The organism is Vibrio sp. Makdt (genome assembly GCF_027587015.1).
Lineage (GTDB): Bacteria > Pseudomonadota > Gammaproteobacteria > Enterobacterales > Vibrionaceae > Vibrio > Vibrio chagasii_B.
In genome coordinates this window covers 288,358-403,700 of sequence record NZ_JAPPTH010000002.1, presented here as the reverse complement: position 1 = coordinate 403,700, position 115,343 = coordinate 288,358, and the positions used below count along the sequence as shown (strand labels likewise).

The 115,343-nt window shown below is 44.8% G+C and carries 80 protein-coding genes and 3 pseudogenes (1 of these 83 running past the window's edge); 39 read left to right on the top strand and 44 right to left on the bottom strand.

The genetic code is table 11. The features are described from left to right. Window positions 1-21: 21 nt before the first annotated feature. Both OH460_RS03935 and OH460_RS03930 read right to left on the bottom strand, forming a co-directional pair. Entirely contained in the window at window positions 22-987 is a 966-nt protein-coding gene (locus tag OH460_RS03935; protein ID WP_269995268.1) for a LacI family DNA-binding transcriptional regulator, read from the bottom strand. Between the two features lie 152 nt (window positions 988-1,139). Then, on the bottom strand, window positions 1,140-1,889 hold the full coding sequence (locus OH460_RS03930; protein ID WP_269995267.1) for an HpcH/HpaI aldolase family protein: 750 nt from the start codon (window positions 1,887-1,889) through the stop codon (window positions 1,140-1,142). Window positions 1,890-2,231: 342 nt separating this feature from the next. On the opposite strand from OH460_RS03930, the gene hisD reads away from it, so the two are divergent. From hisD to OH460_RS03910, 4 genes are read left to right on the top strand one after another with little or no spacing between them, the layout of a single operon-like run. Then, entirely contained in the window at window positions 2,232-3,524 is a 1,293-nt protein-coding gene (gene hisD, locus OH460_RS03925; RefSeq protein WP_061031088.1) for a histidinol dehydrogenase, read from the top strand. A gap of 1 nt (window position 3,525) precedes the next feature. Continuing rightward, window positions 3,526-4,257 (top strand): SDR family NAD(P)-dependent oxidoreductase, encoded by a 732-nt coding sequence (locus OH460_RS03920; protein ID WP_269995264.1) that lies wholly within the window; start codon window positions 3,526-3,528, stop codon window positions 4,255-4,257. Window positions 4,258-4,274: 17 nt separating this feature from the next. Beyond that, on the top strand, window positions 4,275-5,279 hold the full coding sequence (locus OH460_RS03915) for a cupin domain-containing protein (RefSeq protein ID WP_128164026.1): 1,005 nt from the start codon (window positions 4,275-4,277) through the stop codon (window positions 5,277-5,279). A gap of 2 nt (window positions 5,280-5,281) precedes the next feature. Continuing rightward, a complete protein-coding gene (locus OH460_RS03910) occupies window positions 5,282-5,995 on the top strand; it encodes an alpha/beta fold hydrolase (RefSeq protein WP_443088673.1) in 714 nt (237 codons plus the stop codon). Window positions 5,996-6,132: 137 nt separating this feature from the next. On the opposite strand, the gene OH460_RS03905 is transcribed toward OH460_RS03910, so the two are convergent. Then, the gene (locus OH460_RS03905; RefSeq protein ID WP_269995259.1) at window positions 6,133-7,020 is read right to left on the bottom strand and encodes a LysR family transcriptional regulator; all 888 of its coding nucleotides are present in this window, start codon (window positions 7,018-7,020) and stop codon (window positions 6,133-6,135) included. 107 nt (window positions 7,021-7,127) lie between these two features. Between OH460_RS03905 and OH460_RS03900 the strand changes: the two genes are divergently transcribed. Beyond that, a complete protein-coding gene (locus OH460_RS03900) occupies window positions 7,128-8,090 on the top strand; it encodes a nitrilase family protein (protein ID WP_269995258.1) in 963 nt (320 codons plus the stop codon). 155 nt (window positions 8,091-8,245) lie between these two features. On the opposite strand, the gene OH460_RS03895 is transcribed toward OH460_RS03900, so the two are convergent. From OH460_RS03895 to OH460_RS03850, 10 genes are all read right to left on the bottom strand, one after another. After that, complete coding sequence (locus OH460_RS03895; protein ID WP_269995256.1) at window positions 8,246-8,689, bottom strand: F0F1 ATP synthase subunit epsilon; 444 nt, start codon at window positions 8,687-8,689, stop codon at window positions 8,246-8,248. A 14-nt stretch (window positions 8,690-8,703) separates the two neighbouring features. Then, on the bottom strand, window positions 8,704-10,089 hold the full coding sequence (gene atpD, locus OH460_RS03890) for a F0F1 ATP synthase subunit beta (RefSeq protein WP_269995254.1): 1,386 nt from the start codon (window positions 10,087-10,089) through the stop codon (window positions 8,704-8,706). A 42-nt stretch (window positions 10,090-10,131) separates the two neighbouring features. After that, complete coding sequence (gene atpG / locus OH460_RS03885; RefSeq protein ID WP_269995252.1) at window positions 10,132-11,001, bottom strand: F0F1 ATP synthase subunit gamma; 870 nt, start codon at window positions 10,999-11,001, stop codon at window positions 10,132-10,134. A gap of 46 nt (window positions 11,002-11,047) precedes the next feature. After that, window positions 11,048-12,589: a F0F1 ATP synthase subunit alpha gene (gene atpA / locus OH460_RS03880; RefSeq protein ID WP_239940094.1), complete on the bottom strand. Its 1,542-nt coding sequence runs from the start codon at window positions 12,587-12,589 to the stop codon at window positions 11,048-11,050. Between the two features lie 4 nt (window positions 12,590-12,593). After that, the gene (locus OH460_RS03875) at window positions 12,594-13,148 is read right to left on the bottom strand and encodes a F0F1 ATP synthase subunit delta (RefSeq protein WP_269995248.1); all 555 of its coding nucleotides are present in this window, start codon (window positions 13,146-13,148) and stop codon (window positions 12,594-12,596) included. Window positions 13,149-13,159: 11 nt separating this feature from the next. Further along, window positions 13,160-13,630: a F0F1 ATP synthase subunit B gene (locus OH460_RS03870; protein ID WP_004741166.1), complete on the bottom strand. Its 471-nt coding sequence runs from the start codon at window positions 13,628-13,630 to the stop codon at window positions 13,160-13,162. Window positions 13,631-13,685: 55 nt separating this feature from the next. Next, complete coding sequence (gene atpE, locus OH460_RS03865) at window positions 13,686-13,922, bottom strand: F0F1 ATP synthase subunit C (RefSeq protein WP_004730405.1); 237 nt, start codon at window positions 13,920-13,922, stop codon at window positions 13,686-13,688. Between the two features lie 46 nt (window positions 13,923-13,968). After that, complete coding sequence (gene atpB, locus OH460_RS03860) at window positions 13,969-14,739, bottom strand: F0F1 ATP synthase subunit A (RefSeq protein WP_017060838.1); 771 nt, start codon at window positions 14,737-14,739, stop codon at window positions 13,969-13,971. 1 nt (window position 14,740) lies between these two features. Beyond that, the gene (locus OH460_RS03855; protein ID WP_004741168.1) at window positions 14,741-15,142 is read right to left on the bottom strand and encodes a hypothetical protein; all 402 of its coding nucleotides are present in this window, start codon (window positions 15,140-15,142) and stop codon (window positions 14,741-14,743) included. 756 nt (window positions 15,143-15,898) lie between these two features. Next, window positions 15,899-16,783: a LysR family transcriptional regulator gene (locus OH460_RS03850; protein ID WP_008217077.1), complete on the bottom strand. Its 885-nt coding sequence runs from the start codon at window positions 16,781-16,783 to the stop codon at window positions 15,899-15,901. Window positions 16,784-16,940: 157 nt separating this feature from the next. On the opposite strand from OH460_RS03850, the gene OH460_RS03845 reads away from it, so the two are divergent. The 7 genes and pseudogenes from OH460_RS03845 (at window position 16,941) to OH460_RS03815 (ending at window position 26,470) form a co-directional block, all read left to right on the top strand. Next, window positions 16,941-17,339 (top strand): RidA family protein, encoded by a 399-nt coding sequence (locus OH460_RS03845; protein WP_004741170.1) that lies wholly within the window; start codon window positions 16,941-16,943, stop codon window positions 17,337-17,339. A 187-nt stretch (window positions 17,340-17,526) separates the two neighbouring features. Further along, window positions 17,527-18,987, top strand: coding sequence for an aldehyde dehydrogenase family protein (locus OH460_RS03840; protein WP_269995218.1), 1,461 nt, complete (start codon window positions 17,527-17,529; stop codon window positions 18,985-18,987). A gap of 209 nt (window positions 18,988-19,196) precedes the next feature. Beyond that, on the top strand, window positions 19,197-20,192 hold the full coding sequence (locus OH460_RS03835) for a membrane dipeptidase (protein ID WP_269995216.1): 996 nt from the start codon (window positions 19,197-19,199) through the stop codon (window positions 20,190-20,192). Window positions 20,193-20,424: 232 nt separating this feature from the next. Further along, window positions 20,425-22,032 carry a BCCT family transporter gene (locus OH460_RS03830; RefSeq protein WP_269995214.1) on the top strand — a complete coding sequence of 536 codons (1,608 nt, stop codon included), beginning with the start codon at window positions 20,425-20,427 and terminating at the stop codon, window positions 22,030-22,032. Between the two features lie 265 nt (window positions 22,033-22,297). Beyond that, a pseudogene (locus tag OH460_RS03825) lies at window positions 22,298-24,102 on the top strand (hypothetical protein). Further along, complete coding sequence (locus tag OH460_RS03820; protein ID WP_048608575.1) at window positions 24,099-24,836, top strand: DUF3726 domain-containing protein; 738 nt, start codon at window positions 24,099-24,101, stop codon at window positions 24,834-24,836. Before OH460_RS03825 ends, OH460_RS03820 begins: the two are co-directional and overlap by 4 nt. A 341-nt stretch (window positions 24,837-25,177) precedes the next feature. Beyond that, a complete protein-coding gene (locus OH460_RS03815) occupies window positions 25,178-26,470 on the top strand; it encodes an alpha/beta fold hydrolase (RefSeq protein ID WP_269995211.1) in 1,293 nt (430 codons plus the stop codon). Between the two features lie 139 nt (window positions 26,471-26,609). Here the strand turns inward: OH460_RS03815 and OH460_RS03810 are convergent, their stop codons facing one another. From OH460_RS03810 to OH460_RS03785, 6 genes are all read right to left on the bottom strand, one after another. Continuing rightward, entirely contained in the window at window positions 26,610-26,792 is a 183-nt protein-coding gene (locus OH460_RS03810; protein WP_004741177.1) for a hypothetical protein, read from the bottom strand. A 277-nt stretch (window positions 26,793-27,069) separates the two neighbouring features. Continuing rightward, complete coding sequence (locus OH460_RS03805; protein WP_061031074.1) at window positions 27,070-27,297, bottom strand: PAS factor family protein; 228 nt, start codon at window positions 27,295-27,297, stop codon at window positions 27,070-27,072. Window positions 27,298-27,514: 217 nt separating this feature from the next. Further along, window positions 27,515-29,671, bottom strand: a complete 2,157-nt coding sequence (locus tag OH460_RS03800; RefSeq protein ID WP_269995206.1) for a cytochrome c — start codon at window positions 29,669-29,671, stop codon at window positions 27,515-27,517. Then, the gene (locus OH460_RS03795; protein ID WP_171761743.1) at window positions 29,668-30,279 is read right to left on the bottom strand and encodes a cbb3-type cytochrome c oxidase subunit II; all 612 of its coding nucleotides are present in this window, start codon (window positions 30,277-30,279) and stop codon (window positions 29,668-29,670) included. Before OH460_RS03795 ends, OH460_RS03800 begins: the two co-directional genes overlap by 4 nt. A 1-nt stretch (window position 30,280) precedes the next feature. Further along, on the bottom strand, window positions 30,281-31,705 hold the full coding sequence (gene ccoN / locus OH460_RS03790) for a cytochrome-c oxidase, cbb3-type subunit I (RefSeq protein WP_269995203.1): 1,425 nt from the start codon (window positions 31,703-31,705) through the stop codon (window positions 30,281-30,283). Between the two features lie 59 nt (window positions 31,706-31,764). Next, a complete protein-coding gene (locus OH460_RS03785) occupies window positions 31,765-32,133 on the bottom strand; it encodes a c-type cytochrome (RefSeq protein ID WP_269995201.1) in 369 nt (122 codons plus the stop codon). A gap of 384 nt (window positions 32,134-32,517) precedes the next feature. On the opposite strand from OH460_RS03785, the gene OH460_RS03780 reads away from it, so the two are divergent. Continuing rightward, window positions 32,518-32,973 carry a hypothetical protein gene (locus OH460_RS03780; RefSeq protein ID WP_269995198.1) on the top strand — a complete coding sequence of 152 codons (456 nt, stop codon included), beginning with the start codon at window positions 32,518-32,520 and terminating at the stop codon, window positions 32,971-32,973. Window positions 32,974-32,982: 9 nt separating this feature from the next. Beyond that, window positions 32,983-34,008 (top strand): diguanylate cyclase domain-containing protein, encoded by a 1,026-nt coding sequence (locus tag OH460_RS03775; protein WP_269995196.1) that lies wholly within the window; start codon window positions 32,983-32,985, stop codon window positions 34,006-34,008. Between the two features lie 272 nt (window positions 34,009-34,280). Here the strand turns inward: OH460_RS03775 and OH460_RS03770 are convergent, their stop codons facing one another. Together OH460_RS03770 and OH460_RS03765 are read right to left on the bottom strand one after the other, a co-directional pair. Next, the gene (locus OH460_RS03770) at window positions 34,281-36,716 is read right to left on the bottom strand and encodes a putative bifunctional diguanylate cyclase/phosphodiesterase (RefSeq protein ID WP_269995194.1); all 2,436 of its coding nucleotides are present in this window, start codon (window positions 36,714-36,716) and stop codon (window positions 34,281-34,283) included. Between the two features lie 3 nt (window positions 36,717-36,719). Then, a complete protein-coding gene (locus OH460_RS03765; protein ID WP_269995192.1) occupies window positions 36,720-37,751 on the bottom strand; it encodes an ABC transporter substrate-binding protein in 1,032 nt (343 codons plus the stop codon). Window positions 37,752-38,168: 417 nt separating this feature from the next. Between OH460_RS03765 and OH460_RS03760 the strand changes: the two genes are divergently transcribed. From OH460_RS03760 to OH460_RS03735, 6 genes are all read left to right on the top strand, one after another. After that, window positions 38,169-38,966: a PhzF family phenazine biosynthesis protein gene (locus tag OH460_RS03760; protein WP_269995190.1), complete on the top strand. Its 798-nt coding sequence runs from the start codon at window positions 38,169-38,171 to the stop codon at window positions 38,964-38,966. Between the two features lie 182 nt (window positions 38,967-39,148). Continuing rightward, window positions 39,149-39,652, top strand: coding sequence for a YgjV family protein (locus OH460_RS03755; protein ID WP_269995188.1), 504 nt, complete (start codon window positions 39,149-39,151; stop codon window positions 39,650-39,652). A 49-nt stretch (window positions 39,653-39,701) separates the two neighbouring features. Then, on the top strand, window positions 39,702-40,016 hold the full coding sequence (locus OH460_RS03750) for a cupin domain-containing protein (RefSeq protein ID WP_269995186.1): 315 nt from the start codon (window positions 39,702-39,704) through the stop codon (window positions 40,014-40,016). 25 nt (window positions 40,017-40,041) lie between these two features. Further along, complete coding sequence (locus OH460_RS03745; RefSeq protein WP_269995184.1) at window positions 40,042-40,260, top strand: DUF7661 family protein; 219 nt, start codon at window positions 40,042-40,044, stop codon at window positions 40,258-40,260. Window positions 40,261-40,363: 103 nt separating this feature from the next. After that, window positions 40,364-40,834 carry a GNAT family N-acetyltransferase gene (locus tag OH460_RS03740; RefSeq protein WP_269995182.1) on the top strand — a complete coding sequence of 157 codons (471 nt, stop codon included), beginning with the start codon at window positions 40,364-40,366 and terminating at the stop codon, window positions 40,832-40,834. Between the two features lie 498 nt (window positions 40,835-41,332). Further along, window positions 41,333-41,629 carry a hypothetical protein gene (locus tag OH460_RS03735; RefSeq protein WP_269995179.1) on the top strand — a complete coding sequence of 99 codons (297 nt, stop codon included), beginning with the start codon at window positions 41,333-41,335 and terminating at the stop codon, window positions 41,627-41,629. A 112-nt stretch (window positions 41,630-41,741) separates the two neighbouring features. On the opposite strand, the gene OH460_RS03730 is transcribed toward OH460_RS03735, so the two are convergent. Then, window positions 41,742-42,239, bottom strand: coding sequence for a fasciclin domain-containing protein (locus OH460_RS03730; protein WP_269995177.1), 498 nt, complete (start codon window positions 42,237-42,239; stop codon window positions 41,742-41,744). 203 nt (window positions 42,240-42,442) lie between these two features. Here OH460_RS03730 and OH460_RS03725 point away from each other — a divergent pair, with 203 nt between their 5' ends. Together OH460_RS03725 and OH460_RS03720 are read left to right on the top strand one after the other, a co-directional pair. Beyond that, on the top strand, window positions 42,443-43,435 hold the full coding sequence (locus OH460_RS03725) for a DUF2860 family protein (RefSeq protein ID WP_269995175.1): 993 nt from the start codon (window positions 42,443-42,445) through the stop codon (window positions 43,433-43,435). A 141-nt stretch (window positions 43,436-43,576) separates the two neighbouring features. Next, window positions 43,577-44,077, top strand: a complete 501-nt coding sequence (locus OH460_RS03720; protein WP_269995173.1) for a GNAT family N-acetyltransferase — start codon at window positions 43,577-43,579, stop codon at window positions 44,075-44,077. A 209-nt stretch (window positions 44,078-44,286) separates the two neighbouring features. On the opposite strand, the pseudogene OH460_RS03715 reads toward OH460_RS03720, so the two are convergent. Beyond that, window positions 44,287-45,067: pseudogene (locus OH460_RS03715) on the bottom strand (response regulator transcription factor). A gap of 414 nt (window positions 45,068-45,481) precedes the next feature. On the opposite strand from OH460_RS03715, the gene OH460_RS03710 reads away from it, so the two are divergent. Both OH460_RS03710 and OH460_RS03705 read left to right on the top strand, forming a co-directional pair. Continuing rightward, window positions 45,482-46,198: a Crp/Fnr family transcriptional regulator gene (locus OH460_RS03710; RefSeq protein WP_269995171.1), complete on the top strand. Its 717-nt coding sequence runs from the start codon at window positions 45,482-45,484 to the stop codon at window positions 46,196-46,198. A 154-nt stretch (window positions 46,199-46,352) separates the two neighbouring features. Then, window positions 46,353-46,511, top strand: a complete 159-nt coding sequence (locus tag OH460_RS03705) for a hypothetical protein (RefSeq protein ID WP_269995169.1) — start codon at window positions 46,353-46,355, stop codon at window positions 46,509-46,511. Window positions 46,512-46,624: 113 nt separating this feature from the next. Here OH460_RS03705 and OH460_RS03700 read toward each other — a convergent pair whose 3' ends face one another. The 5 genes from OH460_RS03700 to OH460_RS03680 form a co-directional block, all read right to left on the bottom strand. Then, window positions 46,625-47,281: a DUF2057 family protein gene (locus tag OH460_RS03700; protein WP_061031054.1), complete on the bottom strand. Its 657-nt coding sequence runs from the start codon at window positions 47,279-47,281 to the stop codon at window positions 46,625-46,627. A 106-nt stretch (window positions 47,282-47,387) separates the two neighbouring features. Beyond that, the gene (locus tag OH460_RS03695; protein ID WP_269995166.1) at window positions 47,388-47,807 is read right to left on the bottom strand and encodes a hypothetical protein; all 420 of its coding nucleotides are present in this window, start codon (window positions 47,805-47,807) and stop codon (window positions 47,388-47,390) included. Between the two features lie 12 nt (window positions 47,808-47,819). Next, complete coding sequence (locus OH460_RS03690; protein ID WP_269995164.1) at window positions 47,820-50,207, bottom strand: ATP-binding protein; 2,388 nt, start codon at window positions 50,205-50,207, stop codon at window positions 47,820-47,822. After that, window positions 50,200-51,276: a cytochrome-c peroxidase gene (locus OH460_RS03685; protein ID WP_269995162.1), complete on the bottom strand. Its 1,077-nt coding sequence runs from the start codon at window positions 51,274-51,276 to the stop codon at window positions 50,200-50,202. Before OH460_RS03685 ends, OH460_RS03690 begins: the two co-directional genes overlap by 8 nt. A gap of 261 nt (window positions 51,277-51,537) precedes the next feature. After that, on the bottom strand, window positions 51,538-53,100 hold the full coding sequence (locus tag OH460_RS03680; RefSeq protein WP_269995160.1) for an arylsulfatase: 1,563 nt from the start codon (window positions 53,098-53,100) through the stop codon (window positions 51,538-51,540). A 346-nt stretch (window positions 53,101-53,446) separates the two neighbouring features. Between OH460_RS03680 and OH460_RS03675 the strand changes: the two genes are divergently transcribed. The 9 genes from OH460_RS03675 (at window position 53,447) to OH460_RS03635 (ending at window position 65,362) form a co-directional block, all read left to right on the top strand. Continuing rightward, on the top strand, window positions 53,447-54,994 hold the full coding sequence (locus tag OH460_RS03675; RefSeq protein WP_061031049.1) for an arylsulfatase: 1,548 nt from the start codon (window positions 53,447-53,449) through the stop codon (window positions 54,992-54,994). A 190-nt stretch (window positions 54,995-55,184) separates the two neighbouring features. Continuing rightward, the gene (locus tag OH460_RS03670; protein ID WP_269995157.1) at window positions 55,185-57,569 is read left to right on the top strand and encodes a multiheme c-type cytochrome; all 2,385 of its coding nucleotides are present in this window, start codon (window positions 55,185-55,187) and stop codon (window positions 57,567-57,569) included. 128 nt (window positions 57,570-57,697) lie between these two features. Further along, a complete protein-coding gene (locus OH460_RS03665; protein ID WP_008217013.1) occupies window positions 57,698-58,681 on the top strand; it encodes an AAA family ATPase in 984 nt (327 codons plus the stop codon). A 12-nt stretch (window positions 58,682-58,693) separates the two neighbouring features. Continuing rightward, window positions 58,694-59,656 (top strand): DUF58 domain-containing protein, encoded by a 963-nt coding sequence (locus OH460_RS03660; protein ID WP_116870733.1) that lies wholly within the window; start codon window positions 58,694-58,696, stop codon window positions 59,654-59,656. Further along, window positions 59,657-60,196, top strand: a complete 540-nt coding sequence (locus OH460_RS03655) for a DUF4381 domain-containing protein (RefSeq protein WP_269995153.1) — start codon at window positions 59,657-59,659, stop codon at window positions 60,194-60,196. It begins immediately after the preceding gene. Then, on the top strand, window positions 60,189-61,262 hold the full coding sequence (locus OH460_RS03650) for a vWA domain-containing protein (protein WP_269995151.1): 1,074 nt from the start codon (window positions 60,189-60,191) through the stop codon (window positions 61,260-61,262). The genes OH460_RS03655 and OH460_RS03650 overlap by 8 nt, the downstream gene beginning before the upstream one ends. Beyond that, on the top strand, window positions 61,255-62,946 hold the full coding sequence (locus OH460_RS03645; RefSeq protein ID WP_269995150.1) for a VWA domain-containing protein: 1,692 nt from the start codon (window positions 61,255-61,257) through the stop codon (window positions 62,944-62,946). Before OH460_RS03650 ends, OH460_RS03645 begins: the two co-directional genes overlap by 8 nt. An 86-nt stretch (window positions 62,947-63,032) precedes the next feature. Further along, window positions 63,033-64,313, top strand: a complete 1,281-nt coding sequence (locus OH460_RS03640; RefSeq protein ID WP_269995355.1) for a BatD family protein — start codon at window positions 63,033-63,035, stop codon at window positions 64,311-64,313. Window positions 64,314-64,456: 143 nt separating this feature from the next. Next, window positions 64,457-65,362: a LysR family transcriptional regulator gene (locus tag OH460_RS03635; RefSeq protein WP_269995148.1), complete on the top strand. Its 906-nt coding sequence runs from the start codon at window positions 64,457-64,459 to the stop codon at window positions 65,360-65,362. Between the two features lie 95 nt (window positions 65,363-65,457). Here the strand turns inward: OH460_RS03635 and OH460_RS03630 are convergent, their stop codons facing one another. Together OH460_RS03630 and OH460_RS03625 are read right to left on the bottom strand one after the other, a co-directional pair. Further along, window positions 65,458-67,935, bottom strand: a complete 2,478-nt coding sequence (locus tag OH460_RS03630) for an EAL domain-containing protein (protein ID WP_269995145.1) — start codon at window positions 67,933-67,935, stop codon at window positions 65,458-65,460. Further along, window positions 67,932-69,050, bottom strand: coding sequence for a substrate-binding domain-containing protein (locus OH460_RS03625; RefSeq protein ID WP_269995143.1), 1,119 nt, complete (start codon window positions 69,048-69,050; stop codon window positions 67,932-67,934). The genes OH460_RS03630 and OH460_RS03625 overlap by 4 nt, the downstream gene beginning before the upstream one ends. An 82-nt stretch (window positions 69,051-69,132) precedes the next feature. On the opposite strand from OH460_RS03625, the gene OH460_RS03620 reads away from it, so the two are divergent. After that, window positions 69,133-70,227, top strand: coding sequence for a substrate-binding domain-containing protein (locus tag OH460_RS03620; RefSeq protein WP_269995141.1), 1,095 nt, complete (start codon window positions 69,133-69,135; stop codon window positions 70,225-70,227). A gap of 114 nt (window positions 70,228-70,341) precedes the next feature. Here OH460_RS03620 and OH460_RS03615 read toward each other — a convergent pair whose 3' ends face one another. Together OH460_RS03615 and OH460_RS03610 are read right to left on the bottom strand one after the other, a co-directional pair. Beyond that, the gene (locus OH460_RS03615) at window positions 70,342-72,024 is read right to left on the bottom strand and encodes an alkaline phosphatase family protein (RefSeq protein ID WP_269995139.1); all 1,683 of its coding nucleotides are present in this window, start codon (window positions 72,022-72,024) and stop codon (window positions 70,342-70,344) included. Between the two features lie 80 nt (window positions 72,025-72,104). Further along, on the bottom strand, window positions 72,105-72,893 hold the full coding sequence (locus OH460_RS03610) for a formylglycine-generating enzyme family protein (protein WP_105058118.1): 789 nt from the start codon (window positions 72,891-72,893) through the stop codon (window positions 72,105-72,107). Between the two features lie 137 nt (window positions 72,894-73,030). Here OH460_RS03610 and OH460_RS03605 point away from each other — a divergent pair, with 137 nt between their 5' ends. Together OH460_RS03605 and OH460_RS03600 are read left to right on the top strand one after the other, a co-directional pair. After that, window positions 73,031-74,362 carry an anaerobic sulfatase maturase gene (locus OH460_RS03605; protein ID WP_269995136.1) on the top strand — a complete coding sequence of 444 codons (1,332 nt, stop codon included), beginning with the start codon at window positions 73,031-73,033 and terminating at the stop codon, window positions 74,360-74,362. Between the two features lie 76 nt (window positions 74,363-74,438). Then, on the top strand, window positions 74,439-75,497 hold the full coding sequence (locus OH460_RS03600) for a hypothetical protein (protein WP_269995134.1): 1,059 nt from the start codon (window positions 74,439-74,441) through the stop codon (window positions 75,495-75,497). A gap of 179 nt (window positions 75,498-75,676) precedes the next feature. Here the strand turns inward: OH460_RS03600 and ggt are convergent, their stop codons facing one another. The 11 genes from ggt to OH460_RS03545 form a co-directional block, all read right to left on the bottom strand. Further along, window positions 75,677-77,407: a gamma-glutamyltransferase gene (gene ggt, locus OH460_RS03595; RefSeq protein ID WP_269995132.1), complete on the bottom strand. Its 1,731-nt coding sequence runs from the start codon at window positions 77,405-77,407 to the stop codon at window positions 75,677-75,679. Between the two features lie 261 nt (window positions 77,408-77,668). After that, window positions 77,669-78,733: a porin gene (locus OH460_RS03590; RefSeq protein ID WP_269995130.1), complete on the bottom strand. Its 1,065-nt coding sequence runs from the start codon at window positions 78,731-78,733 to the stop codon at window positions 77,669-77,671. 1 nt (window position 78,734) lies between these two features. Next, the gene (locus OH460_RS03585; protein ID WP_269995128.1) at window positions 78,735-79,211 is read right to left on the bottom strand and encodes a hypothetical protein; all 477 of its coding nucleotides are present in this window, start codon (window positions 79,209-79,211) and stop codon (window positions 78,735-78,737) included. A 9-nt stretch (window positions 79,212-79,220) separates the two neighbouring features. Further along, complete coding sequence (locus OH460_RS03580) at window positions 79,221-82,433, bottom strand: response regulator (RefSeq protein WP_269995126.1); 3,213 nt, start codon at window positions 82,431-82,433, stop codon at window positions 79,221-79,223. Between the two features lie 214 nt (window positions 82,434-82,647). Continuing rightward, window positions 82,648-83,022, bottom strand: coding sequence for a hypothetical protein (locus tag OH460_RS03575; RefSeq protein ID WP_269995124.1), 375 nt, complete (start codon window positions 83,020-83,022; stop codon window positions 82,648-82,650). A gap of 108 nt (window positions 83,023-83,130) precedes the next feature. Continuing rightward, entirely contained in the window at window positions 83,131-85,269 is a 2,139-nt protein-coding gene (locus tag OH460_RS03570) for an ATP-binding cassette domain-containing protein (protein WP_269995122.1), read from the bottom strand. Further along, complete coding sequence (locus OH460_RS03565) at window positions 85,266-86,852, bottom strand: ABC transporter transmembrane domain-containing protein (RefSeq protein WP_128164138.1); 1,587 nt, start codon at window positions 86,850-86,852, stop codon at window positions 85,266-85,268. The genes OH460_RS03570 and OH460_RS03565 overlap by 4 nt, the downstream gene beginning before the upstream one ends. Then, entirely contained in the window at window positions 86,842-88,266 is a 1,425-nt protein-coding gene (locus OH460_RS03560; RefSeq protein WP_269995119.1) for a TolC family protein, read from the bottom strand. The genes OH460_RS03565 and OH460_RS03560 overlap by 11 nt, the downstream gene beginning before the upstream one ends. Beyond that, the gene (locus OH460_RS03555; protein ID WP_269995117.1) at window positions 88,241-90,472 is read right to left on the bottom strand and encodes an ATP-binding response regulator; all 2,232 of its coding nucleotides are present in this window, start codon (window positions 90,470-90,472) and stop codon (window positions 88,241-88,243) included. Before OH460_RS03555 ends, OH460_RS03560 begins: the two co-directional genes overlap by 26 nt. A gap of 3 nt (window positions 90,473-90,475) precedes the next feature. Next, window positions 90,476-91,825 carry an HlyD family type I secretion periplasmic adaptor subunit gene (locus OH460_RS03550; protein ID WP_269995115.1) on the bottom strand — a complete coding sequence of 450 codons (1,350 nt, stop codon included), beginning with the start codon at window positions 91,823-91,825 and terminating at the stop codon, window positions 90,476-90,478. Window positions 91,826-91,828: 3 nt separating this feature from the next. Next, window positions 91,829-92,191, bottom strand: a complete 363-nt coding sequence (locus OH460_RS03545) for a hypothetical protein (protein ID WP_269995114.1) — start codon at window positions 92,189-92,191, stop codon at window positions 91,829-91,831. Window positions 92,192-92,375: 184 nt separating this feature from the next. Here OH460_RS03545 and OH460_RS27405 point away from each other — a divergent pair. From OH460_RS27405 to OH460_RS03535, 3 genes and pseudogenes are all read left to right on the top strand, one after another. Next, a pseudogene (locus OH460_RS27405) lies at window positions 92,376-93,572 on the top strand (cadherin-like domain-containing protein); the annotation flags it as partial. A 9-nt stretch (window positions 93,573-93,581) separates the two neighbouring features. Next, a complete protein-coding gene (locus OH460_RS03540) occupies window positions 93,582-114,467 on the top strand; it encodes a tandem-95 repeat protein (protein WP_443088672.1) in 20,886 nt (6,961 codons plus the stop codon). A 194-nt stretch (window positions 114,468-114,661) separates the two neighbouring features. Then, complete coding sequence (locus OH460_RS03535) at window positions 114,662-115,015, top strand: hypothetical protein (RefSeq protein ID WP_105058132.1); 354 nt, start codon at window positions 114,662-114,664, stop codon at window positions 115,013-115,015. 100 nt (window positions 115,016-115,115) lie between these two features. Here the strand turns inward: OH460_RS03535 and OH460_RS03530 are convergent, their stop codons facing one another. Next, window positions 115,116-115,343, bottom strand: the end of a protein-coding gene (locus OH460_RS03530) for a sigma-70 family RNA polymerase sigma factor (protein WP_269995109.1). It continues 669 nt past the right edge of the window; 228 of the gene's 897 nt are visible here — the last part of the coding sequence; the start codon falls outside the window, past its right edge; it ends in the stop codon at window positions 115,116-115,118.

The window sequence follows — 115,343 nt, the reverse complement described above, 5'->3', positions numbered from 1 at the left end:
TATTAAAGGGGAGAAAGCTGGCTAAGAGCCTTTGGCTGTACTTCCTCGCTCAATAATGGTGCCAGATTCAAGCAGGTATTCGCCTTTAGCGTCCACGTTATCGTTGATGCGCTGCATTAAGTCTTCGACAGCTCTTTGCACGATTTTATCGGTAGGCTGAGCAATAGTAGTGAGGTCATAGCTTGGCCAAGAGGCCATTGGGATATCATCGACTCCCATCACTGCAAAGTCTTGAGGAATATGGCATCCGAGCTTTCTAAGACCGTCCATAACACCCATAGCTAGGATATCATTGGCACAGAACACAGCATCTGGCTTGGATGTATGCTCCATTAACTCTTTAGCGGCTTCTAATCCCGCTTCAAAACTGTATTTTGCATTGATGAAGATAGGTGAAGCGGCTTCACGAGTTTTTGCGGTTTCAGAGAAGCCAAGCCAACGTTTGTCACTGGTCATTGAGCCAGCATCACCACTGACATAAGCCAGTTGTTGGTAGCCCTTATCCAGAAAATAATCCGCCGCTTGCGTGCCAGCTCGTTGGTTATCTAGGCCAGCGCTGTTCGCATTAATGCTTTCTGTATAACGGTTGATAAGGCTTAAGTGAACGCCAAACTTTTCACATTGTGCGAATGCTCGGGAAGTAAGACGGCTGGTGGCAATGATTAAGCCATCAACCTGATATTCAATCGCGCGTGAAATGGCAAGATCCAAGTCGTCTTTATCGATAGGGCAAAGGACAACTTGGCCGCCGCGCTTTTGAATTTCCATCGCGAGAGCACGAGATTGCAAGTCGTACATTGGGTTTGATTCGCTATCAAGTGCGATAGCCACTAACCCTGAACGATTGGAAATAAGGCTGCGGGCGATCGCATTTGGCGTATAGCCAAGCTTGGTCGCGGCATCCATAACCATTTTACGCTTCTTCTCACTAATGCTCGCTGTCGGACTGAATGCCCGAGAAACAGTAGACTGAGAAACGCCAAGCATTTTGGCAACATCAATAGAGGTAACTTTCGCTTTTATGGTGAATCTCCTTATATCGCGATAAATCCAAGCGCTACCTTGATTAGGTCAACAGACTCTAATGAGCAAGGTTTGATAATTACAATACGTGTAACATTTGAAATCACAAAGAAAAATTATGATTTCATGACGGCTTGCTCATTTCGAAAGCCATCAATGATCATTTTGTGTTCAGAACCGACGCAAAAGAAGTTAACGCCGAGCTCTTTCCAGTGACGAGCCGCTTGAGCATTCGCGACAAACATACCAACGGGCTTGTTAACCTGTTGAGCTGCTTTGATTATTTTTATGCTCGCTTCTCGCACGCATTCATCATTCACACTTTCAGCACCGTAAGACACGGCCAAATCTACTTGGCCAATGAACAGGGCATCAATGCCTTCCACTTTTGCGATTGATTCAGCATTTACCACACCTTCTGGGTCTTCAATTTGCGCAATCACTACCGTGTTGTTCTGGCTGTCTTTCAAGTGACTTGCCATTGGTTTGGTTGCGTATTTTGCTGCGCGACTTGAGCCAGCATAACCTCGACCACCTTCACCATAATGGGACATCTTCACCAGTTTTTCTGCTTGCTCGGCGCTGCATACGTGAGGGATCTGGATTCCTGTCGCACCGCAATCTAACGCATTCAAAATGGTCGACGGCTGGCTATCTTGAACTCGAACCACGCAAGGGAGTTGATTAGCGCGAGCAGCAAGAATACAGCTATCCAGTGTCGATCTATCAAAAGGGGCGTGTTCCGCGTCTAGCACAATGAAAGGGAGTTCCGCCAACGCAAGCACTTCAATGATGTGTGGGTGAGGGGTTTTAACAAAAGTTCCAAGTAGCTCGGTGTTGCTTAGTGTGTTCTTAAAGTTATCCATTACTTTCTATTCTCCATTACTTTTTTGTTCGCTTTTGCAAAGGTATGCAAAACTTAACATGTGTTGTTGTAAAAAAAGAGTAAAAACAATGTGATCAATGCAACATAAATTGATTGTATTTTAATCCATTAGGTATCGTATCTGACCGTTTTGAAATGATTTTTATCTTTAAAACAATGAGTTGCATTTAATTTTTTAAGTCGAGAAATGAATTTGCCAAGTGTTAAAAAAATGTTTATGTTTATTTTGCATTCGTATCCAAAAGTATACAAAACAAAAAATAAACTCTGTTAAAACTACACATAAGCAAACACTAGGCATACGCCACAAGGAGAATTAAGCATGGCTCGCATTCTAAAACACGGCATCACTGAAGAAGCATCAGCATCAAACAACGCGCAAGTACGTCAAACGGTTGAGAACATTCTTTCTGACATCGAAAAGAAAGGTGACAGTGCAGTACGTGAGCTTTCAGAAAAATTTGATAACTGGTCTCCGGAGCAGTTTCGCTTAACAGATGACCAAATTCAGGCATGTGTGGACGCATTGGACGAATCGACTAAGCACGACATTGAATTTGCACAAACACAGGTTCGTAACTTCGCTCAGATCCAACGTGACTCAATGCATGATGTAGAAGTAGAGACCATGCCGGGTGTTGTACTGGGCCACAAAAACGTGCCAGTAAACAGTGTTGGTTGTTACATCCCAGGTGGTAAGTACCCATTGGTTGCATCAGCGCACATGAGTGTTCTTACTGCGAAAGTGGCTGGTGTGAAGCGTGTGATTGCTTGTGCTCCTCCTTTTAACGGTCAACCAAATGTGGCGATTGTTGCGGCAATGGCGATGGCTGGTGCGGATGAGATTTACTGTTTTGGCGGCGTACAAGCGGTAGGTGCAATGGCACTTGGTACAGAAACGATTGCTCCAGTAGATATGATCGTTGGCCCTGGTAATGCATTTGTTGCAGAGGCAAAACGTCAGTTGTTTGGTCGTGTTGGTATCGACTTGTTTGCTGGCCCAACAGAGACGCTTGTGATTGCAGACGAAGAGGGATGTGACCCTGAATTAGCGGCTGCGGACTTACTTGGTCAAGCTGAGCACGGTTACAACTCTCCAGCTGTACTGCTAACGAATAGCGAAACTTTTGCAGAAGAGACAGTAAAAGAGATTGAGCGTCAGCTAACGATCCTTCCTACTGCTGAAGTCGCTGGTAAGGCATGGGAAAACTACGGTCAGGTTATTGTTTGTGATAGCTACGAAGAGATGGTTGAAGTAGCAGATGACATTGCTTCTGAACACGTACAAGTAATGACAAAAGATCCTAAGTACTTCCTAGACAACATGACTAACTACGGTGCATTGTTCTTAGGTCGTGAGACGAACGTTTCTTATGGCGATAAGTGTATCGGTACTAACCATACACTGCCAACAAACAAAGCAGCACGCTACACCGGCGGTCTATGGGTTGGTAAATTCATTAAAACATGTACTTACCAGCGCGTAACTGAAGCGGCTTCACTAAAAGTCGGTGAGTACTGTTCACGTCTATGTGCACTAGAAGGTTTCGCTGGTCACAAAGAGCAAGCAGATATTCGTGTACGTCGCTACAAAGAAAAATCGGTAGAGGCATAACATGACAAAACTCGCCTTAGTTACAGGCGGCAGTGGCGGCATCGGTGCCGCCATATGTCACAAATTAGCGCAATCTGGCTATCGCGTTGTGTTTACCTACAACAGTAATGAGGTTGCAGCTCAACAGATCTTGGACAGCTTACAAGGTTCAGGTCATGCCATGTATCAACTGAATGTTGAAGACAGCTCTGCGATTGGCGCATTAGCAGACCAAGTTAAAGAGTCGTCGAATTCATTAGACTTGCTAGTGAACTGCGCTGGTATGACGAAGTTTGTCGCGCACAATGATTTGGCGTCTTTGAATGATGAGTTGATAGACAAGATCTTCCGCGTCAATGTTCGAGCTCCATTTGCGATGGTTCGCGCGTTTGAGCCATTACTTCGCAGCGCCAAGGGTTGCGTAGTGAACATCACTTCGATTGCAGCACAAACCGCAATGGGTAGCAACGTGGCGTATTGTGCAAGTAAATCAGCGGTTGAAAACATGACACGTTCATTAGGCCGTGCTTTATCTCCAGATATCCGAGTACTCGCTGTTGCTCCTGGCTTAGTGGATACCGAATTTGTCAAAGGGTTAGATGATGAATGGCGCAATGCACAAGAGCAGTCGACACCGCTGAAACGATTAGCGAGTGACGAAGAAGTTGCCAACGCCGTTTATGCAGCTGCAGAGCTACTGACATTTTCAACCGGTAATACCATCGCTGTCGATGGCGGAAGACCGCTAGGTTAGGTAAGAAGGAATTTAGAATGACCCTACAAAATACAATAAATAACAATCTCGTTCGTTACATGGAGCTTATCCCAGGCACGAGTGCTTTCATTGATGCACGTACTCCGGGAAGCGACCTAAAAGACAACTTCTGTATCATTGGTGCTGGTGTGGCTGAAAGCAGCCGTCAGCATGTTCATATTCGTGAAACAGCAGGCTTTAACATTGGTGCAGCAGGTCAGCCACCAGGCATTAAGAACTCTCTGCACTCTCATCATACTGCTGAACTATTTGTGGTCTTCAAAGGCCAGTTTAGATTCTACTGGGGTAACGAAGGTGAACACGAAGCGGTATTGTCGCACGGCGATGTTATCTCGATCCCTACGAACCTGTTCCGAGGTTTCGAGGTTGTAGGGCGTGATTACGGCTTTATGTACTCTGTGTTAGGTGGTGACAACTCTGGCGGTGGCGTGGTTTGGCACCCAAGCGTGATTACAGACAGCCAAGGCTACGGTTTATACCTAAAGGCAGACGGCACGCTGGTTGATACCATAGACGGTGATGCAGTGCCTAGTGAGTCTGAATTGATGCCACTACTAACGGATGAAGAGCTGAGCAAATTCGATACCTACACCGCCGAGCAGATGATGCCTTTCGTCGCATTGAAGAAGGATTACCGAGAAATCTCAGGTGACTTTGACAAGCCTGGCGTTAAACAGTTTGCATTAACGGGACACCCATCTGCGAGCTACGACTTCCAAGTTAAGAGTGTGGATGACGTGAGTATCATGGCTTACGAGTTAACGGAAGGGGCGAGTATTCCTGTTCACCAACGTGATGAAAAGCAGGTGTTGATTAACTTTGAAGGCGATACTTTGCTTAACCTGGTGAAAGATGGCGAACAAGCACAGTTGGTGTTGACTACTGGCGACGTGTTTAGTGTACCAGCAGGCGCATCGTACAGCCTTGAGAACCTAAGAGGAACGAGCTTCACCTACGTGGTATTGGGTTCTGACCAACCACAAACACTGCAGGGCAATTAATGATGAAACCAGAAGTACCACTGCTATGGTTACCTGGTTTGTTATGTGATGAAACGTTGTTCCAAGACGTCAACAAAGAGCTGCCCGATTGGGTGGCTCCTTTTACTTGTGACTTGGGAACCGACACATCCATGCAAGCCTTAGCGAGTAAAGTGCTAGAGAACGCCCCGGAAAGTTTCGTGCTTGGTGGCTTATCTATGGGCGGCATTCTTGCGTTTGAAGTCTTTCGACAGGCGCCACAACGAGTGAAAGGTTTGATCTTAATGGACACCAATTCTGCAGATGAAAAGCCAGAAGTGTCAGAGAAGAGAAACGCCTTGGTTGATAAAGCAAAAGCAGGGGAGTTTGAGTCAATAACGCCTGATATTCTAATGTCAGTGCTTATTCATCCGAACCAGTTGGCGAATCAAGAGCTGACTCAAAGAATCACGCAAATGGCGAACAATATTGGCGTTGAAAGGTTTGAAGCTCATGCTCAAGCATTGGCGACCCGTCCTGACGCGAGACCACTACTGGCCGATATACAGGTTCCTACATTGATCATTACAGGCAAAGATGACCTGTTATGTCCAATCGATAATCACCTATTAATGGCAAAACATATCAAGCAGGTATCGCTTCACGTCATTCCTGATTGTGGTCACTTATCGACAATGGAGCAGCCTAAGATCGTTGCGCAGCATATTCGTAGTTGGTTTGAAGCCAGTCAGCTGTGATTCTTTATAGTGAGCTGAGGAAGCCACTTTTCATGCCGTGTATGCAATATAAAGGGCAGTGCGCTTTATATTGCACTTGTCACCATTTTTGCCACTGTACTTTGCACTTTACCTAAGCACTAATAGCCATTGCTGACTTACAAGCTGCTTCCTATCTGCTTCGCCACAAACTCTACAAACCTATCCCTGAGTGGATTCTCATTCTCTCCATTCCATATCAATCCGACTGGCCAAGTGGCGTGCTCGCCCTGTAATGCAATGAATTCGACATTGGTGTTGCTTATCTGCTGAGCGCTGCTCGGTACTATGGTGAAGCCAATGTTCGCCGAGACTAACGCAAGCAAGGTAAGAATATCATCGGCTTCTTGTGTCTTGGATAGATCGAGGTTGTTCGCTAGGCAATATTGTTGGATCTGTTTGTCTAGCCCCGGGCCGCGATGTTGAGCTAGCTTTAGATAAGGCCACTTAGGTAATTCAGACAGAAGCTGATCTTTGTTTTGCGCTTGATTGAGAAGATCTTTGTGAATGGCAATCACAAGGTAATCATCGAAAAGCGTTAGGCTGTTGAGATCTGACGAATTGGGGATTCGATTGAAGCTGATATCGAGTTCGTGACTCAATAACTCATCAGTCTGCTGCTTAGAAGGGGCGTCATTTAAGGTGATGTGAACATTCGGCTGCTGTTTTTTGTACGCTGCAATCAGCTTGGGTGCTTCATGATAAGTCGAAACACCAAAGCCAATGTTTAAATGACCCTCTGTCCCATTGACCACCGAGCCAGAAAGCTGCTCAAAGGCTTGCATTGAATCGACCAAGCGTTGGGCATCTGCCAGTAACGTCTTGCCTGCGTGTGTTAACTCGGCGCCATTTCTGCCACGAGAAAACAAGCTTGTTCCAATATTGGATTCCAGTCGCTGAATCTTTTTGGTGAGTGCCGACTGAGTAATGTAGAGCGGCTCAGATGCCAAGCGATAATTGCCGGATTTAGCCAGCTGACAAAACGCCTTCAGTAAATCAAATTCCATTCCAAATGCTCATTGAACTGAGAATATCTTTCATTATATGGAATTGAAGTGATTTTTTATACTGGCTCCATAGCAAATCGGATAAAGCGAAAATTTGAGGACGAATCATGAAAAGAGACATCAAAGTAGCATCGGTCCAGTTTAACCATCATGCTGGCGACAAGGCTTACAACTTATCGGTGATTGAGCATTACGTTCAACAAGCAGCGGACAGTGGTGTCGAGATCATCAGCTTCCCGGAGATGTGTATTACTGGCTACTGGCATGTGTCTGCTTTACCGCGAGATGAGATTGAAGCGTTAGCGGAACCTGTACCGAGCGGTGAATCTACTCAAAAGCTCGTTTCGTTGGCAACGCAATTTGGAATGAGTGTTGGTGCGGGCTTGATAGAGCAGGGTGTGGATGGCGAGTTATACAACACTTATGTGTTCGCGATGCCAAATGGGGAAGTACAAAAGCATCGCAAATTGCACACCTTCGTAAGCCCAAATATGAGCAGCGGCGATCAGTACACGGTGTTTGATACGCCCCACGGTTGCAAAGTCGGTATCCTGATTTGTTGGGATAACAACTTGGTTGAGAACGTTCGAATTACCGCTTTGAAAGGAGCCGATATATTGATTGCCCCCCATCAGACGGGCGGTTGCCAATCACGTAGCCCGAACGCGATGAAGCGAATTGACCCAGAACTATGGTTTAACCGAGATGAAAACCCTGAAGCGATTCGTGCCGAGATGCAGGGTAAGAATGGATGCGAGTGGCTGATGCGTTGGCTACCGGCAAGGGCACACGACAACGGCATGTTTGTGGTGTTTAGTAATGGTGTGGGCGTTGATATGGATGAAGTCAGAACAGGCAATGCGATGATCCTAAGCCCTTATGGGGAGGTCATCACAGAGACGGACAGCGTTGATGACGACATGGTGATTGCGGATTTGAAAGCGCAAGAGCTAGAAATGTGTACCGGAAGACGTTGGATTCGTGGTCGTAAGCCAGAGTTATATCATTCACTGACACAGCCTCTTGGTCATGAACTGGACCCACACCAAGCACGTTTTGCAGAGAAATAATGTTGAGGTGCTGGTGGGTAAAGTAGGCGAATCAGGCGAGCGAATACTGAGTAGTTAGGGAAGGGGTTGAGTCTAAAGCTTTAGTTGTAGTCTCCCCACTTAAATCGTTTTTAAGTGGGGAGACTATTCACACTGAGATAAGCAATTGCCTATATTTAGTGGCGGGTTCGAGACGAAGTAAGATCCGCAGCCCGTAGTTGAGCAATCGCTTTGGCAAGTTCAAGCTGAGCTTGTGCGAAGTTAACGTCTATGTTGCCCTTATTGATGTTTTCTAGAGCAGCGTGTTTAGCTTCTTCAGCGCGAGCGCGGTCAATGTCTTTTGCGTGCAAAGCGGTATCAGCCAGCACCGTTACCACATCCGGTTGAACTTCAATCATTCCACCAGACACATAAAGTACTTCATCTTCTGCTTTTGGGTCGGTGACAAACACCGTCACGCCCGGTTTTATTTTGCTAAGAAGCGGGGAGTGACCGGGACGAATCCCGAGTTCACCATCTGCTCCAGAAACGGCTAGGGCATATGCCGGCCCTGAAAACAGCGTACCTTCCGCACTTACGATATTAAGTTGAAATGTATTGTCTGTAATTCCAATAGCCATGATGCACCTACCTGTTAGAGTGATTTCGCTTTTTTAAGCACTTCGTCGATAGAGCCACAGTACAAGAATGCTTGCTCTGGAATGTCGTCGTACTCACCATTCAATAGGCCTTTGAAGCCTCTTAGCGTTTCGCTGAGTGGTACAAACACACCTTTCTGACCGGTAAATACCTCCGCTACGTGGTAAGGTTGAGTCAAGAAACGTTCAATCTTACGAGCGCGAGATACGACCTGCTTATCTTCGGTAGAAAGCTCATCCATACCAAGAATCGCGATGATGTCTTTTAGTTCTTTGTAGCGTTGCAGCGTGGTTTGAACCGTTTGTGCAATGTCGTAGTGCTCTTGGCCTACGATCAGCGGATCCAATTGACGTGACGTTGAATCTAACGGGTCAATCGCAGGGTATAGACCCAGTGCCGCGATGTTACGAGACAGTACAACGGTCGCATCTAAGTGAGCAAAGGTGGTTGCTGGCGATGGGTCAGTCAAGTCATCCGCAGGTACGTATACCGCTTGGATAGAGGTGATAGAGCCCTGTTTTGTTGACGTGATACGTTCTTGAAGTACACCCATCTCTTCCGCTAGCGTTGGCTGGTAACCTACCGCTGAAGGCATACGACCTAACAGCGCAGATACTTCTGTCCCTGCAAGCGTGTAACGGTAGATGTTATCGATGAATAACAGTACGTCACGGCCTTCATCACGGAAGCGTTCAGCCATAGTTAGGCCAGTAAGCGCAACACGTAGGCGGTTACCCGGTGGCTCGTTCATTTGGCCGTAAACCATGGCAACCTTGTCTAGTACGCCAGCTTCTTTCATCTCGTAGTAGAAGTCATTACCTTCACGAGTACGTTCACCTACACCGGTAAATACAGACAAACCTGAGTGAGCTTTGGCGATGTTATTGATAAGCTCCATCATGTTGACGGTTTTACCTACACCGGCACCACCAAACAGACCAATTTTACCACCCTTAGCGAATGGACAGATAAGGTCGATAACCTTAACACCTGTCTCAAGCAATTCAGTGCTGTTCGCTTGCTCTTCATAAGAAGGGGCTTCGCGGTGGATCTCGTAGTTCTCTTTTTGGCCGATTTCTCCACATTCATCGATAGGTTGACCAAGCACGTTCATGATGCGGCCTAGTGTTTCTTCACCTACCGGAACCGTGATTGGAGAGCCTGTGTTTTCAACGGTTAGGCCACGACGCAAGCCGTCTGATGTACCCATCGCAATACAGCGAACAATGTTGCCGCCTAGTTGCTGTTGAACTTCTAATACCAGCGAGCTTGCTTCGTCGCTAGTGACTTTCAATGCATCATAAACGCGTGGGCTGTTATTGTCGCTAAACTCGACGTCGACCACCGCGCCGATCACTTTTACTATTTTTCCAACACTCATGTGTAATTCCTCAAATTCTATTCTGACCCGCTCTTCCTGCCCTTAGACAGCTTGAGCACCTGAGACGATTTCACTCAGTTCTTGGGTAATGGCAGCTTGTCGTGCCTTGTTGTACACCAACTGCAAATCATCGATGAGCTGACCAGCGTTGTCGGTAGCGGCTTTCATGGCTACCATTCGGGCAGCTTGCTCACAGGCGATGCTCTCAACGATGCCTTGATACACTTGAGATTCGATGTATCGGTGTAACAATTCAGAGAGTATGTCTCTTGGTGCTTGTTCATAGATGTAGTCCCAACGACGCGCTTTCTTGGCTTCACCGTCTGCCTCTGAGTCAGAAGGGTGGGGTAGAAGCTGTAAAGTCGTTGGAGCCTGAACCATGGTGTTAACGAACTGGTTGTAGACTAAGTACAAGCTGTCGATTTTGCCTTCGTCATAGTGACCAAGCATCGCGTTAACCGTACCTAAGATGTCTTCTAACTTTGGTGCGTCACCTAGGCCTGAGGTTTGTGCGATAACATTGCCGCCGCGTTGGAAAAATGAGATAGCTTTTGAACCAATTAAGGTGGTTTCTACCTCAACGCCTTTAGCACGCCATTGCTCCATTTCTTCCAGCACTTTCTTGAACAAGTTGGAGTTCAAGCCACCACATAAACCGCGGTCAGACGAAATAATGATGTAAGCCACGCGCTTGGGTTCACGCTGTTGAAGGTAAGGGTGCTGGTATTCCAGCGACCCTGATGCAACATGGGAGATAACCTTACGCATGTTTTCGGCATATGGTCGCGTCTGCGTCATGTTGTCTTGAACCTTACGCATCTTACTTGCCGCGACCATTTCCATTGCACTTGTGATTTTCTGAGTGTTACTAACACTGGCTATCTTGGTGCGAATTTCTTTAGTACTTGCCATAATCTGCTCCTATTTGTTTTTGTTTCCAGCTAACAAACCGGAGCACTTACCAAGCTTTCATCCCAACAAAACCTTCTAGAATCTCTTTAAGAGCGCTATCGATTTCGTCGTTGTAATCACCTGTCGCGTTAATCTTGTCGATCAGCGCTGGGTTTTGAGCTTTGGCGTACGCGATCAGCTCTTCTTCGAAGCGAGCTAGGTTGTTTAGCTCAACATCGACTAAGTAGCCTTTTTCAGCCGCGTAAATCACAGTAGCTTGATCTGCAACCGACATAGGGGAGTACTGCTTTTGCTTCATCAGTTCAGTCACACGCTCACCATGGTCAAGTTGCTTGCGCGTCATCTCATCTAGATCAGAAGAGAACTGAGCGAATGCCGCCAATTCACGGTATTGAGCCAGCGAAGTACGGATACCGCCAGATAGCTTCTTGATGATCTTGCACTGGGCAGCACCACCCACACGAGATACCGAGATGCCTGGGTCAACGGCTGGACGTAAGCCTGCGTTAAATAGCTGAGTCTGTAGGAAAACCTGACCATCGGTAATTGAGATTACGTTGGTTGGTACGAATGCCGATACGTCGCCTGCTTGAGTTTCAATGATAGGAAGCGCGGTTAATGAGCCTGTTTGGCCTTTTACTTCGCCGTTAGTGAACTTCTCTACATACTCTGCATTGACTCGTGCTGCGCGTTCTAGCAGGCGTGAGTGAAGGTAGAATACGTCGCCAGGGAAGGCTTCGCGGCCCGGTGGGCGTTTAAGTAGCAATGAGATTTGGCGGTAAGCGACCGCTTGTTTGGATAGATCATCGTAGATGATCAGTGCATCTTCACCACGGTCACGGAAGTATTCGCCCATGGTGCAACCCGCGTAGGGTGCTAGATATTGAAGTGCCGCTGATTCTGATGCTGATGCGACAACCACGATGGTGTTTTTAAGTGCGTCGTGCTCTTCGAGCTTGCGAACCACGTTAGCGATGGTTGATGCTTTTTGACCAATCGCCACATACACACATTTGATGCCTGAGTCTTTTTGGTTAATGATGGCATCGATTGCTAATGCTGTTTTACCTGTCTGACGGTCACCGATGATCAGTTCACGTTGACCACGACCGATAGGCACCATGGTATCTACCGCTTTGTAGCCAGTCTGAATAGGCTGGTCTACAGACTTACGTTCAATTACACCAGGGGCAATCACTTCTACTGGGTCAAGACGGTCACAACTTACGGGACCTTTACCATCAATCGGCTCACCTAGGGTATTTACTACACGGCCCAGAAGCCCGTTACCTACAGGTACTTCCAAGATACGCCCAGTGCCTTTTACTTTCATGCCTTCAGAAAGGTCAATGTAAGGACCCATTACCACCGCACCAACAGAGTGGGTGTCTAGGTTAAGTGCAAGTGCGTATTTGCCGCCAGGTAGTTCAATCATCTCGCCTTGCATCACATCTGCAAGTCCGTTGATGGTGATGATGCCATCACGAACCGATACGATAGTGCCTTCGTTGCGAGCTTCAGTGCTCACGTTAAATTGCGAGATTCGTTCTCTAATTAGATCACTAATTTCATTTGAATTTAATTGCATTTTATTACCTACTCGCGTGAAGTTGATTAGCTAATCGGCTTATTGATGTGTTCAATGAACCATCGATAACGGTTTCACCCGCCTTGATGACAATCCCACCGACCAGTGAGTCGTCAATCACCTGTTCTAATTCAACCTGACGCTCTAATTTCTTCTCAAGTGCAGCCGTTAACGAGATAACTTGACCTGATGTAAGGCATTCTGAGCTGGTGACAGTGACAGGAATTACACGTTCATGTTCGTCCTTCAGCTCGCTGAACAAGCTAAACAAGTCTTTTACGACGGAAAGGCGACCATTCTCAGCCAACACTCGAATTAGGTTGATAACGTGTTCATCAACCAACCCTTGGCAAACGTGAATGATGAGATTGGCGAGCTGTTCAGTTTGTTGGGCGCTTGCCCCTTCTGCTGAGATAATCTGATCAGCGATCGCTTCTTCTTCCGTTACTGCCACAAGAATCGAAAGCATCGAGTGCCACTCTTGTAACTTGTTTTCACCCAAAGCAAAGTCGAATGAGGCTTTGGCGTAGGGATGAGCAATATTGGTGTAATCTGACATACTGCCTCCGCTTACAGTTCGCTAATGAGTTGATCAACTAACGCTCGGTTCGTTTCTGAATCTAGGTTTTTGTTGATCAGTTTCTGTGCACTTTGAATAACAGCGTCTGCCATGTCTGCCTGAAGTTCACGACGTAACTTTTGACGCTCACTTTCTAGTTCGGCTCTGCCTTGCTCTAAGATGCGAGCTTTTTCTTGCTCGGCTTCTTCGTGCGCTAAGCTGATGATTTCATTGCGGCGTTTTTTGCCTTGTTCAATCAGTTCAGTGACGTTGCGTTTTGCATCTTCGACAAGTTGTGCGCCATTGGATTTTGCTAGTTCTAGCTCTTTCGCTGCATTCTCTGAATGGCGTAAACCATCAGCAATTTCTTTTTGGCGCTCGTCTAACATTGCGGTGAGAGGGGGCCATACATATTTCATGCATAGCCAAACAAAAATCACGAATGAGATTGCTTGCCCGAACATGCTTGCATTTAAGTTCATACCTTCCTCGCTAAATCTTGATTAATTACAAATCGATCTTTTCAAAGCTTTTTGATTAAGCCACGGCGAAGATGATGTATAGACCGATACCAACACCGATCATTGGTACTGCATCCACAAGACCCATCATGATGAAGAATTGAGTACGAAGCATTGGAGTAAGATCCGGTTGACGAGCAACACCTTCAAGGTATTTACCTGCCAAGTTACCAATACCTGACGCTGCACCTGCTGCACCTAAACCAATCAGTAATGCACCTGCTACATATAAAACTGCGCTTACGATATCCATTTGTATCTCCGATAAATAATTTGTTAGTTAAATTTTTAGTTATTAATTAGTGGTGTTCTTCTGTTGCCATACCTAAATAAACAACGGTCAGTACCATAAATATAAATGCTTGCAAGAATACGATTAATATGTGGAATAGTGCCCAAGGAACACTCAGTGCCCATTGCATCCACCATGGCATTAATGCGATCAGAATAAATATCATCTCACCTGCATACATGTTTCCAAATAATCGTAAGCCTAGTGATATAGGTTTTGAAATTAATGTTATTAATTCAAGAACTAAGTTAACAGGGTATAAAAGAGGGTTATCAAATGGCTGCGTAGTAAGCTCTTTGATAAAGCCTTTCAATCCTTTATTTTTAAATGTATAAGTCAACAGTAAGATAAATACACCGAGTGCCATCGACATTGGAATATTTACGTCCGCCGTTGGTAGATCTCTAAAGTGTTCTAGACCCATTGCACGACTTAATGCTGGTATGAAATCTATTGGTAATAAATCGACCGCGTTCATTAACAACACCCAAACAAAAGTGGTTAATGCCAGTGGCCCTATTAATTTATCCTCCGCTTGAAAAATCTCTTTTACTAGGTTGTTTACAAAATCAAATATCAGTTCGATAAAACATTGAAATCGACCTGGAACACCGCTGGTGCCCTTAGTCACTACGTATCGAAAAGCTCCAATAAACAGTAAACCCGTAATCCAAGATACCAACATCGAGTCGATGTTGAACGCCCAGAAACCATCACCTGTAGTTAAGAAGGTTAAGTGATGCTCTATGTATTCGTGAGCGGTAGTTACTTGATCCATACTACACGTACTCCGATCTTGTAGAGGCAGTAATAAATGGTGTTAAGAAGTACCCAACCATAGTGAGAATATATGCGTATAATATTACTGGGTTATCCAATTTGAAAAACTGGAATGCCAAGATAAACATTAAGAACGTATAAGTTATTTTCACGACACGACTCATTTGCATTAAGTCACGTAAACTATAATTAGGGTTCTTGCGCACCTTTAGGCTTGCATATATAAAACCAAACAGCGGAGGTAGCATCGCAATAACAATGCCCAAAGCCGATGATTCCATATCTACTTTATTACCAAAAAACACTTCATATAAAACTACACCGACGGCTAATACTATTTGGCAGAGAACAACTCTTTTAGCAGCAACAAGAATGTCACCACTTATTCCGTTAAGCCTCATAATAAAACCTTATATTTAACAGTGTAAGCTCATATAAAACACAGTTTGAATATGTCTTGCTACTCGCATTTACTTGTTAATAAAACTTTGCTTGTTAACAAAGATATAATCTTGCTGGTTTTATATCTCCTGACGAAATAGAACGGTATAAACTAATTCGCTCTCGTTTCGACAAAATATAAACTACGCCTAAAATTATGTGATCAAAACGACAAATATCGACATCAATAATTCCATTTTTGAAATAGGTGCTTTTCATTTATGAAAGTAATAATTCTGTCACTTTAATCATGAATATTTCAGATGCTTTATTGATAACTTGAAGTATTAAGAATTGCCTGAATAATTCAGAGTCACGTTAAGTTGGGTTAAGGTAGTTAATCTATATTTTTCATGCACTTAAAGGTTATTTACATAAGGGTAAGAGTTGGGTGCTAGATGTGTGATTTCATCACTATTTCGTTATTTATAACGAGCAGCGTGCGTTTATTAACGCAGAAATATATATTTTTTATCTATTACTCATGAAGCGTGGAAAAACTGTGTCACATCAATGGTTATCCACGTTTTTTTACTCATCGAGATATTTATGACCGGTTAGATTGGAAGGTGAGGGGAAGAATTGAGAGTGTTAAAACCGTTTTTATGACGTTTAAACCTTACTTCAGAGCCCTTTGATTGTGGTTGATCAGACCAGATAAAGCGTATTCTGCAGTAACAAATGGCAGTAACGCACTGCCACTTGTTAAATTTTGCTTATGGCGCTTCATAGCTCAGATATTGAATACATAAATCATGAAAAGCTTGCGCTTGGGGTGAGATAGTACGGTCAGACAGTCGGAATATTCCAATTTGACGCTGTAACGGCGGGTCGATCAAAGGAATCCACACTAGACGCGTTTCATTGGTTGGGAAAGCAAGCTTAGGCAGTGTTGTTACCCCAATGCCTAATTCCAACACAGAAAATAGAGAAGTGATGTTTTCTACCGAATACAGGGCTTGCTCGCTGAGCATACGTGCAGGTGTTGGATCGAGTAGGGTACAAGTCCCGTTGCGAATGAACGGCTGTTTTAACAAAGTTTGCCATTCTATGCCCTCGGGTTGAGCGGCAATTGGGTTATCCTTTAAGCAGACCACACCGATAGGATCGGAAAGAAGTGGAGTGAAGTCGATACTCTCTTCTTCTAAATGGGAAGTATTGCCTAGAGCGACATCCACTTCTCCAGAAAGTAACCTTGCTTCTACACCTGCCGCATTATCATCAATCAGGCTCACCTCAACGTTTGGGTATTGCTCACAAAAGGCCCCTAAAACACTAGGGATTAATTTGGCTGCCACCGAAGGCACGCTCGCTATTCGAACTCTTCCTTGTTGCCCAGCCGCCGCTGCACGCAAGTCATTGTCTAATGCTTTGTAAACATTCAAAAATTGGATGATTTTTGGTAGGCATATTTCACCGAAAGGTGTCAGCGTAGATTTATTGCCTGTTTCAAACAGTGGCTGACCGAGTATTTTCTCAAGCTCTTTTATCGAAGTAGACAGTGCCGCCTGAGAGCGATTAGCTCGGTGAGAAGCAGCTCGAAACCCACCTTCTTCGACGACTAAAACAAAATGTTTTAATTGTTGTAGCTTAATACTCATGACTTCGATCCCTCTCTAGCCCTTGCTATACCTTACTTTTTGCAAGGTGATAGATTTTACTTATCAAATGCACAAAATTTACCGTTAGATTTATCAGGCGTCAAGGTGCAGTATTTAACCATCTTGAAACATAGTTGTTACAAAGTTGGATGGAATCGTGAACGCACAAACTAAAAAACACCCAGTAAAAACCGCTCTTTTTGCTTCAAAAGCACCACTAGAGTGGGCAATCGTTAACAACGGCACTCTATACACGGCTCAGATTCCAATTGATGAGACGGGCGCAGTAGTAGAAGGCGGTATTGAAGCGCAAACGCGTCAGACTTTTAACAACCTTGTTCATACCTTGGAGTGTGCAGGCGAATCGATGGATTCTGTGCTGCAGGTTCTGATCTACGTGACTGACCGTGAGTACCTGAAAACGGTAAACAGCGTATACGGAGAATACTTCAATGCACCTTATCCAAACCGTGCAGCAGTCGTTGTTGCAGGGCTAGCTAGAGAAGAGATGTTGGTTGAGTTCGTGGTTTATGCATCGGCGTCTCAACCTGAATAAATGGACTGTGAACTGAGGCAATTTGCCAATCAAAGCTGTTTGTCTATGCAGATCTTTATTGATACAAGCGAATGGTTTTACGTCTAGATACAAAATTAATACTTATTCTCTATATAAATTAACAATTTATTAATTAATCCGATGGTTGCCAGACTCAACCGCAACCTAACGTTACAAGGACAGAATGATGACTCACTTACAGAATGTTCAAGCAGAAAACGCACTATATATTGGCGGCGAATGGCAAGCGGGTGTAAACACCGTTGCGAACATTAACCCATCAGACATTTCTGAAAACATTGGCAACTTTGCACAAGCAAGTGCAGAGCAAGTTCAACAAGCGATTTCAGCGGCGAAGCACGCTCAACCAGAGTGGGAAAAAACGCCAATTGAACGCAAGCAAGCGGTTCTTCAAGCGATTGGTGACGAGCTAATTGCCCGTTGTGATGAACTAGGCACGCTTCTTTCTCGTGAAGAAGGTAAGCCTTTTGCTGAAGGTCGTGGTGAGATTTACCGTGCTGGTCAGTTCTTCCAATACTTTGCGGCTGAAGTGCTTCGCCAAATTGGCGATAACGCAGACTCAGTGCGCCCTGGCGTTTCTGTTGAAGTGACTCGTGAAGCGGTAGGTGTTATCGGCATTATTTCTCCTTGGAACTTCCCGACAGCAACAGCAGCTTGGAAGATTGCTCCAGCGCTTGCTTTTGGTAACAGCGTTATCTGGAAACCAGCAAACCTAACACCAGCAAGTGCGGTTGCGCTTACTGAGATCATCCACCGCCAAGGTATCCCTGCAGGCACGTTCAACCTTGTTCTTGGTAGCGGTTCAACGGTTGGTGATGCACTGATCAACTCTAAAGAAGTAAACGGTGTCAGCTTTACCGGTTCTGTTGATACAGGTCGTAAAGTAGCAGCAGCTACCGCGCCAAACTTCGTTCGTTGCCAATTGGAAATGGGCAGTAAGAACGCGCTGGTTATTGCTGATGATGCAGATATTCAAACCGCAGTTGAAGCGACCATTGCCGGCTCTTTCTCTGGCGCAGGTCAAAAATGTACAGCGTCTTCTCGTCTTGTGGTTATGGATAGCGTTCATGACCAGTACGTTGAAGCACTGATTAAACGTATGAGCGAGCTGAAAGTGGGTCACGCATTAGAGGAAGGCGTTTTCATGGGCCCAGTTGTTGACGGAAACCAGCTTGAAGCAAACCTAGGTTGGGTTGAGAAAGCGCGTCAAAGTGGCGGTGAGCTAGCATTCGGCGGCGAACGCTTGAGCATGCAACACGAAGGTTTCTATATGTCTCCAACGTTGTTCTTGAACACTAAGAACGATTGGGAAGTGAACCAAGAGGAAGTGTTCGCACCAATGGCAAGCGTGATTCGAGTGGCTGACTTGGACGAAGCGATTGCAACAACTAACGATACTCGCTTTGGCCTAACTGGCGGCATCATCACTCAAAGCCTACGTACGAGCGCACTGTTCAAACAACAAGCTCAAACTGGTTGTGTGATGGTTAACCTACCAACCGCTGGTACCGACTACCACGTACCGTTTGGCGGTCGTAAAGAGTCTAGCTTCGGTCCTCGTGAGCAAGGTCAATACGCAAAAGAGTTCTACACAGTAGTGAAGACGGCTTACCAGCGTCCTTACTAATCTGCTTTCTATATAAGAATTGGATAGCTGAAGATATTAAGTCCCTAGTTATCCAGCTATCGAATTGGCCTGATTCTCAGAGTCAGGTCAACATTCAAACCTAATAAGAAATAACAGTAGATAAGTGATTTAACCCATTTTTGAAAACATGTTACTTGAGCGTGTTTTCAAAACCGAGCTAGAACACTGAGCTTTCAATAGGAGTGGTTATGTACCAGCAACGGATTGTTATAGATGGATTGCAATACTGCAATTGGAACAGAGAATATTTCCAAACACTAAAGGCGAGCGGCATTACAGCAGTTCACGCTACCGCGGTTTACCACGAGACAGCTCGTGAAACCTTATCTCGCTTTGCAGAGTGGAACTTAAGATTCGAGCAGAATGCAGACATTATCATGCCGATTCATTCAATGGCGGATGTTGAAACTGCAAAAGCGACCGGCAAAGTCGGCATTTTCCTTGGTGCTCAAAACTGTTCTCCAATCGATGATGAGATTGGTCTTATCGAAGTGATGCGCAAGCAAGGTCTTTTGATCATGCAGCTTACTTACAACAACCAGAGCTTATTGGCGACGGGTTGTTACGAGAAGAACGACACCGGTATTACTCGCTTTGGCAAACAAGCCATCGAAGAGATGAACCGAGTGGGCATGATCATCGATATGTCTCACAGTGCAGAACGTTCAACACTTGAGGCGATTGACTTGTCTTCTCGCCCTATTTGTATCAGCCACGCGAACCCGACGTTTGCTCATGATGCACTGCGCAACAAATCAAACGATGTGATTAAAGCACTCACCGCTCGTGGTGGTTTAATCGGATTCAGCTTATACCCATTCCACCTACCAAACGGTAGCCAATGTACCTTGGAAGACTTCTGCCAGATGGTTGCGACTACCGCTGACATGGTGGGCGTTGAACATCTGGGTATTGGTAGTGACCTGTGTTTAAACCAGCCTCAAGCCGTTCTTGAATGGATGAGAAATGGTCGTTGGTCTAAAGCGATGGACTACGGTGAAGGCTCTGCAAGTAATTCTGGTTGGCCTGACGCTCTGCCTTGGTTCTGCGGTAGCTCAGGTATGGAAAACATATATAACGGATTGATGCGTCACGGCTTTAGCGAGTCTGAAGCAGGGCAAGTCTTAGGAGAAAACTGGTTTAACTTTTTGAAAGATGGCTTAGAGCCTCAAAGCCAAAGTTAAGCTGCGCTTCTTACTAATAAGCATCTAACGAGCAGTCTGCTAAACACGTTCACTTAGCGAGAACTGCTTCAATCAAATTCACTATTTAAAAGGAACAACGGTCTATTTCGCAACGCGGTAACCCAAACATGGATTAGCCTGCCCAACACAAAAAATAATAGGGCAGGTGTTAAATACACCCTTGTAGTCATCATTTTTATGACAGCTGCAAAGAAACCTCTGGAGTCAGAGTATGTCTGATTTAACCAATAGCGTGAAATCTCCAAGCTTAAATGCGGGTCAAGCACACACAGCAAGTAATGCAACAAGCAACACCAACCAGTCTGAATCTACCTCAGACAAATTAGGGTTATCCAACCCGGCACTTTGGTACAGCGGCGGTTTTATCGCTCTGTTCGTGACATTAGCCCTATTTGATGGCGAACTGCTATCAACTCTGGTTAACACGGGCTTTGCGTGGTCGGTAAAAGTATTCGGTCCTTACTGGCAAATGCTTCTTCTTCTGACCTTTCTTATTGGTCTTGGCCTAGCGGCAGGGCGAACAGGTAAGGTTATCCTTGGCGGCATCGCGAAACCTGAAATGGACGGTTTTCGCTGGATGGCGATCATCTTCTGTACGTTACTTGCAGGTGGCGGCGTATTTTGGGCTGCAGCAGAGCCAATTGCTCACTACGTGAGTCCACCACCATTGTACGGTGCACAAGAAAACGCACAGCAAGGTGCAGTGAACGCTTTATCACAATCTTTCATGCACTGGGGTTTCCTAGCATGGGCAATCGTAGGCAGCTTAACGTCTATTGTGGTTATGCACCTTCACTATGACAAAGGCTTGCCGCTTAAACCTCGTATTTTGCTTTACCCAGTATTGGGCGAGCGCGCACTGAAAGGTCACACCGGCGCTTTGATTGATGCATGTTGTATTGTCGCTGTAGCGGCGGGCACCATTGGTCCTATCGGGTTCTTGGGCTTGCAAGTGAGTTACGCACTGAACGCACTGTTTGAGATTCCAGATGGCTTCACAACGCAGCTTATCATCATCTTGTTCGCTATCGTTCTTTACACAATGTCGGCACTCAGCGGTCTAAATCGCGGAATGCAAATGCTAAGCCGTTACAACGTGATTCTGGCAATGGCATTGATGGTTTACATCCTGATCTTCGGCCCTACAAACTTTATCTTTAATGGCTACATTCAAGGTGTAGGCAGCATGATCGATAACTTCATCCCAATGGCGACATACCGTGGTGACGAAGGTTGGTTGAGCTGGTGGACCGTGTTCTTCTGGGGTTGGTTCTTAGGTTACGGGCCAATGATGGCAATCTTCATCGCACGTATCTCACGCGGCCGTAGTATTCGCCAATTGGTTTCAACCATCAGCTTAGTTGCACCGTTTGTTACTTGTTTTTGGTTCACGATTGTTGGTGGCTCTGGTCTTGCGTTCGAAATCGCAGATCCAGGCAGCGTAAGTAAAGCGTTTGAAGGCTTTAACTTACCAGGCGCTCTACTAGCGGTAACTCAGCAGCTTCCAATGCCGATGCTTATCTCTATCTTGTTCCTGATCTTAACCACGATTTTCATCGTAACGACTGGCGACTCAATGACTTACACCATAAGTGTTGTGATCAGTGGTGAGACAGAACCGAATGCAATAATCCGTACTTTCTGGGGCGTGATGATGGGCGTAACGGCGTTGATTCTGATTTCTCTAGGCTCTGGTGGTATTTCAGCGCTGCAATCTTTCATCGTAATCACAGCGGTTCCGGTGTCCTTAATCTTACTGCCATCGCTTTGGAATGCGCCTCAAATCGCAATCAAGATGGCGAAAGAACAAGGTTTGTAGAAAGCAGAGTTTGTAGAAGAGCAGGATCTGTAAAGAAACTGTAGAGGTAACGCTATCTAAAAATTAAAGAGAAGCAAGGTATCAGCCTTTGAAATAAGGCTGATACCAGATTCCGAAAGGAAGAGAAAACCCGTACTGGTGAAGATACATCGGACGGCAACTATTTAGGTCAAGAGATCTAGTCAGGACAAATAATAAGGGGCGAGTTCACTTGCCTCAAAAAAACGTGAAAGCTAACCAACATACTGTCGCAACAATGCTTCAAATGACGGCAACGATCGGTTCTGAATGGCTAGCAAAACCCTTATAACTACAAAGGTGGTGAGCAAAATGGATGCACATCGTTCTACCTACACTGAATCAGCACTACGTGACGCAACGGTCGTTATGGCACCGGAAAGACTGGGTGCTATGCACCAAACACGCATCAGCTTCGTGAGAACTCTGATTCGTAAAATGGCGCAACAGCAATGGAAAGTGACTAAACATGAGTGGCAATTAGACCCTCAAGGGTATGGTCATGCTATCTATAAGCTACAGACGCCAAACCATGTTTATCATTTGGTTGTGTTCTGCGATGAGATTGCAGACGACGAACGAAATGACCGTGTAATTGCTGAAAAGTGGGACGTAACATTTGCTCTGGTTCTTGGTGATGTGGATGTTGCTCTACTTGAGAGACTTCGTGCGAATGTACCGCTACAAGAAGCAGGCCGTAATCCTAATAATGTGCTTGTTCTGGCACGCGCCAACAAAAGTGTGCGTGTGTTTGAACACATAGTGAGCCACTTGGCTAAAGGGGTTCAACCAACGCCAAAAGAGTTAGCGGAAGTTGGTTATATCCTGAGAACGACTGCGGTTTATGGCAATGGTAAGTTCGGTATTGCTGACTTCAAAATTCTAGAGAAGAACCCAGATTTCAATCAGTCGTTTAGCGCTCAAATGTGTGCTGTATACATGCTGCGTGAATTTAGTCTCGACTGGGTTCATTTCCTAGCAGAGCAACAAGGCGGTGAACAAGCGATTACCTTGCACAGAGGCTTACAACGCTATCTAGGTGTGGGTAATGCTACTGGTTTAGGCATGGCGCCATACCTGATTAACCACCCAAGTATTGTCGACCAATGGATGACAACCCGTGAACATGCATTAGCTGACGTGTTGGCTAATCACACGGATACGGCGTTGATCAAGCCACTACGTACATTAGTTAAAAAAGCGATTTGTCATTTAGAACAAGTCGTTACCATCAATGAACATCAGCAAGAGCTGAACAAAGCTGCTGTGGATGAGTTGAAACACGCAGAGCAATCGTTAGAAGTGTCTGTCAGCCAATATGATACATGGGCGCAGTTAGTTGAACAATCTAAGCACATGAGTATGGAAGCCCAAGAAATCCTTATCTCATGCTTGATGGAATTGTACCCAGAATTAGTGGACGCCCATCAGGAGCAGATGAATTGTAGTGAAACACTGTCACTTCCTAGCGGTAAGAAAATACAAGATCTGTTGGTGATCTTAGAAGAGAAGTACCGCTGGGCGATCACGACCGACTTTACCAAAGCAGAGAACAACTACTGGTTCTGGTATCGCTCTCAGGACAAAGAAGAGCCAAGACTCGGTGTTCGAGGCGAGGAACTAGGCGAAGAGCGCGAACTGCCGTTGGATATCGGCCGTCAAGCTTACCGTCTGTACCATGCTTTATTGCAATTCGCGCCAGAGCTTTCATTGGCTGAGTTCCTTGTTAAACAACCGCAACATCGTGCCATTGCACGCCGTGTGTGGACGCTAGGTAACAAGGCGATGGGCGACATTCAAATGAATGTGCTACATCAAGACTCGCCACCAATGCACTTGCTGCGTTGTAAGCTAGCGATGTTTGGTGCGACTAAGTTTGATCCTCGCTCAGATCGTTGGGTTCGAGTGACGTTTTTCCAAGGTGCACCACTACTTGATGAAATTCATCAGGACGAATGGGTGTTCCCAGTCTTACCAAGTGAAGCGGAGATCGCTGACTCAAATAAAGTTCCTACACATATCAACGCTCAACATGGAGGTAAATCGTTATGATCGTTTCTCACAATGAACTGGTAGCGGCCGTTAATAAAGCCTTTCTGGGTATGCGTCGTACATGTGGTGAAGCCGATGTGATAGCGAACATGGTGGCAGATTTACAAATGGTTGGCTTGGATGGTGTTCGTCATTTTAACAACGCGAGCAACTTTATGGGGCTAGAAGATGATTGCCCTGTAGACATCCAAGTGACAAGCGACAACACAGTTGAAGTGGACCTGCACAAGGCGAGCTTAGCGTGTCATCTTCCTGTGGTTATGGATTACGCCATTGAAAAAATGGTCGGCAAAAAGACACTGAAAATCGAGCTAAACAACTGCCATAACCGTTGGTTAGCGTACAGTGAGCTTGTAAAACTGGCAGCGAAAGGCATCGCGTGTACCGCGCGTTGGGATAACGGCTCAAACCCTAAGAGTACTTTGTATGTGCTTAACCGTGGTTGCGTTGCACCAGAACTGTTTTTATCAGATTCGCCACTGACATCGGACGAACATATCCACAATATGACCATCGAACTTTCCGTCCAGGATTTCGATATCGAACGTTTGTCAGATGGCTACCAAACACACATTGAGTCGGAAGCGCTTTTTAAAACTCAAGAGAAAGCGTGGAACGATGGCATTGAAGTTGATGAGGCAGAGTGGGGCGCGTTGAAAGAAACCGCAACGGCTATTCTTGTTGAAAGCAGCCAGCGTTCGATTCAAGGTGCAGGGGAGCTAACGACTTCATAATTTAGTGCTTAGTGCTTAGTGCATTGATAGCATTATTGATAACACACGCTACAACAGATAAAACCAAAGAGCTTAACGTATCCTCACCTCGTTAAGCTCTTTTTATTTGTGTTCTACTTTTGTTCTTCCTCTCAATAGATCACACCTTAAACTCTCTGTTTTGACACAAGTTGTTACGCGTTGAAGGTAAATTAAGCAATTAGATGAAGCACCTTCACAATCATGTTAAACAAACGGTTTCATTTACAAGCTAGTATGCGTATCTTGCTAAGTCAGGTGCCAAAGGGCGCCATTTTTATTCGTACCGATGACTTTAGAATCAGATAAAAAAGGAATGAAGCGTGCAAGCTAACTTTATTGATGGAACCACCCTGTATCGTCAGCACTCTTTCGAGTTGCCACTTGATTATCAAGCCAAAGATGGACAACAGATCCAAGTCTTCGCACGTGAGCTGGTTGATCTCGCTAAAGATGATCAAGAGCTGCCGTGGTTGATCTACTTTCAGGGCGGCCCAGGTTTTCCTTCTCCACGCGTGAGTGGTCAATCGGGTTGGCTAAAGCGTGCATTACAAAACTACCGTGTTCTGCTTCTAGACCAACGTGGTACAGGCAACAGCACGGTTATCAGCCATGAAACCTTGGCGCATTTGTCTCCAGAACAACAAGTTGAGTACTTAACGCATTTCAGAGCGGACAACATCGTTCGTGATGCGGAAGCGATTCGTGAGCAGTTCGGTGTTAAGCAATGGTCGACGATTGGCCAAAGCTTTGGTGGTTTCTGCACCCTGAGCTATTTGTCACTGTTCCCACAGAGCTTACAACGTTGTTATGTGACGGGCGGTATTCCTTCGATTGAGCGAGAAGCTGACGATGTTTATCGTGCGACTTATAAGCGTGTTGAAGACAAAAACAGAGCTTTCTTTGCTCAGTTCCCACAAGCGCAAGCGATGTGTCGTGAGATCTCTGATTACCTGCTGAACAACGACGTGAGACTGCCAAACGGTCAGGTGTTCACGGTAGAGCAATTCCAACTTATTGGCATTAACCTTGGTGGCGGTGAAGCGAACCTTCCTATGTACTTCACTCTGGAAAGTGCCTTTGTTGAAGTGAACGGTAACAGACAGCTGAGCTACAGCTTCCTAAACCAAATGCAGCAAGAGCAGGGTTACTTAACTAACCCAATTTACGCAATTCTGCATGAATCGATTTACTGCCAAGGTACAGCGTCTAACTGGTCTGCACATCGCGTTCGTGAGCAGTACCCACACTTCAACTACCAATCGGGCAGTGAGTTCTGGTTTACCGGAGAAATGGTCTACCCATGGATGTTCGACCAACTAGAAACGTTGAAGCCATTGCGTGAAGCAGCCAATCTATTAGCTGAAAAATCGGATTGGGGTACTTTGTACAACGCTGAGCAGCTGAGCAAGAATACGGTTCCGATGGCGTGTGCAGTTTACGCAGATGACATGTACGTAGAACTGGATTACAGCCGCGAAACTTTGGCTAATATTCCAAACTCAAAAGCGTGGATTACCAACGAGTATGAGCACAATGGTTTGAGAGTGGATGGTGAACGAATCGTCGATAAGCTAATGACGATGGTTGAAGCATTAGAGAATTTGCCAAAGTAATCAAGCTATCACAGTTAGAAATAAGAGACGTTAAAAATTAGAAACGTCAGAAAAAGAAAACGCTGCATCCGTGCAGCGTTTTTGTTAGGTCATCGAACTATTCGATTTAAGGAACTAGGAGGGGTAGCTCAATAAGCCATTAAGGTTGGATGACGATATCTTGATGTTCTGTTGTGGTTAAGCAGGCGCGATTTTGTTCGATAAGTTGAGCCGCGTAAGATGGAGTCACAGCTTGAATCTCGCCTTTCGAACGAATGGTCAGTGCTTCCCAAGCTTGATCACGATATTTGCCTGTCTGTGTGTATTCAATAAGTACTCTCATGATTCTTCCATCCGCTGTGTGGTTAACGTGCTACTAACATTAGCGCCATTATCGTCGTTACACACCTGTTAAAAATGGAACATAAGATTAACTAAATGAGAATGGCCGCAACTTGAAAATTTCGACAAATTGCACTTATCAGTGTTCGAGCTTATTACTCTAAATAGCTGGTCGTCGGGGGATAGAGAGCGTAGAGAATGGGCTTCGATACGGTAAATTGAAGCATAAAAAAACGCTGCACAAGGCAGCGTTTTTAAGAATTCACTTGGACGACAGATTAGCTGTTTTCTAAGCCAACAATTTTACGCGCAGACATTACTGCACTGTCTAAATCGGTCAACCTACCAGCACTTGCTGGACCAAGAACGGATGAATACAAAGCCAACTGCTTCTCAAATGATAAATCTAGATGGTTATATAGATTTTGGCGGATTTGAGCGTGTTGTTGTGGTTTCGCGCTCGATAGACCTTCCAACGTATCGTAGATGAGTGTAGTTGTATCCATATCAGTCCTTAGTAACTCATTATAAAATTTTGCGTATTATGCACTCGGTGTCATCTTTGTTCTGCGAGATTGATCGCATTATGTGCAAGTCTGCTTAATTGTGTAATCAGTTAGTTATAATTGTGTTGTAGTGGCAGGGCATTTAAAGCGAAAAAGAAAAGGAGACACTTAGGTCTCCTTTGGTCGTTTGCAATTCACTTTCTAAGTGATAGATCCGCTAGCGGATGTTGATGTTGTTATCTCTGCGGTCATACATGTCAGGTGTGGTATGTAACCCACCCGCGTAACCCGCTGCCTCTAGGGTTTCTCTCACTTCACGAACATGTTCTGCGGTGACTGGTTCTTCTCTATCACCGAGATGTAATCGGACGAAAGTGATCAGTTCGGCTAGCCTTTGATCAGACAGGACATCTTCAAAGCTCGCCATTGGCATGAAGTTTCTGTCTTTGTCGAGATACGTAGGTTGTAAGCCCCTTACCGTTACCGCAATGGTGTTGAATGGGTCACTGTGCATGATGATGCCGTTATTCAGCAGAGTAGGGGCGATAGGGTCGCGACCTTTACCATCGTCACCATGACACGCACCACAGGTTTGGCGATAAGTCGTGTAGATCTCGGCAGCGTATGACTCTTCATCAAACCCTTTCGGCTGCAACTGTACGGCATCGCTACTAATGGTGTTGTTGGTATCACCGCTCAACAAGTAGTAGGACATCGACTCGATATCTTCACGTGTCATCAAGCTCAGGCTATTTTTCACTACGTCAGCCATACCAGCGAAAGCCGTGCCTTTGTCTGAGTGACCGGTGTGTAGGAAGTCGGTGAGTGTTTTCTCATCCCAGCCGTCGATATAAAGCTCGTTTGCGGTAATATCGGGCGCATTCCAGCCATCGATTAAGTTACCTTGGAAAATGCGCTCAGGTATTAGAGCTTGTGCAATATTTCGTGGTGTGTGGCACTCAGAGCAGTGACCAAGCCCTGCAACCCAGTATTTACCTTGCTGCCACTTCTCAACGTTGTCGACTTTATCTTTGATCTCCTCTGGTACTTGATAATCGACCGGATCGGTATCCATAAACACGATATTCCAGCCAAGCAGACCTAGGCGAATGTTCGATGGAAACATCATGCTGTTGTCGTCATTGCGTCTTGGTACAGCAGTAATGGATTGCATGTACTCCCACAAATCGACCATGTCTTGATCGGTGAGGTACTGATAAGAGGTGTATGGCATAGCAGGGTACAAGTAACCATTTTTACCTTTACCATCGACTAAAGCGGCTCGGAAATCATCAAAGTCATAGGTTCCAATCCCCTCGGTTGTATGAGGGGTGATATTGGTTGAATACACGGTACCGAATGGAGTAACAAACGGCAGGCCACCAGCAAAGGGTTCGCCACCTTCTGCACTGTGACAAGCCACGCAGTCACCGGCATGCGCCAAGTATTCGCCACGTTCAACAGACTGTGAGTCCAAGCTTGCCACCCTTTGTTGTTCTGCTTCGCCCGCATGTCGGATATATGCCCCAAGTGCGAATATTTCGTTCTCACTGAGCTGGCCATCAAACGCTGGCATCAGGTTGTTCAAGCCGTAGTTGATGGTGTGTTGAATCTCTTCAATGCTGCCTCCATGGAGCCAAGTGTCATCGGAAAGATCGGGAACCCCAATCTCTGGGTTGGCAACTGTGCCATCAGCGTGGCAAGACGAACAGTATTGGACAAACAAGCTTTTACCGAGTTCGACTTTAACCTCAGGTACATCGGTATGGCGTTGGTTTAGAGACGCTAGATAGTAAGATACCTTTGCCACTTCATCTGGGCGCATGATTTCACTCCAACCCGGCATTGCGCCATTTCGCCCCTTGGCAATGGAATGGATCAACGCTTCATCGCTACCGCCATATAGCCATTCTTGGTCGATCAGGTTAGGGAAGTGTTTTTGGCCTTGACCGTTGTCGCGGTGACACGCTGCACAATGGGTCTGAAACAGAATTCTACCGCTGTTTACGATAGCTGGAACAGTTGCGAGGCCTTCTAATGTGGTTTCACTTGTTTGTGCAAACTGCTCATCTAACGTTGTGCTAGGGGAGCTAAGCTTGTCGTCGCTTTGTTGCCAATCGACTAAGCCTTCCCATTCACCAAGCCCAGGGTAGAGGACCAAATAGCCAGCAGACAGCAAGAAGGCGACAGCATAGCAGATGAACAGCAACTTGGGTGGCGGTGCGTCTTTCTCTTCAATACCATCAAAGGTGCCAATGGTGTGGTCGTGGTCCGCCTTGTGATTGCTACGCCAATATTTAACGACAACCGATACCATTAGAACAAAGAATATTAAGGTTAATATTACCGCCCATAGATTCCAGAATGTATTCATTGTGATACCTCCTGTGACGTATCTTTACCAAGGCTTTGTAGATAACGAATTAGCGCTTCGCCTTTGGTTTTTCCTCTTACTTGCAGTCTGGCATCACCAATTTCTTGATCGGTATAAGGCACGCCTAACGTACGTAAAACTTCCATCTTGTCGCCGATATCATCCCCCGATAAGGTTTGCTCAAACAGCCACGGATAGGCCGGCATGATTGAGGTTGGGACTACTTTCTGCGGCGAAATAAGATGCAGAACATGCCATTGGTCTGAATATTTTCTTCCTAGGTTTGTGAGATCTGGCCCAGTACGTTTCGAGCCCCATAGATTAGGGAACTCGTAGATATCATCCGCTTCTTGATTGGGGCGTCCGTTACGTTTCACTTCCGGGTCGAGAGGGCGCACCATCTGCGTATGACATACGTGACAGCCTTCGCTGATGTAAATGTCACGTCCTGCTAGTTCTATGGCAGTCAGTGGAACGGCTAAGCTGTTTTTCGCGATATCGTCACTGCGAACAATATTAGGCACAACCCAAACCACTAACGAAAAGGAGGCGACGGCTACGGTGGTCAAAATTAATATTACGACTGAGTGTGTAAAGTCCTTGCTCATCTTAAGCCTCCTTCGTTACGGTGTGTTTCGCTTCTGGTTTGTTAGGCATTCGTACCGTTTTGTACAGGTTCAGTGCCATTAAGAACAAACCAAGCACAAATAGGGCACCGCCAAAGAAGCGTAGGAATAGCCACGGAGCTTTGAAATTCATAGCTTCAACGAAGCTATAGACAAGCTCACCGTTTTCATTTTGAGTGAGCCACATGAAGCCCTCACCAACACCCGCCACCCAAAGGGCGATAGCGTAGATAGCAACACCAGCGTGTGCCAACCAGAAGTGCCATTTAATAAGCCGTGGTGACCAGAGTTCGGTTTTTCCCCATAAGCGTGGAATGAAGTAGTAGAAGACTGCTATCCCCGACATACCCACCCAACCAAGTGCGCCGGAGTGCACGTGACCGATGATCCATTCGGTATTGTGCGCCACCATGTTGAACCAGCGAATCGCAAGCAGTGGACCTTCGAATGTAGCTAAGCAGTAGTAGAGAATGGCCGAAAAGAAGAATAAAAGAATGTAATCGGACTTAAGTTTCTCTTTGTTTTGTAGAAGCGTCATCGCACTGTTGAATGCGCCCGCCCATGATGGCAGCCAGAGAATCAGTGACATTACAATACCGATGTTTTGAACCCATACCGGAACGGATGAGTAAATCAGGTGGTGTGTACCTGCCCATGTGTAGAAACCAACCAAACCCCAGAAATGAATTACTGATAGTCGGTAAGAGTAGATAGGACGTTCTGCCGCTTTGGGAATGAAGTAGTAGTTCATTCCAATAACCCCCGCCGTTAACAAGAAGCCTACCGCATTATGTCCCCACCACCATTGGACGATGGCGTCTTGTGCTCCAGCGAAGACCGAATAAGACTTCATGGCAGAAACGGGCATCGCAAGATTGTTTACGATGAAGATCATTGCAATCACAATGATGAACGCAGCGAAGAACCAATTCGCTACGAAAATATGGTCGACTTTTCGTTTAGCAATAGTCCCAAAGAACAACACAGCGTAGAGCACCCACACCAACACGATAAGTAGGTCGATAGGCCATTCTAGCTCTGCGTACTCTTTTGATGTGGTGTAGCCAGCTGGCAGCGATATGAGCGCCAATAGCAAGATAAGCTGCCAACCCCAAAACACCATCCATGACAGGCTTTTGTTGAACAGTTCGCAATGTCCCGTTCTCTGGGCAATGTACAGTGATGTCCCCATCAGGATATTAACGACGAACCCGTAAATCACACCGGACGTATGTAGTGGACGCAGCCGACCAAACTGAAAGTACTGAGAGTCAAAGTTTAGTACCGGCCAATACAATTGCGCGGCGAGAATCACGCCGATAATCATACCTAGAATGGCCCAGATTAAGGAGGCAATAATAAAGTATTTCACGACCTTAATACTGTACTGGGTTGTCACTTGTTCCATAACAAGGCTCCTTGCCTAAAGTTTCAATGGCTGACTTATTTTTAATCTGTGGATGATCTTCAATCGCTAGATGTGGTTGAATCGCTACCGACCATTGAATAGAAATACGAAATATCTCGTATATCTTGATCTGAAAGCGTGTCGGCCTGTTGTTGCATTAGAACCGCCAAACCACTCGTTCTTTCTCTCGTTTGATAATCTTTAAGTGAAGAGATGAGATACCCCATTTTTTGACCTCGAAGATTAGGGTACGGATCTTGTGTTGAAATGCCGTCAACGCCATGGCAGGTCATGCATACTTTTGCTTTTTGCTTACCTAACTCAAATTGTTCTTGATTAACTTCAGCAGAAACAGGAAACATGACCAGCGTCATTACTAAGGCAGTAAGTGTCGCCGTGGGGTTAAATGCTTTTTTATTAAAACTCATTATCGATTCCCTTGATTATGAAGTGAGTAACCATGTTGAGGTTTATTTACAGTGACAAAGGTGCATAAGCACACCATGAAACGAATAAAATAGACTCTTTAAATGACTGCGTTCGATTAAAGGTTATGCAGTGACGGCACTTCTCGCTACTTTGAAACTCATCTTTCTTGTCAATTTTATTGGTCACTACGTATTCATGGAGGGAATTGGATTACTCATAGGGCACAAAGTTACTTTTTTATTGATAGGTGACTCACCCAAGCTCCAGCCTAGGTGAAGCTTTACAAAGCGATGGTTTTGAAAGAAATAAAACTGTTGTTAGTAAATCAAATGAATAATCTGAACTAGACTCAACTTAGTGACCATTTTTAAATGGAGATTAAAATGAGAACGACAATTCTTTTTTTCCTTTCATTGTGCTCATTTTCTATATTGGCTTCCTCAGGTTTGACTGTGTTCGATCAAATTGGGAAAAAGCATGAAATGACTCGAGAACAGTTGTTGCTATTGCCTCAGACTGAAATAAAAACCGTCCTTCCATGGGCTGAAGGAGAGTCGGTTTATAGTGGTGTGACTCTGCAGGCTATCTTAGAAACCATGGACTTATCGATATCTCCCCTCGTTACCATTGTTGCTTTGAACGATTACAAAGTGGCGGTACCCAAAGAAGATTTTGATGACTATCAGCCGATTATTGCCATTAAACAAAATGGTGAATTTATGTCTGTGAGAGATAAGGGACCGTACTGGCTGATTTACCCGTTGTCGTCACAGCCTGATATAAATAACACCGATTTCCACGCGAAGATGATTTGGCAGATACGAGATATTCACTTGTAGAGGGTCACCATGAAGAAATTGTTTCCCCTATCTGCTGTCAAAGTGGTTGTAATATTTTTGGCGGTGATCGTTCTTAGCGTGAATATCTACAGTGTTACGCGCATTAACGATATCAACAAAAGTTTTTCGAATCGGCAAAACGAAGCAACCTGGTTTGTTTTCCAATTAGTAAAGGAATACGCGAATTTCTTGATGGTGAGCCGTTCAGATAATCTCAATTACGATGATTTGTGGTTAGCCTATGATATTACGTGGAGCCGCTTTGATATTCTGATCAACAGTACCGAATCTTCTAACTTCATTAAATCTGCCAACTTCAAACCTTATTTCACCGGAGAGTTTGAGAAATTTAAGTCGCTAGAATCTTCCATAAAGTTGGTTAGTCAAGGTGCACTACCCAAGGCGTCACTACAGAAGAAAATCGATATTTGCTATGACTCGTTAGTCGATTTTATTAATGAAAAATTCCGCTTGCAAAGCCCTGTGATTGAAGAGAAAACCGTAATGGTTGATAGGTTAGTTATCATGCATCAAGCCAGTAGTGTGTTTCTCGCGCTGACATTAATCGTAACAGGAGTGATCTTTTATGCCGACTTCTCAATTAAGAGGAGACTTCACTCCACAGATTTTATTACGGGTTTTCAAAATCGAGTCTCTTTGATGAACTTTGTGAAAAATAACTACCCGAAAGACAATAATTTTGACCTTTATTTTGTGCGTATCAGAAACCTGAGTGAAATTAACCAGAAATATGGCCTTGAATATGGCGATTTGGTGGTGAGCTCTGCTGCTAAATCTTTAACGACTAAAATTCCTGAATGCGCCATTTCGTTTCGTAGTAGTGGCAGTCAGTTCTTATTCTTCATTCCTGAACACATCTACTCCAGTGATGAGATACAAGAAAAGTTTAATGACGTTTTGAGCGATTACATTTCAGCTGGTAACTTAGAGTTGATGATAGATGCTGTTGTGAGGCACAAGAAGAATATCAGCTCCAAAGATATGATGGAGTTGTTAACCACAATGCAAGGTTAGGTTGAGAGTTTTTGCTTAGCCTTTTCTTGTTGCTTCATTTGGCCCCTCTAGTTTCCATTGCAGCACGCACTTAACGGCTTTAAGACTCATCTGTCCTCGTGACTATACACGCCTGTCTAACTCACACCAGACGCTATTGAACGCAACATGAATCCCTGATTTGTAAGAAACGTGTCGGAAGAAGGTTAGAGATAAAGCTAAATTTCTTTATCTTAGGTCTCCAGATAGAGCGGCTGTAAAGTCAGAAGCCCTATTTTTTCTTTCTGGTTTTACTATTTGCTTTTCTGGTTGAGTGCCACGATACGATCTTCATTGATCTCGTCCAGCAACGAACATTGCTCTAGGAAGGTGTTCGGCTTGTGGTCGCGGATGAACTCGATAAACTCAGTGTAAGTGAGTGGTTGGCTAAACAGATAACCTTGTATCAGGTCACAGTTGGCTTTGCGCAGGTACTGGTACTGCTCTATACATTCAACGCCTTCTCCGACCACCAAGGTGTTACAGGAATGTCCCAAATTAACCATTGATTCCACCATTTTACGGTCCGCTTTGTCATCGACGATATGATCGATAAAACTCTTATCAATTTTAAGTTCGTCGACAGGGTAATGAAGCAACTGATTAAATGCTGTGTAACCTGTGCCAAAATCATCGAGTGACACTTTTAGCCCCAGGCTTCGGATGCTCTCAATTGTCTGCACCGTCAGTTTGGTGCTTTTCACATAACTGGTCTCAGTGATCTCAATGATGATATTGCCTGGTGGCACTTTAAAACGTTCTATTACCTTGCGAATGTTGTCTGCGAAATTACGGTTATAGAGCTCCATCGCCGAGATATTGATAGATAAGGTACCTTTGTATTTATGGATATCGGAAAGCTCTTTGTAGCTTTTAATCGCCATTCCTATTACCCACATATCGATTTTCGATATCAAGTTGCTTTTTTCTGCGACTGTTACAAACTCGTCTGGTCCAGCTTTGATATCAGCGAGAGCAGGACAACGAATAAGACATTCAGCACCATCGATTTCTAATGTCTTTGCATTAAATATGGGCATAAAGCGTAGCTCAAAGTTATCGCTCTCACAGCACTCTAAAAGCCTTTTCTCGATAATATCGTGTCTTTTTAAGGAATGGATGAGCTCTTCGCCATAAACGATGCGACTATCTCCGTCACTGTGAGCCTTTGCATTTATCAACATTGCATCGATACAACGGTGCCAGATCTCTTCAAATTTAGGGGTGTCAACCGGGAGCACGCCCGTGGCGATAGTTAAACGAAAGCCATAGTAATCAAGGAAGGTTGTGCCGGTTAAGGCGTTATTGATGTTCTCGATCTCTTCGTTTATCGATTGGTGTTCAGCCATTTCTAGTATGGCGATGAATTGATTGCCTCCTAGCCTTGCCAATGAATAATCACTGCAACTAAAGCCAAGGGAAGATTGTTGATTTTGTAACGTTTCTCTAAGTGCTTTCGCCAAGCTAATTAGCACGTTATCACCGACTTTTGCGCCGTACAGGTCGTTAATCTTCCGAAAATCCATGATGTCCCAGCAAACTAAGTAGCAGCGTGTACTCATCGAGCTTTTTAGGCGCACATCGAGATGTCGAATGAATGAGCGGCGGTTAGCCAACTTAGTTAGTTGGTCAAACTCAGCTTCAAATTTCAGTTCTGTTAGTGAGTCGATATATGCATTCTTTAGTCCGTCAATCTCACTTTGTCCTGATGAACGTTTAAAGTATCTGAGTTTGAGCCCTCCAATTGATATTTCGTGGAGAAGGTCTTTGAGCGGACGCACCAATTGGTAACGTACTACCAAATGAACAATGAGCATGATAAAAGACAAAGTCGCTAGGACCCCTAAGAAGGTGTGTTGAGCGATCATGGCTTTTTCCATGTTAAATTTCTGTTCTCGAATGTTGACTTGAGCAAGGAAGTGACGACTGTTCATTTGAACGTTAATACTGTCTTTATTCTGTTCAAATGACTTGATAATAAACTGAGTGTTTTCAATGTTTTCTGCTTCATTTGATGGTTCAATCAAAAGTTGCATGTTGTCGTCGTCATTATAGCTAATGAGCAAGTTTGAGAGCTGCTTTAGCGGACCGTCTGCAATTAAGATGTATCGGTTTAAGCTTGTGTTGGCTCGTTTATCTTGAGGAACTAGGTATGGGTCGATGGCGGCAACATAGGCGTATCTTAATCCACCATTAACCGATATGTATGAAAAGCCCTCTTGGGATAGTTCAGTTTGGTTGATTAATGAGGTGTAAATGTCGAAGACCCGCTCGTAGATACTGTCCGGTATCTTTAAGTCTTCAAAAGGGTCAACTCGTAATGTCGATAGTGTGAGTTTGAATTTTGGATCAATGATGTAAATGTTGCGTTGACCGAACTGATTAACACGGCTTTGATTGAGAACTCGCAATACTCTTTTTTCTAAAAGAGATAGGGTTGTATAGTCAGTAGGATTTTGAATGTAACGCAAGAATTGTAACGATGAACTGATATCTTTGACGAGCAAAGATAGCCCCAGTTGCTCATATTCAGCCGCAACCAGCGCGGTATTAACATCAGACTGCACTTCGTTTAAGTACATGTGCTTGGTGTGGTTTGAGGCGAAGTTATAGGTAATGAATCCCGAGACTGCGAATATGAGTAGCAGTGCTGGGATAAGTACAAAATACAGTTTCTTCAATACAGGCATTTCTTATCTCAAACTATCAACAATACGATTACGAATTTGAAGGCTATTCGGTTCAAGGGGCTGATACAGATAGCTGCGTTCTAGTACTTCTTGGTTAGGAAAAAGCTCTGGGTCGTTTTGATACTCTTGAGAGGTCAAAGCCTTAGCTTTTGAGTTTGGTGTGGCGAACCAGGAGTCCATTGCGTTTTGAGCTGCAATTTCGGGTTGTGACAAAAAGGAGAGTATCGTTGCTGCTTGTTCTGATAGTTCTCCGTTGTTAATCGCTGCGATGCACTCCAACCAAAGGGTTGTGCCTTCTTGAGGAACGATATAGGCCCATGATGCTTCGGGATCGACCTCATTCAATATGTAACTGTCTCCAGAATACCCGTAAGCCAAGTCTATATTGGCCAGTCTTTCTGGCTGGTGGATATAGTCGACGACGTATTCATTACTCTCAAGGTGGGGCTTTTGAGTTTGCAAAGTTTTGTAGGCAACTCTCAGCTCCTGCTCATTGTTTGTGAATGGTTCGAATTGGTTGAGTAGAAGTGCAGTACTCACTAGATCTGTTGGCTCGTAATACATACTAATTCGGCCACTGTTTTCGGCTTCAGGATCCAATATGGCTTTCCATGAATTAGGAGTGTCGACTTTATCGCTACGGTACAATATGCCCGATGTTCCCCAAGCATAAGGGATGCCATAGTCGCCGCATCCATCAACCCAACGAGAGTCAAAGTTGTTTGCGAGAGATTGCTGCATGCCACTGAGGTTGTGAAATAGGTTTTGCTTAGCCAACGCTTTGAGCTTCATACTCTCGATCACAACCAGTCCAAAGGCACCGCGGCGTTCGCTCAATAGAACTTCATCACGAATCGATTCGTCTGAAAAGTATTGCTGTTTTAATGCAATGCCATAGGTGTCATTCAATTTTTCAATGACGCTCTCGGATAAAAACTCATCCCAATTGTAGAGATAAATTTCATGTTGTTGACCAAATACTAACCCAGGCGAAAAGGATGCGGACACGAGAACTGAAACATAAAATGCCTTCACTGACGGATTCCTTTCTCTTCTTTGTTTAACTAGATCCTAGCGCAAAATTTGAGACCTGCTTCAAATTTACGCCTCTAATTTTACTTAAACATTATGCTGCGCACGCAATTGCCTAGGTTTTACGTGAAGTAAAACCATCAGCATGGTGTTAGTTAGCGCTATACCAATCGCTAGGTTTGCGATATGGAGCGACGGTGAGAAGCGATAAAACAAAGCGCTGAAAAAGGAGGAGACGCTCCTGAGCAAGCTTAATGGGTCCATTCTTCTAAATCATGTTGTTGTTCGATAACTCATTATTTATCATTGGCTTATTCTATCGGTCACCCCTTGAGAAATTTTGACTAATGGCTTGTGGCACAAGGAGTTTGTGCTTATTGTGGTCGGACGTTGTCATTCATTTCAATCGTCGGAGACATTGTGGATTTAGAAATATATCAAGTCGATTCATTCACTAGCCAAGCTTTTAAAGGCAATCCTGCAGGTGTCTGTATTTCTCAACACGTGTTGGATGAAGCATTAATGCTTTCTATTGCGGATGAGATGGCGGTTCCAGAAACGGCTTTCCTTGCGCTAGAATCTATGACTCTTAAGTGGTTTACGCCGGAAGTAGAAGTTCAGCTGTGCGGGCACGGCACTTTGGCGACGGTTCATGTGATGAAAGAAAAAGGACTAGTAAAAGCCAGTGACAGGATCGTATTTCAGACCTTATCTGGTGATTTAACTGCCACAGTTTGTGACTCGTCCATCGAGTTAGATTTCCCGGGTACTCAATTATCAAGTGTAGAGGTTGATACTAGGCTGTTGGAACATCTAGGTATTGAGAACAGTCAAGTGTTGTCATACATGGAGTTCGACTCTAAAACGTTTATTGAGGTGACCAATGAGCAGGTTGTTTTAGACCTAACCCCCAACTTTGATGCTCTCAAGAAGATGAAGGGTAGAGGTGTTGTGGTGACCGCGCTTTCATCCAATATTGAGCTTGATTTTATCTCCCGCTATTTCGCGCCTTGGGTTGGCACGAATGAAGACCCAGTAACTGGCTCGGCGCACTGTGCTCTCACGCAATACTGGTCTGAGAAACTGAACAAGTATTGTTTTAATGCATACCAAGCTTCTCGTCGTGGAGGCTATATTTCGACAGAACTTCTGGCTAATGGACGCATAAAGTTGATTGGCTCTGCGAAAACCGTGATCAGTGGGCACTTGAAGGTTTAAATATCACTTAGGAACGAATATCACATAGGCCGCTAAAACGAATCAGTAATTCAAAAAATAATCGTGTAGCCCATTTTTTTAGGTTACAAATGGAGGGTTCATACGAGCGCTACTGGCTATTGAGTTGCCTGATGAATCGTAGCGAGGTCGTTAAAACCTAAGTTATTGTTGAAGGAATCACTGTGTCTGCTTTTTATCTATCTCAAGTTTTAGTCGCCGTTGCGATTTGCTTTGATCTTCTGTCGTTTCAGTTTAAAGAGCGTAAGAAGATTGTAACTTGCCTGTTTTTTGCCGGTGTACTGATTTCAAGTCACTTTATTCTTTTGGAGCAGTGGACTGCGGCATGCTTGATGATTATTGCCACTATCCGTTATTTAACGAGTGTGTTTTCCACATCACCTAAATTCAAATATCTGTTTTGCTCTCTGTCTGTGGTTGCCACTGCCTTTACCTTCTCAGGGTTAACTAGCGTATTGAGTTGCTGTGCATCAATGTTTCAAACATTTGCTGCTTTTAACAAGGATGACCGTAGACTTCGAGAGCTAATGATAATCGGCACCAGTTTTTGGCTTGTTCATAATTACTTAGTTGGCTCTCCAACAGCGGTTGTTATGGAAGCCTTATTTATTGGCAGTAACTTACTTGGCTACTATCGCTTTTATTTCAGAAAGAATGTCGTGGCTTAGTGTACACACGTCAATCATCACCAGGTTTCAGTAAAAATTAGGAGAGCTTATGTCAAATATCTACGCGGATATCCCTTCGTCGATACCCAATGAAATATTTAATGACTTGATAGCGAATGACAACATTCGGATAGAGAGGATACTTTCACATGGGCACAGTTCTCCTGAGGAGGGGTGGTACGATCAAGAGGAGCATGAATGGGTTCTGGTGCTCGAGGGGCAAGGCGTTATCGAATTTGCTGATGGTCGTATTGTTACTTTGTCTAAAGGGGACTACCTCAATATTCCCGCCGGTGAAAAGCACAAGGTTCAGGGGACCGACAAAGACTCTGTTACGATATGGCTCGCGGTGTTTTATCGTTAGTTTTGGGATAGAGGTGAAAGAGCGTATGTGGCTAAAATTTCAGGTTTTTCATCAGAGAATGTCGGTACAGAGACAAAACGAAGAGTGGCTACTTTATCGAGAATCGGAAACTTCAATACGAGCTCGAGTTTATGATGTGATTATCCCTTCTGATTTAACAGAGGAAGAGTTAGCGCGTTATTTAGCGGATATTTATCATGAGTTTGCTTCAGAAAAATACCCATCAGTGACACGTATTCTTTAATGTAGCTAGTGAGTGTCCCATTGCAACTATGTATCAACTGATGCCTGTTTGTAGAGTAACAAATCCAATAGTTAGAATCTTAAAGCGACCAAAGGAAGAGAGTGTGGTTAGAATTCGAAATTATCAAGAAAGTGATGCTAAAGCGTTATGGGAGATCTTTTTCTACACGGTTCGCAACGTGAACATACGAGATTATTCTCAAGAGCAAGTCGAGGCTTGGGCACCAAGTGGTTTTGACTTTGCGTTGTGGCAAAAGCGTATGGACGGGTTAAAACCATTTGTCGCTGAGTTAGATGGTCATATTGTTGGCTATACTGACTTACAGCCGAGTGGTTTAGTCGATCATTTTTTTTGCCATCATCAACATCAGGGGCGAGGTGTGGGCCGAGCGTTGATGGAGCATGTGTTCACGATTGGGCAAATTCGTGGGGTATCAAGATACTTCTCAGAGGTAAGTATCACCGCGAGGCCATTTTATGAGCGTATGGGTTTTAAAGTAGTGAATGATCAGCAAGTCGATATGCGTGGAGTAACGCTTACGAATTTCGTGATGGAAAAGGTTATCGACAAGTAGGTTCATGTTAAGAGCGAAGATTGTGAAGAGGAACAGGCCTAAAAGGATTATTAAACCTTTTTAAGGGTAAATTTTGCTGATCTACTGATATTGTCGATGAGTTCAAATTGTGTATTAGCCAATTTGTCTAATCTTAAAGATTGTATGAATACAAGGAGTGTTGTTCATGAGTCACGTGAGTAGATTAAAAATATATACATTAGTGTCGATTTTTTCTTTTGCAATCGGAGTGTTAGCCTTGCAATCCGGGGTCTCTGGGTTGTTTCCGCTCTTCGTCGTGGTTATTTCATTTTTTTCTTTTGTCATCAATTCATTCCTTTGTTTATTCGACCATAAATATGAGAATGCCAAAGAATAAATCTCGAAAATGATTATCGAAAATCTCTTCTAAATCTCAATTGTAGGACAGATCTTGATGATGTTTTTACAATTGCCCAAAGATTTCCTCTTTAATTTCAATGTACTATTTGGTTCGATTGAAAAGAGTGAGGGTAGTACGTGGGAATCGAAGCTTTAGCATTTGTTATGGATGCGCTAGTCACGGCATGTTGTATGTACATTGCATCTAAAATGTCGTTTGTGGTGGCGGACTTTAAGTCTCTTCTGACGATAGCGATCATCGTATCTTTAGTCTCTATGATACCGACAGTGGGGTGGGTTCTAGGGCTTATACTGTTCGTATTTCTACTTGGGAAGGCAACCTATTCGAGTATTGGTGATTGTATTTGGGTGGTGGTGTTTACCAAAGTGGTGTCGATGGCCGCGTTCCTGATATTTGGCCGATTGTTTGTATAACCCAATATCAAATTACTATCTAAAGTAATAAGTAAAATCTACTGTTCGAATAGAAAAGAGGCGTGACATTGTCACACCTCCTAAATCTCTTTTAACGACCATTGGTTGTCTATTACTTAGGTAACAGCACAGCGTCAATGACATGTATCACGCCGTTGCTCGCTTTAACGTCTGCAGTTACGACATGAGCTTTGTTGATCATTACAACACCATGGTCAGTGCTAATTGTGACTGGCTCACCCTGAACGGTGACTGCGCTGTCTAGCTTTACCACATCTTCAGCCATTACTTTTCCTGGCACTACATGGTAGGTGAGTATTGCGACCAGTTTGTCTTTATTCTCCGGCTTCAATAACATATCTACCGTGCCTTCCGGTAGAGCGGCAAACGCTTCATCTGTTGGTGCAAAAACAGTGAACGGCCCTTCTCCTTTCAGTGTATCCACTAATCCTGCTGCTTTTACTGCCGCTACTAACGTTGTGAAAGAGCCATTATCAACCGCTACATCGACGATGTCTTTTTTCGCTCCGTGATGGTCAGCATGGACAGCCGTTGATAAAAGAAGTGATGCGACGAACAGCGATAGGCTTTTATATAAGTTCTTAAACATATTGGGTTCCTTTCAGTTTTTCCTTTATTTCCGAGGCTTGTTACGAAAGGCCAAGCACGATAGATCATATCTACGTCACGCTTGAGACATTGTCCTATCACGAAAACTCAACAAAGTGGGGATGTAGAAAGGTTAAATACTTGTTGTAATTCCAGATTTGTACATATATTTAATGGGTGATTATTCAACTAGTGGATGTGAATATGAGGTCTGTTTTACCTGTAGTACTTTCCGCGGCTATTTCTATGCCAGCGTACAGTGGACTAGCTCCTAGTGAGGGCTTTAGTGGTAACTTTAGTATCTTGGCTGGTTTCTATTCTGACAGCAGTAATTTGAGTACCGAACAAGACTCAAATCAAGCAACTAATACCATGGAAGGTGATGGTGAGAATCAAGGTTTACTTGGTTTTCTTGGAACCGTTAAATATACCTTTGGTGAATCCCTTACTCACCAAGTTTATGCCGGTACTACCCGAGAAGATATTGCGACCGGTACCATTGCATTTGAAATAGGTTATCGACACCAACTCTCTGGTGGCACCATATTAGATGTTTCCGTGTTACCGACACTCATCTCCGGTAAGGCTTGGTCTGATCCTTATGCTGTAGGTGTGAATCGAAACGAAACCGACGTGAAAGGTAATGTTGGGAGGCTGCAACTGACTAACATCGGTGGCACTGCTTTCCAAACAGACTTCGCTATTGGTGAATCTGATGTTGATGATGAATTATCGGGCACTCTAGGCACTCAACCCTTATCGTCACAAGATGCAGCGCTACTAGATAGGGAAAGAACCTATGTGTATGCCAAAGCCGGATATCGATTCATACTACCAAACCAAGCAGGTCTGTTAGTGCCTTCTATGGTGTATTTTCATGCGGATGCGGAAGGAGATGCGCTAAGTTTTGACAGTTACGGGATTGAATTGAATTACGCGAAGAGATTCGGTCGTCACGGCTTTGTTGTAACGTTAGATGCGAACGATCGTCAGTACGACGAAGTGAATCCCCTTTATAGCAAAACTCGTGAAGAGAACGAATACGGTGCCTTTTTAGCTTACGAATTTGGTGGGCTGTTAGGGTATAAAGATTGGTCGTTTATTTCATTACTTGGCTATAGAACGATCGACTCGAATATCGATTTCTACAATTCTGAGCAGGTATTAGCGAGCGTCGGTATCGACTACAAATTTTAATGGTGAGCGATCGCTCTGACCGTAAAAATTATAAGTTAAGTTAGTTATTTCGGGCACTTACATCTTTTAAGGTTGTAGGTGCCCGCTGCTATCCGTAATATAAAATTCAGACAATACATAGGAACTTACTAAGGCAGTGATTTGGATATTCAAATTAGACATTTAGAAGCAACGGATAGCCAAGATCTATTCGATATTTATCGCCGTCCTTCGGTTTCAGAAAACACGTCACAAAAGCCTTATCTCAGTTCTGACCAAGTGGAACGGCTGTTTGGTCATTGCGATCATTTTACTCTAGTTGCAGAGTCTGCTGAAAAAGTTGTGGGCCATATTACCTTGTTTATGACGACTAAGGTGAGAGACAGACACAGCGCAGGGCTTGGTATTGCCATTCATCCGGATGTTCACGGAAAAGGGGTTGGTAAAGCCTTGATGCAAGAAGCCATCAATCAAGCGGATAATTGGCTAAACCTAATTCGCCTAGAGTTAGAGGTTCATGCCGATAACCACGCTGCGATTGCTTTGTACGAACGCGTAGGATTTCAGTTAGAGGGGACTAAGCGATTGAGTACCTTTAAAAACGGCAAGTACATTGATATGTTGCTGATGTCGAGATTAAAGCCTGAATATCTAGCGTCTTGAATTCGCTTTAAGTGATTGAATTTATAATCTGAATAAGAATTAAATTACCGCTGTAAAGCCATAAAGCCATAAAGCCATAAAGCCATAAAGCTATAAAGCCATAAATCATAAAGCCCTCAAATTGCAGAAGTTTGAGGGCTTTGTACTTTTGTTTTGAGTTCTGACGTGTTGACTAATTAGCTAGGGTACTACTTTTTCGAAATAAACATTTATGGGTTATCAATACCGAAGCCATTACGAAGTGCGAACTGTATTAGCTCCGTATGGTTATCGAGTTCGAGAATATCTAACATTCGATATTTGTGTGATTCGATCGTTCTTGGGCTTAAAAACAGAATGTCGGCACATTGCTTAGCTGTGTAACCTTGCGCCAACTGTGTGAGTACAGCGCATTGCTTTTTTGTGAGTAACAGGAGTTTTTCACTCTCATTGATATTACTGGCTTCATCACTTGTCACACTACGAGTCATTTTTGAGTGTTGCCAAAAACAGAGCCAAACATCACTCAGCATTTTGATTCGCTTCAAATCACGCTCTTCAATCGGAGTGTCGTAACGCTTGAACCTAGAGAAACCGATAGCGCCCCATTGTTGCCCAAATAACGATAAGCTTACGATAGCGTGCCAATGAGCGCCTTCTTGATAGAGTTCACGTAGCGGATCGATCTTGTGGTTTGCGAGTGATTGCTCTGGAAATAGCTGCCAACACTCTTTAGAGCGTAAAAGCTGTAGATATTCAAGGTAGTTGCCTTTTAGAAAGCGCTCCATCTCGAGTGGGGGCATTCCGACTTGAGAGACAGACATGCTTTTCCCTGTATCCAAAAGAATCATCGAGTTTGGAAACAGAGTAAGCCTATCTAGCTTAAACCAAGCAAGAGCCTCCTGAGCGAGTGACACAAATGTCTTATCAAAATCTTTTGTGACATGCGGTCAAGGTGTCGGTTTGGTGACCTAAGAGCTCTTCAAAGCTATCGAATTGGTTGTCTTTCATACTGACCGTCTGTTGTGGTTTAAGACAAAAATAACGGCAAGAGCTAAAATGTGTCAACCATAGTAGAGAATGTCGTTCGTATTGAGCCGAATTTAGTACCTAAGTGTTAGAGCGAGGGTGATCTATGGTGGTGATTTAGCGCTAGGTGAATAGCTTTCTAAAGAGGCCCGTTAAATATCTAAGTTCAATAGACGAGTTTTGGGTAACGCCAACATATTGAGCCGAATTTGTTGGCAGCGTGTAATGTTGTTATTTCTTTTTAGCGCCCGTTGTTCGTTATCAAAGTAACTTAAACTACTAAGATATAAGATTTTATTTGAATAAAACCTTCTGTGCTGGCAATGATGAACTACATTTAAAAGAGATGTAATGATACATTTTCATGTGTGAGATTGTTGGAGGGGGAATAAATCATTGTTAGATCCAACCATAGGCAAACAAATACAGTGGCCATGTGATTTGCCACAAGATCTCATCGATAGCTTGCTTGAGATTGCCGTATTTAAAACCGGCATTCATAGCTTGGAAATTACACAAAAGTTTCAAAACTTACCTGGCGTTTTTTATATTCTAAGTGGTTCTGCTGGTATCTGTTTTTCTACTCAAAATATGAAGAGCTTATCAGGAGGAGTGATCGGTAAAGGTGATTGGATGGGGGCGTTGTCCATTCATGCTGAATATAATCTGTTTGCAGTCGCAGAAGAAGTCGAGCCTGTTACTATGGTGCTTTTCCCGTCGGAGAAGGTATTAGAGTTGGCTGAAGAGCAGTGCATGGTATTTAAGTGGCTGCTACATTGTGGCACTAAGGCACAATCGATTTGGATGCAGGCTTACCTTTCCTCTATTCATGAAAAAGAACAAAAAACGATTTATGTGCTCTTAGAACTCGCTGCGCGTCAAAATAACATAGCGGGAGCTACCGTGAGTGTTAACGTGTCACAAACTCAGTTGAGTACGATTACTGGCATCTCTCGTTCAAGGTTGAACGAGGTGTTGAAGGGAATCGAACAAGCTGGCTTGGTCAAGATCCAACGAGGCAAGGTTTTTATTTCAGATGTTGAAGGATTATATGAACTCATCTCGCCAATGAACTTAATGATCCGAAACCCTATTGACGAGATACACGGTTAAACGTCTGATCTTGATAGAATGATTGAAAGCAAAATACCTACAACTTTATAGGTAAATCATAGGTTTGTGTTCTTTTTGGAACATACACAGGCCCATTGTCTCTATAACTTTCGCTCTAGATTTATAAATTTAATTTCGAGTGGAGTAAGATGTTATGAAAATGGCTGTTTTAGAATACAAAGTGTGTGGGGTAGGCAAGTGGATAAAAACCAGAATCTCAAGCCGTTGCGCACATTTGCTTGCCGCTGAATACGAGCTAATGGGGTGGCCAATCAAAATCGACGGAGAAGTGTTTTCTGCTGAGAACGCATAGTGCAAACGCGCACCAATAGGGCGAATGCGGAAAGGTAGTTACCCTAAAGTTGATACAAAAAAAGCTGGCGATTGAATGCCAGCTTTTTTATTAAGACGATCAACAAATAGCGTTTACTTGTTCACGAACTCTTTGAATTTTTGCTTGGTCTCAGCGTCGGCTTTTTCATACCAGAAGTACAGCATTTCTTCGGCCGTGTTAGACGCGTTGCCATCAATTTTTGCTGGTAGTGTTACTGGTTGAACAACTGCAGCGGCTGTAGCACCTGTCGTTAATGCTGCGATACCACCTGTACGGTTGTATTCTTTCGCTTCTTGAGGGTATTTACGGCCAATCTGCATGCCATCTTTGGTTAATTTGTCTTGCTTAACACTGATTGCATTTTGGTTCTCATCAACCAATTTCCAATCTAGGTTCTGAAAGCCTTTTCTCGCTTCGTTAGCGTTGCGGAACTTCGGCATGTCGAACGTTACTGTTGTGTCTGTAGCATCAAAAGTAGCAATAATTGCGTCACTATCGACAAACTCACGGTCGTTACCTTGACTAAAAGCGAGCTGATATTGGAAAACGATTTGGTTTACACCGTCTGGCACGGTGATCGTTTTGCTTGAAGAGAAAAAACCACCCTCAAGATCAGGTTTAGCCTCATTAACCGCTAAGACTTCAACTAGAGCATCTGCGCTAGAAGGAACTTCAATTTTTACATCAGCTAACACTTGTGGTGCTGCGATAATTGTGGAAAGCAGCGCAATGGATTGTAATGTTTTCATAATCATACAGTTATTGGTGTGAGATATTTTACAATCTCACGCAGAACAAAGTATTTCAAGTTACCTTGTCTCGATTTGGCAAAATTCACCGAAACTTAACCTAAGCCTAATTATTGAGTGTGTTACCTGTACGTTTCTTATCCGCATAAGAGTGGTTTAGTGCATCTGGTGGGGTGATGTCATCATCAAAAACCTCAGTATCAGTAGGTGACTGAAGCGTGATGTAGATAGGAACAAAAGCACATACCCAAATCGCATAAATGGTAATGACTCGGTTCAATATAACAAACCATGGCTCACTACCGGACTCGGAAACGTAGTATCCAACGAGAGTAAGTAAGGTACAGACAATCGCCCACATAATGGCTGAAAATGGCTCTTTAGTGGTTGATGCGAGCAGGACTATCGTAATGTAAGGTACAGCCATCGCTATGCCTAATGGTACGTGATAGTCGACGACAAAAATGAGCGTAGCGCCCGCCGCCAACAGTAGATGTGGACCAATACTAGGTAGGTTCAATTTCATATGACACCCCAGTTAACCAGTTTTACGTTGTTGGTTGAGTTTGTGTATTAAGCGTGTTGCTTGATGGCTGTTTACCATTAGTCGATTGATGAGCTGTTGCAGCAGTTCGGCTTCAGGCATGATGTGCTGCTCTGTGGTTTGCGCTGCAGATATAGCGAGCTCAAGTACCTCATACATCTCGTGCTTAGATGCAATAGTGATGACGGCTTTTAAAGTTCTCGATAAATCATCGGGTTTATCATCCGAGAAGAGGGCGATTAGCTCATCAATTTCATTCTCTAATTCATCAACTAAGTTGTTTAAACACTTCAGCTTTTCATTGCCTGCTAGCTTATCGCCTTCGAGTAATGGGCTACGAGATATTTCTTCTTCTGTAAGAGGCAGTTTGTTCTTAGGTGGGCGTGTCAGCATGGTGACATTGCTATTACTCGTTTCGGTTGATTGGCGAGAATGAACAGATTGGTGTCTGTTTATCTCAAACTGATGATGAAACTCATTAATGGCATTTTGTAAGCTGTTTTTTTGCAATGGTTTCGTAAGGACAAAGTTCGCCCCTGACACAAGAAACTCGTCATGAGCCTCTTTAAATACATCCGCAGTACAAGCAAAAATAACCGTGGTTAACTTAAGTTCATTGCGGATCTTTTGAATCGCCTCGATACCACTCATGTTCGGCATGTGATTATCCATAATGATTAAGTCATATTGGTTTATAGCCAATTTATCGAGTGCCTGCAGCCCGTCATAGGCATTCTCAACAGTCATGTTTATAGACTCACAGAACTTCTTGATAACCATGGCGTTGATTTTATTGTCCTCTACGAGCAGCACAGTGAAGTCTTTGAGCGTTTTATTAATGCTGGTGGACGCTTGTTCAGTAGCTTGTTTTGCTAGTTCGTGCATTTCTAATGGCAAGGAAATAGTAAACCGAGTACCGACATTCAGTTGGCTGAAGACATCAATGGTTCCTCCCATCAATTCAACCAGTTGTTTGACTATTGATAACCCTAAACCCGTTCCGCCGAACTTACGCGTTGTAGAGAGCTCTGCTTGCTCGAACGCTGTGAAGATGTGGTCAACCTTGTCTTCAGCAATACCTATCCCCGTGTCGGAGACCATAATGTTGACCGATGGTGGTGTAGTAGGGCCGATCTCGAACTCGACTTCGACTTTACCTGACTCGGTAAACTTGACGGCATTTCCGGCTAGATTAAATAAGATTTGGCGCGTTCGTGCTGAGTCGCCAATCAGTTGAATATTGGTTGGGATATTATCCTTAATAACAAAAGATATCCCTTTGTCGGTGGCGAGCGGCGTTAGCGTTTTGTCTAGGTGTGTGACGACGTCGGTTACAGAAAACGGACTGAGTTCAAGCTCCATTTTTCCTTGCTCAACTTTAGAAAAATCGAGTATGTCATTCAGTATGGTGACAAGGTGCTGCCCCGAGTCGATGATGATTTGTGCCTGTTTCCGAGTATCTGCACTTTGAGAATCTTCTTTGATGATTTGTGCAATACCTAATACGCCGTTCATTGGGGTTCTTAGTTCGTGACTCATTGTTGCGAGGAACAGTGATTTTGCCTCACTGGCCTTTTGTGCTCTGTTTGCTGCCTCTTGATAAGAAAGGTTATTCCTTTTTAATTCAAAAACTCTCAAGATAAATATGGCGAACGAAAAGACTAAAGTCAGAAAAGCTAGCACGATAATAAGCTTAACGATCACGCCTTTAAGCTGGTCTTGCAAGTCAGTAAACCGATGCTCAATGTGTTCAATGTACTCCATACTGTGCGCTGAAAGTACTTGTGAGAGTAGCTGACTCTGTTGTTGGTTGAGTTCAGTAAACGTTTTATATAGGTTCGCTAACTCAGAGTTGATACCAGAATTCTGATGCCTGATTCCTCCAACCAATACGCTTGCAAGAAGCTCACTTTGAATTTCGATATCTGCGTTGCTCACCGCGGTGCGAGTTGAACTGCTCTTTGTGAGTTGTTGAGTTAAAGATTGCAGAATAAACTGACGAGCGACGCTTAAACCAACTAGTTTATCGAGTGTGTCTAAATTCGACATTGAGGCGTTATAAAAACGCTCCAATAATTGCGCTGTCGGTAAGTCTTTAAAGAACGCAGAGTGGATATTCTTGCCTTGATAGCTCTCTCTTAGCTGTTGTAATTCTTTTTCTAGGCTCACTAAATCTTCGGACATTTGGTAAGGGTCGGAAGTACCAGTAAGTGCTGCATTGGTAATATGATCACGCATCTCTAAAACTTCGTGGCCTAGTTCACGAATAGGTTCCCTATATTTGGTAACCCTCTCATGCTCCGAGTTTGTCAGTATGATAAAGCTAATTAAGCCGATAAATAGCGTGATAAAAAGCAAAAAGATGAGCCTGATCTTATTCATTTTCAAACTCCACTAGTATTTGAGGACGTTGCCCAGTGAGTGTCTCGAGAAACACCTTGATGTCACTGATTGTTTGTTCTTCAAACGTTTTACCAAGCTGACTTTCACCCATTATTTTAATGGCCTCTTCTAGGGTTTCGGTCTGACCATCATGGAAATAAGGTGCCGTAATTGCGACGTTTCTTAAGCTCGCGACACGAAATAGATGCTTGTCTTGTGGTTGCTGAGTAAACATAAAGCGACCTTGGTCTTCACTTCGCTCGGAGCCTGTTTTTGATAATCCGAAGTAACCAAAGCGCATCACCATGCCTCCACCAATATTGGTGCCTTGGTGGCAGCGAATACATCCTTCTTCTTGAAATGTTTCCCAACCACGTTTTTCAGCTGCGGAAAGTGCAGCAGTATCGCCACGCAAATATCGATCAAAAGGGGAGTCGGGGGTGGTTAAACCGCGCATAAACTCAATGAGTGCGGCTTTTACAGAGGCGGTATCAATCGCCATTTGCTGGCTTTTAAATAGGTCAATGTAGTTGGGTGACTTAGATAGATAATCGGTAATGAGCGCCCAGTTAGAGTCCATTTCGTCCACATCATGTACTGGTCCGTCTAGTTGATCTGATAGGTTGTTTACCCTGCCGTCCCAAAAGAATCGGTAATTGAAAACCGCGTTGAAGACGGTAAGAGAGTTACGCATTCCGGCACCATTTACTCCTATTGATACAGGAATCAATTCAGCACCGTTGGTTTGAAGACTGTGGCAGGTTTCGCAACTGACACTGCGATTAGAGGAAAGATTTGGATCTTTGAAGAGTACCCAGCCAATTTTTGCCAGATCGTGATCGATTTCAGTGGCGTTAGGAATTGGAAAGACTTTGATATTAGATGTCGTGAGTTGGCGGGTTTTATGCGTGTCGCTTGCGTGTGAATCCGAATGAGACGAATCAGCAGGGTGATGGTCTTTGCGCTCAAAGGAAGAGTGAGAGTTTGAAGATGCACCATCATAAACCAGTATAGCGATCGAAACACAAATAACAGTTATGCTTATTCCAGCCAAGTAGGATATCTTCATAGCATCAGTTCCATCTAAATTTAATCCATTAAATCAATTCAGGATCCGTCTGAATTACCCCCTTATTTACCTTGTGAATTATAAGGGTTCTTTTATAAATCTAGTTTCATAAGTCTAATGTTGCAAGATAAGGAATAGGGATAGGAACATTGGCGGGTAGATACAGAAAAGCCGTGGAAACTACTTTGAGTCACCACGGCTTTGTATTTGATTATGTATTTAATTTAGTTGTTCAACTTAAAATACATGATTCAGTTTTGTTTATTTAGCTTGAGCAGCTGCCGCTTCAAGTTGCTTAAGTTTGCCTTGAAGCATATATGCATTCTGGTTGAAGTTACCTGGGTTCAACACTTGGCTTTGCTGCATTGGGTAGTCAGGTAGCGTGTTCATGAACTCTTGTACTTTGCCGCCTACTGGTACGAATAACCACATGTTGTCAGCCATCCAACGTAGGTACATGCCTGATTCGTGTGGTGCTTTTTCGAATGGGTCAGCACGTAGGTGAACAACTTGAGGCCAGTTTGGTTGGAAACGAACTGCATCAACAATGTTACCGTCCATTACAGCAAATGAAATCTTGAAGTCGTTCCAACGAACAGCGTTCAATTCAGCATTTGCCGAGAAGTAAAGCAGGCTGTCACGAGGGCCTTTCTCTTCTTTACCTTGGAAGTAAGGTAGGAAGTTGTAACCATCTAGGTGTACACGCCAGTTTTTACCGTTGTAAGTTGCACCTTTGTCAGACGCTAGCTTCTCAACCACTTTGTCATCACCAGCTGCTGCCAGTAGAGTAGGGATCCAATCTTGGTGGCCCATGATGTCGTTGATCTTAGTTCCCGGTTTGATAGTGCCAGGCCAGCGAACTAGCTGAGGAACACGCATACCACCTTCGTAAGTTGTACCTTTCTCACCGTGGAAGTAAGTTGCACCACCATCAGGCCAAGATACTGTCTCTGCACCGTTATCGGTAGAGTAAATTACGATTGTGTTGTCTGCGATCTTAAGCTCATCAAGCTTGTCTAGAAGGATACCAACTTGGTCATCGTGCTCTAGCATGCCGTCAGCGTAGATGCTGATACCAGATTTACCTTGGTATTTTTCTTGTAGACGAGTCCACACGTGCATACGTGTTGTGTTGTGCCAGATAAAGAATGGTTTGTCAGCTTTCACTGCTTTTTCCATAAACGCTAGAGATTCTTCTAGGAACTCTTCATCTGCGTGCTCCATACGCTTACGCGTCATAGGACCTGTATCTTCGATCTTACCGTCAGCAGTAGACTTGATTACACCACGTGGACCGAAGTTCTTACGGAACTCAGGATCTTTAGGGTAGTAGTATGTCTCTGGCTCTTCTTCTGCATTCAGGTGGTAAAGGTTACCGAAGAACTCATCAAAACCGTGGTTTGTAGGAAGGTGTTTGTCTTGGTCACCCATGTGGTTCTTACCGAACTGAGCTGTCATGTAGCCCTGTTCTTTAAGAAGGTCTGCGATAGTTGGAGCCCAGTCTGGGATACCGTGATCAGAACCTGGCATACCAATGGTAAGTAGACCTGTACGGAAAGGTTCTTGACCTGTTAGGAATGCAGCACGACCAGCTGTACACGATTGTTGACCGTAGTGGTCAGTAAATAGTGCGCCTTCGTTAGCAATACGGTCGATGTTAGGTGTTTCGTAACCCATCATTCCGTTGTTATATGCACTGATGTTGAATACACCAATGTCATCACCCCAGATAGCAAGAATATTTGGTTTTTCTGCTGCTGTCGCTGCTGAAGAAGCTGCTAATAAGCCAACACCTAATGCTAGTTTATTAATTTTAGTACCCATAAGGACTCCGATTCACTTTTAAGATTAATGCGTTAGAACAACACATCGATGGACAAATGTTATTCCCAAAACCGGGTTCCGTCCTTTTATAGTGCTTATAACCAATCGTTATGATGTGGGGTTAAGTTGTTGATTAATAGGGGTTTAACTTGATACTTCTAATAAGCCCTTAGTTTACATGTGTGATCCCTATCAAGTTTGTCGATGCAAATCAAACCAGTAAGTTTTGTATCCGTGTCTCAATAAAAATGACAAAAAGATTAATAGCTTACCGAATCTCGCGCATGTGCAAAAAATGGACTATACGTTGTAGGGCAGGATGCAAATAACTTACGAAGAGGTTTCTATGACAGCGAAATATGGCGTCAAGCGTCGATTAGCGATTTTGGGTACAGCGATGATGGCGGCTTCTACCACCACATTCGCGGCCGAAAAACCAAATATTCTCGTCATTTGGGGTGATGACATTGGTCAATCTAATGTTAGTGCTTACACCTTTGGCTTAATGGGCTATCAAACTCCGAATATTGATAGCATCGCTAAAGAAGGCATGATGTTTACCGATTACTACGCAGAGCAGTCGTGTACCGCAGGTCGCTCTACGTTCATTACTGGCCAAAGTGTATTACGAACAGGCTTAAGTAAAGTAGGTTTGCCCGGTGCGGATATTGGTCTTCAAGCAGAAGATGCTACGATTGCAGAACTGCTCAAGCCTATGGGTTACATGACAGGCCAATTTGGTAAAAACCACTTGGGCGATAAAGATGAATTCCTTCCAACAGCACACGGGTTTGATGAATTTTTTGGCAACCTTTACCATCTAAATGCTGAGGAAGAACCAGAGAATGAAGATTACCCTAAAGACCCAGAGTTTCGTAAGAAGTTTGGACCACGTGGCGTTATCAAGTCATTCGCTGACGGTAAGATCGAAGATACTGGTCCTTTAACGCGTAAGCGTATGGAAACGGTAGATGAAGAAACACTAGACGCGGCACTCGACTTTATGGATCGCGCGGTGAAAGCCGACAAACCATTCTTTGTTTGGTGGAACGCCACGCGTATGCACTTTAGAACACACGTTCAGCCAGACAGTAAAGGTGTAACAGGCATTAGTAACTATGCTGATGGTATGGTTGAGCACGATAGACATGTTGGTCAGCTACTAAAACAAGTGGATGATTTAGGCATCAAAGACAACACCATTGTTTTCTACTCTACGGATAATGGTCCACACATGAACTCTTGGCCTGATGCAGGTACAACCCCGTTCCGTGGTGAGAAAAACACCAACTGGGAAGGGGCATACCGTGTGCCAGCCATGGTTCGTTGGCCGGGAAAAATTGAACCTGGAACTGTCTCTAACGAAATCATGCATCACATGGACTGGATGCCAACATTCCTTGCTGCAGCGGGTGATGATCAGATCAAAGAGAAGCTACTCAAAGGACATACCGCGGGTGATAAAACCTTTAAGCTTCACCTAGATGGTTACAACTTCCTCCCTTACCTAACAGGTGAAGAAGAAAAAGGTCGTCGCCACGAAATCTTCTACTTCACAGATGATGGTGATTTAGCGGCGCTTCGTTATAACCAATGGAAAGCGGTATTCATGGAGCAACGAGCTACGGGGACTATGCAAATTTGGGCTGAACCGTTTGTGACCTTGCGTCTTCCTAAGTTGTTTAACCTTAGAATGGACCCGTACGAAAATGCTGATATCACATCGAATACATACTACGACTGGTTGCTTGACCACGCGTACATGTTCGTTCCAGCACAAGCCTATGTTGGCAAGTTCCTAGAAACATTCGCTGAATATCCACCACGTCAAAAAGCGGCGAGCTTTAGTTTAGATCAGGTTATGGAGAAGCTTCAGGAGTCTCATAACAAGTAATCGACTACTTGGATATACTAACTGGATGAAAAGAGCTCTTCGGAGCTCTTTTTTATGGGTGCAGTCGTGAGCAGCCACATGTCCTGAATATGAATCACAACAATCGAGCTCATGGTCACTAAATAATTGTAAATTAGTTGGTTTTGCGTCTACCTTATTAAGCATAAGGATGTATAAAACAAGGAATGTTATGTCTGCATTGTTGTGCTCACTAGTGAACGGATTGAAACGCCAGCGAGTTGCAGTATTATCCGCGATTATCACGATATTGAGCTTCAATGTTTGCGCGAGTGAACAAGCGTCGCCTGTCAGTGATAAAGCTACTAAAGCCGTGTCTAAATCTACGGAAAGCGGTTCGTCAGCCACGTACATAGGCTCAGAGGCTTGTATTGATTGCCACAGCGCAGAAGTCGAAGCTTGGCAGGACTCTCATCATGACATGGCGATGAAGCACGCCACAGATGATTCCGTTTTAGGTAATTTTGATAACCAAACCATCACGCATCAAGGTAAGCCAAATCGTTTTTATCGCAAAGGTGATGAGTTCTGGGTCAACATTGAAGGGCCAGATGGTCAATTCAAAGATTACAAAATCAGTTATACCTTTGCTTTTGAACCACTTCAGCAATATATGGTTGAGTTTGAAGACGGTCGTGTTCAGCTCATTCCTTTTGCTTGGGACTCTCGCACCGAGAGTGAGGGAGGACAGCGCTGGTTTCACCTCTATCCAGATACAACCAACACCGATGAATTTTATTGGACCAATAGCGGCCAAAATTGGAATTTCATGTGTGCTGATTGCCATTCAACAAACCTAGAAAAGAACTACGACATGGCAAGCAACACCTACAGTACAACTTGGTCTGAAATCAATGTGGGTTGTGAGGCGTGTCATGGCCCTGCAAGTGAGCACGTTGAACAAGCAAAGCAAGCTGTTCATTCTGCTAAAGCCAATGGTGGTAAAAGCGCTCAACTCACGGCGCATTATGGTTTTGATCGTGATTTGTCTAAGTCGGTCAAAGAGTGGGTTTACCAAGAGGGCAATTCCACCCTTCAACCGAAAGACATCATTCATACCAACCAAGTTCAAACCTGTGCTCAGTGCCATAGCCGACGCACACAACTGAATGAGACGGCGGATCACGTCAATGGCTCATTTTTTGATAAATACCGTTTGAGCTTAATTAGCCCGGAACTCTATCATCACGATGGTCAAATCTATGATGAAGACTATGTTTACGGTTCATTCCTACAGTCAGCGATGGCTGAGAAAGGCGTCACTTGCACGAACTGTCACGATCCCCATACCGCAGAGCTGAAAATTGCGGAAGAAGCGGTATGTAGTCAGTGCCATATTGCATCCGAATACACACCAGAAAAACACACTTTCCACCAGGCAAACACAGAAGCTTCAAAATGTACCACTTGTCACATGCCTGAAACGACGTATATGGAGGTCGATCCGAGACGTGACCATAGCTGGCATGTGCCGCGTCCAGATATTAGCCAACATATTAAAACGCCGAACGTGTGTACCAGTTGCCATGAAGACAAAACCGATCAATGGGCCGATAAGCAAATTGGTCAATGGTTCCCTGATTCTAAATATCGAAACCAACAGCATTTTGCTGTGGCTTTTTACGCGGACTCAATAGGGCACAGAGGCGCGGAAGATGCACTGGCGTATTCGGCTCAGGATTCTAGCTTAAGTAATATTATTCGAGCATCAAGCTTGGAGCGCTTGTCTGGTAACACGGGTAAGAACACTCTCATTTCATTAGCAAGGGCAGTAAAACACGACGATGAGATGATCCGTTTGGGTGTGGTGCAAGGTTCATCTGGTTTCCCGTTTACCGACCGCTGGCAGATTCTAGAACCACTGCTTACTGATCCAGTATTGTCTATTCGTTCAGAAACAGCAGGCGCGCTAGTCCGTTATTGGGGAGAAATGAATCCGCTACAGAAAGACCAAATCAAGTCTGCATTGGAAGAGTACATTGAGATTCAGCACTTTAATGGTGACAGAGGTTTTGGAAGAACCAATCTGGGTAATGTTTACCGAGATTTAGGGAAGCACGAACAAGCCATTGAATACTACTTAGGCGCTATCGAAATCGAGCCATATTTCGAGAACAGCTACGCCAATCTGGCTGACCTCTACCGGGCACTAGGTGATGAATCTAAAGCTCTTGTTACCTTGAAGCAAGGCATTCAGGCGCAACCAAAATCGAGTGTGTTGCCATACAGTGCAGGTTTAGCTTTGCTAAGGGTAAAAGACTACGACCAAGCTACGCGTTATCTAAAACAAGCGGCTGAAACTGCACAGACGGATCCGCAATATTGGTATGTGTATGGCTTGGCATTGGAAAAGTCAGATGTACTTGCGGCGAGCCAGTCATTACACAAGGCTTATCAATTTAGCCGAAACCCTCAACATTTGTATGCGCAGTGTGAAGTGTTGGCGCGAAACAGCCACATACCGGGTGTGCCAAAAGCATTTGAACAGTGTATCTCATCATTGAGCAAAGTGGCGCCGCCAGAAGCCATTAACCAATTGAAGGCTAGGCTCAAATAAAACGATGAAGTTAGCTTGGATATGGTGGTTGTAACGTTTTACGCCATAACCACTTATTGCGTTTATAACCAATAGTTATCGAGCTTGTGAGTAGGATGTACGCAGCCAGTTTGAATAAAGGAAGACCTATGAACCATGCGCAACAAGCAATAAACCAACTGATTGAACAAACAGAAAAAAGTGTTATCGGACAGAGTCACGTCGTTCGGGCTCTGGTGATAGGGTTATTGACCAATGGGCATGTGCTTTTAGAAGGGCTTCCTGGCACAGCGAAAACGCGTTCAGTAAAGTCGCTTGCCAACTTATTAAATACCAGTTTTGGTCGAATCCAGTTCACACCAGACCTATTACCATCAGATGTGACGGGTACAGAGGTGTATCAAGAGCTAGACGGGAAACCTCAACTGCACTTCCAACCGGGGCCTATCTTCAACAGTATTGTCCTAGCCGATGAAGTAAACCGTGCGCCAGCTAAAGTACAAGCAGCACTGCTTGAGGCGATGGCTGAGGGCACGATCACAGTCGGTGGTCAAACTCACATCCTTCCTGATTTATTCATGGTACTCGCTACTCAAAACCCAGTTGAGCAAGAAGGGACATACCCGCTACCTGAAGCGCAAATGGACCGTTTCATTATGAAAGTGACGGTCGACTACCCGGAAGACGAAGCAGAGCGCGACATCATTCGCTTGGTTCGCAGCGAAGAGCTAGGCAATGAGACCAGTTCAGAGCTAGTGACTCCGCAACATATTGAACCTGAATTAGTGCTTGAGGCACGGCGCCAACTTCCAGAAATCGCGGTGTCTGATTTAGTTGAAAACTATATCGTGGCGTTAGTTATGGCAACTCGAAAGCCGGAACGTTACCCAGAATCTAACCTGTCTAAATGGATTGAAATTGGTTCGAGTCCACGTGCTTCTATCGCTCTAGATAAGTGTGCTCGCGCTTATGCTTGGCTACAAGGGCGTGACCACGTCACGTTGGATGATGTTCGTGCAATGCTGCCAACTGTGTTGGGGCACCGATTCTCACTGTCTTACGATGCGCTTGCTGACGGGGTCGACCATCAGAGAGTCGTTGAAGAGCTACTTGATAACGTAGAGATCGGATAATAAGGGGGCGTCATGGCGAAGCCAACACAAGCTCCCAAATCGCAAGGCCTTGATCCAAGACTGTACTGTGACTACTCAAAGTTAGTGCGAATACAGGCGCAAGCTGAGTCGTTTTCTCTGTTGCCTCACCTAAAAGCGGGTAGTGTCCTTTCGGGAAGACACAATTCGTTGTTTCGTGGTCGTGGTTTGAACTTTGAAGAGTTACGGCATTACCAACTCGGTGATGACATTCGTAACCTCGATTGGAAAGTCACCATGCGAACCGGGAAACCACATGTTCGTAGCTATACCGAAGAGAAAGACCGTAATGTGATGATCTGTGTAGACCAACGCAGCTCAATGTTTTTTGCCTCTCAAGACACCATGAAGTCCGTCGTTGCCGCTGAAGTGGCGGCATTGTGTGGTTGGCGGGTTCTTAAGGATGGAGACCGCGTCGGTTTTGTTTTGGCGTCACACCAAAAGCTATTCCACACAAAAGCGCAACGTGCTCAGTCTGATTTACTATCCCAACTCAAACACCTCGCTAAAGCCAATCAAAGCTTGGAGGTGAATGTAAGCGACAATGAGGGAGTCGGTTTTACTCAATGGATCGAATTGATTAAGCGAATGAGGTTAAAACAGTCGACGTTAATCTTTATTAGCGATTGGCGTGATTGCCAAGAGCATCACCTAGACCGTTTGAAACAACTTCAACAGCATAACGATATTCTCGCCATCATGGTCACTGACCCATTAGAGCGATCACTGCCAAGAGATCTTGCTAGTGCAAACTGGGTGGTGGGTGATGGTCGTTTTCAATTGAGCCTAGATAGCCAATCTAAGGTCAACCTTGCAAGCGAGAGTCTGGCTCAGAAAGCGGCACTTCAAAAACAATCTCTAGCTAAATTAATGGCGATGAAAAACCTTCCGTATATCGAATTAGACACGTCTGGCAATCATATCTCCCAGTTACAAAAGTTAGTGGGAGGGCGCTAAATGACAGTCGAACATACGCCTCCTAGTACTTATATCCTGCGTGAACTTCACGATGTGGCGATACCTAATAGTGTTAGCTGGGCTCCACAAACCATCGGTTGGAAGATCCTTGGCGTTATCTTGTTATTAGCGGCTCTCTACCTGGCCTATCGTTTGGCGCTAAGATGGTGGAATAATCGCTATAGAAAAGAAGCACTTAATGAATTGATGTTATTGGATGCGAGAGACATAAACTCCCCTGAGCAGGCTTTTAAAGTGCTTAAAGTTGTACTCCGTTATCTAGACAGCAGTAATGCAAAGTTGTTTGGACAAGCTTATGTGAAACGTTTGAATGCGCACCTTCCTGTCAACGGGAAAACAGAGAGTAACAACGCATTCTTTGCTGAGGATATCTCAGGATTATGGATGCAAAGCCTCATTGATCCAAAGGTACGCTTGACCTTTGAACAGCGCTCGGAAGTCATTCAAACCTCTATGATGTGGCTAAAACTCCATAAGCCTGATGTTCAAGTAGCAGTTGAGGGGCAAGCAAATGATTAATCTCTTCTCTTCTAGCTTTGAATTTGCACATCCATTGTGGTTCGTTGCACTGCCTTTACCTCTGTTGGTCTACTTAGCGGTGCCGGCATATCGCACCAAACAAATGGCCATTAAAGTGCCGTTCTTCCACGAATTGGTGGAAGCGATTGGGGAAGCACCTTCTGAAGGGGCAAGTCAATTGACGCCAAGCTGGTGGCAACGCACCACTCTCATTATCACTTGGGTTTTGGTTGTTTGTGCCTTGGCTAAACCGACCATTCTTGGTGAACCTCAAATACGTGAACAATTAGGTCGCGATGTCATGGTGGTTGTTGATTTATCTGGATCAATGGCAGAACAAGACTTCACATCTAAGCAAGGTAAGAAAATCTCACGCTTGGAAGCAACCAAACAGGTGTTAGCGGACTTTGCGAAAACCAGAAAAGGCGACCGCTTAGGGTTAATCCTGTTTGGTGATGCTGCTTTTGTACAAACTCCTTTCACTGCCGACCAAGATGTATGGCTTGAGCTCTTAAATCAAACAGATGTGGCGATGGCCGGGCAGAGCACTCACTTGGGCGATGCGATTGGCTTAGCGATAAAAGTGTTTGAGCAGAGCGGTAAGCAGATGTCTGCCGAACAAGCCCAAAACGATATCGAGCGTGAGAAAGTCGTGATTGTTCTTACGGACGGTAATGATACGGGCAGTTTTGTAGAGCCAATTGATGCTGCAAAAGTGGCTAAAGCGAAAGGGGTTCGTATCCACGTGATTGCGATGGGAGATCCTCAGACTGTCGGAGAAGTTGCTTTGGATATGGAGACCATCAATCGAATAGCCTCTGAATCTGGCGGTGAGGCTTTTGAAGCGCTTAACCGTGATGAACTCAGTACAGCCTACGAACAGATCGGTCAACTTGAGCCCCAGTTATATGAAAGTACAACATATCGACCAAAGCAGGGCTTACACCACTATCTGATGGCGGTCGTTGTCGTCATGTATCTCACGGCGTTCAGTCTAGCTACGTTAAGGCGTCGACGCACGATGCGTTTATTGAACTCTGAAACGAAAGGAGAGAGCGATGTTTGATTCTCTCGCAATTCAACAGTTTTTTACTCAGTTTCATTTTATTCGCCCACTTTGGCTCTTAGCATTTGTGCCGATGTTTTTCTTACTCTGGTTACGTTGGCGTGAAGAGACTAAACCGAACTGGAAAGACATTCTTCCAGAGCATTTACGCAATGCACTAACAATTGGTGAGACAGGGTGGCGTAAACAGCTACCGCTCAAGCTACTGATGGTGATAGTGACCATCGCGATCATTGTTTGCTCCGGTCCAACGTGGCAGCGTGAAGCATCGCCATTTGGAGAAGATAAAGCCTCGATGTTAGTGGTACTTGATAACAGCGAATCTATGCTAGAAAAGGATTTACCTCCTAGTCGCTTAGAGCGCTCGAAACAAAAAATTCGAGACTTATTGGCGGCGCGTAAAGGCGGTAATACAGGTTTAGTAGTGTATGCAGGAAGTGCTCATGTTGCGATGCCGGTGACTCAAGATAGCAAAGTTTTCGAGCCGTTTTTGGCGGCAATCACGCCTGAAATTATGCCTGTTGATGGTAAAGCTGCTGAGAAAGCACTGCCTTTAGTTCAGCAACAATTGTCTGGTGAACCGGGTTCAACTGTGTTGCTGGTTTCTGATGGCGTAAACCCTACTACCATCAAGGCGTACGAAAAGTTCTTTAATGAAAACAGTTACCAATTGTTGATTTTGGCAGCGGGTAATAGCCAAATGGTTAGTAATAACCCAGTAGACCTTGATTCATTGAACACGTTGGCTAAAGCCACGGGTGGTCGCTTGATTGAAGTGACGGTAGATGGCTCTGACATAAAAGCGCTTAACAGTGCGGTTGAGCGCAATATGCAGCTCAATGGTGAGTCTTCAATGCCTTGGAAAGACATGGGTTACGGCTTGTTGTTCCCTATTGCTTTGATCATGTTACTTTGGTTCCGAAAAGGCTGGCTCGTGCAGTGGTGTCTAATCGGAGCTATTACGACAGGTGCCTTTTATACGCCAAATACAATGGCAAAAACGGTTCATCTGACGGCGGACAGACCTGCTGAAGTGGAAACATTATCGGCTTGGGATAAAACTGCCCAATGGTGGTGGGATTTATGGCTGACACCAGACCAACAGGGGCAGCGATTGCTAAACCAACAACAGTATTTAGAAGCTGCGAAACACTTTGAGGATCCACTTAGGAAAGGCGTCGCTTACTACTACGCACGCGAGTTTAAGCTTGCCCATAGTGCCTTCTTACAAGTCGACAGTGATTTTGGTTTATACAACGCGGCTAGTGCTCTAGCTAGGCAACGAGAGTATCTGGCTGCACGAGATTTGCTGAAAAGTTTAAATGATAAGCCTGACCTTGACCCTAATTTAAAGCCTGACGTACAGCACAACTTAGCAGTGGTCAATGGCATTGTCGAAGAGGTAAACCGAACCAGTGAAAGCCAAGCGGGGACGACGGATGGCCCTGAAGAGTCATTTGAACTGGATGACGATAAACCGCGCACGGGGGATGGTGCAGAAGAAGAGACGGCTGCGGAATTAATGCTTAAAGAGACGCTCAACGCCAATGAGATTTTGGGTAGCCAAGAGTTAGCCGATAAATGGCTCAAGCGAGTAGAGGCAGATCCTAAGTATTTTCTTCGCGCTAAGTTTCAAATCCAGCTGCGTGAACCTTCAACAACATTTAACCAGGAGAAAAAGTAATGAACTTCAGTCAGTCTTTGTCTCTCGGTCAGCATAGAGACTCTCAACCAACCGAGCCGTTAAACCGTCTACTACATGGTCTCAGTATGATGTTGTTGGGGTTAATTATTGCTCTTTGTTCGCCTTCAGCTTATGCCCTTGATATTTATGATTTGCAACGCAGTGGCGATGTTGAACTGATTGCGTGGGTGGGAGAAAAACCTAAGCAGGGCGACAAGATAGCGCCAACTAAGGTGAGTGTGAATGAACAAGTAATTTTGAATATCGAAGTCGCAACACCACGCTGGTTTACTGGTGGTACCCGAATTGGCAGTGTCGAAATTCCGAATGTGATTGCTAAGCAGCGTAATCAGCTTGCAACGAATTATACCGAAAGAGTAGGTGGAACTACTTGGTCTCGCCAGCGCTGGGAAATCACCCTTTATCCGATGGCATCGGGTGCTTTTGTTATTCCTACCTTGCCTGTGAGTATAAAGGTGTCAGCTCCCGATGGTTCTAACGTGACTGGTACACTTTACACCCAACCGATTAAGTTTGAAGCTTCGCTACCTTCTGGGTTATTGAGTGAAGACTCGCCTTGGTTCGCAGCAACGGATGTTGAGGTTGAGCAAAAGTGGCAACGCTCTAGCGATGAGCTGAAAGTTGGCGATGCAATCACTCGAACAGTGACCATTAAGGCAAAAGACAGCTTATCGGTGTTGCTACCCAACGTATTAACCAACGAATCTACACAGCAGTATCAAGCTTATCCGCAACCGAACCGCCTTGATGATACGCAAGAGCGTGGGGACTATCGTTCAAGCCGAATTGAAGAATCAGTCTATGTCATTCAACAAGGTGGTGAATTTACACTCCCTGAATTCGAGTTCCAATGGTGGAATAGCGACAAGCAACGTTTAGAAGATGTCGTAATCAAAGGTGAAGTATTTGAAGCCAAGCATACATTACAGTCCTTTGTTAAAGCCTATATGTCGGTATTCATTACGGCTGGTTTAGTGTTGTTAGCGTGTGTTTTGCTGTTTGTTGTTGGTAAGCGTTATTACGCGGCTCGACCAACACCCACGTGGTTAGTGATGAGACGCTTGATTAAACAGGGCGACTGGGCTGCGTTACGAACGTTTATTTACACTCAATTACGATATCAAACGACGGAGTTAGAGTTATCGAAAGCCAGTAAAGAAAAGTTATGGCTGGATGATAGCGCTGCACTTCAGCAAGGGCATGAAGATAAGAGCGTGTTTAAACGTTTGAGGAAAGGGTTAAAAAAACTCGCCAATGGTCGGACTAACTCCAATATATCTCGCTCAATTGCAGGTCGCTTGAAAATTCCTAAAGCCTTGCCAGACTTAAAAGACAAAATTAAGTAGGCATGTGATGCACTGGTTCAATTGAAATACCCATAAAGATTCGGGGTTTATCGAGGCATTACGCACAACTTTTAGCAATTCGCATCGAACATAATCGGCAGGTTCTCTACTATAGGGAACCTGCTTCTTTAATATGGAACTGTATGAAAAGTACCGAGCTAAATTTAATTCCAATATTTGTCGCTATCTATGAAGAGCAGAACTTATCTAGAGCTGCTAGCCGCATGGATATCAGCCAGCCAGCCGTGAGTAAAGCACTTGCGAGGCTGAGAGATATCTATGATGAGCCACTGTTTCACCGTACCACTTCAGGTGTTGAGCCAACTGCTTTCGCGATGGATATCTATCCAGCGATGGCGGCAGCACTGAAGAATTTTACGTCGACCTTGTCTGCATCAAGAGACTTTGACCCTAAAACCTCCGGCCGCGTGTTCTCTATCGCCTGTGTGTCGGCGGCGAGCTACGAAATGATGCCTAAGGTGATGCAACTGATTAGCCAGGTAGCACCGGGTATTGCCTTAGAAGTTCACCCTTTGTTTACAGAAGACTACGAGTCGGATCTAAGACTACAAAGACATGATGTGATCATCGATATGACGCCAAGAGGAAGAACGACGCTCAAGCATGAGGTCGTTTCTACCGAAGAGCTGGTGGTTGTATGTCGAGAAGATCACCCTTCAATCGGTGATACCATCGATATGGAGCAGTTTTTATCACTTGAGCATGTTGTGGTATCCAAATGGCACGCACGCCGAAGCTTATTGAGCTCAGATCATTTCAGAGACTTAGAAAAGCGTAGAGTAGTGTACCGAGCTGCAGGGGTTGTTGAGATGCTGCCAGTGATTGAGAGTTCTGATTATATCGGAATGCTACCTATGTCATCGGTGCGTTGTTTCTCCGAAAAGTACAAGGTTAAAACACTCCCTTTGCCATTCGAATTGGACAACCTCGATATGTGTATGATTTGGCATCCAAGCCGTACCAATGAACCAAGTCATAAATGGTTACGTGCGAAGATCAAAGCGGCAGCAAAAGAAGTGTCGGTTTAGCTTTAGATTTTAATGCACACTAATTTGCCCCAGACGCCGATAAGCGCTTGGGGCTTTGAGAAGAAGAGCGTGTCATTCAGAGCTAAATCTTTGTATTACAATGAGGTCTGTATTGGCTGAACAGTACTACCGATAAAATAAGAGACCCAATCATCAATCGGCAACGGTTTAGCAAAGAAGTAACCTTGTGCGTATTTACAACCTATCTGACGCAGAGTCTTTACGTGGTTCTGCGTTTCAAGTCCTTCAGCAATCACTGAAAAATCGAGTATTTGTGCGAGTTTTAATACCGCACAGGTGATCTCGTAATCAACCTTAGATGAGTTGATGTCTTCAATAAAGCTTCGATCGAGTTTGACGCAGTCTGCTGAGAGGTTTTTCAACACAGATAGTGAAGAGTAACCGGTGCCAAAGTCATCAATGGCAATTTTATAGCCCTTGGAATGAAGTACTTCTATCGTTCTCGAACAGGTTTCGAAATCTCGCATCATGTCTCTTTCTGTTATCTCAAGCAACAGTTGATGTGGCTGACAATCTGTTTCATCTAGTATTACTTGGAGTTGCTCTGCAAGGTCGGTCATGTAAAACATCCGAGCAGAGAAGTTGATGGAGAAAGTGACCCCCTCCAAGTCGATTCCTGAGCGTTGCCAGTCGGTGATGAGGTTAGCTACTTTTTTAAATACCCACTTATCAATATCGATAATAAGGTCACTCTTTTCTGCGACTTCCAGAAAACCAGCCGGAGGCAAAAGGCCCAACTTAGGATGTCGCCAACGGACAAGTGCTTCTGCACCAATGATCTCTTGCGTGTCCAGATCGACTTTTGGTTGGAAGAACACTTCTAGTTCGTCATTAGCAATGGCCTGATGCAAGCCCATGTTGGTTTCGATAAGATCATTGACTTCATGAGTCATCTTGTCGGCATAGACGCGATATTGGTCTCTTCCATTACGCTTGGCGTGATACATGGCAGTATCTGCGTTTCGGATTAGAGTTTCACCACTTGAGCCATGAGTAGGGTACTCACACACGCCTATACTCGCTGCAACGAATATCGAGTTGTTGTCGGCATAGTAAGGTTTGCGGAGTGATTGGTTTAGTCGGTCTGCCAGTTGTTCACCTTCACTTAAGCTGATGTCAGAGAACACGACCATAAATTCATCGCCGCCCATTCGTGCAACGAAGCCATTGTTGCCAACAAGCGTGGTCAAAATATTTGATACGTTGATCAAAAGGTTGTCACCTTGCCCGTGTCCTAGCGAGTCATTGATGGTTTTAAACTCATCAATATCCAGATAGAGCAGTAAGAAAAATGAGTTATGCTCTCGAGACCGTTTAATCTCCTCATCTAATCTCTTCGTAGCTAACAGTCGGTTTGCTAAACCTGTTAACGGATCGTGGTGGGCAAGAAAGTCGAAGTTCTTTTTCTCTTCAGTTAGGTCCAAATACGCTTCAGACAGCCTACCTGCCATGTCATTGTAGGCTTTCTCTAAATGAGACCATTCATCGCTTCTACCAAGCGCGATAGGCTCTTTTAGGCTACCAGACTCCAAACGATTGAAACCATGCTTAAGTGCGTTGAGTGGTTTTTGAATATGGTGCCTGACGACATGGTTAAGTAACAGCAGGGACAAGATAACGGCAGAAAAGCTGATGATAATTGCGTTAAAGCGCGACTCACCGATCTCTTCTTCTAGTTGAGCAGTGAGGGCCAGAGCTTGGTTTTGAACACGAGACTCTGTATTTTCTACCATTTCTAATAGATCGCTTTGTGCATCCAATAGAGAAGCCATGACCAGCCAACGTTGTTCTAGGTTGGCACGAATTCGTTTAAGTGCCGCATTATAGCGTTTAACTGTTTTCTGAATTTTCTGCTTCTCGCTGATTACCGCTGCTGTTTTTATATCAACGTTTTCTAAGTGCAGTAAGAAGATATCGAGCTCTTTTTCGACTTTGATTAACAGCACTTTTTCTGTTTCTGGTGTAATGCGGCTGTGTATGTCACCGACCATTTTTCCGGAAGTCAGAAAAGATTCTCTCAGCATGTTCATCAGATCCAACTCATTGTTGTATCGAATAAAGTCATTTTGATTGAGGTGCTTCAGCTTACTGTCAGCAATAGCAAACTCCAGCTTATTGAGCTGGGCTGCTAAGGTGGCATCAATTTGATTGGTTTGTTTTAAGATTCGATTAAGCGCAAGTGAACTGCCTAAGAAACGGTGGAAGTTGTCAATAAATGCATCTATTTTCTGTGAAAACCCTTCATTTGTAGACAAATCTCTTAGTTTTTGTAGCTGGAAATCAACGTTAAAAGCCTCTTCAGACAAGGTATTCTCGCTGAATAGAAAGGTCTGTTCGAGTAGTTTTACTCGAGAGGTCAAGGTAAAAACTCGTCGACTTATCTCGGAATTTACAATCAATTCGGAGACATGTGTAGAGGTTTCTGTTTTAAGCGTTGATTCGACATAATACAAAGAGCGAATCACCATGATGACCGCGAAGCTTACGATAAGTAGTGATATTAAGTTGGATATTATGAAGCGCTGGGTAATGTTAATTTGATTGAATTTCATTGTGGCTTCCAAATATTCAGATACGCTTCGCGGTAGCCATTCTTAGGGTCATAAATGCCAGTCGTTTCGTTGTTAATAAGCTCTGCTACGTTCTTTGGCGTGACGAGATGAACAGGCGCAGAATAACCACTAGGCGGCATGTTATTAAACGCTCTGTTGAGTTCGTCAACGATTTGCCAACCTTGTAGGTATAGAGGCTCAGGAACGGTCGCAGACTGGAACTTGTCTCTGTTGATTCTTTTGTACGCGGCTTTACTACCATCGCCTGCCGAAATGTTATTGGGAATCAATTTTTTATCTTCAATTTTCGACTCTAAGGAGGGGATGGCATAGTCGATATATAGGTCGTTAATCGCTAAAATATGGGTGATGTTGTCACCATATTTTTTATCAAGCATCTTCAAGGTAGATGGCATTTTTTGATCGATCTGATCGAGTGGAAGGTAGATCAGCTCAAGCACATCACATTGGCGGCACTGTTTGATGGTATCCACCATTGCATTCGCTTTTATCATCGCAATTTCGTAATTTGGGTCGGTGAAAACCACAATTTTGGCTTGGCCTTTTGAGTTAACAATAGACAATAAAGCAGCGATTTCTGCTACATCCAGAGGATCGGTTGTGATGTTGGTAAACAGACCAATCTCAGGATTTCCACCCGCTAATTCTGTGGCGTGCCATCCAATGATGGTGATGCCCAAATCTTGGGCTTGTTTTAGGATCTTTTGATGACGTACTGCATCAATACCACCAAGCACGATGGCATCGGGTTGAAAGCCGATTGCTTTTCTAATGGCTGCCCCTTGGCGGACCTCAGATCCTAAACCATCGACAAAACGTAGGTGCCAATCAATTTTTGAAATCGCTTCAGATAGGCCTTTCCCCACACCATAAACACCACCGTTACGCAGGTCCGATGCAACAAAAATGATGCTTTTTTCATGGCGTATCGCAGGGCCTGCAGTTGGTCCTCCCCAAGTGGTTTGGTAAGACACCGCACGCGTAACCTTGTTTTCTGCGTATTTGAAAAATACGTCTTCTGGGTACCCTGCAAAACTTGTTGAGCTGCAAGTGATAGCAAGCAATGCACTTGCAAAGTTAAATATTTTATTCATCGGCTTTATAAAAGTTCTTTAAATTATTATCGCCCTATATTTATAATATTGTTAATAAACATTCAAACACTTGGTAACATTTATGCTGGGTCAAAATTATAAAATCCTTTTACCTTTGCTTCTAACTGCTTGTTTTATGGTTTCACTAACTGTGAGGGCTGATGGAGAAAGGCGTGACGATGATTTTAAAAAACTTGAAAAATTTCAAGAGACTGTGAGTGGTGAACCTATTTCTCTTGTAGCACAATCGTCTGAAAAACCCGTAAGGATCGCTTTAATTTACCCAAGCGCAGATATTTCCGATTTTTGGATACGTAATTTCGTTGCGCTAAAGGAAAGGCTGATCGCTTTGGATCTCAGATTTGAAATTGATGAATTCACATCAAGGCAGATTGAACACTCATTGCAAACTCAATACACGGAACAAGTGCTCAGCTCGGATACTCCGTATGACTTCGTCATTTTTGGACCTTCAGAACTGGATATTCAAGCCGGAAACATTCAAAAGCTGTCGGCGTCCTCCGACTTTAAAACCTTCATTTGGGCTTTCCATACCCCTAATGAGCAGTGGTCACATCAGCCAGATAGCTGGTTTGATTTTTCCAGTGAGATGGGCGCGAAAGTGTTGTGTGAACACGTGGTTCGAGAGTTAGGTAATGATGTTGAGTTTTCCGCTAACCGAGGCATTCCTGGCATCACCGACACCCAACGTTCACAAGGCTTTATCGATTGTGTTGAAGAGAAAGGCGATTGGTTAACGGTTTATGAGCATTTTGGGCAGTATCAAAAAATTGGAGGGGCCGATGGGATCCGCCTAGTACTCGGTAACTTTCCGGAAGTGACCATGGTTCACAATGCTAATACGGCAATGACGATGGGAGCGGTGGACGCGCTTAGTGAAGCTGAAATGCTGTCTGAGATATATGTGACAGGTTGGGGCGGCACCGCAAAAGAAATAGAAAAAATCCGTTCTGATGAGCTTGATGCTACCCCTATGAGAATGAGCGACGATCTGGGTGTTGCTACGGCAGAAGCGATTAAGTTTCACTTGGAAGGTCGACAAACAGAAGTGCCGTTGATCTATTTAGGCAGAATCACCGTGGTGCACAACAAAATGGATGATCAAGAGCTGAGCCAATTAACTCGAGAGGCTTTCCGTTATTCAGGCAAAAACTAGTGTACTGAACGTTACCGGTACCCCAGCAGTGAAAAAGCCGCTTGCCTGTATTAGGTAAGCGGCTTTTTTATCGTTCGCAACACACCGGTTTATTCGGTGTTAGTGCTAATGCTTTTAGTCGACGATTTCTTTCAATACTTCACCAATCGAACCACTAGGCTGTGTGATGCCTAGTTTGTTAGACAGAGTCGGTGCAATATCATAAGGCGTAACTGCTCGTGATACCTTTTTAGCTTCTACGTCATAACCTGCGAAGATAACCGGTACATGAGTGTCGTATTTCCATGGCGAACCATGTGTCGACGCGATTTGAAGACCTTCCATGTCGTTGATGTAGCTGCGCGGTGCAAATACGACATAAACGTCACCAGAGCGCGCTGGGTGATAGTTGTTTTTAATTAGCTGCATGACGTGTGTATCAGGTACTCTGTTCTTAGCGATATCACTACTGGATACAGCAAATGCTACGCCTTTCACTTTCGAAATTTCATCTGCAATCGCTTCCTGAACCTTTGCTAGGTCAAGCTTCTTCTCAGCGATAAGGTCATGATTCAGGTAAATGTAAGGCTGTGCATACAAGCGGATCGCGTCTTTAGTTAAACCAAATTGGTCTTTCAAACGTTTCTCAACACCACTCGATAGTAAGGTATCTTTGTTGAAGTATTGTGCCTGATTAAAGCCAAGCGCATTTGCCGCAGGCGACGCTTCTGGTACGCCATGGTCGGCGGACAAAACAATGAGTGTGTTTTCTAAACCCACTTGGTCATCGACGGTTTTTAAAAGTTTCGCGATGGTTTTATCAAGTCGAATTAAGTTGTCTTCCGTTTCTAAGCTTTCTGGGCCGTATAGATGGACCACATAATCGTTCGATGAGAAGCTAACCGATAGGAAGTCGGTGGCATCGCCTTGCCCCAGTTTTTCTTGCATCAATAGTGTGCTGGCAAAGTTCTCTGTAATCTCATCACCAGCGGGGCTCACGGTTAACGTGGTGCTGTAATATTTATAACTCGCTGGGCCATAAGGGTGAGGGAAAGTCCTTTGGAAATCACCTAGCTTAACCTTGTAATCAGTATCGTGCTCTTGAAGGGTATATTGGTCGCGCGGCAACGAGAGTTCCCATTTCTGTTTGGAGTATTGCGCTGCAACTTTCTTCTCATTCCAACGAGATACCCAATCTGGATATTCATCATAGTAATAATTACTGGTGATAAACTCAGATTGTGCTTTCGAGAACCAAAACGCTTTTCCACTGTGTCCTGCAAGAGATATAGCACCACGGTCTTTCACTGACACACCAAAAACCTTTGATTTTCCGCTGTTGGAAATAGTGAGTTCATCACCAAAGGTGGTCGCAAGGATTGGCTCTGGAGAACGGCCATCGCCTTGTGCTGTCTTTTGTGTTGGATCTATCTCTGTAGCTTTATCGACACCCGCACCAGAGGTTAACATGGTGTAGTTGCCGTCCTCTACGTTATACACTAAACGCTCTTCACTGCGGTCGTACCAAACGTTACCAACCATGCCATGTACACTTGGTGGAGCGCCTGTTGCTAGTGATACATGGCCGACAATGGTTTCTGTATTACCGTGTTGATAATTGGCATTAGTGTAATAGGTGCCATCATCCATCAAGTAGCGAAAGCCACCCTCACCAAAGTTATGCTTATAGCGCTCTATAAGGTCGGCACGCAGACCATCAACCGTGATTTGAAGAACCAAATCAGGTTTCTCTGCGGCTGTTGCGGGCAAAGCACAGAGTAGAGCAAGTGTAAGACCTGAAAGCTTGGTGTATTGCATAGGGTGTCCTTATTCAGTGTTGACGCAGTGTTCTAGCGTGTGGTCAGACTTTTAACGTTAAGGTTGGGTTATTCACGTATCTAATTTGCATCTTTAACCAACCGCAATCCCATGTCCGACATGGTGATGGACTGGCTTGCGAAATCACGACGGTAACTTTCCGATTCATTTTCGTCATAAGCAAAACTGCCACCGCGAACAGACTTGTGCGATAAGCCTACGTCGCTGTGTTTAGCGTTGTTTGGATTGTCTGTTGGACCAAATCGGTAGAAGGTGTCATCGAAGGCATCGATCACGAATTCGCCAACATTACCGGTCATGTCATATAAGCCTAGTTCATTTGGCTTCTTTAGCCCGACTGGGTGTGCGCTATTTTTCGAATTTGCTGAGTACCACGCAACATCATCTAAGTTATTGGAACCACTGTAAGTATAGCCTTTGCTTTTGTTGCCACCTTTGGCAGCAAATTCCCATTCTGCTTCGGTTGGTAGACGGTAATCTTCGCCAGTTAACTCATTCAATTGCTCTACGAAATAGTTCGCTTGCTGCCAGCTTAGGTTGTTAACTGGAACTTGTGGGTTTTGGAAATAACTGAGAGATGAGCCCATGACAGATTCGAACAATTCTTGAGTCACCTCAAACTTCGCGATGTAGAAACTATCTACAGTAACACTACGCGCTGGGCGCTCGGCTTTACTTGCTTCTGGGCTGTTTGAACCCATGGTAAATGTGCCGCCTTCAACGAGAACCATATCTTGGTCAATTTGTTGGGCAATAGGGTGTGTTGGCACGCTTGAACAGCCGCTGAGAAGAATAGTCATGGTGACGCCGCTGACTGCTGCTAAATGTTTGTAATTGATAAATTTCATCACGTGCCTCAAATGTTCGAAATAAGGTGTAATTCTAACGTTTTTGGTCATTCCTATTGGTTATAAAGGGTATAACATGCCACTGACTTCATTCGGAATTATGATGGGAACAAGATAATAAGATAGGTAGGTAAATCATGCATATTACTCAAGGTCCTCAATATAATGGTAAAGCGTCTAAGCGCTTACATGTTATGGCGAAGCCGATTGGCGCAGCGTGTAACATTGACTGTAAATATTGTTATTACCTAAGTAAGCAAGATTTGTTGGAGTACAAGAAAGGCAGTTCTCCAAGAATGGATGATGAAACGTTAGAGACGTATATCCGACAATACATCGAAGGCCAAAATACGCCGGAAATTATCTTCTCATGGCAGGGTGGTGAACCTACCATGCTTGGTTTGGCTTATTTTGAACGTGTGGTTGAACTACAGAAGAAGTACCAACCTGAAGGTGTATTGATTTCCAATGACCTACAAACCAATGGCACATTGCTGAATGACGATTGGGGACTGTTCCTAGCAAAGAATAACTTCTTGGTAGGCTTAAGTATTGATGGCCCAGAGATGCAGCATAACGCCTATCGAACTAACCGAGCCGGTCGCGGTACGTTCAAGCAAGTGATGGCGGCTGTTGAGCTGTTGCACAAGTACCAAGTGAAATTCGCGACGTTAACCTGCGTGAACAACCTGACCAGTCAAAATGCACTAGAAGTGTACCGATTCTTACGTGATGTGGTGAAGTCGCCACAAATGCAGTTTATCCCTATCGTTGAGCAAAAAACCTTTAGAACGGTTGCACCGCAAACCTCTCAAGTGAGCGAGCAATTGAAGCAGGGTGACAAGCGCCTGATCCCGGGTCATAAAGATTCAATCATGGAATCATGGTGTGTGTCAGATCTGGCGTGGGGTAACTTCCTGATTACCGTGTTTGATGAGTGGGCGAAACACGATATCGGCAAAGTGTTCGTTCAATATTTCGAAGCAAGTTTAGAAACGTGGATTGGTCGTCCTAATCCACTTTGTACCTTGAATGAGATCTGCGGTAAAGGCCTGGCAATGGAGCCTAATGGTGACGTTTTCTCATGTGACCACTATGTTTATCCAGAATATAAAATCGGTAATATCCACCACGAGAAGTTGGATGATTTGGCGTACAGCGCTTCACAACAGAAGTTTGGCTTTGCTAAATCACGAACATTAACCAGCCAATGTCAGCAATGTGATTACAAGTTTGCTTGCCATGGTGAATGTCCTAAGAACCGCTTTATTAAAACGCGTTCAGGTGAGCCGGGTTTGAACTACTTGTGCGCGGGTTGGCACAAGTTCTTTTCTCATGTCGATAAATCGATGGCGTACATCGCTCGCGCTATGAGACACCCTGTTGCTCACGGCAAGTACAGCGACTCTGTAATGATGGCGCGTCGTGCAGAGATGGCAAAGCAAGCGACGTTCGAGACCAAGTTCTAGGTCTATCAATCTTAACGATAATTCAAACAGATATGAGTCTAGGGACAGGCTAAGTTCTCAAGTTTAAGGTAATACTATGATTAAGAAGAGTTTAGCGACAGCGGTTGCTTTATTTATTTCAACGTCCGCATTGCTATCAACATCTGCAATGGCAGCTAACAGCGTCCAAGCCACGGTTGACGCACCTGCACAGAACATTAACCAAGTGCTTGAAATGACAGACACTCAAACACGCATTCAGCAACTGTCCTACATGGCACAAGATCAGAATCAGTCTATTGAAAACCGCACTGGAGCGCTGCAAGAGTTAGCTTCATACCCAAGCCAAAATGCGCTGGTGGCGGTTGCTAGAGGTCTAAAAGACCAAGACCCTGAGGTGCGTGAAGCGGCGGTTATTGGCTCCGAGCCATATCAACTGGAGCATCGTTGGGCATTAGTTTCTCCTTTACTTAAAGACGGCGATACTATGGTTCGCCACACAGCGACATCGAATTTAGTTCGTGATTTCAACACCCTAGATGAAGCGCAAAAAGCGGAAATTGAACCGGCGGTAAAAGAGCTGATCACTTTCTTGGAAACACAAGAATCAGAGAAGTTTCAGTTACTGTTTGCCGATGTCCTACGTTGGCACAATGAGTGGGAAAAGGCGGAAACGGTTTATTTAGAGCTGATCAAAACGCATCAAAATGATCCTCAAGTTTGGTTGAGTTACGCAGATAACTTCCGAGCTCAGAAGAAAGACCAACAAGCGGTTGAAGTGCTAGATCGTGGTCTAGAGAACGTACCGGACAACGCGGCTCTGCATTACTCGAAATCGTTGACTTTAGTTCGTCTTGAAGAGAAGGGCGCTGCAGCAAAAGAGATCGAAGTGGCTGCTGAGTTAGCGAAGGACAATAGCTATTACTGGTATCTCAACGGTGTGTTGCAAGAAGATCTCGATATCGACAAGTCTACGAAATCATTTGAAAAGGCGTATTTGATTTCTGGCGCTCCAGAGCAACTCTACGCTGTATGTGATATTTACGTCCGTTACGGCAATGAAAAAACGGATGAATGTTTGACTGAGCTAGGTAAAGTTGCACCTGACTATGTGATTGAACAGTTGAAAGAGAAGCGAGTAGCGCCAAGTTCGTAGTATTTGTGTTAATCGATCAATTAAAACGAGTTATTGAAAAGCCAGTCGAAACGTTCGACTGGCTTTTTGCATTTAGAAGTGAATTTAAAATGTGTGGTTGGAAAAATCGATAAATCAGTACGTTATAGTGGGTGAGTTGAGTTGCTCACCCGTAAAACATCTATTTACTCATAAAACATCTATTCACCCATAGAACTGGATGCGCGACGCCTGTCTGTCGCACCGTAAAGTTTTCCGTCTTTGATTTCAATGGCGTTTAAGCCACTGACGACAGGAATGACATGGACTGGGTAACCGAGCTGCATGAATTCTGGAACCAACATTTCGGCGTAGGTTTTTTTCTCGACCAAAAGGCCTGTTGGGTCATAGGGCTTGGTGCGATCTATCTTAGTACCGTATTGAATGTTTGGCAGATCAATCGCTTCTTGCGCTGATAGATCCCAATCCACAACACCAACCACGGTTTTTAACACGTACCCAGGAATTTGTGAGCTACCCGGAGAGCCAACAACTAAACGCAGGTCATCTTGCTTATCCATCACCATTAATGGCGTGATTGCTGAACGAGGTCGCTTGCCTGCTTCAATTGCATTTTGGCTTGGTTTGCCATTGATAATTGGTTTGGTCGAAAAGTTAGCCATCTGCGCATTCAAAATCACACCGTCTACCATCACGCCAGAGCCCATTCCTGTACCGACGGTGCTGGTCATGGCTATCGCGTTGCCCTCTTTATCGATGATGGATATGTGTCCGGTATCTTTGCTCTCAAAGCCTTGGTGTTCTGCATAGTCGGTATCGGAAAGTTTGCCTGCTTTCGGGTTCGTTTGTGCAATACCATTTTCGGGAATGAGTTGGCGTCGCTTATCAATATAAGATTTATCAAGCAGGGCATTTACGGGCGTCTCCACATAATCAGGGTCACCTGCATACGCAATACGGTCCGCTCTTGCGATTCTCATAGCTTCTGTCATCAAGCGCCATGGTTCGGCATCGGTTTTGGGCATGTCTGCCAAATCATACGCTTCTAGCATTTCTAGGCTTTGCGCTACCATCACGCCCCCAGAGGCCGGATAACCAAAGGATACAATTTTATTGCCACGATAATCGGTTTCAATCACGTCACGCTGTTTAATTTTGTATTGTTCAAAGTCTTCAATGGATAACTTTGCGTGGCCTGAATCGATGCGACTGTTAACCGTTTCGACAATGTTCTTACCAAACTCTCCACCATAAAGGTATTTGTCACCTTGTTGAGCAATATTGGTCAACGTGTCGGCAAGCTTTGGATTGGTCATCAAGGTGCCCGTCGGTTTGATTTCGTCGTTATCCCAATAGAGTGCTTTGATTTCTGGGTCTTCAATTAAACGGTTCTGCTCACGGACTACAATGTCGTACGTGTAGCTGTTCATCGCATAACCTTTGCTCGCCAGGTCGATGGCCGGTTGAACTAACTCAGACCAAGGCAGTTTCCCATACTCTTGGTGGGCACTATAAAGTAAACGAAGAGTGCCAGGTACTGCGACCGAACGCGGACCTAAAATTTCATTTCGACTCAGTGGCTTGCCGTTTTCCATGAACATGTCGGGTGTAGCGCTTGAAGGAGCCTCATCTCGTCCATCAAGAGCGAGAAACTGGTCTTTATCATGCTGATAAAACAAAGCAAACGTTCCGCCGCCGATCCCGGTCATGTCGGGCTCGACGACGGACATGGTCATTTGCATTGCCACCATGGCATCGATGGCATTACCGCCTTGTTTCAGTATCGAATAGCCAGTGCTGCTGACATAGGGGTTTGTCGCACTAACCATGAATTTGTCACCTTCAGCATCAGGCATTACTGGAAAAGGGCTGGGCTCAGCAGCAAAACCCACCGCTGAAACCAAGCTTAAAGATAAAGTTGCTATACGCATGCGCTCTCCGTTTAAGGTATCTGTTTATTCGCTTTTAGGTTGACCAAATTAAGGTAGTGAAGTTCGTGAGTTTACAGCCTTCTTACACAATGCTGACGGCTCTGACATTAGTGACTAAATCACCTAAATGTTTCTGTATTAAAGGATAGTTAAGATCAATGTTATGGCTGGTTAAGCATGACAATTCAAAGACATAAAAAAGCCCAGACTGTTTGATTAGCTTGGGCTTTTATTTCTATTGACGATGATTTTTACGCATGATTAGAAAACGAAACTCAGCATTATGGTGTAAAGGACGGCATCTTTGTCATCTGTTGGGGTATCGATAAATACGCCATTCGATTTTTTCGATTCGAAGTACTGAACTTCGCCATTGATAGAAACGTTTGGCAGAACATCGTAATCAACTCCAACTAAATAACTATTCCCGTTTAAATGCTCATGGTCGTCAAATTGTGCACCATACACAACGTAAGGCGTGAATGCTCCTAAGTGGTATCCAAGACTGGCGTACATTGATGAAGAGAAGTCACTGATTTGTCCTTCACTTGTCAAAACAAATTGACCCAGTTCGTATTCTGCTCCTAATGACCAAAGTTGGATATGCTGGTTATCTTGTTCAGTTCTGAATGGGGTAGGTATTCCGGGAATTGTTGTGATGACAATCTGATCGAAATTTGAGTCTAGGAAAGATAAATTCCAACGGTAGCTATCACCGCTTAGCTGCAAATTTGCGCCGAGCATGCGATTGGTTTCGAATTCCAGTTTTGTAGTCGAATTGAAATCTACGTCATTTTTATCTTTTATACCGATAAACGGAGTAAGTAAAAGAGTCGCTTCGTCACTGACATCATGAGTCCAGCTCACTTTTATGCCGTTGAAAGCTGTGATTCCGAGAACGCTGTTATACACCTCTGTCGGTGGCCTTGCTGTCATATAGGCTTGGCCCACATAGTAGTACTCAGAGGCAAGGAATAGTGGCAGTCGTAATCGACCAACGCTGACATCGAAGTCGTTAAATTCATAGCCCAAGTAAGCCCATTCCAGTTGAGGCTCACTCCAATCATATTGGGGTGGTTTGACAACCTGTACGGAAGCTTTGAATGAGTTGTAAAAGTAATCGAGTTGAACACCAAATGTGGTATCACAGTCGTAGCAATTTTCGTCGGTAAAACCGCGAGTGATCATCAAGGGGGTTTCATTGTCGGACTTAGCCCAAGACGTTGAGCCAAAGCCACTCAAGGATAAATTATCGGTAAGTTCGATATTCGCAAAAGCCGGAGAGGCCATTGAGGCACATAACACTGACGTAATTATTCTTTTCATATTATTTCTCCGAACTTATAACGTAGAGAACGTTGGCATTTTGAGGAACCGAAGAGAGTGGGGAGTAACCAATACGGTTTGGTTTGTCATCAAGCCAGTCCACTAAGCTGTCGGTTGATGCCGTTTTGATTTCTCTTGGATAACGCGCTTTTCCTGAAAAAGATAATCCAGCCCAATGTGCATTCATTTGAGCGGCATTTTTTCCAAGTAAAAGCTGATAAAATTGTTCTCTCTCGGCGCTGTTCTCAGGCCAGTCTGATAGTTCTACACGTTTGCCATTGAGGCGCTTGGTTTTTCCTCGGTATAGCTTTCTCGCTTTGTTTATCGATATCTCTTCAAACCCAGAGTCTAAAGAGAATATGGCGTAATCTTCCGCTGCATGAGCTGGGCTAGTAAGAAGCACACTTCCTAACAGTCCTATTACTGCGGTTAGCACAGCTCTGCATTGGAGTGTTTTTATTGTTTTCATCCAATCCATTGGTATCTCCTAACAAGTCGCACTTTCAATTTGATGGAATAGCTTTTCTTTTCTCACGGGCTTCGCAACGTAACCATCCATTCCGGAATCAAAGCACTTTTGAATATCATCATCGATAACGCTGGCAGTTAACGCGATGATTGGAGTTTTTGTTAAGCCTAAGTTCTTCTCGTGTTCTCTAATCTCCTTGGTTGCGGTGAAGCCATCCATCACGGGCATCATGCAGTCCATCAAAATGACGTCGAAACTGCTGTCGCTCTGGTACATATCAACGGCAATCTGTCCGTTGTCCGCAATTTCAAAGGTATAACCTGCTTTTTTAAGCATGACCGACGCCACTTTTTGATTTACACGATTGTCTTCGACTAAAAGAATCTTTTCAGATTTACTTGGTACAGATTCTTCTTGAGGCTCCTCCGGTAGCGTGGTTTTCGCTGCTTGAGTTGTAGAGGTGGCTTTGTGAATAGGGGTAACGGTTGAGTTGTGCGTTGGCGCTGTATTGTGTGTTGCTGGAAGCGGCATTGCTTCGACAGCCGTTAGCACTTTCTCTTTTAACATCTCGAACTTGAACGGCTTAGGCACGTAATCGTCCATACCCACATCGAAACACTTTTGTATGTCGTCATCGATAACACTGGCAGTCAACGCAATGATAGGGATGCGGCGGGTTGCTTCTGTCTCTTTCTCGATACGTCGAATGTGACCCGTTGCCTCAAAGCCATCCATGACAGGCATCATACAATCCATTAAGATTGCTGCGTAATGAGGATTCGCGGTAAACATATCCACGGCCTCTTGCCCATTGTTAGCGAACTCAAATTCGAACCCACTTTTTCCGACGTGTAGACCGGCGATTTTTTGATTTATCTTGTTATCTTCGACAATCAAGATCTTATGTTGAACCTGAAGCTCGGACTGGTTTGTATTCGATAGCTCAGCTAACCCCTGGGTATCGCAAAGTTCGACTGCTTTTATTAAGCGCAGACCGAGCAGGGGTTGTGACACTTGTGCCGCGATACATTCCCCGATGTCGGCGGGGTCGCTGAGGAAGGAACGAATTAAACAAATAGTCGCGCCATTTTTATGGAGCGTATCTAGTTGTTCGGCATAGTCGCTAGCTTGGAACTCATCGCTTTCTGCAAAGATAACCGTAGTCGGTTTAGCGTGTTGTTTGTTGGCAATTTGGTCACTAATCTCGTTCGTATTATCGGTGGTTTGCGCGACTTCTAATCCATAGAGTTTTAGGTCGTTTTCGATACGCTCTGAAAGTAAATTAGCATGCCCAAGAATATAAATGTCTGCGGAAGCAGAGCTTGGCTTCGGTAGCATGAGATCGACTGCTAATTCTAGGTCGAAATAGAAACAGCTACCTTCGCCTTTCACTGAATCTAACTGTATTTGTCCGCCCATTAGCTCTACGAGCTGAGTACTGATGGCAAGTCCAAGGCCGGTACCACCAAACTGACGAGTTGTTGAGTCATCTTCTTGCGCAAAAGGTTCGAATATCTGTTTTTGCTGCTGCTTATCGATACCAATACCCGTATCTCGCACTGCAAAGCGCACTGTAACCTTGTCGTCGGATTGTTGGAGAGTGTTGATCGAGAGGGTAACGCCGCCTTCAGCTGTGAACTTCACAGCATTCGACATAAAGTTCATCAGCACTTGTCTTAGACGGTGGTCATCGATCATCACTCGGGCTGGAGTATCCGGGCTGATATCAACGTTGACTGATATTTTTTGCTCTTTGGCTTTTGGCGCAACAATCGACGCAATGTCATAAATGGATTCGCGGATAGACGCAGAATGTGGACTGATCAGCAACATACCGGATTCAATTTTCGAGAAGTCCAATATGTCATTGATTAAGCTAAGCAAGAGTTGAGAAGAGGTTTCTATAGTGTCTACATAATCACGCTGTGTCGGGGTTAATGGAGTATCAGAAAGGATCTCTGAGATACCGATAACGCCATTTAACGGGGTACGGATCTCGTGTGACATGTTGGCTAGGAAACTACTTTTCGCCTTACTTGCTTGTATTGCGTGATCTTTCGCTTCTTCGGCGTCCTCTTTAGCTCGCTCTGCGTCTTCTTTCGCTAGCGTAAGCTTTTCTTTAGCGTGCTCTCTTTCAATAGTTAAACGCTCGACTTGCTGAGCGAATAGACTCAGTTCATCTTTACCTTGAATGAGCTTTTCCAGTGAAGGGCGAGTTTCATCATTCTCACTCTTTAAGAACTTCAGAACCAAACCAAGATTATTGGTTACCTGTCTTGCTAAGCTCAGCGTTAAGCCCATAACAATCGTTGCGAGTAGGGCGACTAAAGAGATGAATAATGTTCTTTGTACTTGAGCCGCTGAGATTGCTTGTTCAACTTCAACTTGGAACTCTTGTTTGATGACGTTCCCTAAACTTTGCAATAGGTTAAGTCGCGCGCTCATTGCTTCCAAGCCGACAGATATCTCTTGAGGTGTAAGTTGACTGATGGCGTTTAGATCAAGCAGTGCGTTACGGATCTCTTGGCTTTGAGCAAACACATCATTTCTAAATACTTCAACCATCAGTGACACTTGATGTTCGTTAGCATTCAATGACACAAAGCGCTCCAAGAACAGTTGCTGCCTTTCACTTAAGGTCTTTATCTGTTCTGCAAGTTCGGGATCGTATTCTTGGCTACTTTGGAATATCTCAATAAGCGAGGTGCCCAATTTAAATTCTTCGTTCGACCAGAACATCAACCACTCGAGTTGTTGTAAGGCGGTAAGGTGCTGTTGGATTTCACGCTTGGTGTTTTCAAATGGGACTTTCTCGATTTCAAGTAACAACTGTTTATATAAATCGCTCTGCCATTCAAGGGCATCCAATTTATCGAAAGTATCCGTTGCTTCCATGGTCGATAAGGTAGCTTCGCTAAAATCCGCGACTAACTGATTCATGTCATCAGAAGCCCCGAGGAAGATAATAGGAGATAAGGTTTTGAGTTCTGACTTAACTTGTTCACTTTGAGCGGTAAACTCTTCAGGACTCGACGCTAAGGTGCTTCTGTATAAGACAGAAATATCTTGAAGGTAGACAGATAACTGATTAGTGCGCTCAAAATCAGTTAACTGTGTCGTCAAAATATAGGCTTGTCTGCCAGCGAGGAAGAGCAAAAGTGAAATGGGAAGTAGAACTAAGCCAAAGAGTTTATGTTTGACTGAAAGGTTATTCCAGACCGTAATCGCCATATAAGGATCCATCCAACTGTTTTTATATAAAAACAGTAGAATAAAATTAGCGATATTGAAACTTTGAGTCGGTTAATTTTTTGGAACTGTGGGAGGAGTATAAGTTCTTATGATTCCGAAACTTATTTTGATTGAATGAATAATTTGTACTAATTTCTAGCGATTGATAGCAGGCTATTTCTAATGCTTACTGATGAATAACTCAAAAGATAGATCAATGAGTACGAGATTTGTCTTGATTTGCCGCCAGTAGAAGTTGCTCTAAAATCGTTTTTGCAGAAGGCTCCAAAACCCAAACACCTAAGATTCGGTTAAGCGCGGCACGATACACCCTGTTTTTTAGAAGGAATGCGAGTGTTTGGGTGTCGTTGCTCAACACGTGACTCTGTACGATAGTAAGCTCTGCTTTTTGGGCGATTTCTAGGTGTTGTAGATTGAACGCTGGCAGGAATGCGCTTTCGTACCAGATCTCAACGATCTCTCTGAGTTCGAGCTCCTCTTCAGGCACATCACATTCCTGAAGTTGATGGTTTTCAGGAATTGCGGATAAGTAAGTAACATCAAGCTTGTCTGCAACGAAAGTGTACATCTGATTCCTTGTTCTGTGGGCTTTTGCAGCGAATCATCCCTTTGGTTCATCTTTATGTCAATGGCATTCATTGAGCGAGTAAATGAATTGTGTATGTGTGTTGAACTTTTAGCTTAAGCTATTTAAGTATTTGTCTGTCAAACCAAAATACTTCAGGTTTCCGTCTGGTTCTAACACTAGACTCATGTTCGATGTCGCGATTAATCCCGGATCATTGGTTGAGAAAATCACGCTCTTATTCAGAAGTTTATCAGTAAATAAGCGGTTAAAATATTGTGCGTTTTCTTGCTCGGCGCCATTGAATGGCTCATCGATGATTATCAGAGATTGCTCACAGTTGCCGAGGCCAAGCGCGAGGCGAAGTTTTTGCTGAATCCCATTAGGTAGGCTCTTACATTTATCTACACTGAGCTGTGTTGCTAACCCGTCTGGTAGCCATTCATCTAGCTCGAAGAAGCTGACCATCTCTTGCATCTTCTCGGTAGGAACAAGACCATTGTGCAGAATGAAGTTAGTCTCTAATGAGCCTTCAAAAATATGTAGGTTAAAGGGAATGTAGTTAATCGAGGTACGGTAGCGATAGCTGTTGAACTGCTTAATGTTATAACCATCGACAGATACAGCACCTTGATAGCGGTCTTCTAAACCGGCAATGATTGAAATTAAAGTCGTTTTTCCGCATCCGGTAGGCCCACATATCACCACTTTTGCAGCGGGTGGTATTTTGAAACCAAGGTTGGTTAGCCCTGTTGCTGCACCTGCGTACCGGTGACTCACGCCACTACCTACAATACTGCCTTGGAATAGGCGAATCGGTGGGCTTTTTTCTAGTGTTAACTTGTCGTCATTCATCGACATCAAATTGTTGATTTGTGCTGATGATGCTTTGATTGATTGAAACTTAGAAATCGAGTTGTAGATGCCCATGATTGGACCTAAGGCTTTCCATACCAGAATCACGGTTGCGAGCATGGCTCCGGCATCTGAGGTGCCTTCCATCACGCCAATTACGGCGGTCACAATACTGGCAGTACCAATCACCTGAATTAGACTACCGCCAGCGGCTTGAATTTTACTATTCGTCACCGCGACATTTTCTGCATCACTGGTACTTTGCAAGTGTGATGCACTAAAGCGAGATTGAACTACACGTAGAAGTGGCAACCCTTGAATGGTTTTGATACCACGAAGTATCTCGTTCCATTGGTAGGAAACCATGGCGTTAGCCCGAGAGCTTTTGGAAGTTGCTTGAGAATAGATATAACGCGAGTAAATACAGAACACCAACATCAAGATCAATCCGCCCATTACCACGAGTGCAGCGGTACCTGACATTAGAGCAATGGCAATGATAAACACAATGACAAACGGCATATCAAAGTAGCTGAGTGTCGATTCTGCGGTCACCAAGCGTCTAAACGTATCGATATCTTTTAAACGAGCAAGTTGAGATGAGACACCTGCGGTTGAGGTCATCGCGTAGGGGAGCCATAACAACTTCGATATCACCGCTTGCGATATATGAACCGCAAGATCTTTCCCTGAAGTGGCGATGATGTTGACCCGCATCTTCTTGAAGAAGTATTCAGAGAACCCAACAATCACGGCAAAGAGGGTCAACCAATAGAGGGTAGCTTCAGAGCTAGACGTCAAGGCGAAGTTATACACACTCATGATGAAGAAGGGTTGAAGTGCACCTAAAATACTGATCACAAAGCTCAATATGATTAGGCTCTTGAGTTCGTTGTTGTATCGATAGAACGCGTATTTAATCCAGTTACTTCTGTCTTGTGATTCTGGTGGTGGCTCTCGGAATAGGCGAGAGTACTCACTGATGGAAATCAGCAAGCAAGGCTTTTTACACATCGGATATTCGATGGTGTTGTTGTTTGTGTAATCAAACAGCATTAACTTGCCATCTTTGGTACCAAGAAAGATAGCGCTAAGGTTTTCAATCTCGATAAAACATGGATGTGGGTGTTTATCGATGTTTTCGAGTGTTTTTAACTTGGTGACATCGCAGCGGTAGCCCAGGCGCTCTATTGTGGCGGTAAAACTGTCGCTGTCTTTTGGTCTGGGAATGAATGCATCGCTGAGTATCGCTGGCGTGCCTTCCCATTCGAGGGCTATTAAGGTGTAGGCTAAGCCTCGAATTAGAGGTGATTGACCATAACGCTCGTCATAACCGCTGGCTTCAAAATCGAGCACTCGCTGCGGCACATTGTTGAAATCAACTAGGATACTCATTGGTCACCTCCTGTAAGTTTGACGCGCTTGAGGCGGTGATTCAGTTTGTCCATTTTGTTGCTGGCAATAATGAGGATCTTATCGTTGGCACGGTAAGCGGTGCTGGTGAGCACTAAGCGGGCGAACTCATCGTCGTAGACACAATCGATGTCATCAAATATTAAGACACGCTTGCTTGCCAGTAACGCACGAACCAACAATAGGGCGTATCCCACTTGGCGCGAGAACGGGTTTCTCATGTGGCCCTTGAGTTCGGTATAAAAGCCAGCAGGTAGCCCATCGATTTGTGCCTTAATGTTCATGGTTTCACACAAAGCAAAGGCTGTGTTATTCAAGCTTGGACGGAAACAGGTGAGGTTATCGATAATGGTGCCTTCTACGAAGGAGCTGGTCTTATCCACCATCAATACGCTGTTACGCCAAACGTTGTAGTTCAACTCATCTAACGGTGTGTCGTTGATCATTATCTCTAATTTGCTGTCACTGTTTTGTCGAGTGATACAGTTCGCCAAGTGCGTTTTACCGGCGCCACTTTTCCCTGTCAGTAAATACGCTTGGCCGCGCTCAAACTCTATACGTTGCTTGTCTGAGTATTTAACCGATATCCGCTCAACTTCTGTCGTCTCATGTTGCTGTTCAACAGAAGCTGCGAGCTCAAGCAGTTCTGCAATACGCTGAATATGGAGCTTGTTGAGCTCCCATCGGCTCGCAGTGCGCATCACCTGTTGGTAGGGGGCGAAGTAACGGTTAGTCAGCATGATGATTGCCGCCATGATGCCTTGGCTTGATTCCATGTTGATTACGGCTGTCGCCAAAACAACCACCACACAAGCGATTGAGAGCTGTTGAATGAGCGCTAATATCAAACTGAAGTTAGATTCAATCTGTTCGTATTTAATGTTCTCGACTTCACGCTCTTCAACCATTTGTGTCATCAAGCTTTCTACGCGGTACTCCATATTTCGCGCTTTGATATCCAGCGGGCTTGATATGATTTCAATGATTTTAGATGTGGTTAAGCCTTCGATGTCCGACTTGTTTTGCAAGCTACCAATTTTCTGTTTAGAAAGACTCCAAGCGAATATAGCCAAGATCAGCGAGGCAATGAGAAGGGTGATACCTGCCCATATGTTGATTAATCCTATGATAAGAATGGTCAGTACACTTACCGCAAGGTTGATGAGCGCTCTAACCGACTCCCCGCCAAAGAAGGTTTTTAGTTCGGGAATAGTGGCGATGCGTTCGAGATATTCCCCCGGCTCTAGGCGACGAAATTTTGATATCTCAGCCAAACAGATGGATTGGAATACCTTGTTGGTTAGGTTTGTCTCAAACTGCCTCATGATCACGGAGGAAATTTTCTCCTCCTGGTTTTTTAGGTGGTAGTCGAGGAATATCGAAATCAAAATAATCGCGAACAGCAAGAAAAGGGTGTCTTGCGCTTGGTTCGGCAGCACTCGGTCAAAAATGATCAGAATCGAGAAGGGCAGTACTAAACCAAATAGCGTTGAAATAATGGTAGAGAAAGTGAGGTAGCACTTATCAGCCATATTGATTTTCTGAGAAAACTGCTCAGTTTGCATTGCGACCTCCTTTCTTTAGCGACTCGGTTGAGAGAAGGTGCTTCGGCACTAAATCTTGGTTGTCACGTCCTTCGATGTCGCTCATTAACTGCATTATGCTCTCAATAGACTGAATCGACAGTACGCCTTTAATTTGCTCAAGCTTGATTGTCTCAATGATGTAATCGTACCGTGCACTTTCATAGTCTCTCAACGCACTAAACAGTTTGCTTTCTGCGGCGAGTAAATCGGTGATAGTACGAGTGCCCAGTTGGTATGCGCGTTGAATCCCTTTATAAGAGGCGTAGTTAGCACGAATGATGTTTTCATAACTGCTGATCGACTGAGAAAAGTCGTTGATGTTAAGAACTGATGTGTTCACGCTATTACGAGTGGTGTACAGCGAGTCTTGGTAAAGCAACTCTGTGCGCTCGATGGCCGTCGATGATTTTTGATAACCATAGTAGTCCGAGCCACCCGATAGGATAGGTACGGCTAGGTTCAGCCCAACACTGGTTGAGTTACTTTCACCAGTGGCAGTAACGTCTGTTTTGTCGTAGTTATTGGCATCGTCATGGCGGTAACTGGCAGAGAGAGAAACGGTCGGCAAAAAGTTGGACCCACTCTCTTTTAAGCTACGACGGCTGCGTTCGACGTTTTTCTTAGCGACCAGCAGATCGTTATTGAGCTTCAGCGCTTGGTCCATAATTGAGCGTTGCTCCGTCTCACTGATCTCTTTTAATGGAACACTTTCGTAGATGTCTTGTGATGGAGTAATAGGGTACTGAATCTGAATCGATAACCCGTTAAGAATGACACGTCGATCTTTTTGTAGTGTTCTTAATCGGTTAGCGACCCCTTCTTTTTGCGCAATAACCTCATATAGCTCGCTGGCCGCGGTGTTGCCTAGCTCGACGTTACGTCGCATTTGATGTTCTCGAGTCTCTGATGACTTAAGCTCGACCATGGTCGCTTTGATCTGTGCGTTGTTTTTTAGGTATTCAAAATACTGAGAGCCAATCTCCGAAATAGTGCTCTGGATTTTGTTTTCGTGCTTAACCTCTTCGATATTGAAATCGAGCTTTGCGGTGCCGTATTTGAAAATATCACCAAGGTTGAATATCGACTGAGAAAGAGACAGGCTATAGCTGTTGGAGTTATAGCTAGAGGTTTCATCAGGAGCTCCTGATAGCAAGGTCTCATTTTCATTCCATGTGGTATCGGCGGCACCATTTAATGAAGGGAGAAACTTAGAACGACTAATACCAATATTGTATTCGTTCTCTTCTACGCCTTTGTCACTGGCTCTTAGGGATAGACTGTTTTGCAGGCCGAGCTCTACCGCCTCAAGCAGGGTAGTTGCCATTGCCGAAGGAGTCGTGCTGATTGCAAGTGCAGCAATAATGCCGCTAGTTAAGTTTTTGTACCGCCACATACTTGTTGATCACCTTGATGATTTCATCGCTCTTGTAAGGTTTGCTGATCACGTAATCCATCCCTGCTTCTATACACGCTTGATGTTCATTACTGCTGGTCAATGCGGTTGCACCAATGATGGTACAAGGGTTTTTCTCGTTTTCTTGTTCAAATTGACGAATGCGTTTGGTTGCTTCAATGCCACCCATGCCTGGCATAATGCAGTCCATGAAGATGATGTCAGAACGCTTGTTCATGAAGTGCTTAACCGCATCGGCACCATCGCCAACCGTATCCGGTTCGTATTCTTGTTTTGTTAGAATTCGTTTGAGAAGAATTTGCTGAACTCGATCATCCTCTACGATTAGGAATGAGCTGTTTTCCATCTGCTCTTCCGATGCTTCTGCTTCCATGATGGCAAGTAGGTTCGGAATGAATTCATACGGAATAGCAGGAGAGTTTATGATCTTATCGACAAAGCTATGACACTCTTGTGCATGTTGCGTACTGGTCACGGAGAGCAGAAGTTTAGTATTTGGGTGGTTCTTGAGTTGTGATTTCACCGTTTTGCTTAATGAAGGCAGCTTGTTAGGTTCAAAGGTGTCAGTCAGCATGATTGCGTCATAGTCACCAAAGGTTTTAGCTGCTGAGAACAGTTCGTTTGCGGTGCGAATCTCGGTGATCTCAAGCCCCAAGTTAACGAGCATCTTTCCCATGACATCAATACGAACTTGAGTGTTAGCACATAGCAGTAAGCGCTTGCCATCGAAGCGGGTTTTCTCTGTATGGAAGTTTTTTGCTTTGAGATCTAGTTCAATCTGAAAGCGCTCTTGTGCTCCAGATTGGAACCAATGGCTTTCATAATAGCCATAGTCTTTTAGCACGCTCTTAGCCAAGTCATCGGTGTTGGCTGTGTGGTCTTTATGAGCACTCCAGTGGAGCTTATTCAACTTTGCCACCGATACATCAAGTGTGGAGAGAAAGTTGAGGTTAATCGTGACTCGCGTGTTTTCCATATCGGACGCTGCGCCAGATTCAATGGTCACAAATAACTTCTTGTTTGATTTAAGTTGAATGGCGTTTGATAGCTGTAGAAACAGAATCCAGAACAAGCTGGTGGATTGTCCTTCAACTCTATTGGGTAAATTGTCGGAAATGAAGCAGTCGAGCTGACCCTCATTACGCTGCACTTTTGCGCTGATATGTATCATCAACTCGGACAACACATTCAATAGCGAAAACTCTTTCGATTTGCTTTCTGTCCCTTGAGAAATCAGACGGTTGTAGTTTTCAGCCAGCTCTGAAAGGGTATTGGAAGCTGAGGTAATGTCCTTCGCCATTAACACGCCACTTTCATCCGTTTCTTGAACTAGATATTGGACACCGCCGTTGATGGTGTTGGTAATACCGCGAATTTCATAACCGATGAGCGCATACAGTTGTTTATAAAGGTCGTTATTGCGCTTTTGATCTTCTAATTTGCTGAAGATCAATTTGAGATGAGAGTATATTTGTCGCTGCTTGGGGTTGATGCTCACTTCGTTGAGAAGCTCTTCAAGTCTTTGTAAATCAAGCTGCTTTAACTCTTGGTATAGCGCATCAAATTCATAATCGATGACTCGTTCATTTGAGCTGGATTTTTTAAGCTTAAATATCGCCACTAAATTGGACAATACGCTAATCACAGCCAAAACTGCCACCACCATAAATAGCCACACGAAAAACTCATTTTTCTCAGCCATTAGGTCACTTGCATGGTTGTTAAACATGGTGCGATAGTTATCGTCCATCTGCAGGTAGTTGTTGGTCAGTGAAAGGTACAAGTCGAGTACGTCATTACGAGCTTGTGGGCTGTCAGAAAAGCGGTTAATCGCCAATTCAAGTTGTGTATATTCGGTCGCACCAACCAAACTAAATTCAGTTTTATTCAGAGAAGCCAAAGAACGAAACTCGTCAATCTCACTCTTCAGGTTGGATAGGCTTAAATCGCTCTCGCTACAGTTATCTGCCTTTAAGCAGCGCTGTAAGGTTTGTATGCCTAATTCAATGGTTTGGTTCAGCTCTTGGGCTTTAGTAAGGAGTGGGGCATTTTGTACTTGTGAAACAGAGTCGACTTTTGACCAAGATAAGTACAAATAAAATGCGAGCGAAGCCAATACCACGCTAAACAATATGCTTAGGCGCAGCGCTGGGACCGATATATTGTATGATGGCTTTCCGATCATTCACTACCTCTCATCGAATGCATCTTCGATGGCTGACATTACAGGCTTGGCTGCGTATTCGATGACTCGGCGTGAGCCTGTTTTGACATCGGCAGTAAATTCCATATAAGGGGATAGTTTGTATTGTGTGCCTCCTCGCTCTAGAAAATTTTGGCTTATCTCAATCTCTGCCAAATAGAACTCAGCGTCTTCTTCTTCGTATGATGAGCGACTGATAGAGGCAATGGTTCCCTCTACAAAGCCATACTTGGCAAAGTTATACGTATCCATTTTCACTTTCACTGCTTGGCCGATCTCCACAAACCCCATGTCTTTACGAGGGATTTTGGCTTCGCCGTGAAGGGAGTTATTGATCGGTGCGATATCAGCGATACTTTCGCCTGGAGGAATAACCGCCGAACGGAAATTAAAATGCAATTTGTCGACCACTCCATCAACGGGTGAATAAACGACTAGACGGTCAACCTTGTCTGAATGCTGAGGTTGTAGGATTCGTTTCAATTTCAGATCTTTGTTAGCTTGAATGATTTGTGCTTGATACTCTGAATTTCGATTCTCAACTAAATCACGATGTTGCTTTTCTAGTTTGTCGAGTTGGAATCGCTCGTTCATTACCGACTCATCCAGATTCTCTATTTCACGCACCATATTGGACTCTTGAACCTGCATATTGAGAACATCTACGTAAGAAGCCATCTCTTCTTTATAGAGGGTGTTTTTGATATTGAGCTGTTTACGAATCAATGAAAGCTGATTCTCTGAACTTTTACGGCGCTTTAGCATTGAGCCAATAAGGGAGTTTTTGTGCTTTATATCATGAGTGATGAGCTCTTCATTTGACCGATTTTTAGAGAACTCTTGTCGCCAAGTGTTCATGTTGGTTTGTACTTGTTCAGGATATTGTTCAATGAAAGCGGTGAAGTCGGGCTCCACCATATCGCGCAAGCTTTCATAACGAATCTTGTCTAGTTCAAGTTGGATTATCTCTGTATTTACCGTATCAAGTTGAGTATTACGGTCGAGTGAGCGTATTCTCGCGATGGGTTGTCCTTCATAAACGACTTCGCCTTTTCTTACGAGCAACTCTTCTAGAATCCCACCTTCTAGGTGTTGAACTTTTTCCACGTCAGATTCCAAAAGCAGTTCACCACGAACAGAAACCACAATGTCTATGCGTGCTTGCGATGCCACAGCAACTGCAATCAGTGCCAGCATGAATATAATAAGCAGTGTTTTGTGAACACTAGTCATTGCACTTGCTAGTACTATTGTGTCGTCTGCTGTGACCTTAGTGGCTTCTGTATTAGAAACAAGGGCCTTTCTAAGGTGATGCTCAATTTGATTATTGCTCATGACCTACCTCGATACCTTGTCATCTGGGACGGCTTCTAGCTCTAACAAATGATTTATTTGTCGATTAACGTTTAGCAATTCGGCTTTTATATCCTTTGTAAGTTCTTCCGGAGCAGGGAATTCGTGTTTACTTAAATGTTCCAGCTTCGCCATCTTAGGCGGTAAATCTTGGTCGCATAGCAGGGCTAAGATTGTCTTCAACTTTCTCGAGTAGTGGTTAAGCTCATCGAAACGATTACCTTGATGAAGCTGCTCGATGTTTGTTGCCGCGTCGGAAAAGTCCTTGTAAAAATCTCCCAATAGCAATTGCAGCCCTTTGTGGTTGTTGTCGATTGAACGCAACAAATTTGTCATGTCTATCATCATTCCACTGCCTTAATTGCTTTAATGACAATAACTAAGGATCTTTAAAGGGGGATTTCAAATTTTTTTTGCATCTTTATTTGTAAAAATAAAATTATGAAAAATGTTGTATAAAAATTTGGTTTTCCGAAATGGTGTCCTTTAATGCCTCTAAACGATCAGTTAGCTAGTAGCAACGGAGGCTGTAATGGCAGGCGAAAATAACCAAAATAACCAAAACGAAGATCTCAATGATGCTGTCGAACAAACGGACACGAATGATGCTGGTACTCCCTCCCAGCAGCAGAACCAACAGAATCAACAGAATACGATCGCGTCAACAATAGCGACTGGTGCTGAAAACACGGATGCAGCTGACGAAGTTAACCAAGCTCTAGCGGATAACCCTAGTGGCGCTGGTAACGAAGAAGAGGCTTCAGCTTCCGGTGGTGCAGTTCAAGAAGAGACACCTGAAGGTGGTAGTGACTCTGGTGATGCTCAGTCGAATGTCGTTGGCGGTGCAGCTTCTGATGCAGGAGCTGGTGAAGCGGCCGGCAGCGGTGGCGGTTCAGGAGCTGGAGCTCAAGCTGTAGGTGGTGAAAGCAATGAAGCTTCAGATGGCGGTGCAACTGCTGAAGGTAATGAAGAGCAGGGGCAGGCAGGGAGAACATCAGCATCACCAAGTGCAGATTCTTCCGAAGCACCAGAACAACCAGTTGATGATGGCCTTGATTCACAGACAGTAGAAGAAACGTTTGCTGTTGATGTTCAAGCTTCAGATGAAGAGACCATTAGTGAAGTTGAAGACGACTTTGATTCAGAAACGGTAAGCGAAACCTTCAAAATCAAAGTAGAAAGTGAGAATGACGCACCAGAAGTAGAGCAAGATCTTGCTTACATCATGGATGAAGATGGCTCCATAACATTTAATCAAGAACAACTACTCGAATACGCAAGTGATGTCGATGGAGATGACCTAGTTGCATCAAACGTTCAAGTTGGTGCTGATGCTACCGTTCAAGACAATGGTGATGGTACTTTTACCGTTGTTCCTTCCGCAGATTTCAACGGTGAGCTTGACCTAACATTTGATATCAGTGATGGCCAAGAAACCATAAGCAGCGCAATTGATCTAACGGTTCGCCCAATAAATGATGCGCCAGTTCCTGAAGATAAAACGTTCGAGATTGAAGAAGATGGCACACTTATCTTCACGGACGCAGACCTACTAACAGGTGCTACGGACATTGAAGGCGATAACCTATCGGTTGAAGGGGTAACTTATGATGGCGGTGACGGCATTCTCACCGACAATGGCAATGGTACATACACCTTTGCACCAAATGAAAACTTCAACGGTGACGTTAACTTTAGTTTCGATGTATCTGACGGTACTGATACTGTTTCTGCGAACATCGACGTCAGTGTAACTGCAGTTGATGATGCACCGGTATCTGGCGACTTAGCTTACTCAGTTGATGAAGACGGCTCTATCCGCCTGAGCCAAGAGCAACTACTTTCACAAGCGTCAGACGTGGAAGGCGATGACCTTACTGCGAGTGGCCTAACGGTCGATGGCGATGCAACTGTCGTTCAAAACGATGACGGCAGTTTCACCATCACACCAGATGCAAACTTTAACGGTGACATCGATATCAGCTTCGATATTTCAGATGGCACTAACACGGTTCAAGCATCTGCGGACCTAACAGTTAACCCAATTAACGATCTGCCTGTTCCTCAAGACCAACAGTTCAGTGTTGAAGAGGATGGTACGCTTAACTTTACCGATGCAGACCTGCTAACAGGTGCAACGGACATTGAAGGCGATAACCTATCGGTTGGAGGGGTAACGTATGATGGCGGTGAAGGCATTCTCACCGATAACGGCAATGGCACCTATACCTTTGCGCCAAATGAGAACTTCAATGGCGATGTAAACTTTAGCTTCGATGTGTCTGATGGTACTGATACTGTTTCTGCAAACATCGATGTAAGTGTTACTGCGGTTGATGATGCTCCTGTGTCTGGCGACCTAGCATACTCAATTGATGAAGACGGTTCGATCCGTTTAAGTCAAGAACAGTTGCTATCTCAAGCTTCTGACGTAGAGGGTGATGATCTTACTGCTAGCAGCCTAACGGTGGATGGCGATGCAACCGTTGTACAAAACGATGATGGCAGCTTCACCATCACGCCAGATGAGAACTTCAATGGTGATATCGACATTAGCTTTGATATCTCCGATGGCACCAATACGGTTCAAGCGTCTGCCGACCTAACAGTAAATCCAGTTAACGACCTGCCGGTGCCTCAAGATCAACAGTTCTCTGTTGAGGAAGACGGTACGCTAATCTTCACTGATGCTGACTTGTTAACAGGCGCAACGGACATTGAAGGCGACAACCTTACTGTTGAAGGTGTGACCTACGATGGTGGCGACGGTATTCTTACCGATAACGGTAATGGTACCTATACCTTTGCGTCAAACGAGAACTTCAATGGCGATGTAAACTTTAGCTTCGATGTGTCTGACGGTACCGATACAGTCTCTGCGAACATTGATGTGAGCGTAACAGCTGTTGATGATGCGCCAGTATCGGGTGATCTAGCGTACTCAGTAGATGAAGACGGTTCGATTCGTTTAAGCCAAGAACAGTTGCTATCCCAAGCTTCTGACGTAGAGGGTGACGATCTAACTGCTAGCAGCCTAACGGTTGATGGTGATGCGACGGTTACTCAAAACGATGATGGTAGCTTTACTATCACGCCAGACGAGAACTTTAACGGTGACATTGATATTCAATTTGATATCTCTGATGGCACTAACACAGTTCAAGCCTCTGCTGATCTAACAGTAAACCCAGTCAATGATTTACCTGTTCCACAAGACCAACAATTCAGCGTAGAAGAAGACGGTACGCTCATCTTTACTGATGCAGACCTGCTAACAGGTGCAACGGACATTGAAGGCGATAACCTATCGGTTGAAGGGGTAACTTATGATGGCGGTGACGGCATTCTCACCGACAATGGCAATGGTACATACACCTTCGCACCAAACGAGAACTTCAATGGTGACGTTAACTTTAGCTTCGATGTGTCTGACGGTACCGATACAGTCTCTGCGAACATCGACGTCAGTGTAACTGCAGTTGATGATGCACCTGTATCCGGCGACTTAGCTTACTCAGTTGATGAAGACGGTTCGATTCGTCTGAGCCAAGAGCAACTACTTTCGCAAGCATCAGACGTGGAAGGCGATGATCTTACTGCGAGTGGCCTTACGGTCGATGGCGATGCAACAGTTGTTCAGAACGATGACGGCAGCTTCACCATAACACCGGATGAAAACTTTAACGGTGACATCGACATCAGCTTTGATATCTCTGATGGCACTAACACGGTTCAAGCCTCTGCTGACTTAACCGTCAATCCAATCAATGACTTACCAGTTCCTCAAGACCAAGAGTTCAGTATTGAAGAAGACGGTACGCTTGTCTTTACGGATGCAGACCTACTAAACGGTGCAACTGATGTTGAGGGAGATAACTTAACTGTTGAAGGGATCTCTTATGAAGGCACTGATGGCGTACTGACCGATAATGGTGATGGCTCTTATAGCTTTGCGCCAAATGAGAACTTCAATGGCGATGTGAGCTTCAGCTTCGATGTGTCTGATGGTACTGGCACAGTGTCGGCAAACATTGATGTTAGCGTGACTCCGGAAAATGATCCTCCAGTTGCGGGCTCGACGTCTTACACCGTAAATGAAGATAACTCGATTACTATTTCTGATGCACAACTGTTGGCAACTTCTTCAGATATTGAAGGCGATGTTTCTATCGACAGTGTGACGTATTCAGGCAGTGACGGTGTATTGGAAATCAATGGTGATGGTACATACACATTCTCACCAAATGAAAACTATAGCGGTGAGATATCACTTGATGTCGTTGTTGCCGATGAAGATGGCGCGACGGATGCTACAACGGCTGGTATTAATGTTCTTGAAGTGAACGATCCACCCGTTGCAGGACCAACGTCTTATACCATTGATGAAGACTCTGTACTCACGTTTAGCGAGTCACAAGTGCTGCTTAACGCTTCGGATGTAGAAGGGGACGTAGAGCTTGTTGGTATTAGCTATGACGGTCCAGATGGTATCTTCTCCGTAAATGGAGATGGTACTTGTAGCTTTGCTCCTAATGAGAACTTCAATGGCCAAGTTCAGCTTGACGTGACGATTCGAGATGAAGATGGTGCTGAAGTTGAAACGGTTATGAACGTCGATGTATTGCCGATCAATGATGCACCTGTTTCTGGTGATTTGGCATACAACGTAAATGAAGATGGTTCAATTACATTGAGCCAAGATCAGTTGTTGTCTCAAGCATCGGATGTAGAAGGAGATGACCTAACCGCGAGTGACTTAACTGTCGATGGTAACGCAACAGTAACGGCCAATGATGATGGCAGCTTCACCATTGTTCCTGACATTAACTTTAACGGTGATATTGATATCCAATTCAATATCACTGATGGCACAGATACCGTCCAAGCCACAGCGGATCTGACTGTTAATCCAGTTAACGATCTACCGGTTCCTCAAGATCAACAATTTAGTATTGAAGAAGACGGTACTCTGCAATTCACAGATGCAGACTTACTGTCTGGCGCAACTGATGTGGATGGCGATGACCTTACGGTTGAGGGAATTAGTTACACCGGTAGCGATGGTGTTCTAACTGACCACGGTGACGGTACTTATACTTTTGCACCAAATGAGAACTTCAATGGTGATGTGAACTTCAGTTTCGATGTCTATGATGGCACAGAAACGGTTAGCGCAAACATTGACGTGAGCGTGACGCCTGAGAATGATCCGCCAGTCGCGGGTTCCACTTCGTACATGGTGAACGAAGACAATGCGATCACCATTTCTGATGAGCAATTATTAGCTAACTCTTCGGATATTGAAGGTGCGGTGTCGGTTGATACTGTGACCTACAGTGGCACAGATGGTGTATTCCAAGATAACGGTGACGGCAGCTACACTTTCCTTCCTAATGAAAACTTCAGCGGTGATATTAGCCTTGATGTGATTGTTGCAGATGAAGAGGGTGCAATTGATGAAACCACAGCAGGCATTACCGTTCTTGAAGTAAACGATCCACCTGTTGCAGGGCCAACGTCTTACACGATTGATGAAGATTCTGTTCTAACGTTCAGTGAATCTCAGATCCTTGTGAATGCCTCAGACGTTGAAGGTGACGTTGAGCTTGTCGGTATCAACTACGACGGGTCAGACGGTATTTTTACCGTCAATGGTGATGGTACATGCAGTTTCGCGCCAAATGAAAACTTCAATGGTCAGGTTCAGCTTGATGTTACGATTCAAGATGAGAATGGCGCAACGGTTGAAACTCACATCAATGTTGATGTTCTGCCAATTAACGATCCACCAGTATCCGGTGACTTGGCTTACACCATCAACGAAGACAGTTCAATTACGCTGACACAAGATCAATTGCTAGCGCGAGCAGGCGATATTGATAGCGATAATCTTGAAGCGATAAACTTATCGACGGATGAAAACGCGACTATCCAGCAAAACGAGGATGGTAGCTATACCATTACTCCTGACGCTGATTACAACGGCGACCTAGACCTAAGCTTCGATATCATTGATAACGATGGTGGTGAGGTTCAAGTTGGTCTCGATATCACAGTCAATCCACTGAACGACTTGCCACAAGCGCAAGATCAGCAGTTCACCATTGAAGAAGATGGCACATTACTGTTTACCGATGAAGACCTACTTGCTGGAGCATCGGATATTGATGGTGACGAACTGTCGATTGAAAATGTACTTTACACAGGTGCAGACGGTGTTCTGAGTGACAACGGTGACGGTACTTACAGCTTTGCACCAAACGAGAACTTCAATGGTGATGTTCAATTCTCATTCGATGTTTCTGATGGTACCGGATCGACGGCTGCTGTTATTGATGTCAGCGTGACACCTGAGAATGATCCACCTATCGCGGGCTCAACGTCATACACGGTTCAAGAAGATGGCCAAATTACCATCAGTGCAGAACAGCTACTGGCGAATTCGTCAGATGTCGAAGGCGATGTTTCACTATCAAGTGTGAGTTATGGCGGCGATGATGGCACATTCGTTGATAACGGTAATGGCACATTTACCTTTACGCCAAACGAAAACTTCGACGGTGATATCTCACTTGATGTTGTTGTCGTTGACGAAGATGGCGCTACTGCTACAACCACTGCGGGTATCGATGTTATTGCTGTGAATGACGGCCCTGAAACATCAGGCATTCAAGCTGAAGTCGATGAAGACAACGCAATCACCATTACTCAAGAGCAGTTACTAGCGAATGCAACGGACGTTGAAGGTGATGATCTAACGGCGTCTAACCTTCAAACCAATGATCCTGACGCGACTATCGTTGCAAATGACGATGGTTCATTCACTATCACGCATACCGAGAACTTCAATGGCGAGTTGGACTTCACATACAGCATCAGTGATGGTGACAACGAAGTTCTGACTACACTCGATCTAACCGTTAATCCAGTTAATGATGCGCCAGAAGCAGGCGAAGAGATCTTCATTCAAGCGCAAGAAGACCAAACGGTTGGTGTCACGCTTCGTGAAGAGCCAGCACTACGTCTGGATCAAGCACCAGAAAACGGCATCATTGAAGCAAATCTGGATAATGAGTGGGTAGTTCTGGAAGTTGGACAAGAGGTGCCAGCTGATACAGAAGTACGCTTTGTTCCAAGTGAAGAGGCACTTGCGAACGGCACCCACACCACACAAATTGGTACCTTCGATGATAATGCGAGCGTAGATGATTGGGGTACAGAAGTAGACCCATACACTCGTGAGTTCTCAGATGGCGACCTAACCGTTACCGTGCAAAGTAACGATGATCCGCTTGGCGCTTGGAATGGCAATACTCATATCGGTCATGGTATTGGTGATACCGACCGTCAAGGCCTGAGTGGTGATGAGAAACTGACGATTTCTGTTGAAGGGCAAGACATCAATGAAATCAGTTTCCACCTAGATGGCTTGGGTGGCTGGTTCATGGAGGAGTCGCGTCACTTTACAGAGGTGGAAATTCGCGCCTTCAATGAAGATGGCGACATGATCGACTCGATGACTTACCACAAAGAAGACCGTGGTACGTTCGAGACAGACTACACGCTAACGGTTGATCAACCAGTGTCTTACTTTGAATTGGGTACAATACAAGGTAACGGCACTTACGTTGTTCAGAACATGACAGTGTCACAAACGTGTCATGATGAAGCCGTGTTCACATCAATTGGTGTAGACGGTTCTGAAATCACTGAAACGGTTGAGTTAAACATCCATGCGGGTGATAACGAGATTGAACTAACGGCTGACCTTCCAAATATCACTATCGATACAGAAGGTTCTGCTCAGTTTGCGTCTGTTGTGATTACTGAAGAGCAGTTATTAGCTCAAGCATCAGACATTGATGGTGATGATCTTGATATTCAAAACCTAGAGCTGGTTGGTGAAAACTCAGAGCACGCAACGCTGACAGATAATGGCGATGGCACTTGGACGGTAACACCGGATGAAAACTTCCACGGTGAAATCGAGCTAGGTTACCAAGTCAGTGATGGTGAGCTAACCGACGACAACATTATCAACATCAATTTTGAATCGGTGAATGATGCGCCGATTGTGTCTGGTCCAATTGTTCTATCGACAGACGAAGATGTAGGCATCACGTTCAGTGCCGATGACCTGTTGGCGAACACGACAGACGTAGAGGGCGATACGCTGTCTATATCTGACATCACTTACGGTGGTGATGATGGTGACTTAGTCGACAATGGTGACGGCACATTTACCTTCATGCCGAATGAAAACTTCAATGGTGAAATCGATATTGACTACAAGGTGTTCGATGGTACCGATGAAGTGGCAACACACCTAGACCTAACGGTAGTCCCTGTTAACGATATTCCAGTTCCAGGTGAACCGCTACATACCCAAATGCTTGAAAACGGCTCCATGATCATCGAAGCGAAAGACCTATTGTCTGGCGCGACGGATGTCGATGGTGACATTCTCCATGTCGAAAACCTATTACTTGCAGACCAAACGCAAGGTATGTTGACCGATAACGGCGACAACACGTTCACCTTCGAACCAGCAGAGAACTTCTACGGTGAAGTTAATCTGACTTTCGATATCAGCGACGGCCAAGCGAGCGCACCTAGCACAGCGACAGTTGACGTTGAGATTGTCAACGAAGGCCCTGAAGTGAGTGGTCCAATTGAAGCGGCGGTGGATGAAGATGGTTCAATCACCATTACACAAGAAGACTTGTTAGCGAACGCGACGGATGTTGATGGTGATAATCTTGAAGCGGTTAACTTAGCAACCAACGATCCAAATGCGGTTATCGTAGAAAACTCTGATGGCAGCTTCACTATCACACCAAGTGCAGATTTCTTTGGTGAGATTGAATTCACTTATGATGTGACTGATGCCATTGAGACAGTGGCAGCAGACCTGAACTTAACAGTAAATCCAATCAATGACGCTCCTGACGTACCGGATATGTCTTTCACGACGGAAGATGGTCAAGCGATTACGATTACTGAAGCTGAGCTATTAGCACAAGCAACCGATGTCGAAGGCGATGAGCTGTCTGTAGTGAATGTTACAAGCACCAGCGACACAGTTGAAGTCACCGATAACGGCGACGGTACATATACATTGACGCCAGAGCAGGGCTTCTTCGGTAATGTTGATTTAGCGTTTGATGTGAGCGATGGCACGGATGTAGTTGCAGCAAACATCGACTTAAAAGTTGAATTCGTCAATGACGCGCCAGAAGCAACGCCAATGGTTGCCAATGTCGACGAAGATGGCTCGATCCTTGTTACACAAGAAATGCTGCTTGAAAACGCAACTGATCAAGATGGCGACGAGCTGTTTGCAAGTTCATTGGAAACTAACGATCCAAATGCAAGCATTCTAGATAATGGCGATGGCACTTACACGGTGACACCTTCGGAGAACTTCAACGGTGATATCGCATTCACTTATGAGGTGAGCGATGGTGAGCTAAGTACTTCTAATGACATGACATTGACCGTGAATCCGGTGAATGACATTCCAATTGTTGCTCCAGGCATGTACCACATCGAAGAGGATGGCAGCATCCTGTTCACTCAAGAAGATCTATTGAGTGGTGCGATTGATATTGATGGCGACGACCTAAGTGTTACCAGCATCAACTACTCTGGTGATGAAGGAACGGTTACCGACAACGGTGATGGCACGTTCAGCTTTGTTCCTGAAGAGCACTTTAGCGGTGACTTACAGTTCAGCTTCACAGTGACTGATGGTACTGATGAGGTAGAGCAAGACCTCAATGTTCACATTGAAGCGGTCGCGGATGCGCCGGATCTTGTGATTACCGATGGTGATGGTGTTAACGTCGACGACCAGGCGATTTTGGTTGAGCCAGGCGGTATTGTTGAACTGAACATTGCTGCGGCACTTGTCGACCAAGACTTGTCTGAAACACTCACTGTAACGGTAGATGGTGTGCCAGAAGGCTCGGTTATCCAATACGATAACGAAGGCGTTCTGAATGACCAAGAGAACGGTATTACCAGTTTCAACGATACTGAAATCACAGTAACGTTTGAAGGCGAAACCGCGGGCTACCAAAACGCAGCGGGTTACTACAAAGTTGACGAAGACGGCAACATCACAGGTGTTGAAGTTGTTTACGAAAACGCATCACAAGTTGGTGGTGGCGGTGACCTTGTCCCAGGGCAAGATCAATTCAGCTTCCAAGTTGCAGAAGGTGAAAGCTTCAACCTGTTCTTGATTCCAAACGGGCATCAGCACAACGACTTTGACGCGATGCAAGAAGGTCAGTATGAGTTCCGTGCTGAAGATGGTTCGCCTGCAAATATGGACACGGTTGATCCTCAACTTGTGTTTGTTGCTGCCGATGGCACTGAAACAGTGATTCAAGGCCAGAATGGAGACGCTATCTTCCATGGTGGTTCAAGCGCTCAACTAAACCAAGATGGTATCGAGCATACACGAACCACGGTGAATGAAGATGGTGAACTGGTTTACGGATTTGAAGATCTTTATGGTGGCGGTGATGCTGACTATACCGACTTCAACTTCACTATTGATGTAGGTGAGGTGAACAGCCAAATCTATAGCGGTGAAATTACCGTTGGTCCTGATGGCTCAGTTGATATACCAACAACAGCAATTGCACAAGAGCTGCAGATTCAACTGCCAGAAGATTTCAATGAACAAATTGAAATCAACGTAACTGCAACCGCAACCGAGCTATCAAACGATGACTCTGAGACGGTATCTCAAACCATTCACATCAATGCGACAGGTGCACATATTGAACATGCTCCTGAAGCACTACCTGTTGCTGCAACAGTGGAAGAAGATGGCTCCATCATCATCACGCAAGAAGACCTGTTGGCCAACGCTCGTGACTTAGATGGCGACCAGTTAACAGCGCTCAACTTAGCAACTGACGATGACAGTGTGACTATTACAGATAACGGTGATGGCACATACACATTGACACCAGATGCTGACTTCAACGGTGATGTAAGCTTTACCTTCGATGTATCTGATGGTGATGATGTTGTTTCAACCAACCTAGAACTGACTGTTTCACCCGTGAATGATGGTCCTGAAGCGCAAGATCAAGCCTTCACAGTAAACGAAGATGGTGTATTAACCTTTACTGACCAAGACCTACTAACAGGTGCTACAGACATTGAAGGGGATGACCTGAGCGTTGAAGGCGTCACATACACTGGTGCAGATGGTGTATTAACTGATAACGGTGACGGTACATACAGCTTCGCGCCGAATGAGAACTTCAACGGTGATGTTAACTTTACGTTTGATGTGTCCGATGGCACAGACACGGTTACTGCTAACGTTGATGTAAGCGTAACACCTGAGAATGATCCTCCTGTTGCTGGCAGCACGTCTTACACCGTTCATGAAGATAACTCCATCACGATCAGCAACGAACAATTGCTTGCGAACTCGTCGGATATCGAAGGGGAAGTGGCGATTGATAGCGTGACTTACAGTGGCGGCGATGGTGTACTTGAAATCAATGGTGACGGAACTTACACCTTCTCTCCAAACGAGAACTTCAACGGTGAAGTCAGCCTTGATGTTGTTGTGACCGATGAAGATGGTGCCACTGAAGCAACCACAGCTGGAATTACGGTTCTAGAGGTGAACGATCCTCCGGTTGCAGGTCCAACGTCTTACACCATTGATGAAGATTCTGTACTGACATTCAGTGAGTCTCAAGTACTGCTTAACGCGTCAGATATTGAAGGCGACGTTGAGTTAGTTGAGATTAACTACGATGGTCCAGATGGCATCTTCTCAATTAATGGTGATGGCACTTGTAGCTTTGCACCGAATGAAAACTTCAACGGCCAAGTGCAATTGGATGTGACCATTCAAGATGAAGATGGTGCTCAAGTTGATACTTACATTACGGTAGATGTCTTACCAATCAATGATGTGCCTGTGTCGGGTGACTTGGCTTACAGCGTAGAAGAAGACGGCTCAATCACACTAAGCCAAGAGCAGCTTCTGTCTCAAGCAAGTGACGTGGAAGGGGATGACCTTACCGCTTCTAACTTAATGGTTGATGGGGATGCGACTGTAACGGCGAACGATGACGGTAGCTTTACCATTGTTCCTGATGCGAACTTCAATGGAGACATCGACCTCACGTTCGACATTAACGATGGTACAGACACATTAGTCGCTACGGCTGACTTAACGGTTAACCCTGTTAATGACCTGCCACAGCCACAAGATCAAACCTTCAGCATTGGCGAAGACGGCACCTTGGACTTCACTGATGAAGACTTGCTAACAGGTGCTACCGATATCGATGGGGATGACCTATCAGTCGAAGGTGTAAACTATACGGGCGCTGACGGTGTGCTTACCGATAATGGTGACGGCACATACAGCTTCGCGCCAAACGAGAACTTCAATGGCGATGTGAGCTTCAGCTTTGATGTGTCAGATGGCACGGATACGGTTCAGGCGAACATCGATGTGAGTGTGACACCAGAGAACGATCCTCCGGTTGCAGGTAGCACGTCTTACACCGTTCATGAAGACAACTCAATTACCATCAGTGACGAACAGTTACTTGCTAACTCTTCGGACATTGAGGGTGATGTGGCCGTTGACAGCGTGACTTACACTGGCGCTGACGGTGTCTTTGAAAACAACGGTGACGGTACTTACACCTTCTCACCAAACGAAAACTTCAACGGCGAAGTTAGCCTTGATGTTGTCGTAACTGATGAAGAGGGCGCAACTGAAGCGACCACCGCGGGTATTACTGTACTTGAGGTGAACGATCCACCAATCGCAGGCTCAACGAGTTACTCAGTCAACGAGGACGAAGTTATCACCATCAGTTCAGAGCAACTGTTGGCGAACGCTTCTGATATCGAAGGTGAAGTGGCGATTGATAGCGTCAACTACACCGGTTCAGACGGCATCTTTACTGATAATGGTGATGGAACATTCAGCTTCGCTCCAAACGCAAACTTCGACGGTGATGTCAGCCTTGATGTTGTCGTAACGGACGAAGATGGTGCAACGGCAACCACAACAGCAAGCATTGATGTTCTGCCTGTTAACGATGCTCCGGTATCTGGTGAATTGGCATACAGTGTCGATGAAGATGGCTCGATTAACCTAAGTCAAGAGCAATTACTTGCTCAAGCGGGTGACGTTGATGGTGACGACCTATCGGTATCTAACCTGACCGTTGACGGCAATGCGACAGTAACAGCAAACGATGATGGTAGCTTTACTATTACACCAGATGCTGACTTCAATGGCGACATTGATTTGAACTTCGACATTACCGATGGTGATGAGACGATTCAAGCAACGGCTGATCTAACGGTTAACCCAGTCAACGACCTACCAACAGTCGGCGAGCCACAATTTGTGACTCAAGAAGACACCAGCTTCACGTTCACTGAAGAGCAGCTACTGCAAAATGCGGGCGACATTGATGGCGATAACCTATCGGTTGAAAATGTGGCTTCAGATAGCGGTACTTTGGTTGATAACGGTGACGGCACTTACACATTCGCTCCGAATGAAAACTTCGACGGCAATGTGAATGTGACGTTCGACGTGAATGACGGCACGGCAACAGTACCAGCAGAAGCGACGATTGATGTTCAATCTGTGGTTGATATGCCAGAGCTGTCGATTGCTTCTGACCTAGTGATTGCTTCAGACAACTTCGAGTCTGGCTCAAACGGTTGGAATACAGGCACTGAAAGCTCACAAGGCTTTGAATCTGGCGACATGCTAGGTCGTATTGGTGGCACTGGTGGCGAGGAGGCTGTAAGCAAAACTTACGACATTCCAAGTGATGTAAGCGAAGTTAATATCTCGTTTAGCTTCTACGAAATCGACTCTTGGGATGGTGAGTCGTTCCAAATCTTTGTTGGTGGCGAAGAGCTAACTACATTAGATAATTCTGCGTTCCGTACGCAAGATGGCACAACAACGCTTTACGACTCAGAAGGTAACGAAGTCGGCGAAGTGGTTCATGGCGTGTCGCAAGGTGAGGGCTTCAGTGGATGGAATGACCAAGCACACCAAATCAACCTAACGGTGCCGGTTGAAGACGGCCAACTTGAACTTGGCTTTGGTTCAACCTTGAATCAAAGCGTTAATGACGAGTCGTTTGGTATCGACAACATCGAAATATCAGTGTCTGACGCGGATTACCAAATCATTGGTACCGAAGACACACCAGTTCCACTGGATATTGATGCTGCATTAACGGATACCGATGGTTCAGAAAATCTCGCTATCTTGATTGAAGATGTACCAGAGGGAAGTTCGCTTTCTGCAGGTACCGACAACGGCGATGGCACATGGTCTCTACAGCCAGAAGAACTTGCAGGGTTAGAGTTTATTCCTTCAGGTGATTTCAATGGCGATGTGGTGTTGACGGTTAATGCGACATCAACAGATGTTGATACCGGTACAACCGCAACAGCGACGCAAGATGTGACGATTCACATCTCGCCTGCGAATGATGCACCAGAGGTAGAAGGTGATATCAGCGCAGTCACAGCAGAAGACAACAGCATCACGTTAACGCAAGAGCAACTACTAGAACACGCTGTCGATATTGATGGTGATGATCTATCCGCAATCAACTTAACCACCAATGATGAAAATGCGACCGTCGAAATGAACGACGATGGCAGTTTCACCATTACACCAAGTGAAAACTTCAACGGTAATATCGAATTTAGTTACGATGTCACCGATGGAGAGGAGATGGTGGCAGCGGGCTTAGACTTGACGGTAACACCAGTCAATGACGCGCCAGAGCCACAAGACCAAACATTCACCATTGGTGAGGATGGTGTTCTTAACTTCACAGATGAAGACCTACTAACAGGTGCTACGGATGTTGAAGGTGACACACTAGCGGTTGAAAGCGTGACATACACAGGCGCTGACGGTGTGCTTACTGATAATGGTGATGGCAGCTACAGCTTTGCACCTAACGAGAACTTCAATGGTGATGTGAACTTTAGTTTTGATGTGTCAGATGGCACAGATACGGTTCAAGCCAACATTGATGTGAGCGTGACTCCTGAGAACGACCCACCGGTGGCAGGCAGCACGTCTTACACGGTCCATGAAGACAACTCGATCACCATCAGTAACGAGCAGCTATTGGCTAACTCTTCTGATGTTGAAGGTGAAGTGGCGATTGATAGCGTGTCTTACACTGGCAGTGATGGTGTGTTCGAAGACAACGGTGACGGCACCTACATCTTCTCTCCAAACGAGAACTTCAATGGCGAAGTAAGCTTGGCCGTTGTTGTGACAGATGAAGACGGTGCAACTGAAGCGACTACAGCTGGAATTACCGTTCTTGAGGTTAACGATCCACCAATTGCTGGCTCAACCAGCTACTCAGTGAATGAAGATGAAGTTATCACCATCAGTTCAGATCAACTGTTGGCGAACTCTTCAGACGTTGAAGGCGAAGTGGCGATTGACAGCGTGAACTACACAGGCGCTGACGGTATCTTTACTGACAATGGCGATGGAACATTCAGCTTCGCGCCAAACGCAAACTTCGATGGTGATGTAAGCCTTGATGTAGTGGTAACCGACGAGGATGGTGCAACGACCGCCACAACGGCAAGCATTGATGTTCTACCAATTAATGATCCACCAGTATCGGGCGACTTGGCGTACAGCATTGATGAAGATGGTTCAATTACTCTGACTCAAGAGCAGTTGCTGTCTCAAGCATCGGATGTCGATGGTGATGATCTAACAGCCAGCAACCTAAGTGCAGGGGATAACGCGACCGTTGTTGATAATGGCGATGGTACCTTCACGGTCACGCCGGATGCTGATTTCAACGGCGACATTGACCTAAGCTTCGATGTATCAGACGGCTTAGAAACGGTACAAGCTGGTGTTGACCTAACCGTTAACCCAGTGAACGATTTACCAACCAGTGACGATGTGTACGCTAATGTTGATGAAGATAACACCATCACGATCACTCAAGAGCAGCTACTTGCGAATGCCGCTGATATTGAGGGTGACGACCTTGTCGCTTCCGACTTAACCTTAGTGGGTGACGATGCAACGATTGTCGATAATGGCGATGGCACGTTCTCAATCACTCCAAGCGAAAACTTCAATGGCTACATCGACGTTGCCTACAGCATCAACGATGGCGACACCCCAATTGCCGCTAACTTAGGCTTAACCGTTGACCCAGTTAACGACGCGCCAATTGTTTCTGCTGATGTGGCGATAACCATTGAAGAAGATGGTTCATACACCATTACTCAAGAAGAGCTCCTACAATTCGCGACTGACATCGAAGACGATGACATGACCGCAATTATTGGAGAGCAGGGCGATGAAACAACCGTAACCGGTACAGTGTTGGATGCTGAAACCAGTAATCCAGTGTCTGGTGCAGAAGTCACCCTGACCGACAGCGCTGGCAATAGCTACACCACAGTAACGGATGATTCAGGAAACTACTCTGTTACAGGTTCAGTCGTTGACCAAGGTACGGTCACCATTGAGCAAGAAGGTTCAATCACCAGTAGCTTCCTTGTCCCTGCGGGCGAAGATGTGAATGGTGGCGTAACTGCTATATCTGAAGTACTTGAAGAAACAGATATGCGTATCGTGGTGACTTGGGGTGAAAGTCCTCGAGATATGGATAACCACTTATGGCTATACGATACAGAGAATGGCAATGAGCTAGACCATATTTACTACCGCGACATGAGCCATGATCTTGGTGAAGGTAACGTTGTTCAACAAGATGTTGATGATGTAAATGGCCATGGTCCTGAAACCATTACCATTCCAAACTACCAAGATGCTGACATGCACTATTCAGTACACAACTACACCAACAGAAGTTGGGATGTAGATGGTGTTGAAGATGTACAAGTTCAGGTGTTTGTAGGCGATACATTGGTTGAAACCTTCAGCCCAGATTTATCTGATAACCCATCAGGTGATCACTGGCATGTATTTGATATCGTGAATGGCATCATTGTTCCAAGCCAAGATGTCGGCACTCAAAATGCGTTCGATTTGCCAACGGCAGAAGAAGCGCTTGCGAATGAAAACGGTATCGACATTTCTGAATTGCTAAGCGGCGAAGAAGACGGTGATTTGGGCGATACCGATGGTAACGAACCAAGTGTTGGTGACATTTCCATCGAGAACGCTCTGATCACTGACAATGGTGACGGTACCTACACCATTACGCCGGAAGAGAACTTCAACGGTGAATTCTCCATTAGCTACAACGTAGATGATGGTAACGGTGGAGTGACTCCTGCTGAGCTTGATGTGACAGTCACGGCAGTCAACGACCTATCTGTGATTTACGACCATGACTACACCATTAACGAAGATGGCTCGTTAACCTTCACAGATGAGCAGTTACTGGCTGGTGCTACGGATATCGACGGTGATGATCTGTCCGTTGAGTCTGTTAATTACGAAGGCACAGATGGTGTGTTCACGGATAATGGTGATGGTACTTACACCTTCGCTCCAAACGAGAACTTCAACGGTAACGTCGACCTCACTTACGATGTAAGTGATGGTACAGATGTGGTATCGGCAAACATTGATGTTCAAGTTGTTCCAATCAATGACGTACCCGTTGCGGGCACAACCTCTTACAGCGTTGAAGAAGATGGCAGTATCACCCTAAGCGATGCACAACTTCTGGCGAACAGCTCAGATGTAGAAGGGGAAGTGTTTGTTAGTGACGTAAGTTACAGCGGTACTGATGGTGTGTTTACGGATAATGGTGACGGCACTTACACCTTCGCGCCAAATGAAAACTTTAACGGCGATATCAGCCTTGATGTATCCGTTATGGATGAAGATGGTGCCACAGCCGAAACAACCGCAGGCATTGATGTTATTGCCGTTAATGACTTACCGGTAGCTGGTTCAACAACCTACAGTGTTGACGAAGATAACGTCATTACGATTTCTGATGCACAGCTTCTTGCAAATAGCTCAGACATCGAAGGTGATGTATCCGTTAGCGATGTGTCTTACTCAGGCACAGACGGTATCTTTACCGATAACGGCGATGGTACTTACAGTTTTGCACCAAACGAAAACTTCAACGGTAATGTCAGTCTAGATGTCACCGTGGCTGATGAAGATGGTGCTACTGCTCAAACGACGGCGGGCATTGATGTTATCGCGGTTAACGATGCACCAGTATCAGGTGACTTGGCGTACTCAGTTGATGAAGATGGCTCAATCACCCTAAGCCAAGAGCAGCTGCTTGCTCAAGCATCTGATGTTGATGGCGATACTCTAACGGCATCTAACCTAACAGCAGGTGACAACGCGACGGTAACGGCGAACGATGATGGTTCATTTACGATTACACCGGATGCGGACTTCAATGGCGACATTGACCTAAGCTTCGACGTTTCAGATGGCCTTGAAACCGTTCAAGCAGGCGTTGACCTAACAGTTAACCCAGTGAACGACTTGCCTACGGCTGAAGATCAAAACTTCACCGTTGAGGAAGACGGAACGCTAACCTTCACTGATGAGGATCTGTTAGCTGGTGCTGCGGACATTGACGGTGACGACCTATCAGTTGCTGATGTGTCTTACACGGGTACCGACGGTGTATTCACCGATAATGGTGACGGCACTTATAGCTTTGCTCCAAATGAGAACTTCAATGGTGACGTAAACCTTGGTTTCACTGTGTCGGATGGTACTGACACCGTTGATGCCAACATTGATGTGACAGTCACAGATGTGAATGATGGACCGGTGGCAGGTTCAACGACTTACCAGATGAACGAAGATGGCACCATCACATTGAGCCCAGAGCAATTGATTGCGAATAGCTCTGATGTTGATGGCGAAGTGTCACTTGATAGCGTGAGCTACTCAGGTACCGACGGTATCTTGGTTCAAAATGAAGATGGTTCAGTGACCTTTGCTCCCAATGAAAACTTTAACGGTGATATCAGCCTTGATGTAACCGTTATTGATGACGATGGCGCGACGGCTGAAACAACCGCTGGTATTGAAGTCATTGCTGTTAATGATGCTCCAGTTGCAGGCAGCGTGGCTTACTCAGTTGATGAAGATGGTTCAATTACCCTAACTCAAGAGCAGCTATTAGCGAACGCATCGGATGTTGATGGCGATGACCTAACTGCTGCCAACTTGAGTGCAGGTGACAACGCAACGGTAACGGCGAACGATGATGGTTCATTTACTATCACGCCGGATGCGAACTTCAATGGTGACATCGACCTAAGCTTCGATGTATCGGATGGCCTTGAAACCGTTCAAGCTGGTGTTGACCTAACGGTGAACCCAGTTAACGACTTGCCAACGGCTGAAGATCAAAGCTTCACTGTTGAGGAAGATGGAACGCTGATCTTCACGGATGCGGACCTACTAGCAGGTGCAGCGGACATTGATGGGGACGACCTATCCGTCACTGATGTGTCTTACACAGGTGCAGAGGGTGTGTTCACCGATAACGGCGACGGCACTTATAGCTTTGCTCCGAATGAGAACTTCAATGGCGATGTAAACCTTGGTTTCACAGTGTCTGACGGTACTGATACGGTTGACGCCAACATCGATGTGACAGTCACGGATGTGAATGATGCACCAGTGGCAGGTTCAACGTCTTACCAAATGAACGAAGATGGCACGATAACCATTAGCCCAGAGCAATTGATTGCGAACAGCTCAGACGTTGATGGCGAAGTGTCGCTAGAGAGTGTGACTTACACTGGCTCTGATGGCACCTTGGTTCAAAACGACAATGGGTCTGTGACCTTCACACCAAACGAGAACTTCAATGGTGATATTAGCTTAGATGTTGTTGTAACCGACGATGACGGTGCGACAGCAACAACAACGGCAGGTATCGAAGTTCTGGCTGTGAACGATGGACCTGAATCAGAGGATGTGAACCTAACCACAGCCGAAGACAGCACCATTCTTATCACACAAGAAATGCTGCTGGCTCAAGCGACGGATATTGACAACACTGCTGACGAACTATCTGCTTCTGGCCTACAGATTGACCCAAGCTTAGGTGAGTTGTTAGATAACGAAGATGGTACTTGGTCATTCACGCCAAATGAAAACTTCAATGGCGATGTGCCAATGACGTTTAACGTTAGCGATGGTCAAGATACGATTTCTGTCGACGGCAACATCGATGTCACGCCAGTGAACGACGCGCCTGAAGCGCCTACGATTGAGATGCAAGGTGAAGAAGATGTGGTCATGGTGCTTGACCCGGCTTACATCGCGGATCAAGTGTCGGATCTTGATGGTGACGAGATCAGTATCGAAAGCATCACGGTTCGTGCTCCAGCTAATGCGACCTTAACTCAGCAGCCAGACGGCATGTATCACTTAGTCACTACTCAAGACTTTAATGGCTTGGTAGAACTGGGCTATCAAGCAACTGATGGCGAAGAAGTGGTTGATGGTTCGCTAAATGTGGATGTGATTCCAGTTAACGACGCTCCATTCAATGTCGGTAACGCCATGATGACCACAGACGAAGATGGCGCGTTCACCTTCGACGCTGGCGACTTGATGAACTTGTTCGGTGACATTGATACCGCTGACCTTGTAGTTTCACGCATTATCACTGCAGACGGTGAAGATGGCGGAGAAGTCACAGACAACGGCGATGGTACTTGGACATTCACACCAACGGGCGACTTCGCAGGCGTTTCAGACCTACAAGTTGTGGTGAGTGATGGTGAGTTTGAAACGGTGCTCGATGTTCCTGTGTACGTTCGTCCTGTTGCGGATGGCGCGGTGATTACAACCGACCATGATGGTCCACTTGTCTTCGGTGAAGATGAAACGGGTCACCTAGGATTGAACGTTGGCTTAGTCGATGATTCAGAAACACTAAGTAATCTAGTGATGACTGGTTTCCCTGTTGGCTTCGAAGTGACTGATGGTGTGAACACCGTAATGATCACTGAACCGGGTCAATACATTGACTTGTTCGACTGGGATATCTCAAATATTCAAATGACGCCTCCTGAAGACTTCCATGGTGAGTTCTTCGTAACCGTAAGTGCAACAACGGTCGATTATGGAGATGAGCCAGAAGCGTTCGAAGATGGCATCGATTCTGGTGATTTCGAAACCGTAGCGGGTGATTCCATCATCCTAACCGCGGACGACCTAATCGGGTTGGCTGAGAATGTGGATGCAGACAGTGACGATGAAGTGAAATTGGTTCATCTAGCAGACCGCAGCCAAGGTGAGATTGTCGATAATGGCGATGGCACTTGGACGTTCACACCAGCTCCTGGCTTTACTGGCGAAGCAGACATTGCTTACGTGGTCGATAAAGATGGCGTGCTTCATGATGAGCAAACTGGCGTGGTCGTGAAAGAGGGCGATTCACAAGAGAATGCAGCACCAGAAGTGAACAGCATCACGACGACGGAAATCGCAGCGGATGCAACCTTGTCGTTTACTGACGAAGATATGTTAGCGAACCTGAGCGATGCAGAGGGCGATAGCTTGAGCATTGAGTCAGTGAGCTTGATGGAAGGTCAGGGTGTGATAGAAAGCGATAACCAAGGTAATTATCAATTCACACCTGCTGAAGATTACACTGGAGATGTTCAAGTTGGATTTATAGCGACCGATGGCGAAAACCGCATCGAAAGCTTCTTCAACGTGGATATTCAAGGTGGCGATGAATCAGCAGCGAGTGAAGGTTACGTCTTAGCGGATGACGGTTCATTAACTATCACAGAGTCTCAGCTGGTGGATGAGTTAGGCGTTAGCGATACAGCTCAAGTTGTTGATGTTGCAGACGCGAATGACGCAGGCTTCTTTGCTGAATCTGGTGAAGGCGAATGGACATACTGGCCAAACGAAGACTTCGACGGCAACTTAGCGATGAATGTCGACGTTAACGATGGTGGTGAAGTATCGAGCCATAGCTTAAGCGTCCAAGTAGCTGATGATTCAGCACCGAGTGATGAACCACAAGCAGAAGCCGCTCAAGCAACTGAAGAGCAGCAAGTGGAAGTCGCACAACAAGCTGATGACCAAGCTCAAGATGCTGAAGCAGAAGACAGCGTTGCTGACGTAACAGCCGCACCGGGAGATACTATTTCTATCTCGATCCCTGATGAGGTGAGTGGTAACGAATCGGTGGATTACGCTGAAATGTCTGGTTTACCTGAAGGTTCTAGCGTGAGTAATGCGTTGGATAACGGTGATGGTAGCTTCACTATCAGTGGTAACCTTGAGCAACCGGTATCGGTTGAGCTTCCTGAAGGTTACGAAGGCACTAGCGAGATCCAATTCCAAGGTTACGACGAGTTGGGTAGTTCGATAGACGGTGCAAGTGGCTCTGTTGAAGTTGAAGTTGATGATCAATACACCATGCAAGGTTCTACTCAAGAGCAGCAACCAGACATGGCAGGTATGGAATCAGGTGGCAGTGACTGGACTAGTGCTGGTGGTCAAGACCAAGGTGTTGACTTCACAGACGACTCTGGAAGCTTCGACTCAGATTCGCAATCTGGAAACGATCAAGGCAACGACTTCGATCAAAGCTCAATCTAAACCAAAACGTTGGTATTACATGAGCCGACAAGTTGACAGGGCAGCGTAAAGTTGCCCTTATCGAAAGCCATGCTGGGCCTACCTTGCATGGCTTTTTATTTGACATTAATTCAGTGATTAGTTTGCTATAAAAACTTGAGAACGCATAAAAATGTCCTTAATTATTAAAAGAGTCATTTATAAGGAGCGTTGACATGTATCGATATGTTAGTTCGCCACAAGCATCTAAATACATCGTGCCACCCCCACAACATCGAGAGCTATCGAATGTGGACGTGCCTGAGTGTGAATTAGAAATGCGTGAAATTCTAAATAACTGGTTTGCAGACGGATTGGCTCCAATTATTGAAAACGACCAGAGCTGCATATCCGAGAGTGAACAAGCCAGATTTGAGAAATTAAGTAACACGGTTGGTATGCTATTGAGAAACAAAGATTACTATTTTGCGGCGAAGCGAATTCTATCGTTGTGGGAGCAGAACCGCTTTGAGACCACTTATGTCAACTATCTAATCCTACGTAGTGAACGTACTACGCTTTATAGGTGACGTAGTATTGGTAACGCTATTGAGTTTTTTAGAAGGCAGCCACAAAAAAGGGCAAGCCTCTAAGCTCACCCTCTGACAATATAACCATATAGGTTTTGATTTATACCCATCCATCAAATTGCAGCCGCTTTTGAACCCTTTCAACCGCTTCTTTTTGCATCTGTCTTACTCGTTCATTGGAAACACTCACATCTAACATGCCTGCCACTTCAGAAAGTGTCTTAACTTTATTATCAAACAGTCCAAAACGGTGTATTAAGACTTTCTGTAATTTAGACGGCAAAGTACCTATAATTTGCTCCAAAGCTTGTGTGAACGATTGCGCTTC

Coding starts and splice junctions, on each gene's coding strand:
- OH460_RS03850 (WP_008217077.1), bottom strand. CDS start 16,783: ATGAGTATTAAGCTACAACAATTAAAACATTTTGTTTTAGTCGTCGAA.
- OH460_RS03895 (WP_269995256.1), bottom strand. CDS start 8,689: ATGGCTATTGGAATTACAGACAATACATTTCAACTTAATATCGTAAGT.
- OH460_RS03550 (WP_269995115.1), bottom strand. CDS start 91,825: ATGAGCAATAATCAAATTGAGCATCACCTTAGAAAGGCCCTTGTTTCT.
- OH460_RS03795 (WP_171761743.1), bottom strand. CDS start 30,279: ATGAGCAAGGACTTTACACACTCAGTCGTAATATTAATTTTGACCACC.
- OH460_RS03820 (WP_048608575.1), top strand. CDS start 24,099: ATGATCGTTTCTCACAATGAACTGGTAGCGGCCGTTAATAAAGCCTTT.
- hisD (WP_061031088.1), top strand. CDS start 2,232: ATGGCTCGCATTCTAAAACACGGCATCACTGAAGAAGCATCAGCATCA.
- OH460_RS03780 (WP_269995198.1), top strand. CDS start 32,518: ATGAGAACGACAATTCTTTTTTTCCTTTCATTGTGCTCATTTTCTATA.
- OH460_RS03545 (WP_269995114.1), bottom strand. CDS start 92,191: ATGATGATAGACATGACAAATTTGTTGCGTTCAATCGACAACAACCAC.
- OH460_RS03810 (WP_004741177.1), bottom strand. CDS start 26,792: ATGAGAGTACTTATTGAATACACACAGACAGGCAAATATCGTGATCAA.
- OH460_RS03645 (WP_269995150.1), top strand. CDS start 61,255: ATGTTTGATTCTCTCGCAATTCAACAGTTTTTTACTCAGTTTCATTTT.
- atpG (WP_269995252.1), bottom strand. CDS start 11,001: ATGGCAAGTACTAAAGAAATTCGCACCAAGATAGCCAGTGTTAGTAAC.
- ggt (WP_269995132.1), bottom strand. CDS start 77,407: ATGCGTATAGCAACTTTATCTTTAAGCTTGGTTTCAGCGGTGGGTTTT.
- OH460_RS03705 (WP_269995169.1), top strand. CDS start 46,353: ATGAAAATGGCTGTTTTAGAATACAAAGTGTGTGGGGTAGGCAAGTGG.
- OH460_RS03640 (WP_269995355.1), top strand. CDS start 63,033: ATGATGTTGTTGGGGTTAATTATTGCTCTTTGTTCGCCTTCAGCTTAT.
- OH460_RS03900 (WP_269995258.1), top strand. CDS start 7,128: ATGAAAAGAGACATCAAAGTAGCATCGGTCCAGTTTAACCATCATGCT.
- OH460_RS03700 (WP_061031054.1), bottom strand. CDS start 47,281: ATGAAAACATTACAATCCATTGCGCTGCTTTCCACAATTATCGCAGCA.
- OH460_RS03635 (WP_269995148.1), top strand. CDS start 64,457: ATGAAAAGTACCGAGCTAAATTTAATTCCAATATTTGTCGCTATCTAT.
- OH460_RS03690 (WP_269995164.1), bottom strand. CDS start 50,207: ATGAATAAGATCAGGCTCATCTTTTTGCTTTTTATCACGCTATTTATC.
- atpA (WP_239940094.1), bottom strand. CDS start 12,589: ATGCAATTAAATTCAAATGAAATTAGTGATCTAATTAGAGAACGAATC.
- OH460_RS03910 (WP_443088673.1), top strand. CDS start 5,282: ATGAAACCAGAAGTACCACTGCTATGGTTACCTGGTTTGTTATGTGAT.
- OH460_RS03770 (WP_269995194.1), bottom strand. CDS start 36,716: ATGCCTGTATTGAAGAAACTGTATTTTGTACTTATCCCAGCACTGCTA.
- OH460_RS03830 (WP_269995214.1), top strand. CDS start 20,425: ATGTCTGATTTAACCAATAGCGTGAAATCTCCAAGCTTAAATGCGGGT.
- OH460_RS03650 (WP_269995151.1), top strand. CDS start 60,189: ATGATTAATCTCTTCTCTTCTAGCTTTGAATTTGCACATCCATTGTGG.
- atpB (WP_017060838.1), bottom strand. CDS start 14,739: ATGGATCAAGTAACTACCGCTCACGAATACATAGAGCATCACTTAACC.
- OH460_RS03615 (WP_269995139.1), bottom strand. CDS start 72,024: ATGCAATACACCAAGCTTTCAGGTCTTACACTTGCTCTACTCTGTGCT.
- OH460_RS03605 (WP_269995136.1), top strand. CDS start 73,031: ATGCATATTACTCAAGGTCCTCAATATAATGGTAAAGCGTCTAAGCGC.
- OH460_RS03565 (WP_128164138.1), bottom strand. CDS start 86,852: ATGCAAACTGAGCAGTTTTCTCAGAAAATCAATATGGCTGATAAGTGC.
- OH460_RS03535 (WP_105058132.1), top strand. CDS start 114,662: ATGTATCGATATGTTAGTTCGCCACAAGCATCTAAATACATCGTGCCA.
- OH460_RS03840 (WP_269995218.1), top strand. CDS start 17,527: ATGACTCACTTACAGAATGTTCAAGCAGAAAACGCACTATATATTGGC.
- atpE (WP_004730405.1), bottom strand. CDS start 13,922: ATGGATATCGTAAGCGCAGTTTTATATGTAGCAGGTGCATTACTGATT.
- OH460_RS03805 (WP_061031074.1), bottom strand. CDS start 27,297: ATGGATACAACTACACTCATCTACGATACGTTGGAAGGTCTATCGAGC.
- OH460_RS03580 (WP_269995126.1), bottom strand. CDS start 82,433: ATGGCGATTACGGTCTGGAATAACCTTTCAGTCAAACATAAACTCTTT.
- OH460_RS03835 (WP_269995216.1), top strand. CDS start 19,197: ATGTACCAGCAACGGATTGTTATAGATGGATTGCAATACTGCAATTGG.
- OH460_RS03785 (WP_269995201.1), bottom strand. CDS start 32,133: ATGAGTTTTAATAAAAAAGCATTTAACCCCACGGCGACACTTACTGCC.
- OH460_RS03730 (WP_269995177.1), bottom strand. CDS start 42,239: ATGTTTAAGAACTTATATAAAAGCCTATCGCTGTTCGTCGCATCACTT.
- OH460_RS03935 (WP_269995268.1), bottom strand. CDS start 987: ATGCTTGGCGTTTCTCAGTCTACTGTTTCTCGGGCATTCAGTCCGACA.
- OH460_RS03585 (WP_269995128.1), bottom strand. CDS start 79,211: ATGGATTGGATGAAAACAATAAAAACACTCCAATGCAGAGCTGTGCTA.
- ccoN (WP_269995203.1), bottom strand. CDS start 31,705: ATGGAACAAGTGACAACCCAGTACAGTATTAAGGTCGTGAAATACTTT.
- OH460_RS03560 (WP_269995119.1), bottom strand. CDS start 88,266: ATGTGGCGGTACAAAAACTTAACTAGCGGCATTATTGCTGCACTTGCA.
- OH460_RS03855 (WP_004741168.1), bottom strand. CDS start 15,142: ATGAGGCTTAACGGAATAAGTGGTGACATTCTTGTTGCTGCTAAAAGA.
- OH460_RS03675 (WP_061031049.1), top strand. CDS start 53,447: ATGACAGCGAAATATGGCGTCAAGCGTCGATTAGCGATTTTGGGTACA.
- OH460_RS03745 (WP_269995184.1), top strand. CDS start 40,042: ATGTGGCTAAAATTTCAGGTTTTTCATCAGAGAATGTCGGTACAGAGA.
- OH460_RS03620 (WP_269995141.1), top strand. CDS start 69,133: ATGCTGGGTCAAAATTATAAAATCCTTTTACCTTTGCTTCTAACTGCT.
- OH460_RS03750 (WP_269995186.1), top strand. CDS start 39,702: ATGTCAAATATCTACGCGGATATCCCTTCGTCGATACCCAATGAAATA.
- OH460_RS03670 (WP_269995157.1), top strand. CDS start 55,185: ATGTCTGCATTGTTGTGCTCACTAGTGAACGGATTGAAACGCCAGCGA.
- OH460_RS03625 (WP_269995143.1), bottom strand. CDS start 69,050: ATGAATAAAATATTTAACTTTGCAAGTGCATTGCTTGCTATCACTTGC.
- OH460_RS03695 (WP_269995166.1), bottom strand. CDS start 47,807: ATGAAATTGAACCTACCTAGTATTGGTCCACATCTACTGTTGGCGGCG.
- OH460_RS03660 (WP_116870733.1), top strand. CDS start 58,694: ATGGCGAAGCCAACACAAGCTCCCAAATCGCAAGGCCTTGATCCAAGA.
- OH460_RS03775 (WP_269995196.1), top strand. CDS start 32,983: ATGAAGAAATTGTTTCCCCTATCTGCTGTCAAAGTGGTTGTAATATTT.
- OH460_RS03590 (WP_269995130.1), bottom strand. CDS start 78,733: ATGAAAAGAATAATTACGTCAGTGTTATGTGCCTCAATGGCCTCTCCG.
- OH460_RS03870 (WP_004741166.1), bottom strand. CDS start 13,630: ATGAACTTAAATGCAAGCATGTTCGGGCAAGCAATCTCATTCGTGATT.
- OH460_RS03725 (WP_269995175.1), top strand. CDS start 42,443: ATGAGGTCTGTTTTACCTGTAGTACTTTCCGCGGCTATTTCTATGCCA.
- atpD (WP_269995254.1), bottom strand. CDS start 10,089: ATGAGTGTTGGAAAAATAGTAAAAGTGATCGGCGCGGTGGTCGACGTC.
- OH460_RS03575 (WP_269995124.1), bottom strand. CDS start 83,022: ATGTACACTTTCGTTGCAGACAAGCTTGATGTTACTTACTTATCCGCA.
- OH460_RS03665 (WP_008217013.1), top strand. CDS start 57,698: ATGAACCATGCGCAACAAGCAATAAACCAACTGATTGAACAAACAGAA.
- OH460_RS03915 (WP_128164026.1), top strand. CDS start 4,275: ATGACCCTACAAAATACAATAAATAACAATCTCGTTCGTTACATGGAG.
- OH460_RS03685 (WP_269995162.1), bottom strand. CDS start 51,276: ATGAAGATATCCTACTTGGCTGGAATAAGCATAACTGTTATTTGTGTT.
- OH460_RS03800 (WP_269995206.1), bottom strand. CDS start 29,671: ATGAATACATTCTGGAATCTATGGGCGGTAATATTAACCTTAATATTC.
- OH460_RS03570 (WP_269995122.1), bottom strand. CDS start 85,269: ATGAGTATCCTAGTTGATTTCAACAATGTGCCGCAGCGAGTGCTCGAT.
- OH460_RS03600 (WP_269995134.1), top strand. CDS start 74,439: ATGATTAAGAAGAGTTTAGCGACAGCGGTTGCTTTATTTATTTCAACG.
- OH460_RS03905 (WP_269995259.1), bottom strand. CDS start 7,020: ATGGAATTTGATTTACTGAAGGCGTTTTGTCAGCTGGCTAAATCCGGC.
- OH460_RS03920 (WP_269995264.1), top strand. CDS start 3,526: ATGACAAAACTCGCCTTAGTTACAGGCGGCAGTGGCGGCATCGGTGCC.
- OH460_RS03875 (WP_269995248.1), bottom strand. CDS start 13,148: ATGTCAGATTACACCAATATTGCTCATCCCTACGCCAAAGCCTCATTC.
- OH460_RS03555 (WP_269995117.1), bottom strand. CDS start 90,472: ATGATCGGAAAGCCATCATACAATATATCGGTCCCAGCGCTGCGCCTA.
- OH460_RS03630 (WP_269995145.1), bottom strand. CDS start 67,935: ATGAAATTCAATCAAATTAACATTACCCAGCGCTTCATAATATCCAAC.
- OH460_RS03610 (WP_105058118.1), bottom strand. CDS start 72,893: ATGAAATTTATCAATTACAAACATTTAGCAGCAGTCAGCGGCGTCACC.
- OH460_RS03930 (WP_269995267.1), bottom strand. CDS start 1,889: ATGGATAACTTTAAGAACACACTAAGCAACACCGAGCTACTTGGAACT.
- OH460_RS03655 (WP_269995153.1), top strand. CDS start 59,657: ATGACAGTCGAACATACGCCTCCTAGTACTTATATCCTGCGTGAACTT.
- OH460_RS03680 (WP_269995160.1), bottom strand. CDS start 53,100: ATGGGTACTAAAATTAATAAACTAGCATTAGGTGTTGGCTTATTAGCA.